At 63.7% G+C, this 91,648-nt stretch carries 58 protein-coding genes, 1 tRNA gene and 21 pseudogenes; 23 read left to right on the forward strand and 57 right to left on the reverse strand.

The window, feature by feature from the left end:
• The 9 genes and pseudogenes from OWR21_RS01825 to OWR21_RS01865 form a co-directional block, all read right to left on the reverse strand.
• Positions 1 to 373, reverse strand: a pseudogene (locus tag OWR21_RS01825) (sensor histidine kinase); the annotation flags it as partial.
• A 206-nt stretch (positions 374 to 579) separates the two neighbouring features.
• The gene (locus OWR21_RS01830) at positions 580 to 783 is read right to left on the reverse strand and encodes a hypothetical protein (RefSeq protein WP_147214046.1); all 204 of its coding nucleotides are present in this window, start codon (positions 781 to 783) and stop codon (positions 580 to 582) included.
• Positions 784 to 1,453: 670 nt separating this feature from the next.
• Positions 1,454 to 2,824: an exopolysaccharide Pel transporter PelG gene (pelG, locus tag OWR21_RS01835; protein WP_147214047.1), complete on the reverse strand. Its 1,371-nt coding sequence runs from the start codon at positions 2,822 to 2,824 to the stop codon at positions 1,454 to 1,456.
• Positions 2,824 to 4,458 (reverse strand): GT4 family glycosyltransferase PelF, encoded by a 1,635-nt coding sequence (pelF, locus tag OWR21_RS01840; RefSeq protein WP_332394464.1) that lies wholly within the window; start codon positions 4,456 to 4,458, stop codon positions 2,824 to 2,826. The genes pelG and pelF overlap by 1 nt, the downstream gene beginning before the upstream one ends.
• A pseudogene (locus OWR21_RS01845) lies at positions 4,455 to 5,439 on the reverse strand (tetratricopeptide repeat protein). The gene pelF and the pseudogene OWR21_RS01845 overlap by 4 nt, the downstream one beginning before the upstream one ends.
• Before the next feature lie 25 nt (positions 5,440 to 5,464).
• Positions 5,465 to 6,940: a PelD GGDEF domain-containing protein gene (locus OWR21_RS01850; RefSeq protein ID WP_147214050.1), complete on the reverse strand. Its 1,476-nt coding sequence runs from the start codon at positions 6,938 to 6,940 to the stop codon at positions 5,465 to 5,467.
• Positions 6,940 to 7,500: a penicillin-binding protein activator LpoB gene (locus OWR21_RS01855; protein ID WP_316873089.1), complete on the reverse strand. Its 561-nt coding sequence runs from the start codon at positions 7,498 to 7,500 to the stop codon at positions 6,940 to 6,942. Before OWR21_RS01855 ends, OWR21_RS01850 begins: the two co-directional genes overlap by 1 nt.
• 72 nt (positions 7,501 to 7,572) lie before the next feature.
• The gene (locus tag OWR21_RS01860) at positions 7,573 to 11,649 is read right to left on the reverse strand and encodes a tetratricopeptide repeat protein (RefSeq protein WP_332394465.1); all 4,077 of its coding nucleotides are present in this window, start codon (positions 11,647 to 11,649) and stop codon (positions 7,573 to 7,575) included.
• Positions 11,636 to 14,570 (reverse strand): annotated as a pseudogene (locus OWR21_RS01865) (bifunctional glycoside hydrolase 114/ polysaccharide deacetylase family protein). The gene OWR21_RS01860 and the pseudogene OWR21_RS01865 overlap by 14 nt, the downstream one beginning before the upstream one ends.
• Before the next feature lie 376 nt (positions 14,571 to 14,946).
• Here OWR21_RS01865 and OWR21_RS01870 point away from each other — a divergent pair.
• A pseudogene (locus OWR21_RS01870) lies at positions 14,947 to 16,261 on the forward strand (hemolysin family protein).
• Here the strand turns inward: OWR21_RS01870 and OWR21_RS01875 are convergent.
• From OWR21_RS01875 to OWR21_RS01885, 3 genes are all read right to left on the reverse strand, one after another.
• Complete coding sequence (locus OWR21_RS01875) at positions 16,201 to 16,671, reverse strand: carboxymuconolactone decarboxylase family protein (protein WP_316873084.1); 471 nt, start codon at positions 16,669 to 16,671, stop codon at positions 16,201 to 16,203. The pseudogene OWR21_RS01870 and the gene OWR21_RS01875 sit on opposite strands and share 61 nt — an antisense overlap.
• Positions 16,574 to 17,149 carry a MerR family transcriptional regulator gene (locus tag OWR21_RS01880; protein ID WP_332394466.1) on the reverse strand — a complete coding sequence of 192 codons (576 nt, stop codon included), beginning with the start codon at positions 17,147 to 17,149 and terminating at the stop codon, positions 16,574 to 16,576. The genes OWR21_RS01875 and OWR21_RS01880 overlap by 98 nt, the downstream gene beginning before the upstream one ends.
• A 139-nt stretch (positions 17,150 to 17,288) precedes the next feature.
• Positions 17,289 to 17,513 carry a signal peptidase gene (locus OWR21_RS01885; protein WP_316873081.1) on the reverse strand — a complete coding sequence of 75 codons (225 nt, stop codon included), beginning with the start codon at positions 17,511 to 17,513 and terminating at the stop codon, positions 17,289 to 17,291.
• A 407-nt stretch (positions 17,514 to 17,920) separates the two neighbouring features.
• On the opposite strand from OWR21_RS01885, the gene OWR21_RS01890 reads away from it, so the two are divergent.
• The 3 genes from OWR21_RS01890 to OWR21_RS01900 all read left to right on the forward strand — a co-directional run bounded on the left by OWR21_RS01890 (position 17,921) and on the right by OWR21_RS01900 (position 19,937).
• Positions 17,921 to 18,193: a hypothetical protein gene (locus OWR21_RS01890; protein WP_147214058.1), complete on the forward strand. Its 273-nt coding sequence runs from the start codon at positions 17,921 to 17,923 to the stop codon at positions 18,191 to 18,193.
• A 233-nt stretch (positions 18,194 to 18,426) separates the two neighbouring features.
• Positions 18,427 to 19,170 (forward strand): MipA/OmpV family protein, encoded by a 744-nt coding sequence (locus OWR21_RS01895; RefSeq protein WP_332394505.1) that lies wholly within the window; start codon positions 18,427 to 18,429, stop codon positions 19,168 to 19,170.
• A 299-nt stretch (positions 19,171 to 19,469) separates the two neighbouring features.
• Positions 19,470 to 19,937, forward strand: coding sequence for a hypothetical protein (locus tag OWR21_RS01900; protein ID WP_147214059.1), 468 nt, complete (start codon positions 19,470 to 19,472; stop codon positions 19,935 to 19,937).
• Positions 19,938 to 20,024: 87 nt separating this feature from the next.
• Here OWR21_RS01900 and OWR21_RS01905 read toward each other — a convergent pair whose 3' ends face one another.
• Together OWR21_RS01905 and pedF are read right to left on the reverse strand one after the other, a co-directional pair.
• A complete protein-coding gene (locus OWR21_RS01905; protein WP_332394467.1) occupies positions 20,025 to 20,906 on the reverse strand; it encodes a substrate-binding periplasmic protein in 882 nt (293 codons plus the stop codon).
• Between the two features lie 96 nt (positions 20,907 to 21,002).
• Positions 21,003 to 21,488 (reverse strand): cytochrome c-550 PedF, encoded by a 486-nt coding sequence (pedF, locus tag OWR21_RS01910; protein WP_147214061.1) that lies wholly within the window; start codon positions 21,486 to 21,488, stop codon positions 21,003 to 21,005.
• 267 nt (positions 21,489 to 21,755) lie between these two features.
• Here pedF and OWR21_RS01915 point away from each other — a divergent pair, with 267 nt between their 5' ends.
• On the forward strand, positions 21,756 to 23,780 hold the full coding sequence (locus OWR21_RS01915) for a sigma-54-dependent Fis family transcriptional regulator (protein ID WP_316889700.1): 2,025 nt from the start codon (positions 21,756 to 21,758) through the stop codon (positions 23,778 to 23,780).
• On the opposite strand, the gene OWR21_RS01920 is transcribed toward OWR21_RS01915, so the two are convergent.
• Positions 23,766 to 24,710 (reverse strand): alpha/beta fold hydrolase, encoded by a 945-nt coding sequence (locus OWR21_RS01920; protein ID WP_332394469.1) that lies wholly within the window; start codon positions 24,708 to 24,710, stop codon positions 23,766 to 23,768. The genes OWR21_RS01915 and OWR21_RS01920 overlap by 15 nt on opposite strands.
• Before the next feature lie 103 nt (positions 24,711 to 24,813).
• Here OWR21_RS01920 and pqqA point away from each other — a divergent pair, with 103 nt between their 5' ends.
• From pqqA to pqqE, 4 genes are all read left to right on the forward strand, one after another.
• Positions 24,814 to 24,888 (forward strand): pyrroloquinoline quinone precursor peptide PqqA, encoded by a 75-nt coding sequence (gene pqqA, locus OWR21_RS01925; protein ID WP_009277446.1) that lies wholly within the window; start codon positions 24,814 to 24,816, stop codon positions 24,886 to 24,888.
• A 142-nt stretch (positions 24,889 to 25,030) separates the two neighbouring features.
• Positions 25,031 to 25,948: a pyrroloquinoline quinone biosynthesis protein PqqB gene (pqqB, locus tag OWR21_RS01930; RefSeq protein WP_147214064.1), complete on the forward strand. Its 918-nt coding sequence runs from the start codon at positions 25,031 to 25,033 to the stop codon at positions 25,946 to 25,948.
• Positions 25,945 to 26,655 (forward strand): pyrroloquinoline-quinone synthase PqqC, encoded by a 711-nt coding sequence (gene pqqC, locus OWR21_RS01935; RefSeq protein WP_147214065.1) that lies wholly within the window; start codon positions 25,945 to 25,947, stop codon positions 26,653 to 26,655. The genes pqqB and pqqC overlap by 4 nt, the downstream gene beginning before the upstream one ends.
• Before the next feature lie 13 nt (positions 26,656 to 26,668).
• Entirely contained in the window at positions 26,669 to 28,081 is a 1,413-nt protein-coding gene (gene pqqE, locus OWR21_RS01940) for a pyrroloquinoline quinone biosynthesis protein PqqE (protein ID WP_332394470.1), read from the forward strand.
• 70 nt (positions 28,082 to 28,151) lie between these two features.
• Here pqqE and OWR21_RS01945 read toward each other — a convergent pair whose 3' ends face one another.
• The 6 genes and pseudogenes from OWR21_RS01945 to exaC form a co-directional block, all read right to left on the reverse strand.
• The gene (locus OWR21_RS01945) at positions 28,152 to 28,463 is read right to left on the reverse strand and encodes a c-type cytochrome (RefSeq protein ID WP_147214096.1); all 312 of its coding nucleotides are present in this window, start codon (positions 28,461 to 28,463) and stop codon (positions 28,152 to 28,154) included.
• Positions 28,464 to 28,558: 95 nt separating this feature from the next.
• Positions 28,559 to 30,312 (reverse strand): annotated as a pseudogene (locus OWR21_RS01950) (PQQ-dependent methanol/ethanol family dehydrogenase).
• 214 nt (positions 30,313 to 30,526) lie between these two features.
• On the reverse strand, positions 30,527 to 31,027 hold the full coding sequence (locus OWR21_RS01955; RefSeq protein ID WP_332394506.1) for a cytochrome b: 501 nt from the start codon (positions 31,025 to 31,027) through the stop codon (positions 30,527 to 30,529).
• A gap of 57 nt (positions 31,028 to 31,084) precedes the next feature.
• The gene (locus OWR21_RS01960; RefSeq protein ID WP_332394471.1) at positions 31,085 to 32,158 is read right to left on the reverse strand and encodes a beta-propeller fold lactonase family protein; all 1,074 of its coding nucleotides are present in this window, start codon (positions 32,156 to 32,158) and stop codon (positions 31,085 to 31,087) included.
• 20 nt (positions 32,159 to 32,178) lie between these two features.
• Positions 32,179 to 34,800 carry a TonB-dependent receptor domain-containing protein gene (locus tag OWR21_RS01965; protein WP_332394472.1) on the reverse strand — a complete coding sequence of 874 codons (2,622 nt, stop codon included), beginning with the start codon at positions 34,798 to 34,800 and terminating at the stop codon, positions 32,179 to 32,181.
• Between the two features lie 255 nt (positions 34,801 to 35,055).
• Positions 35,056 to 36,575 (reverse strand): annotated as a pseudogene (gene exaC / locus OWR21_RS01970) (acetaldehyde dehydrogenase ExaC).
• A 286-nt stretch (positions 36,576 to 36,861) separates the two neighbouring features.
• On the opposite strand from exaC, the gene OWR21_RS01975 reads away from it, so the two are divergent.
• The 5 genes and pseudogenes from OWR21_RS01975 to OWR21_RS01995 all read left to right on the forward strand — a co-directional run bounded on the left by OWR21_RS01975 (position 36,862) and on the right by OWR21_RS01995 (position 42,086).
• Complete coding sequence (locus tag OWR21_RS01975) at positions 36,862 to 37,635, forward strand: quinoprotein dehydrogenase-associated SoxYZ-like carrier (protein ID WP_332394473.1); 774 nt, start codon at positions 36,862 to 36,864, stop codon at positions 37,633 to 37,635.
• Positions 37,632 to 38,579 carry a quinoprotein relay system zinc metallohydrolase 1 gene (locus tag OWR21_RS01980; RefSeq protein WP_332394474.1) on the forward strand — a complete coding sequence of 316 codons (948 nt, stop codon included), beginning with the start codon at positions 37,632 to 37,634 and terminating at the stop codon, positions 38,577 to 38,579. The genes OWR21_RS01975 and OWR21_RS01980 overlap by 4 nt, the downstream gene beginning before the upstream one ends.
• A gap of 40 nt (positions 38,580 to 38,619) precedes the next feature.
• Positions 38,620 to 39,549, forward strand: a complete 930-nt coding sequence (locus OWR21_RS01985; RefSeq protein WP_332394475.1) for an MBL fold metallo-hydrolase — start codon at positions 38,620 to 38,622, stop codon at positions 39,547 to 39,549.
• A 261-nt stretch (positions 39,550 to 39,810) separates the two neighbouring features.
• Positions 39,811 to 40,941 (forward strand): porin, encoded by a 1,131-nt coding sequence (locus tag OWR21_RS01990; RefSeq protein WP_316873059.1) that lies wholly within the window; start codon positions 39,811 to 39,813, stop codon positions 40,939 to 40,941.
• A gap of 195 nt (positions 40,942 to 41,136) precedes the next feature.
• Positions 41,137 to 42,086: pseudogene (locus tag OWR21_RS01995) on the forward strand (acyltransferase).
• 287 nt (positions 42,087 to 42,373) lie between these two features.
• Here OWR21_RS01995 and OWR21_RS02000 read toward each other — a convergent pair.
• The 17 genes and pseudogenes from OWR21_RS02000 to OWR21_RS02095 form a co-directional block, all read right to left on the reverse strand.
• Positions 42,374 to 42,711: pseudogene (locus OWR21_RS02000) on the reverse strand (alkene reductase); the annotation flags it as partial.
• 59 nt (positions 42,712 to 42,770) lie between these two features.
• Positions 42,771 to 42,977 carry a hypothetical protein gene (locus OWR21_RS02005; protein ID WP_332394476.1) on the reverse strand — a complete coding sequence of 69 codons (207 nt, stop codon included), beginning with the start codon at positions 42,975 to 42,977 and terminating at the stop codon, positions 42,771 to 42,773.
• Positions 42,978 to 42,979: 2 nt separating this feature from the next.
• The gene (locus OWR21_RS02010) at positions 42,980 to 43,300 is read right to left on the reverse strand and encodes a TIR domain-containing protein (protein WP_332394477.1); all 321 of its coding nucleotides are present in this window, start codon (positions 43,298 to 43,300) and stop codon (positions 42,980 to 42,982) included.
• Positions 43,301 to 43,381: 81 nt separating this feature from the next.
• Positions 43,382 to 44,836, reverse strand: coding sequence for an SIR2 family protein (locus OWR21_RS02015; RefSeq protein ID WP_332394478.1), 1,455 nt, complete (start codon positions 44,834 to 44,836; stop codon positions 43,382 to 43,384).
• A gap of 23 nt (positions 44,837 to 44,859) precedes the next feature.
• On the reverse strand, positions 44,860 to 45,327 hold the full coding sequence (locus tag OWR21_RS02020) for a TIR domain-containing protein (RefSeq protein WP_332394479.1): 468 nt from the start codon (positions 45,325 to 45,327) through the stop codon (positions 44,860 to 44,862).
• 458 nt (positions 45,328 to 45,785) lie between these two features.
• Positions 45,786 to 46,709 carry a hypothetical protein gene (locus tag OWR21_RS02025; RefSeq protein WP_332394480.1) on the reverse strand — a complete coding sequence of 308 codons (924 nt, stop codon included), beginning with the start codon at positions 46,707 to 46,709 and terminating at the stop codon, positions 45,786 to 45,788.
• A 183-nt stretch (positions 46,710 to 46,892) separates the two neighbouring features.
• Positions 46,893 to 48,653, reverse strand: coding sequence for a ShlB/FhaC/HecB family hemolysin secretion/activation protein (locus OWR21_RS02030; RefSeq protein WP_332394481.1), 1,761 nt, complete (start codon positions 48,651 to 48,653; stop codon positions 46,893 to 46,895).
• 73 nt (positions 48,654 to 48,726) lie between these two features.
• On the reverse strand, positions 48,727 to 49,110 hold the full coding sequence (locus OWR21_RS02035; RefSeq protein ID WP_332394482.1) for a hypothetical protein: 384 nt from the start codon (positions 49,108 to 49,110) through the stop codon (positions 48,727 to 48,729).
• A gap of 904 nt (positions 49,111 to 50,014) precedes the next feature.
• Positions 50,015 to 58,259 (reverse strand): annotated as a pseudogene (locus OWR21_RS12540) (hemagglutinin repeat-containing protein); the annotation flags it as partial.
• Positions 58,260 to 58,767: 508 nt separating this feature from the next.
• Positions 58,768 to 59,361, reverse strand: a complete 594-nt coding sequence (locus OWR21_RS02060; RefSeq protein ID WP_332394486.1) for a recombinase family protein — start codon at positions 59,359 to 59,361, stop codon at positions 58,768 to 58,770.
• A gap of 235 nt (positions 59,362 to 59,596) precedes the next feature.
• The gene (locus OWR21_RS02065) at positions 59,597 to 60,001 is read right to left on the reverse strand and encodes a hypothetical protein (protein WP_332394487.1); all 405 of its coding nucleotides are present in this window, start codon (positions 59,999 to 60,001) and stop codon (positions 59,597 to 59,599) included.
• The gene (locus OWR21_RS02070) at positions 60,002 to 60,448 is read right to left on the reverse strand and encodes a hypothetical protein (RefSeq protein ID WP_332394488.1); all 447 of its coding nucleotides are present in this window, start codon (positions 60,446 to 60,448) and stop codon (positions 60,002 to 60,004) included.
• 398 nt (positions 60,449 to 60,846) lie between these two features.
• Entirely contained in the window at positions 60,847 to 61,170 is a 324-nt protein-coding gene (locus OWR21_RS02075) for a hypothetical protein (protein WP_332394489.1), read from the reverse strand.
• A 68-nt stretch (positions 61,171 to 61,238) separates the two neighbouring features.
• Positions 61,239 to 61,748 (reverse strand): hypothetical protein, encoded by a 510-nt coding sequence (locus OWR21_RS02080; RefSeq protein WP_332394490.1) that lies wholly within the window; start codon positions 61,746 to 61,748, stop codon positions 61,239 to 61,241.
• Positions 61,749 to 62,085: 337 nt separating this feature from the next.
• Positions 62,086 to 62,415 (reverse strand): hypothetical protein, encoded by a 330-nt coding sequence (locus tag OWR21_RS02085; protein WP_332394491.1) that lies wholly within the window; start codon positions 62,413 to 62,415, stop codon positions 62,086 to 62,088.
• A gap of 86 nt (positions 62,416 to 62,501) precedes the next feature.
• Positions 62,502 to 63,182, reverse strand: a complete 681-nt coding sequence (locus OWR21_RS02090) for a hypothetical protein (RefSeq protein ID WP_332394492.1) — start codon at positions 63,180 to 63,182, stop codon at positions 62,502 to 62,504.
• The gene (locus OWR21_RS02095) at positions 63,179 to 63,607 is read right to left on the reverse strand and encodes a hypothetical protein (protein WP_332394493.1); all 429 of its coding nucleotides are present in this window, start codon (positions 63,605 to 63,607) and stop codon (positions 63,179 to 63,181) included. The genes OWR21_RS02090 and OWR21_RS02095 overlap by 4 nt, the downstream gene beginning before the upstream one ends.
• A 236-nt stretch (positions 63,608 to 63,843) precedes the next feature.
• On the opposite strand from OWR21_RS02095, the gene OWR21_RS02100 reads away from it, so the two are divergent.
• Positions 63,844 to 64,323: a transcriptional regulator gene (locus OWR21_RS02100; RefSeq protein WP_332394494.1), complete on the forward strand. Its 480-nt coding sequence runs from the start codon at positions 63,844 to 63,846 to the stop codon at positions 64,321 to 64,323.
• Here OWR21_RS02100 and OWR21_RS02105 read toward each other — a convergent pair.
• The 9 genes and pseudogenes from OWR21_RS02105 to speB all read right to left on the reverse strand — a co-directional run bounded on the left by OWR21_RS02105 (position 64,278) and on the right by speB (position 72,789).
• Complete coding sequence (locus OWR21_RS02105) at positions 64,278 to 65,690, reverse strand: hypothetical protein (RefSeq protein ID WP_332394495.1); 1,413 nt, start codon at positions 65,688 to 65,690, stop codon at positions 64,278 to 64,280. The two genes, OWR21_RS02100 and OWR21_RS02105, sit on opposite strands and share 46 nt — an antisense overlap.
• 21 nt (positions 65,691 to 65,711) lie before the next feature.
• Complete coding sequence (locus OWR21_RS02110) at positions 65,712 to 66,794, reverse strand: site-specific integrase (RefSeq protein ID WP_332394496.1); 1,083 nt, start codon at positions 66,792 to 66,794, stop codon at positions 65,712 to 65,714.
• The gene (locus OWR21_RS02115) at positions 66,791 to 67,276 is read right to left on the reverse strand and encodes a hypothetical protein (RefSeq protein WP_332394497.1); all 486 of its coding nucleotides are present in this window, start codon (positions 67,274 to 67,276) and stop codon (positions 66,791 to 66,793) included. Before OWR21_RS02115 ends, OWR21_RS02110 begins: the two co-directional genes overlap by 4 nt.
• Before the next feature lie 27 nt (positions 67,277 to 67,303).
• Positions 67,304 to 67,354 (reverse strand): annotated as a pseudogene (locus OWR21_RS12545) (hypothetical protein); the annotation flags it as partial.
• Positions 67,355 to 67,533: 179 nt separating this feature from the next.
• Positions 67,534 to 67,623 (reverse strand) — tRNA-Ser (locus tag OWR21_RS02120).
• Between the two features lie 79 nt (positions 67,624 to 67,702).
• Positions 67,703 to 69,018: pseudogene (serS, locus tag OWR21_RS02125) on the reverse strand (serine--tRNA ligase).
• Between the two features lie 78 nt (positions 69,019 to 69,096).
• A pseudogene (locus OWR21_RS02130) lies at positions 69,097 to 70,403 on the reverse strand (replication-associated recombination protein A).
• Positions 70,404 to 70,492: 89 nt separating this feature from the next.
• Positions 70,493 to 71,797, reverse strand: coding sequence for an MFS transporter (locus OWR21_RS02135; RefSeq protein ID WP_147214075.1), 1,305 nt, complete (start codon positions 71,795 to 71,797; stop codon positions 70,493 to 70,495).
• Between the two features lie 32 nt (positions 71,798 to 71,829).
• Positions 71,830 to 72,789: an agmatinase gene (gene speB, locus OWR21_RS02140; protein WP_332394498.1), complete on the reverse strand. Its 960-nt coding sequence runs from the start codon at positions 72,787 to 72,789 to the stop codon at positions 71,830 to 71,832.
• 133 nt (positions 72,790 to 72,922) lie between these two features.
• Between speB and OWR21_RS02145 the strand changes: the two are divergent.
• A pseudogene (locus OWR21_RS02145) lies at positions 72,923 to 73,818 on the forward strand (LysR family transcriptional regulator).
• A gap of 15 nt (positions 73,819 to 73,833) precedes the next feature.
• Here the strand turns inward: OWR21_RS02145 and OWR21_RS02150 are convergent.
• The 3 genes and pseudogenes from OWR21_RS02150 to OWR21_RS02160 form a co-directional block, all read right to left on the reverse strand.
• Complete coding sequence (locus OWR21_RS02150; RefSeq protein ID WP_147214077.1) at positions 73,834 to 74,259, reverse strand: hypothetical protein; 426 nt, start codon at positions 74,257 to 74,259, stop codon at positions 73,834 to 73,836.
• A 35-nt stretch (positions 74,260 to 74,294) separates the two neighbouring features.
• Positions 74,295 to 74,942: an outer membrane lipoprotein chaperone LolA gene (gene lolA, locus OWR21_RS02155; RefSeq protein ID WP_147214078.1), complete on the reverse strand. Its 648-nt coding sequence runs from the start codon at positions 74,940 to 74,942 to the stop codon at positions 74,295 to 74,297.
• 109 nt (positions 74,943 to 75,051) lie between these two features.
• Positions 75,052 to 77,396, reverse strand: a pseudogene (locus OWR21_RS02160) (DNA translocase FtsK).
• Positions 77,397 to 77,615: 219 nt separating this feature from the next.
• On the opposite strand from OWR21_RS02160, the gene trxB reads away from it, so the two are divergent.
• From trxB to OWR21_RS02175, 3 genes and pseudogenes are all read left to right on the forward strand, one after another.
• Complete coding sequence (gene trxB, locus OWR21_RS02165) at positions 77,616 to 78,572, forward strand: thioredoxin-disulfide reductase (RefSeq protein ID WP_332394499.1); 957 nt, start codon at positions 77,616 to 77,618, stop codon at positions 78,570 to 78,572.
• A gap of 165 nt (positions 78,573 to 78,737) precedes the next feature.
• Positions 78,738 to 79,363: pseudogene (locus tag OWR21_RS02170) on the forward strand (Smr/MutS family protein).
• A 22-nt stretch (positions 79,364 to 79,385) separates the two neighbouring features.
• A pseudogene (locus OWR21_RS02175) lies at positions 79,386 to 80,007 on the forward strand (trimeric intracellular cation channel family protein).
• Here OWR21_RS02175 and OWR21_RS02180 read toward each other — a convergent pair.
• The 3 pseudogenes from OWR21_RS02180 to OWR21_RS02190 all read right to left on the reverse strand — a co-directional run bounded on the left by OWR21_RS02180 (position 80,008) and on the right by OWR21_RS02190 (position 82,669).
• A pseudogene (locus tag OWR21_RS02180) lies at positions 80,008 to 80,384 on the reverse strand (P-II family nitrogen regulator).
• 14 nt (positions 80,385 to 80,398) lie between these two features.
• Positions 80,399 to 81,024: pseudogene (locus OWR21_RS02185) on the reverse strand (class I SAM-dependent methyltransferase).
• Between the two features lie 9 nt (positions 81,025 to 81,033).
• A pseudogene (locus OWR21_RS02190) lies at positions 81,034 to 82,669 on the reverse strand (NAD+ synthase).
• A 55-nt stretch (positions 82,670 to 82,724) separates the two neighbouring features.
• Here OWR21_RS02190 and OWR21_RS02195 point away from each other — a divergent pair.
• Positions 82,725 to 83,957 (forward strand): GNAT family N-acetyltransferase, encoded by a 1,233-nt coding sequence (locus tag OWR21_RS02195; protein WP_332394500.1) that lies wholly within the window; start codon positions 82,725 to 82,727, stop codon positions 83,955 to 83,957.
• Positions 83,958 to 84,021: 64 nt separating this feature from the next.
• Here the strand turns inward: OWR21_RS02195 and OWR21_RS02200 are convergent, their stop codons facing one another.
• Positions 84,022 to 84,213, reverse strand: a complete 192-nt coding sequence (locus tag OWR21_RS02200; RefSeq protein WP_332394501.1) for a hypothetical protein — start codon at positions 84,211 to 84,213, stop codon at positions 84,022 to 84,024.
• Positions 84,214 to 84,513: 300 nt separating this feature from the next.
• Positions 84,514 to 85,041 carry an inorganic diphosphatase gene (gene ppa, locus OWR21_RS02205; protein WP_316889728.1) on the reverse strand — a complete coding sequence of 176 codons (528 nt, stop codon included), beginning with the start codon at positions 85,039 to 85,041 and terminating at the stop codon, positions 84,514 to 84,516.
• 168 nt (positions 85,042 to 85,209) lie between these two features.
• On the opposite strand from ppa, the gene OWR21_RS02210 reads away from it, so the two are divergent.
• The 3 genes and pseudogenes from OWR21_RS02210 (at position 85,210) to OWR21_RS02220 (ending at position 88,895) form a co-directional block, all read left to right on the forward strand.
• Positions 85,210 to 86,646, forward strand: a complete 1,437-nt coding sequence (locus tag OWR21_RS02210; RefSeq protein WP_332394502.1) for an aldehyde dehydrogenase family protein — start codon at positions 85,210 to 85,212, stop codon at positions 86,644 to 86,646.
• A 40-nt stretch (positions 86,647 to 86,686) separates the two neighbouring features.
• Positions 86,687 to 87,439 (forward strand): annotated as a pseudogene (locus tag OWR21_RS02215) (SDR family oxidoreductase).
• A gap of 220 nt (positions 87,440 to 87,659) precedes the next feature.
• Positions 87,660 to 88,895: an MFS transporter gene (locus tag OWR21_RS02220; protein ID WP_332394503.1), complete on the forward strand. Its 1,236-nt coding sequence runs from the start codon at positions 87,660 to 87,662 to the stop codon at positions 88,893 to 88,895.
• A 45-nt stretch (positions 88,896 to 88,940) separates the two neighbouring features.
• Here the strand turns inward: OWR21_RS02220 and OWR21_RS02225 are convergent.
• A pseudogene (locus tag OWR21_RS02225) lies at positions 88,941 to 90,133 on the reverse strand (heme biosynthesis protein HemY).
• A 2-nt stretch (positions 90,134 to 90,135) separates the two neighbouring features.
• Positions 90,136 to 91,648: fused uroporphyrinogen-III synthase HemD/membrane protein HemX (gene hemDX / locus OWR21_RS02230; protein ID WP_332394504.1), on the reverse strand; the 1,513-nt coding region annotated here is incomplete at its 5' end.

Raw genomic sequence — 91,648 nt, forward strand, 5'->3', positions numbered from 1 at the left:
CAGCCTCCGGGATGTCCCGCTTGATGCCGCTGCCCTGATAGGTCGGGAATGAATAAGCGAGAAAGCCGTTCTGGCTGTGCGCCGCGCGCGGTGACCAGAACCCGCCCTCCACGTCCGGCACCGAGGCAAGAACAACGTCGAGGATGCCGCGCATCAGGTCGGCACTGGCAACCGCATCCGACGGCAGTATCGATTGACGATAACGCGACGCAACGGCTTCACAGGTTGCCGTGGCCTGCAGCTTTGCATTGGCCACGTGCTGGTCTGCCGCAGAGCGAACCATCACCCAGACGACCACAAGAAGCGTGGCACAGATAGTCGCAACGAGCCCCCACAGAATGGCAAGCTGGGCGGAGAACGACGGACGCTTCATCAGAATGGTGACGACGGCACAACAGAATCAACGGAACTATCCAACCAATTCTCGGCCGTGAACAAGCGGGAAGCAATATGAGCGAAGCTGAGCATGGATGCCTTGAGAGATGTGGACCGTAAGGCCAAGCCGCATACGATTTGAACGCCTGCGTGTCTTGGCATTCATTGAAGCCTGCTCAAAGGAAGTGTCTCTCGGGACGCCTTTCATCCGCCTTGCAGCACGCCGGCATCTCGGCCCGGGACATCGCCTCGGTTCCCATCCCATTGCCACGGCAGATAGAGAACTGGTGCGGAATTATCGACGATTGATGCCGCCAATTTAAAACCGACCGCATCGCGCGAGGTTGCGCAAATGCACAGCGCCCGCCGATAAATCGATTCAATAGAATCCGCCGATTCGGTTTTCATATCAGGGTTCTGTAGCAAAGGAACTGCTTTAAACGCGCCATCGTTTCAAGTAGCCCGGCCCATCCGGCGTGCACGTCTTGATTTGGAGACAGGCACGGCCAAGCACCGCGCCATCAGCTGGTACCCTCCCCGCCCGTCTCGGGGTAGCAACCCATCCTTCTTAGTTGTCCTCAACGGCTGAGGAAAAAAGGGGCGTGTGCCGGGCTCAGAGCTCCATCCGCCGAGCAAAAAGCTCCAACCGTCGAGCTCAGAGCCCCATCCGCCGAGCAAAAGCTCCGACCGTCGAGCTCAGAGCTCCATCCGCCGAGCAAAAGCTCCGACTGCCGAGCTCAGAGCTCCATTCGCAGAGCAAAAAGCTCGGAACGCCGAGCTCGGAGCTCCATCCGCCGAGCAAAAAGCTCCGACTGCCGAGCTCAGAGCTCCATTCGCAGAGCAAAAGCTCGGAACGCCGAGCTCGGAGCTCCATCCGCCGAGTAAAAGCTCCGACCGTCGAGCTCAGAGCTCCATTCGCCAAGCAAAAGCTTGGGGCGTCGAGCTCGGAGCCCGATGACGGAGCAAAAGCCTCGCGGGTGGCGCTTGGAGCGCGGTGCGCGAGGCTTGAAGGGTCGTGAACGGGGGTTGAAGTGCTGCGGGAGGGGTTCCGGCCGGCAGCGGAGGCTGTCGGCCAGCCTTACTGCAACATGAATGTCTCGTACTCGAGCCGATCCAGCTTCCGGTCGAGGATCACCAGGCTGGCCATCACCACCAGCAGCAGCGATACGGCAAATCCGTATCCGTACCAGGCCGGACCGAGCTGCAACGTGATCCACGTCAGCAGGCCGTTGAGCGCCACGAACGCTGCCGTCAGTGCCAGCACCACGCGGCGGCGGTCGAGGTAGAAGAAGATGTTCACCACGCCCAGGAACACCACCTGCAAGCTCGCGGCAATCGTGTCGACATACAGCAGCGGCAGGTACAGCTCGGAAATCTGCAGCACGCGCAGCACCGCCGCGCCCACGGCAAACAGCACCAGGGCGGCCATCGCCTGAATCTTCACGATCTCGTACAGGCCCGCGCGGATGGTCTGGACCATCGTGTTGCGCATGTCCTCGATGTGCTCGAGCGATGCGCCGCCCCGCACGGCGTTGTAGAAGGCGTCGTAGTACTCGACAAAATCCGTCTCGATGCGCACGAGGAACACGGCCATGCCGGGGATGATGCCGAGGTAGGCCAGGAACACCGGAATGTCATAGATGACCGATGCATTCAGCGGGCCGATCACCTGCTGCCCCGTGCCTGGTGCGTACCAGAACATGAACTTGTCGAGCCAGATGCCGAGGTTGTACAGCAGCCCGATCAGCATGAGCGACGGATACGCGAACCGCCGGTCGAACACCTCGAACGACAGGAAGCGCCGCCCGCTGAAGTTGCGGTAGATGAGCGCCGCCATGCCGATCAGCAGGCACAGCTGCCCCGTGACAAAGCCGAGCAGCAGCCCTTCCAGCCCGAGCCGGTTGAACAGCAGCGCCAGCAGCACGGTCAGCGTGTAGCCGATCAGGAAGATCCACACGATCGACTTGTACTGCTTCATGCCCGACAGGAAGATCACCGCGATCCAGATGTTGGCCATGACCACGAAGCCGGCCAGCATCAGCAGCCGGTAGATGGCGGACTGCTGCGGAAACGCAAACAGGATGACGAGCAGCCCCAGCCCGCCCGCGACCAGCGTCATCACGAGCGAGACGGCATGGTAGTTGGGCAGGATCAGGTCGTCGCGCTTCTCGAACAGGCGGTCGGAGGTAAAGCGCGTGAAGGCAAGCTGCAGCGGCCCGGTCAGGATCAGGCTCACCGCGATCAGGTAGGTGACCGACACCTGGAACTGCGTGATGAGCGAGCCGGGAACCACGAACGGCAGGCTGAGGATACCGATCAGCAGAATCCCGACGATGGAAAGAATCCACGGCCCGGAGCTGATGATGCCGGCGTAGGTGTAGGCACGCAGCAGCCCGACCAGGCTGTCGCGCTTGAGCATCTTGCGCAGCTCAAAACCAATGCCGGCCATCAGCGGGCTCCCTCATGTGGCTTGCTCTGTGGCTTGCTCTGCTGGGCGTGGTGCGGGCAGGCCGCCGCAGCGGCGGAGGCAGCCTTGGCGCCGTGCTCGGTAGTCAGGTCGGGCAAGGTCTGCAGGCGCGTGTACAGCTCGCGGTAACTGCCCACCATCATCTCTTGCGTGTAGTAGCGCTCGACGCGGGCGATGCCGGCGGCCTGCGCCGCATACCAGCGCGTTTCATCGCGCAGCAGCGTCAACACTTCCGCCGCCAGGGCGGCCGGGTCGGCAATGCGCACCACGGCGCCGGCCGCGCCCAGTGCCGCGTCTTCGCCCTCCAGGCCGAACAGCAGTTGCCGGCACGAACCCACATCCGTGGTGACGGACGGCACGCCTGCGGCAAACCCTTCCAGCACCACCAGCGGCAGCGCCTCGCTGATGGAACTCAGCACCAGCACGCCCACCTTCGGCAGGATGTCGTCGATCTTCTGGAAGCCCAGGAACTTGATGCGCTCGCCCAGGCCGAGGCTTTCGGCCAGGCTGTGGCATTCCTGGGCGTATTCCGGGTCTTCGTCTTCCGGGCCGGCAATCCAGCCTTCCGCGTCGGGCATCTCGCGCGTGACGGTCAGCATGGCGCGGATGAACGTCTTCACGTCCTTGATGGGCACCACCCGGCCGATCAGGCACATCACGTGCGGCACGCTGGCCTGCCGCTTCTCGCGCAGCGCGGCTAGGCGCGGCAGGTTGATGCCGTTCGGGATGCTGCGCGTCTTCTCGGCCGGCGCGCCGTCAATGACCTGCCGCTGCCGGTTGCCTTCGTACAGCGCAACGATGTCTTCGGCCGCGTCATAGCAGACCCGGCCCATGGTCTCGAAAAAGCGCACCCACAGGTCGCGGAAGTAGCTGATCTGCGCGATGTCCTTTTCGAAGATGCTGCGGTTGTCCCGAATCCACTGGCTCTGGAACAGGTCGATCTTGCGTTCCTTGGTGTAGATGCCGTGCTCCGACACCAGCAGCGGCCGCCCGCGCTTGTAGCGCAGCAGCGCACCCAGGAACCCCGCATAGCCGGTCGAGATGGTGTGGAACACCTTCACCGGGATGAGGTTTTCGGCAATGCGCACGAGCTGCCACAGCGGCTTGTGCATGATGCGCACGGTCCAGAAGTAGTCGGTGAACGACGGGTCGGTGCAATAGCGCCGGTAGTAGTCCGTCATCATGTCCCACGCGCGGTGGCTGTGGAGGAACTGCTCTTCGGCCAGCGGGCCGTCGTCGCGCAGGTCGGCAATCGAGGCGCGGATCAGTTCGGCGGTCTCTTCCTTGTTGGCCGGATTGCGCAGCGCGTCGTGCAGCTTGCGCGAGCGCTCGAACGCGGCGGCATCGCCACCACTGGCCTGCACCAGCGGCGGCGGCGGAAAGTCGTACAGGTAGTGGCACTCCAGGTGCACCACGTTGTCGGGAATGGCGTAGACCGGCTTGCCGTAATCCTCGCGGCGGCTGCCGATGAAGACGACGGCAAAGCGGATATCCGGAAACGCCCGGATCATCTGGTTGACCCAGCTCGACACCCCGCCGCTCACGTAGGGAAACGTCCCTTCAAGCAGCAGCGCAATGTCGGCGGACTCGGCGCGAGGAAAGTGGTCGTTGCTCATGATGTCCAGTAGCGCAGCAGCGGGCGCAGCAACGGCAGCGGCGAGCGGCTGGAGAACTGCGCCAGCGCCGCGCGTGCACCGGCATAGTCGCGGCGCAGGTAGCAGGCTTCAGCCAGCGGAGGCAGCAGGCGGTCGCGCGGGAAGCCCAGGGATTCGGCGCGGCGCAGGTGCGACTCGGCCACATCGGGCTCGCGGCGCGACAAGGCAAGCCGGCCGCGCATGTACCACAGGGCAGCGTTGTCGGGCTGGATATCGAGCGCGGCGCTGGCATAGCGCTCGACCTGCTCGGCGGTGTAGCGATACACGTCGCCCTGCACGAGGTTCTGGTAGATCAGCTCCCAGTACAGATCGGCCAGGCGCTTGTTGATGTCGTAGCGTGCTTCGGGCGTGGTGGCTTCCTGCAGGCGCGGCAGCTCGGCGAGGATCTTCTGCGTGAGGACCTTTTCGGCGTTGTCGAGCATGCCGTAGGCCAGCAGGCGGATATCGTCCACCGGGTCGGCCAGCAGGTCGCGCAGCACGGGGCTGGCGGTGCGCGTCGGCATCGACTGCATGGCCACCAGCGCGGTCATGCGGCTTTGCACCGGCGCGCGCTCGTTGTTGAGCTGCGCACGCAGCCGCGCCCCGCCCCCGTGCGTCACGCGCGAAATCAAATGCGCCACGAACACCGGCAGGCCGACATCGGCGATGTCCTTGTCGTCTTCGGGCTTGGGAACAGCTTGGCAAGCAGCAGGCTGCCGAGCACCAGCAGCCCGCCCGCCACCGGCACGAAAAGCACAGCGCCGTCAGGTAGCCATACGTCCACACGAACGGCACGCGATAACGGCGCGGCAGCAGGCGCCATGCAGCCAGGCCGATCAGCGCCGCGGCGGTGCCCTGCAGCATCAGGCACGACAGCAGCAGCCCGAGGCTGTTGCCGGCATGCAGTGCCATCGCCACTGCCGCGATCTGGGCTGCGATGCCGCCGAGCGTGAGCTTAAACATGGTCACCCCGCATGCCTATGCGCCCCTATGCATCGAGATGGCAGCGCGAGAGGAAGCGCTGCAGCGCTTCGCCCGGATGCTCGCCGGTCACATGCAACGTCTGCACGCTGATGTGCCCGCCCTCGAAATCGACACCGAACTGCGCGCGCAGGCTGTCTTCGATGCGCACCAGATAGGCCGACACGGCGCCCGCGCCCGACAGCGGCATCAGCGTGATGAGCGCGCGGCGGCCCTTGCCGCTCGCCTGCCAGACAACGTCCAGCGCACGGCGGCTGCGCACCACGCTCTCGAACAGCGCATCGCTGGCCTCGTCCTGGTCGAAGATGAGCGCCACCACCGACGAATCGATGCCGGTGTCGCGATGCAGGCGCGCCAGCCGCCCAAGGTCGAGCGCGAACTCGTACGGCGCGTCGGGCACGAGATCCAGGATCTCGGAGCTGACGGTGAGGTGCCGCACGCCGTCGGCGTAGTAGCCAAGCAGCACGAGCAGGAACTGCAGGTTCTCGTACGACAGCGAGAGGAACGGCATCTGGTGCACGACCACCAGGCCGATCAGCTCATCCGCGCCCGAGAGCACCGGCGCGCATGCCACGTAGCGCGAGCTGTCTTCCGGGTTGTTCACGTTCCGCAGCTCAGGGGCCTGCGGGTGGCCCAGCGTGTGGGTGTCGATGCAATGGCGGATCAGCGGGTCATCGGCAACGATGTCGAAGGGCGCCCCCACGCGGGCCACCGGTTCGGTATCGATGCGGTTGCCCGTCACGCGCACCATGGCCGCCACTTCCAGCTGGCAGGCCTGTGCCGTCCATTGCAGGAAGGGCTCGGCGCCGGGCAGTTGCGCTACGTCGGGGGCGTTGTCAGCCGAGCCGTGCTCGCGCGCGGCCAGCGCGATATTGCGCAACTGCGTGAGCGTGTCGCGCAGCGTGGTCGGCTTGGCCAGCAGGTCGTTTTCCAGGCGCTCGTGCGAGAGGCGCAGCAGGAAGTGGTTCTTGGTGAGCGCCGCCAGCCGGTCGTTCAGGTAGCCGTTGACGGTGCGCGCGCGTGACAGCCGCGCACCCCAGATGTCGCCGTACTGCCCGCCAACCAGCACCAGCATCAGGCCGCCGAGGAAGTACATGCGCGGGAAACTGCCGGCGGCAGCCGTCTGCCCGTAGAACACGGCCCAGGCACCCAGCACCACCAGCGCGGCCAGCGCGCCGAGCAGCGTGCCGTAGCGCAGCGCCAGGATGAGCGGCACCAGCCAGATCCACGGAAAGCCGTAGCCCAGCAGCAGCGGGTTGTCCGGCGAGAACACCCAGACGATGCCGATGGCCACCACCACCGCACCCAGCGTTTCGAGCACAGCGCTCGGGCTGGACACGGCAGGCGCAATCAGTCGCCCATACCAGGTCGACGCGCCAATGCCTTGCGCGTTGCGCCGGCGGTCAGTTCGCCCGGTCTGGCCCCGTGCATCGGCGGTGGCGCGGCCGGCCGACTGGGCGGAACCTGCGGACTCGGTCTTCATCAGCCCCGGCCCAGCGGCGAAAGCAGTTCGCGCAGCAGCTTCTGCGCCACTGCCGACACGGCATCGCGGCTCCAGCCGGTGCGGCTGCCGGCTGCGCTCCAGATCACGTTGCCGGTCTGCACATCAATCACCTGCAGCGTGATGCCCACGGCGGGTTCGCCATCCACGCCGACCTTGTAGCGCCACTCGTCCACGGCGCCGGTCAGCGCGTAGCGGGCTTTCTCGCCGCGCGCCCAATCCAGCGCACGCGATACGGCCTCGCGCTCGGCAGGCTCGAACAGCGATTCGCTGTTCAGGTTGGCCGGATATTGCTTCAGGTTGGAGAAACCACGCGCCTTCAGGATGCTGGCCGCGATCGTCTCGGCACGCAGGCCGGCCTGCGGCGTTTCGGTGTAGTTGACGATGGGCAGCACGACCCATGCATCCGACGCGCTGGTTGCCGGCGCACGCGCGCTGTCGACCACCGCACAGGCCGACAACGCCAGCGCCGCCCCAACGCCCGCGGCCATCGCGAGCCAGCGCCGGCGGCCGGCCTTCATCGTGTTGATCGAGGGTGTCATTGCGTTCTCCCTGGAGTCTTCCGTTGTGTGCTTCATGTCGTTGCTTCCCCGTTGTCTTGTTCTTGCTTGTCGTCAGTAGAGCCAGCGGTAGCGCAGGCCGATCTCCGTCATCGGCGAGGTACCGGCGCGCGTGATGGAGGCATGGCTGAACACCAGCGCCAGATGGTCGTTGCCGAACACGCTGCCCGCCACCCCGAGCTGGAGTTGCGTGCCCCACCCTTCGCGGTTGTCGTGCAGCAGCCCGACATCCATGAACGGCCGCCACGCACGCGTATAGCGATCAAGATAGTCCGTGCCAAAGCCGAACAGCAGGCCGAACTGCGTGAACGACTGCGGCATGAAGGCGGTGGCATCGGGCGGCGTATCCCCGGTGGCGGCCGCAGGCAGGAGCCGCCCGAGCAACGCGCTCGGCGCGCCCGAGGCGCTGTAGTTCGCACGCGTGCCGACCACGCGGATCGTGTAATCGGGGTATTCCACGCGGAAGCGGTAACCGGCTTCGGCGTCGAACACCATGCCGCTGCCCAGGAACGAGCGGTCCTGTCCGTAGAAGCGGTTGCCCTCGATGCGCGCGCGGATGTATTCGCGCTGCGTCAGGCGCCAGTTGCCCCCGATCGACACCAGATCCTTCATGCCGCCCACGCGCAGCTGCGTGGTTTCGTCGGCGGGCTGGTTGCGGCCGACCGACAGCTCGGTGCCGAACGGACCGGTCTGCCCCAGCAGGCCATCCAGCCGGAACGCGTAGAACGACGCCAGCCCCTGGCGCCAGCCCACCGTGCCCTTCCACTGGCTGTCTTGCGTCTGGTACTGCGAGATCCAATCGACGCGGCGGTCCTGCGCGGGCACGCCGGTCAGTTGCGTTTCGTCGGTCGAGCGCTGGTTCCGCTGCGTGGCGCGCACCAGCATGCTGTAGTGATCGGTCAGGCGGATGCCGGCAGCCGCGCTGCTTTCAAAGTACGTGAGCGGCGCCTGCTTGAACCACGTTTCGCGCGGCTCCAGCGCCTGCGCGTTCGTCAGCAGGGTTTCCTGCAGGCGCTGGTGGATCTGCTCGTCGTCGGGTGCGGTCGTGAGACCTTCGAACGACAGGCGCTGCGCCTCGCCCAGGCGGTCCGTAAGCGTGTTCGCATCGATGCGGTTGTAGAGCGGGATGCGGTCGGGCGTGTCGTCCAGCAGGCGGTTGAGCGTTTGCAGATCGCGCTCGGCCAGGGCGATGGAGATCTCGGCATAGGCCGGGCGCGTCATGCGGCGCGTGTATTGCTGCAGCAGCCACGCACGCGCCAGATCGTTCGCCTCCTGCGACAGCGCCCAGCCCAGTGCGGCTTCCTTGGCGACGGCAGAAACGAGCTGGTCGCTCACGCGGGCGTTCTTGCGCTTGTCTGCCGAATCTTCGGGCGGCTCCGGCGGCAGCGCATCGATGTCGCCAAGCTCGGATTTCTGCACGGTGGCACTGCCGCCTTCGCGGGCCTGCCGCGTGGCGCGGCGGTCATCGCGCAGCAGCTCGATCAGCAAGCGCTGTGCAAGATCGCCCGAACCGAACGTCTGCGCCAGCGAAACGCGCCGGGCACGCAGTTCGGTGCGGGCGCCGTCTTCAAGCGGTACGGCATCGTTGCCCGCCCCGTTGCTGCCTACGACGACACGCGTGCCGACGCGGCGGCTGGCGGGGGCCTTGTCCTTGGTGTTTGCAGCGTCCGCGCCGGCACCCTCACCACTCTCGGCACGCCACAGCAGCCACCACGCTTCGCGGCGCAGGCGCCAGGCGGCATCGGCTTGACCGGCCATTTCACGCGCATCGGCAAAGGCCAACAGCCAGAGCGGATCGTTGCGCATCGCGTTGCCCTGGCGGCCAAGGAAGCGCAGCGCGAGATTGGCGTCGAACAACTGCAGGCCGGCAGCGGCATACGCGCCCCAGTAGGCAGAATCGTTTTCGGCTTCGCTACGCCACAGGGTCAGCGCACGCTTGAGTTCAACGTTCTGGCCGGAATCGAGCAGGCCCCACAGGAAGGCGGCTTTCACGTCGCTGCCGGCATCGGGCAACGAGACGGCGCGGCGCAGATCGCGCATGGCGAGATCCCACTGGCCGTTCTGGCGGTAGTACTCGGCGCGGGCTCCCAGCACGCCGGGGGATTGCTCGGCGGCGCGGCGTTGTTCCGGCGTGAGCGAGGCCAGCAGCCCGTCGATGCGGCGGAAGGCGCGGGCGCGCGTGTAGTAATAGATGGCCTGCTGCAACGAGGCCATCGTGCCGCTCTTGTGGAAGGCCAGTTCAGCCAGGCGCCCGGCATCGATGGGGCTGGCGTCGTAGAAATCGATCATGGCCGACAGGTCGTCGGGCTGCGCATTGCCGCCGATCAGCAGCTGGCGATACGCCTCGCGCGACAGGTCGTCGCGCTGGTTCAGGCGTGCGAGCTGCGCGAACGTGCGCCAGTAGAGATCGTCCGTCGGCGAGGCCACCTTGCTGGCGGCTTCCATGGCGGACAGCGCCTGCTCGAACTGCGCGCGCACGTAGAGCATGTTGGCGAGCTTGAGCGCATAGCGCGCGTTCGGGCCGAACTCCTTCTGCAGGCGCACGTAGGTGTCGTAGGCCTGGTCGTCCTTGCCGGCGCGCTCGGCCAGCATGGCGTAGCGCTCCAGGATCGCCTGCCGATGGGGGCCGCGCGCAATGCCGTTCAGATAGGCCAGCCCTTCCAACGGCTCGCCCAGGCGCTCATATGCGGCAATGACCTGATCAAGGAGCTTCATGTCGCCGGGCTGGCGGCTGGCCTTGTAGCGCAAGCCGGCCAGATAGGCGTGGTCTTCGTTCAGGGCAGGCGCCAGGCGCAGCACGTTCTGCCAGGCCGCGTCGTCGCCCGTTGACTGCGCGTAGGCCAGCCAATATTTCAGCGCGGACATCGGCTGGCGGTTCCACTCCGATACCTGCGCGGCGCGCTCGGTCCAGATCTTCAGGTCCGGGCGCTGGCGCACGGCGGCTTCGGCCACGCGCATGGCGTCGTTCAGGTTGCCGCTGCTCATGAAGACGCGGTACGCGAGGTCGTAATCGTCGGCATTGAACGGCGCAATGCCGCGCGCGATGGCCTCGCCTCCAGTGGGCTGTGCGGTGGGAGCGGCAGGGGCAGTGCCATCGCTCACCTTGTCCGCCACGCGGCGGATGCGTGCAACGTGGCGCTGGCGGCGGGCCAGCCCTTCCGGCCCGTCCATGAACACTGCATCCGTGGGGGATGGCAACGGCTCCGGCCGGCCCGCGAAGGTCCAGTCATGCCGCGCGGCACCCGCCGCCAGCGCAATGCCGGCCTCCGTCTGCCGCCACGACAGATGCAGCAGCCGGCGCGCGTACTGATCGGCCAGATCCGGCCGGTTGCACGCCAGGGCCAGTCGCGTGAGGAAGCGCAGCGTTTCGGTGTCGTCGAGAAGCGGCCCTGCGCGGCGCTGCGCTTCGGTCATGGCGTCGTCGAGCAGGTTGCCGCCCTGCAGCGCCTTGAGCCCGGCGATGAAGTAGTGGCGCTGCTCGTCGAGCGATTTGGCGCTGGCCTGTGCGGCAAAGTTGGCGGCGGCCGCGGCGCGGTATTCGCCCACGCCAAGGGCAATCTCGGCGGTGCGGGCCTGCCATTGCGCGGCGCGCGCCACGTCCTGCTTGGCCAGGCGCTGGTAGAACTGCACGGCAATCGCGCCCTGATCCAGCGCACGCGCCTTGCCGGCCAGGATTTCCAGTTCGGCGGCGGTCCAGCGGTAGTCCAGCGCCTGCTTGAGCAGGCCGCGCAACTCATTCAGGATCGACGCGCGCTGCGGGTCTTTTGGCTGCAGCGCATAGGCGCGCTGCTCGCGAATCGCAATCTCCAGCAGCAGCGCTTCACGCTCGAGCGTCTTGTCGTGCAGCGCGCGCATGCGGTTCAGCATGGCCTCGGCTTCGTTCAGACGCCCGGTGCGCAAGTACTGCGCGGCCAGGACGCTCAGGAATTCGCCGTCATTCGGGCGCACGCGCAGCCAGGCTTCGAGATACGCCACCGAGAGGGCATCGACCTTGCCGCCTTCCAGCAGGCGCGCTTCCAGCCGCTCACGCGGAAACATCAGGGCGAGCGCCAGCCCGATCAGCGCGCCAAGCGTGCCGATCAGCCAGGGCGGAAGCAGCCGTTCGCGCGGGGTCAGGTCAGCAGACCACATCGATGCGTTGGTAGGTCACGGATTGGGCGGCAGTGCCGTTCAAATCCACGCGCACCGTATCGCCTTGTGCACGGGTGGTGTGGGCCGGCGCGCCGTTGACCTTCACGCGGCACGCGCCAACGTTGGCCAGGCGGACAAACGGCTTGTAATAGCCGCCGGCCTCAAACGACAGGCCGTTGCCGCTGCGCGAAAATCACGCACAAAGGCTGCGGCTTCGGCAATGTACGCAGACTTGGCCGGCTCGCCGGCGGGCGCCATGGCAAAGCGTGCCGCGCCGTCGTCCAGGTGGATGTAGATACCGCCCGCTGCCTTGTCGTAGCCGACCACGCCCTGGGCATTGGCCAGGCGCGGCGTGCCGGGCGCCATCCACCGCAGTTCGCGCAAGTCGCCGTTGCCGCGCACGACCCAGTTGTCATCATCGCGGGCGATGGCCATGTCGCGGAAGTCCATGACCTTCGAGACGTATTCCGTGGTGTAGATGGGAAACACCGGTTGCGAGAGCGCGTAGTCGTAGTCCTTTTTCAGGGCCTTGAGCGACGCAAGCTTGGTGCCCGAATACATGTGGTAGTAGATGTTGATCGGCTTGAAGCGGTACGGCGCGTCGGTCATCTGCATCGTTTCAATCAGGCGTTCAAAGCCGTAGTAAGGCCCCGTCCAGTCATTGGTATAGACGTTTTCGTTCTGATTGGGCGCAAACACCTGGTAAGCACCGGGGCCCTTGTCGATGCCGATGGGGGCAATGTCCGTCCACGACGGCGAGCTGCGCGTGATGATGGTGTCGCCGCCGTTGATGTTGACCACACCGGCCTGCCACGCCATGCGCACGGCCACGTCGGGCGGCCGGCAGTCGCCCGACCACTGCAGGACCTTCACGCGCTTGCCCGGCGGCGCCAGGCGTTCGTCGATGTAGCGGATGGAGCCGGCGATTTCGCGGTCGAGGCTGAACTTGTAGCCGGGAATGGTCAGCGTGAAGGCGGTATCGCCGCCGCCCGCGTCCTTGCCGGGGCCCGCCGTCGGGCTTTGGACCGTGCGGCTCCAGTCGAATGGGTGCGAATACGTATGGGAGCCCAGCTCGACATACGGCAATGCGAACATCTTGCGGGCAACGCCTTCCAGCCGCGGGGAAATCTTCGGGTACAGGCCCGTCGGGCCCACCTCGCCTTCAATGACGGAAAGCGTGGTCGGAATGCGGTACTTGTCCCACACCTCCTGCAGCAACACCTCGCCCGAATATTCGGGGCCAGGGAATTCCGCACGCGAGGCAAAGCCGTCGCCGTCCACATGCACGAGCATCAGGCGGCGGCCGTTCTCGCTGGTCAGGTCGGGGATGGGCATGTCGGGCAGCGCCAGCGCGCGGCGCAGAAACTCGATGGGCTGCACCACCCAGCGCGCCTGGTCGATGGTCTCCATCGAGAACACCGCGAACGGATACATCACGTAGCCGCCCCAATCCGTGATGGCCGCGGCGTCAAACTCCTGATTGCCTGACTTCAAGCGCAACAGCGATTGCGCCGAGGCGCCGGCCCGGACGGGCACCGTCTCGTTCACCAGCGGCCGGGGCGGCATCTCGAAGCCCATGATCCTGTCTTGCGACACCACCGACACCGGCCCGCCATTGCGGGCACCGGCATTGGCCATGCCGCGCACGTATTGCAGGTGCAGCATGTCGGCCAGGCTGCCGTCCACCGGCAGGCCGAACCGGTTCATGAAGGCAATGCGCACGCCGTCGCGCATGCGGGCACGCACCCATGCATTGAGCGCCGCGACCTGCTTGACCGGACTCGTATTCACCCACACCACCACCCCGGCATAGCGGTCGGGCGGCACGTCGGCGGGCAGCGGTTGATTGATGTCGGCGTATTCGACGTCGTAGCCCAGAAAATTGAGCGGCATGGCGACAAAGCGCACGCCCTCGCTGGTCTCGACGGTGGTGCGCGGGGCGCGTTCCTGCAGGATCAACACCTTGCGCGGCAGCACCTCGATCCGCCCGACCCCGATGGTCTTCAACGCTGGATCGGTCACATACGGGATCAGCCCCTGCGCCTTGATGCGCTTGGCGGTGTCGCGTGCGCAGGCACGGTCAGCCGGCGGGCAGTAGTCGATCGAGATGACCGGAAGGTGGTATTCGTCGCGGATCTTGCGTGCCTGGTCCATCAGCCAGTCGCGGTCGGCGTCGTTCACCGTCTTGTATTGCTTGGCGCCCTGGTCCCAGCCGCGATACAGCGATTCAAACGCCACCGCATACGCCTGGTCGTGCACCTGCGGCAGGATCTCGAAGCCGCGGTTGAACATCAGCTTGGCATCCGGATAGCGCGCCTTGATCGCGCGGATCACGCGCACCATGCCGGCCTCCTGCGCCGCGCGCGAGGCGTCGTCCTTGGCGACGAGCTGGTACGAGTCGAGCGTATCCAGGAAAAACCCGCGGTAGCCCTTGTCCCACAGCGGCTTGATGACGTGCTCGACATAGAACGCCGGCCACTCCGGCTGGGCCTGGTCGACCACACGGGAGGCCCACGCGGCGTTGTCGCCGAGCAACCACGCCTTGGGCAAGGCCTTGAACCAGCTGCGGTCGGGCGTGACCTCGCCCAGGCTCACGTAGGCGAACCACTGCGTGCTGGGCGTCTTGAACTGCGATGGGTCGAAGCCGTGGCCGGGCTCGACGACGACGGCATCAAAGGCGCGCAACTGCGCCACGGGCGGTTTGTCGCCGTAGTACCACGCGATGTTCGGCGCGCTGGCCGAGACGGTAGATGCAACCCCAGACGCACCGGACCCGGTGGTGGCAGGCGTTTGCTGCGCAAACGTCGTACAAGGCATCGATACGGCAGCTGCGGCAAAAAGCCCAGCCAACCGTGCGATCGTCCCCGCCGTATTCCCCCGTTTCCCCCGGTGCGCCGCTGTAAACGGCTGAGAACCCACATGAACTGGCACTCCGCTATGCAACTATGTGCATCAATTAGGCCGATCTGCGCCGGCACTGAAGATCGGCGCCTCTCATCACGCCGTCCGGAACCGCTTTTTCTTCCCGGTCGCCGCCCGCAAACGCAGGCCCCGCAAGGCATCCCGAGACAATGTGTCCGAAGGTGAAGTATCGCCGATGCCATGGGTACACAGCAAACCACATTTTTGATGACCGCCCACCCCTCTCGGACATAAACAATTGTTTGAGATCAGCCGCGCACGCCGTGGTTTGACAAAGCGATCAGGGCTGCACCATGATCAGCCGAAGCCACATTCCACGCGACCGTGCAGTTGTCGCTGCGCAACGACGCGACTTGCCCGGACGGCCCCGCCACCATGTCCGCCCTCCTCCTTGCCTTGCTGATCCTGATCAGCGCCTTTTTCCGCTTCCGAAATCGCCCTCACGGCATCGCGGCGCACGCGCCTGCAAACCCTGGCCGACGACGGCGACACCCGCGCCCTGCGCGTGCTGCAGCTCAAGGACATGCCGGGCAACTTCTTCACGGTGGTGCAGATCGGGGTGAATGCGGTGGCCATCCTGGCCGGTGTCATCGGCGACAGCCAGATCTCGGGGCCACTGGCCGCGGCGCTGAGCGACTGGCTGCCCGCTGCACGCGCCGAACGGATCGCCAGCATCGCCGGCTTCATCATCGTGACGGGGCTGTTCATTCTCTTTGCCGACCTGCTGCCCAAGCGCCTGGCCGTGCTTTACCCCGAGCGCTGCGCGATGTCGATCATCGGCCCGATGCAGTCGTGCCTGCGCGTGCTGCGGCCCGTGGTGTGGCTGTTCAACGGCGCGGCCGACATGTTCCTCAAGCTGTTTGGCGTGCCGACGCACCGCGTCGACCAGATCACCACCGAAGACATCGCCGCCATGGTGGGCGCAGGGGCGGAGGCCGGCGTGCTGCGCAAGCACGAGCTGGCGGTGATCGAAAACGTCTTCGAACTGGAATCGCGCACCATCACCTCGGTCATGACCGTGCGCGACGAGGTGATCTACTTCACGGTGGACGAGCCGGTGGAGTCGATCAAGATGAAGATCATTGCGCAACCGCACGCCGAATACCTCGTCTGCCGCGAAGACATCGACTCGGTGCTCGGCTTCATCGCGTCCAAGGACATCCTGCAGCAGATCCTGTCGGAGGAATCCTCCGCCGTGATCCGCAACATCAGCAAGCACTACGACAAGAACCTGCTGGTACTGCCGGACACGCTGAACCTGTCACAGGCACTCACGCGCTTTCGCGAAATGCACGAGCGCTTTGGCGCGGTCGTCAACGAATATGGGCTGGTGGTGGGCGTGGTGACGCTCGACGACATTGTCGGCGCGGTGATGGGCGACATCCTGTACCTGGGCGAAGACGAGCAGATCGTGCGCCGCGATGACGGCTCGTGCCTGATCGACGGCGTCACGCCGCTGGGCGACGTCAAGCGCGCCTTCGACCTCGACGACCTGCCCGGCGAACACCACGTCGAAACGCTTGCCGGGCTGGTCATCTACGCGCTCAAGCGCATTCCCAAGAAGAGCGAAAGCGTCGACATCGGGCCGCTGCATATTGAAGTGCTCGACATCGACAACCACCGCATCGATCAGTTGCTGGTGTCGCGGCGCATCGACCCGCCGGCAGCGACCGTGCCTTCGGCGTCGTGAGCGGCAAACACTTCCTTGGCGGCAAACATGCCGTTGAGGGCCGCCGGAAAGCCCGCGTATAGCGCCATCTGCAAGATCGTCTCGGTGATCTCCTTGCGCGTGAGCCCCACGTTGAGCCCCGCCGCAATGTGCACCTTCAACTGCGGTGCCGCGTTGCCCAGGGCCGTGAGCGCGGCAATGGTGGCAATCTCGCGCTCGCGCAGGGTCAGGCCCGGGCGGCAGTAGACGTCCCCAAACCCGAATTCGACGATGTAGCGGCCGAGGTCCGGCGCGATGTCGGCCATGGCCTCGACCACGCGTTCGCCGGCCACATCATCGACTTCCTTCAGCTTTTGCCAGCCCCGTGCGTAGCGGTCGTCCTGCAGGTTGGCGTGGTTTGCGGCTTGTGCGGTGTGGGTGGTCGGGGTCATGTGCGTCCTCGTTCGGTTGGCGTTTCGGCTTGTGCTTCGATTTGAGAGATGAGGAAGCAGAGCCCTTCGCGCCTTCCGTGGCCTCCGTGCCTTCCGCGGCTTCAATCCGCGCCCGGATGCCGTCGTAGACGACGAGTTTGACGCGCAGCACGGCCAGCGTTTCGGCCCGCGCGCGCAGCTCCGCTTCCAGCGCCGCCGCATGCAACTCCAGCAGGCGTTGGCGCGCCGACACACTCTCCAGACTGTCGCCCTGGCGCCGCAGCGCGGCGTACGCCTGCATCTGCGCGATCGGCATGCCGGTATCGCGCAGGCGCAGCAGGAACTCGAGCCACGTCATGTCTTCGGCACGGAAGACGCGATGGCCGTTATCGCGCCGCTGCACGCTGTCGAGCAGGCCGATGCGCTCGTAATAGCGCAGCGTATGCGTCGACAGGCCGGTGGCTTCTGCAACTTGGGCGATGGTCAGGAATGTGGTCATGAACGGAGCTTAGAAGTTAGAGCGCACTCTAAGTCAAGCGACTTTACGCGAATTCTTCGGGGCCGCCCAAAACAAAGCGCCGGCCCCTTTTCGGAGGCCGGCGCCTGGGTGTGCAGAAAAATCCGCGGGCTACCGCAGATCAGCCGCCTACGCCGTACGCGCTCTTGTCCTGCTGCTTCGGACGGTGGTCGCGTTTCTTTTTCTTCTTGTGATGCTGTGCCTTCTTCTCGCCTGCGGCCGGAGCCGAGGCTTCAGGTGCCGGCGCAGCGGCGGCGGGCGCAGCGGGTGCCGCCGGGGCGGAAGCCTGCGCAAATGCGCCGGCGCTGAAGACTGTAGCCACGAGGGCAGCCAGGAGCTTGTTCATCGTGTTGTCCTTATAGAAGAGACTGGTTTGTGGCGCGTTCCGGTATCGGGTGGAGCGTGACCCAAAGCGCTCCCGCACCTGCTGTGCAATGCGCGGCCCGACATCGAAACGAGCCGCGCATCATCACGCAGTGTGGTGTAGGCCCTACCGGTTGTCCACCCGAAGCCTGACAGTACGCCCATGCGCACGGCACGGACTTGATGTGTCTCAACCCAATCGCAACAGACTTTTCAGTCGCCGAGAAACGTGCCTTGTTACGCGCGCTTACACCGTGGGCAGAACGCTTACAAACGGCAGTCATCGCGCCCGCAATGTCGGGCGTTTTTGGAGGCATGGATCGCAAATGGGACGAGATCCATGTATCTGGAGTCCCAATATCCCGCTTGAACCTGATTAAGGAGTCTCACATGAAAGTCGCTCAATCCCTGGCCGCTCTGATCGTTGCTGGTGCCTTCGCAGCCCCCGTGTTCGCAGCTGGCACCGCCTCCGCACCGGCCGCCGCACCTGCACCGGCAGCGACCGCTGCAGCGACGACCACCGATGCCGCTTCGGCACCGAAGGCTGAGGCCAAGCACGAGAAGAAGCACGCTCACAAGAAGGCCCACAAGGCTGCAGCCAAGTCGGAAGCCAAGACCGACGCCGCTTCGGCACCGAAGGCCGATGCGCCCGCCAAGCAATAAGGCTGTCGCACCATGAAAGACGCCGGGACCTTCCCGGCGTTTTTTTTGCCTGGTTCCCAGCGCATCCACGCAGATACCCCTGGAGCTTCCCTCCTCGATCGGGATCCCGCGCTCCGACGGTTCCCACTAGAATGGCGTGCCCGCCGTTTCCGTCGCACACATTCCTTTCGAGTTCCCGTCCTCTCATGCCGCTGTCTTCGCGCGCCCTGCCCCGCTTTGCGTTCTTCCTTCTGATGACCATCGGCGCATTGAGCAGCGCCGCCAACGCTGAAGGCCGCACTGAAGCCAGCGACTGGAGCATCGCTGCCGGCCCCGCGATCTACATGTCGCCCAAGTATCCGGGCGCGAAATCGAGTTTCGTGTTTCCGTGGATCGATCAGGAAATCGAATACAAGCACCGGTTCTTTTCGAAAGGGATGGACTTTGCCGGCGTGTACCTCGCGAACGACGACACGTGGCAGGTGGGCGGCAACTTCCAGTTCGATCCGACGTGGCGCCATGCGCATGACGACGCGCGCCTGAATGGCCTCGGCAACGTCAACGCCACGGTGCGGGCAAAGGCGTTTGCGCAGTACACGGTGTCGTTCCTCACGCTGTCCACCGATGCGGAGCAGGACATCCTCGGTAACCGCCAGGGGTTGATCGCCAATGCCGATGTCTACGCAAGCGCGCCGGTCGGCCGCTGGCTGTTCAGTCTCGGCACCGGCGTGTCATGGACGAACGGCCAGTACATGCGTACCTTCTTTGGCGTGGACGATGGGCAGAGCGCGCGCTCGGGCCTGCCGGTATTTGCCACGCATGCAGGGCTGCGCGACATCCACTTCAACGCCATCGTCACATGCAAGCTCGACGACCGGTGGAGGGCCAATGGTTCGCTTACCGTGGCGCGACTGCGTGGCGATGCGGCTGACAGCCCGATCACGCAGCGCCGCCAGCAGACCACGGCGATGGCCTCGCTCACGTACCGGTTCCGCTGATAGAGCGCCCGGGATGGGCGCAATGATGTGCGCAATCGCTTGCGCATGGAGGTGACGTTTGCCTCGCAAACCTGTGCACACGAGGCAATCCGCTTATGAGACCAGAAGTTGCCCGGCGCGCCTCTCACCCAAACGGACCATGCTTCCTTTTCACAACAGGCATGCGCGTGGACTAGCGCAATCGCCCTGCTTTTTTTGCTAGTCTGTTTCGCAAGCGGCGATCACTTCCGATCAATGCGCGGGCAGTGAACGGTGTCTTCCCACCGGCGGCGGACACCGCAAGACAGGAGGGCTTGACCATGTTGCGGTGGATTGCAAACTGGGCCTTGAGCCACGCACCCTCTCCCGAGAAGCAGGCCGAACGCGCGCTAAGCGAATTGCGCATGGAGCTGTACCAGGCAGAGCAGCGCGTGATGGATGCACAAATGCACGCGGACTATTACCGCGCCCGTATCACGTTCCTGGAAGACGTCGTCAAGAAAGGCATCGAGCGCGTCTCCGACCAGCGCAAGGGCAAGCAGGAAAGCGCCCACGCATTGCGCGCCGGTCTCAAGTTCACGGCCGAGCTGTGGCGCGAATCGCAATCGCGCGACTCGCACATGCTCAAGCGGCGCACGGCGATGTCGTTCATCGAACCGCACGACGCGCAGGCCGACGACTCGCACGCGCCGAAGATCCACCACTTCTCGAAGCTCCCCGTGGATTCGGCGTTCGACGACAACGTGAGTGCGCTGCCCTCCAAGCACGCCGCGGCGGAGAAGGCGTAACCCGTGAGCTGGCCGGCGCGGCCAGTCCGCAGTGCCAGTGCATCAAGTACGTTGACACGTCGGCTCGCCGTGTACAGGCGGTGGCGCCTACGGTGCCACCATCGACACGCCGTACTGCGCAAAGATGCGCTGCAGCTCGCCACTGGCGCGCAGTGCATTGAGCGCGCTCTCAAGCGCCTGCGCCAGTTCACGCTGATCTGCCTTGACAGCCATGCCGACCGCCCAGCCGCGGGCTGGCAGCAGCGGCGACTGCAGTTCGGTCGCGACAAAGCGGGTGGCCGATTGATTCTGCGTCTTCAATGCGCTTTCGTATTGCGCCCGCGTGACCATTGCCGCCGCAATCTGGCCGGAGAACAGCCCACGCAGCGCTTCGTTGGCTTCCGGATAGATCTTCACCTTGTCGCGCAGGGCGCCGCCGGCGCTGGAGAGCAGCGCGCTTGCGCCGCCTGATCCCTGCTCCGCGCCGGTCGCCTGGCCGGCGAGGTCTTCGAAACTGCTGACCTTGCCGACGCGCTCGCTGTCGTACACCAGCACGTAGCCTTCGCGGAGGTACGGCGCGAAGATCAGCACCTGGCCGTTCTGGCGAATGAAATTCGGGTCGACCGGCACATGCAGCATCACATCGGCCGGACCATACCCGAGGTAATGCCCTTTCCAGACCATGTTGCGAAGGTCACCCGACATGCCGTCGTCATCCGCATCGAATGGCAGCAATGAGGCGGACAACCCCATCTGCTTGCCGAGCGCATTGGCAAGCGCCACGTCGATGCCGCTGAATTGCCCCCCGACGTTGTCGGAGAACGGCGGCAGGCCTTTGTATAGCGCGACTTTCAGGGCACCGCTCTGGCGGATCTTCGCCATGTCGGCATGTGCCGGCACGGCGCTGACCACCATGGCTGCCGCGGCAAGCAGGAGGCCGGCAAGGCGGCGAAAAGCCCCGACCGCGGCCAACCGAAAACGGGCGTTCATGAGACGTCTCCTGGCGAAAAAAATGTGCGAGCCGATGCACACGAAGGCGGGGACAGCATCGGCTCGCCAAGCTGCCAACGGGGGCAGGCCGACCTACTACTCTTGGACGCGGCGCGATTCCAGATACGTCTTGATTGACCAGACCGCTTCCTGGCTCAGCACGCCTTCAAACGGCGGCATGTAGACGCGGCCGTCGCGGGTGCGGCCGTGGCGGACCGTGGCCGTGAAGTACTGCGACACCTCGCCGTAGCAGGCCTCCTTCTTCTTGGGATTGGCCAGCGACATGCAGTCGGTGTCGAGCTTGCGCAGGTCAGGGGCGATGCCTCCGGAGATGGCCTCCAGCCCATGGCAGCGCGCACAGTTCTGGTTGAACGCGGAGGAGCCGATCCGCAATGCTTCATCGTGTGCGGGGCCCGTCCGGTATGGATTGTCCTGACGCCAATCGGCGCCCAGTTGCGGTAAGGTGTGCGTGTCTACGGCTTGCGGTGTGACATCGCCGTGAGCGGATGCGGCTGCGGGCAATCCCCCGGCCAGAAGTGCGCAGGCAGACAGCAGCGCGAGCAAGTTGCGAGGCGTTTTCAAGAGTGTCTCCTAGTTGTCGTTGAAACGATTTTTGGAGGCATTTCTGCAAGAGCCATACCAAGGCGCGAACCTGCCGCCAATCCCGGTCTGCATCGGCCAGACGCTCTGGAGATCCGATGGGTGGGTTGGCACAGGTGCTCAGGAATGCAACACCCTGGCAAGGGTCTTGCTTCATGGCGCAACACTTCCGGTTCGTCCGCTGGTTAAATGAGGCGATCCGGGCGACCCGCACACAGATTGCGGGCGAGGTTTAAGGAGACATACACCATGACCCCTCACGCGGCAGCCGACCTGCGCGCTTCCGAGAACGCCCCGGCCACGCTCGGTGACACCCCGAACGATCAGCCCGAGCTGATCGCGCAGTCCCACGAGCGATCCAAGTCCTATGGCTTGCGGCCGTACGAGTCGCCCGACTTCTGCCCGGTGCTGCACAGCGAGCTGAAGACGGAGATCGAGCGCAGCCAGTCGCTGTTCACGCACGCGCTGCCGGTGATGGAGACGCTCTACAGCCAGATCGTCAACACGCAGAGCATGGTGATCCTGACCGACACGTCGGGCCTGATCCTGCATTCGATGGGGGACGACGATTTCCTCGCTCAGGCCAGCAAGGTGGCGCTGCAGCCCGGCGCGCTGTGGTCGGAAGCGAGCCGGGGCACCAACGCCATCGGCACGGCGCTGGCCGAGAGCAAACCCACGCTGGTCCACGGCTCGGAACATTACCTGCAAGCCAACCAGTTCCTCACCTGTTCGTGTGCGCCGATCTTCGATCCGTACGGCGCCACCGTGGGCGCGCTGGATGTGACGGGCGATCATCGCGGCTTCCACAAGCACACCATGGCGCTGGTGCGCATGTCGGCGCAGATGATCGAGAACCAGTTGTTTGCCAACACGTTCCAGGACGTGGTGTGCATCCACTTCCACTCGCGACCGGAATTCATCGGCACGCTGGTCGAGGGCATTGCGGCCTTCACGCCGGCGGGGCGCTTCCTGTCGGCCAACCGCAGCGGCGAATTCCAGCTTGGGCTGTCGATCCGCGCGCTGCATGCGCATACCTTTTCGTCGCTGTTCGGCCTGTCGATGTCGCAGTTGATCGACCGGGAACGCAGTGCGGCGGCAGGCATCGTGCAGTTGCAGCTGCCCAGCGGCGTCAAGGTGTTTGCGCGCGTGGAGTGGAAGCAACCGGCCAACCGCATGGTTGGCGGCGCGATCGGGGCCGATCTGTCGACCGAGCGGGACACGGCACCGCGCCGGGCCTACATCGAGCCGTCTCGGCAGCCGGCCAGCCTGGAGGCGCTGGACACCGGCGACGCACAGATCCAGACCGTGATCGGCAAGCTGCGCAAGGTCATCGGCAAGGACATTCCCGTCATGATTCTCGGCGAAACCGGCACCGGCAAGGAACTGCTCGCGCGCGCCATCCACGCCGACAGCCCGCGCCATGCCGGCCCCTTCATCGCCGTGAATTGCGCGTCGATTCCGGAAGCGCTGATTGAATCCGAACTGTTCGGCTACGAAGAAGGCGCCTTTACGGGCGCGCGCAAGAAAGGCGGCATCGGCAAGATGGTGCTGGCCAATGGCGGCACGCTGTTCCTCGACGAGATCGGCGACATGCCGCTGCACCTGCAAGCCCGCCTGCTGCGCGCGCTGCAAGAGCGTGCGGTCTCGCCGCTGGGCAGCAACAAGCTGATCCAGGTGGATGTGACCGTCGTGTGCGCGACCCACCGCAACATGCGCGAGATGGTGGCCAGCGGGCAGTTCCGCGAAGACCTGTATTACCGCCTGAACGGGCTGGTCGTGCGCCTGCCGGCATTGCGCGAGCGCACCGACCTCGACGTGGTGGCCAACAAGCTGCTGAAGCTCGAGCAGGCCGACGCGCCCCCTATCAGCGAGCCCGTCATGCAGATGTTCCGCAGCTACCACTGGCCGGGCAACATTCGCCAGCTCGGCAATCTGCTGCGCACGGCTCGGCTGATGGCCGAAGGCGCTCCGGAAATCACCGAAGATCATCTGCCCGACGATTTTCTTGAAGACTGGCAGGCGCGCCATGGCGACCAGCCGGCTACGGACACCGCGGCGGCCGGAGCATCGGCAGCGGCTGCAACGCCTGTCACTCAAAGCGCCGGCGGCACGCAGCCCAAGCGGCTTGCCGATGTGGAAAGCATGACGATCATGGCGGCCGTGAAGGCGCATAACGGCAACATCTCTGCCGCTGCGAAGGCGCTCGGCATTTCACGCAACACGATCTACCGCAGGATCGACGAAGCCGGCGGCTTGCCTTCAGATACCGACTGACCACGCCGACGCGCTGATGGCGACGCGCAGCGCCTGCGCCATCTCTCCCACCGCCAGGTGCCCGCCTGGCACCCACACCAACCGCGCATGCGGTATCGCTGCAGACAATCGCAGCGCATTCCCGGGCCGGCAAACGTTGTCTTCCTGCCCATGCAGCAGTGTCACGGGCAAACCTCTCGCGCCGATGCGCACAGCCGCTCTCAACAACGCGGATTTCCCGAGCCCCGCCCGCCGATACAGGTAGTGCGCCTGCAACTGGTACTTGCACGCCAGCGTCAGTTGTTCTGGCCAGGTTTGGCGGCGTGCCTGCGGCCGCAGCCCCAACAGCCGATGTTCCGCACGTTGCCACGCGCGGGCGATGTTCAATTTCTGAACAGCTGTACCAGCCTGCAACATGTCTGTTGCAACGAGAAGGCGACCACGGGCCGCGGGAAAACCCTCGCCCCGCGCGTGGATGCCTCGCAAGAGATCACGACCGGCACCGCGCGCGTTGAACAGCGTCTGCACATCGTCGAAACCGGTCAGGAAGGCGCCGCGCAGCACCAGCGCCGATACGGCATCGGGAAAACGATCGGCGTAGGCCAGCGCCAGCGCTGCGCCCCATGACCCGCCGACCACGCCCCAGCGCGCAATGCCGAGCGCCATGCGCAACTGCTCCAGATCGGCCAGCAGCGCGCTCACCGTATTGCGCCGTAGCGTGCCGGCCGGTCGCGAACGCCCCGCGCCGCGCTGGTCCGGCAGCACAGCGCGATGCCGCAGCGGATCGAACCACGCGGCCATGGACGGCGCGCAGCCGCTGCCCGGCCCGCCATGCAACACCAGCCACGGTTCGCCGCTGTCGGGCCCGCATTGGCGCACATGCAGACAGTGGCCATCCGGCGTGCGCAGGTTGAAGCAGGCGGAGGTGGTCGGCCAGTCGGAAGTGGGCATGGATGTTGCCTTGATGACGATGCGGTTGCGCCCGGCAAACGCCTGCACAACCGCTGAACAACGCAGTGCACTCACTAACTATGCCAACCCTCAAGGAGGAGACATGAACTGGACGACGCCCGCCTATACCGAACTGCGACTCGGGTTCGAAATCACCATGTACATCGCCAACCGCTGATGCTGCGCGGCTGAGCACGCAAGGCTCCACGAGCCCGCCGGTTCTTCACGGCGGGCTTCTTTTTCGGCGCGCACGCGCATGCCTTAGCGCCATGCCCTGGCCGACTTCTTGCTCAATCCGCCCGACACGTTGGATTTGCATCATGACCATACTCAGGGTTCTCGGCTCGGCCGCCGGCGGCGGCTTCCCGCAGTGGAACTGCAACTGCCGCAACTGCGACGGTGTGCGGCGCGGCACCGTGCGCGCCACCCCGCGCACGCAGTCTTCCATCGCACTCGGCGACGGCCAGCACAACTGGATCGTGGTGAACGCCTCGCCGGACATCCTCGCGCAACTGCGCAGTTCACCGGCGCTGCAACCGGCGCGCGCGCCGCGTGATACGGGCATCGTCGGCGTCGTACTGATGGATGCGCAGATCGACCACGTGACCGGCCTCCTGATGCTGCGCGAGCATCGGCAAGCGCTGCCGGTCTATGCCAGCGCAGCGGTCATCAGCGATCTGTCGACCGCCTTCCCGCTCACGCGCATGCTGTCGCACTACTGCGGGCTCGACACGCGCGCGCTGGCCCTGGACGGCACGGCGTTCTCGGTGCCGCCACTCGACGACGTGGCGTTGACGGCAATCCCGCTGGAGAGCAAGGCGCCGCCCTACTCGCCCAGCCGCAACGCGCGCCGCCTGGGCGACAACATCGGCTTGCGCATCGTCGACCGCAAGAGCGGCCGGCGTGCGTTCTACGCACCGGGTCTGGCGCGCGTCGAGCCGCATGTGTTCGACGAACTTGGCGCGGCCGACGTGGTGCTGGTGGACGGCACGTGCTGGCAAGACGACGAGATGCTCGCCCTGGGTTTTTCCACCAAGACGGCCGCCGACATGGGCCACCTCGCGCAATCCGGCCCCGGCGGCATGATCGAAGTGCTCGACCAGCTGCCGGCAACGCGCAAGGTGCTCATCCACATCAACAACACCAACCCGATCCTCGATGAAGATTCGCCGCAGCGCCGGGAGCTGGAGGCGCACGGCATCGAGGTGGCTTACGACGGCATGGAAATCTCGCTATGACACATCCTGTTGCCTGGACCGCCGAAGACTTCGAAGCGCGGCTGCGCGCGAAGCAGGCGGGCTATCACATCCATCATCCGTTCAACCTGCGCATGCGCGCCGGTGAATGCACGCCAGAGGAAATCCGCACCTGGGTGGCCAACCGTTTCTACTACCAGGTCAACATCCCGCTCAAGGATGCAGCCATCCTGTCCAACTGCCCTGACCGCGCAACACGCCGCGAGTGGATCGTCCGGATCCATGACCACGACGGCGACGACGTGCAGCCGGGCGGCATCGAGAGCTGGGTGCGGCTGGGCGAAGCCGTTGGCCTCACGCGCGACGCACTGTGGTCGCACCGGCATCTGCTGCCGGGCGTGCGCTTTGCGGTGGATGCCTACGTGAACTTCGCGCGCCGTGCGCCGTGGCAGGAAGCGGTGTGCTCCTCCCTCACGGAGATGTTCGCGCCGGACATCCACAAGGAACGGCTCGCGGGCTGGCCCGAGCACTATCCATGGGTGCAGCCGGAAGGGCTGGCGTACTTCCGCTCGCGCATTCCGCTGGCCTCGCGCGACGTGGAACACGGCCTGCGCGTGACACTCGACTACTTCCGCACGCCCGAGCAGCAACAGCGTGCACTGGACATCCTGCAGTTCAAGCTCGACATCCTCTGGTCGATGCTCGATGCCATTCAACAGGCCCACGCATATGAGCCCTCCCTTGCCTGATCCGGCCCACCCCATGCTGCACCGGACCTTCCGGCTGCAGTGGGAAGACATGCAGCAGAGCTGGGTGCTGCTGTACCCCGAAGGCATGGTCACCCTCAACGACAGCGCCGCCGCGATCCTGCAGCGCTGCGACGGCGCCCATACCCTCGACATGCTGATCGACGACCTGCAATCCGCCTTTGGCGTGCAGGGCATCGCTCCGAGGTCCACGCCTTTGTCAAACATGCATTCGAACGCGGCTGGCTCGTTTGAAGCCGAATCGCTGCTGGCGCCCGCAGCGACGCCGGTGCCCGGTCCGCCGCTCTGGCTGCTGGCCGAGCTGACCTATCGCTGCCCGCTGCATTGCGCCTTCTGCTCCAACCCCGTCGACTACACGCTGCACGATCAGGAGCTCACCACCGAGCAGTGGTGCGATGTGTTCACCCAGGCCCGGGCGCTGGGCGCCGTGCAGCTCGGGCTGTCGGGCGGCGAACCGCTGTTGCGCAAGGATCTCGAAACGCTGGTCGCGCATGCGCACGGGCTGGGGTTCTACGTGAACCTCGTGACGTCAGGGGTTGGCTTGACCGATGCGCGGCTCGGGGCGTTGCGGGCCGCGGGGCTCGACCATATCCAGCTGTCGTTCCAGGACTCCACGCGCGAGCTGAACGACTTTCTCTCCAGCACGCGCACCTTTGACCTGAAGCGCCGCGTGGCCGATCTGATCAAGGCCCATGGATATCCGATGGTGATGAACTGCGTGATGCACCGGCACAACCTGCCGCACGTGGGGGCCATCATCGACATGGCACTGGAGATCGGCGCCGAGTACCTCGAACTTGCGAACACGCAGTACTACGGCTGGGCATGGGAGAACCGCCTGGCGCTGATGCCCACCCTGGAGCAGCTGCGCGAGGCCGAGGCTGTGGTGAACGACTACCGGACACGCATCGGCAGCCGATGCCAGTTGCTCTACGTCGTGCCCGACTACTTTGAGCAGCGCCCGAAGAAGTGCATGAACGGCTGGGGTACGACGTTTCTCGGCATTGCGCCGGATGGCGTTGCGCTGCCCTGCCACTCCGCGCGCATGCTGCCCGGGCTGGAGCTGCCCAACGTGCTCAGCCAGCCGCTGCGCGACATCTGGCGAAGCAGCGACGCCTTCCAGCGCTTTCGCGGCACGCACTGGATGCCCGAGCCGTGCCAGTCATGCGAGTCGCGCGAGGAAGACGCGGGCGGCTGCCGCTGTCAGGCTTATCTGCTGACCGGCGACGCGGCGCGCACGGATCCGGTGTGTGGAAAATCGGCAGATCACGGCGCGCTGCAGAAGGTGGTCCTGCAAGGCCGGATGGCTGCGATGAACGGGTTCGGGCAGATGCGCGACACGCGCACCGGAGAGGTTCCCATCGTCTTCCGGACCGATGCCAATTCGCGCCAGCTCACGCAGCCATAGCGCGCAATCCTGCAAATGAGAGAGGGCCGGTCATTGCCGGCCCTTTCTCATTTGCGAACACCGTAGAAACTCACGAGCCTGAACTCAGTACCCAGGCCACCAGTTGCTTCGCCTCATCTTCCTTGAGGTTCGGATGCGCGGGCATGGGGATGCGGCCCCACACGCCCTTGCCGCCGTCGCGCACTTTCTGGGCAAGCCGCGCGGGCGCTTCTGCGTCTCCCTTGTACTTTGCGGCTACATCAATAAAGGCCGGCCCAACGATCTTGGTCTGCATGCTGTGGCACGAGAAGCATCCGTTCTTCTCGGCGATGGATTGCATATCGGGGGCGGCATAGACGGCCGTCGACGCAAGCGCCAACAGCGAAAACATTCCCTTGTACATCATGACTTTCTGGACTCCATAACGCTGTGGGCCGGCGCAGAACCGGCCATGCGGGCTGTGCGCGGTTGGGAGCGCACAGCCCGGCACAGACAGACTTAGTTTTTATGCAGCTTGAACACCCAAACCGAACCGCCCTGCTCCAGGAAGTTCACGCGTTTGGCCACTTCACCGCCCCACAGAGGCACTGCACCGCCCCAGCCGGACACCACGGCGACGAACTGCTCGCCGTTGTCTTCCCACGTGACGGGCGGCGCGACGATGCCGCTGCCGGTCTGGAATTGCCACAGTTCCTTGCCGGTCTTGGCATCGGCCGCCTTCAGATAGCCTTCGGGCGTGCCCCAGAACACCAGGCCGCCGGCAGTCGTCATCACACCGCCCCACAGCGGCGCGTTGTTCTTGATCTGCCATTCGATCTTGCCGGTCTTCGGGTTGATGGCGCGCAGCGCGCCGATGTAGTCCTCATTGAGCGGCTTGATGGTGAAGCCGGCACCCAGGTAAGCGGCGCCCTTCTTGTAGCTGACGGGTTCGTTCCAGATGTCCATGCCCCACTCGTTGGCGGGCACGTAGAACAGGCCGGTTTGCGGGCTGTATGCCATCGGCATCTGGTTCTTGCCGCCCAGGAAGCCCGGCTCGGCAAATACCGCCTTGCCCTTCTTCTCTTCACCCGTTGCTTCGGCCGGATCCCCCGGACGGTGGTCAGGTGTGTAGTTCGGACGGCCGGTCTTGAGGTCGATGCTGGTGGCCCAGTTGACCTTCACGAACGGGAACGCGTTGAGCAGCTTGCCGGTCTTGGCGTCGTTCACGTAGAAGAAGCCATTGCGGTCAGCCTTGCCGCCGACGCGCTTGCCGTCCATGTCGAACGTCACGAACTCGTTCACGCCGTCGAAATCCCAGCCGTCGTTTGGCGTGTTCTGGTAGTGCCAGACGATCTTGCCGGTGTCCGGGTTGATGGCCAGCGTGGAAGACGAATACAGGTTGTCGCCCTTGCGCAGATGGCTGTTCCACGGGCCCGGGTTGCCGGTACCGAAGTACACCAGGTTGGTCTGCGGGTCATAGGTCCCGCCCAGCCACGTCGATGCGCCACCGGTCTTCCACGTCTCGCCGGGCCAGCTGGCGTTGAGCGTGCCCGTCATGCCGTTCTCGGTCTTGTTGCCGTCCTTGTCGTACTTGTAGCCCATGTGGCCTTCGACGGTCGGGCGCGACCAGATCAACTGGCCGGTCTTGGCATCGCGCGCTTCCACGCGGCCCACCACGCCAAACTCGCCACCCGACACGCCCGTCAGCACCATGCCTTTCGCGATCAGCGGTGCAGCGGTCGTGGAGTAGCCCGCGGCGTAGTCCTCGATCTTGTCTTTCCAGACGATCTTGCCGGTGTCCTGGTTGAGCGCGATCAGCTGCGCATCCAGCGTGGAGAAGATGACCAGGTTGTCGTACAGCGCGGCGCCGCGGTTGACGACGTCGCAGCAGGGCATGATGCCTTCCGGCAGACGCTGCTCGTACTTCCACAGCTTCTTGCCGGTCTTCAGGTCGATTGCGTAGATGCGCGAATACGACGCCGTGACGAACATCTTGCCGTTGTAGATCAGCGGCTGGGCCTCCTGCCCGCGCTGCTTCTCACCGCCAAACGAAAACGACCATGCCGGTACCAGCTGGCTGACATTCTTCGTGTTGATTTTGGTGAGCGACGAGAAGCGCTGCCCTTGCGTACCCATGCCCCAGGTCAGCACGTCGTTCGACGATTTCGCGTCGTTCTCGATCATGGCATCGGTAACGGGGGCGTTGCCGCGTGCACGGCAACACTTGCTGCCGCCATGGCAGCCGCAAGTGCAATCACTCGTAGTGTCCTCATTCTTGTCTCCTCTACCTCTCTTTATGGTCCAGGTCCGGCAGTGTGATGTCACACCGGTCGGACTCAGGGCAAATCCCGTGCCATCGAAAAACGCCGTAAAACCGGGGTTTCAGGCGACTTGCAGTGCGGTGTTGCGTGCCATACCGCAACACATCGTTTGTTCTGTTGCGAAATGGAGCAACGCCATGAACGCGGCCCGCGCAAAGTCCACGGCTTACAGCGCGCGTGCGCCGGCCGGCAACATGCGCTGCACACACCGCTGCGCATCGAACCACTGGTGCTTGATCACCCCGGCAACGTGCAGCACCACCAGGCAGAGCAGCAGGTCCGCCGTCGTGCTGTGCACCGTGTAGAACATGTGTTGCAGCGCGCTGTCGACCCAGCCCCAACGCGGTAGCGGCACGCCCCAGAAGCGCGTTCCGTATTGATTGAACGAAGACCCGAGATAGCCCGACACCGGCATGACGACCATGCACATGTAGAGCAAACGGTGCGTGATGCGCGCAAGCTCCGTCTCCCAGCAGTGCAGCCCCGGAATGGACGGTGGCGCAGCACGGCGGACGCGCACAACCACGCGCCACGCGATCACCAGCGCCGCCGTCAGGCCGAGCGATTTGTGCAGATTCACCAAGGCGGACTTCCCGGGCGCGCCCTTGGCCAGACCTGTCATGTAGAAGCCCAGCGCGAACAGGCTGCAAAGCAGCAGCGCACTCACCCAATGCAAGGCGATCGGCAGGCCCGCGTAGGCGGGGCGAGCGCATGGGCGGCTCGATCAGCGCGGCGCATCGAGGCTGCCCACCGATGTCGGATACGTCACCACGCCCCACGGCAGCTTGTAGCCCGGCAGCGCATCGACAACCTCGCGCTTCTGCGGGTCGATCACCTGCACACTGTTCGAGCGGCCGCACGCGAGTAGCAGCTTCTGATCCCCCGGAGTGAAGCTGAAATGCCAGCAGCGCTTGCCGACCGGAATGGCAGCCACCGGCGCAAAGGTGCGGGCATCGAACACCTGCAGCTGATCTGCGCGGCTGGCGGCCACCCAGAGATATCGACCCTCCCGGTCGAACGCGACACCGTATGGCCCCTGGCCCGTCGGCACGCTCTTGATCGGGTTGAAACCGGCATCCAGCAATAACAGGTTGTTCGAGTTTTCCAACGTCACCACATAGGTCTTTCCGTCCGGCGCGATCTTGATGCCGCGCGGCCGATTGCCGAACGGTGCGACATCCACGCGACGGATCTGCTTGAGCGTCGACAGCTCATAAACGCCGACCGTGTTGTCTCCCTCGTTGGCCACCAGCAGCAACGTGCCGGCCGGGGAAAACTCGATGGCTTCGGTCTCGCGTGCAGCCTTGATGCGACCGACGACCACCCACTGGCTGAGATCGATGATCGCGACTTCAGCGGGGGCTTCGTCCTTCTCATCGTCCCCTTCTTTCTTGCCTGGATTGTTCTTGCCTGGCGGCCCGCCTTCCGAGGATGGCTCGTACGTGACGAACGCCCGGCGGCCATCGGGCGAGATGCGCATGAACTCGACATTCCTGCCGACCGCGATGCGCTTGACCTCCTTGCGCGTGGCCGTGTCGACCACCGACACATCGGCGCTGCCCTGGTTGGCCGTCAGCAGCCAGCGGCCGTCGGGCGTGACAGCGAGGCCGCGCGGGTCCTTGCCCACGGCAATCTCGTCGAGCCGTTTAAGCGTGTGTGCGTTCAGCACCGTGACGCCACCGCCCTGATTGGTGACATAGGCGACGGGGTCCGGCACCACGGCAACCGCCTGGAGCGTCGATACCCAGCCCACGCAGAGCAGCGTGGCGATCCGGAGGTAAAAGGTCAGTGCGTTCATGATGGTCTCTTCTGAGGGGCTCAATCCGCGTCGGCACCCGCGGTTTTGCCTCCAAACGAATACGTCAGGCCAATCCAGATCGCACGCGGCGGCGCGGGCGTCATGAATTGCTGCGTCTCGAGCGTGTAGATGCTCCGCATGCCCGACAGGCCGTACGTGGAATAGCGCTTGTTGAACAGGTTGCTGATGTAGGCCGAAATCTCGAGGTGTTTCGTCGGCTTGTAATGCAGGTTCAGATTGACGAGGCCATAGCCAGGCACCTCGCCGTTCGGGTCGGCATTGCTTTCGTTGCCGTGCGCGATCTGCTTGCTGACCAGGATCACGTTCCCGCCCATCGACAGGTTCGGGCTGAAGGCGTACGACGCGCCGAGCTTGAGCGTCTTCGCGGGGATGCCCGGGATCTTGTTGCCGCTGACGACGTTCTGACCGCTGGCCGTGGTGAATGCCGACTTGTAGATCGCGTCGACGTAGCCGAAGTTGGCCGACAGCGACCACCTCTCGATCTTCGTGCTTGCGCCCAGCTCAAAGCCGCGCCGCTCCGTCTTGCCGACGTTGGCGAAGTAGCCGTACGTGTTTGACGTGGCGATGAACTGGATGTCATTGCTGAGCCGCGAGTCGTAGACAGACGCGCTCCAGTAGGTGGATTTGCCCAGCTTTCCGCGGCCGCCGAACTCGATGGTTTTGGCCACCACGGCCTTCAGGTCCGGATCGCCGTTGAACCCGGTTGGCAGCGAGCATGGGCTGTTCGGATCGGCGCAAGACAATTCGATCGATGTCGGTGCTCGCATCGATTCGCTGTAACTGCCGAAGATGCCCTGCCCCGCGCCCAGGTCGTAGTTGAAGCCCAATGCCGGATTGAACCGGTGGTAGCGGTGCGAGCCGGCCAGGCTGTTGGTTTCCGGCCCGGCCACCGCTCCTGCCGGGATACCGTTCGGAGCCGACGCTGCGCCCGCACCCGAATTCGAGTACCGATAGGCGTTGACGTAGCCGGGGTTGTAGTACGACACGCCCGAGACCTCGTCCGTCCAGGAATAACCGCCGTCTTCGTTCAGGTACCGGTTGTTGGCGCCGCCCTGGTTGAGCGTGGTGTAGTTGAAGCTGCCCGATGCGGTCACGCTCAGCTTTTCCGTCACGCTCAACGTATCGGTGAAGTACAGGCTGAAGTTGTTGACGTTCGACGACAGGTTGACCGCACCGATGACGTTGCTGCCAGTGAACAATGCCGGGTTCGATGCCGACGGCGCCAATCCATTGGCGGTGAATCCGTACGCCTGATTGGGCGTCACCACGGCCTGGTAGTTGATCAACCGTGCGAGGTAGGTGGTCTGGTCGTACGTGATGCGTGAATGGTCGAACGCACCACCGAAGGTGAACGTATTGTTGCGTCCCGCCAGTTGGCTGAAATTCGACCACTGCAGGGACGTACCCACCGTGTCCTCATGCGTGGCGGAATCAACGACGCTCGTGTTGATGGCGTTGCTCCAGCGGCCGTAGCCGAGCGCCAGCGCATTCGCGCCGGTCACGGCATTCACCGCTGTGCCGTTGGGCGCCTTGTTCGCGCATTTGTACGTGGTGATGCCGCCAGCGGTGGTCGTTGCCAGCGAGCCGTCGTCGTTAAAGCAGCCGTCGTCGAGCTGCGCATTGCTGTTGACGTTGTGAAGGCTGGCCTTGCGGTAGTAGACGCTGCCAGCCAGCTGGTTGGTGTCGTTCAACCAATGGCTGCCCTTCAGGTTCAGCAGCGCCATCCGGTTTGAGATGGTGTCGGGCCACGTATAGGCGGCACTGCGGTTGGCCATCATGTCCATCGGCAACGACTGCGTGCCGCTCAGCGACGTGTCTGCAAGTGCGGCCGACAGCTCGAGCTGGGTAGCGCCGTCGTTGCCGTGCCACCGCGCTTTTCCATACAGTTGCTTGACGTTCGAACCCGAGTGATCGCGAAAGCCGTCTTGCCGGTCGACGTTACCGGCGACGAAGTAATCGGTGCCGTGTGCCTTGTCGACGATGCCCGTCTCGAAGCTCAGCGCACGGCGGCCAAACGACCCGCCCAGCGCCTCGATCGACGTGCCGGCGTTGTCCTTGCCGTTCTTCGTGTTGACGACCAGCGCGCCGCCCAGGGTGTTGAGGCCGAACATCGGATTGGAGCCCGGCAGGATGTTGACGCTGGACATCGCGTTCATGGGAATCAGATCCCAGTTCACGATGGAGCCGAAGGGCTCGTTCATCCGCACGCCGTCAAAGTAGACCGACACGCCAATGGGCACGCCCAGCAGCGAAGACACCTGAAACCCACGGTAGTTGATGTCGTTCTGGTACGGGTTGCCCGCTCCGTTGCTGATGCTGACCTGGCCGAGGTTGTCGTTGAGCAAGTCAGCCAGGTTCGAGCTGCGCTGCTCGCGGGCATCCGTCGCGCTCACGCGCTGGGCATTGGCAGGAAATTGCGACAGCGGCACGCCAATGCTGTCGATCGGGGTCGAGCCGACGACCTGGGCGGTGGGCAACGCCACCGCGACGATCTGGTCTTCCGCAAACGCCGGCGCGCAAAGCCCCACGGCAGCAAGCGCAGCCACCCCGCCAGCAAGGCGCGGCGCGACATTGCGCGCACGGCACGCGCGCTTCCCCGAACGGCTGGTATTCGAATGCACGAAGTGCCTCCTGGTGTTTCACGCTCGCCGTGCCCGGGTGCGTCAATGGCGCGTCTCCAGGAACAGGCGTGGCGATGGCGATTCCCGGCAGGGAATCAGCGGCAATGGGGTAGACACCTGCGCGCGTCGCGGCAGTGCATGTGTGGGCGCATGGCCATGTCTCCTCTTCTTTTTCGCCTGCGGGGTCTTTGCCTCGCAGGTCAGCGGCTGGCGCACGGGTGTCGATGACCGTGCGCCAGCCGTCCTGCTACACCATCAGAAGAAGCCCAGCGGCTTGGTGTCGTAGCTCACCAGCAGGTTCTTGGTCTGCTGGTAGTGGTCGAGCATCATCTTGTGGGTCTCGCGGCCCACGCCCGACTTCTTGTAGCCACCGAACGCTGCATGCGCCGGATACAGGTGGTAGCAGTTCGTCCACACGCGCCCTGCCTTGATGGCACGGCCCACGCGATAGGCGCGGTTGATGTCGCGCGTCCAGAGACCGGCGCCCAGGCCGAAATCGGTGTCGTTGGCGATCTGCAGAGCCTGCGCTTCGTCCTTGAAGGTCGTCACGGCAATCACCGGGCCGAAGATTTCTTCCTGGAACACGCGCATGCTGTTGTCGCCCTTGAGCAGCGTCGGCTTGATGTAGTAGCCCTTCGACAGATTGCCGGGCAGCACTTCCACATCGCCGCCGACCAGGCATTCGGCGCTTCTTCCTGCGCGATCTCCAAGTAGCTGCGGATCTTGTAGAACTGCTGCTCCGAAGCCTGCGCGCCGACCATGGTTTCGGTGTCGAGCGGGTCACCGCGCTTGATGGCGGCCACCTTGGTCATCACCGCATCCATGAAGCGGCTGTAGATGGATTCCTGCACCAGCGCGCGCGACGGGCATGTGCACACCTCGCCCTGGTTGAAGAAGCCCAGCACCAAGCCTTCGGCGGCCTTTTCGATGAAGCTCGGCTCGGCCTGCATGATGTCTTCGAAGTAGATGTTGGGCGACTTGCCGCCCAGCTCCACCGTCGACGGAATGATGTTCTCAGCCGCGCACTTCATGATGTGCGAGCCGACCGGCGTCGAGCCCGTAAAGGCGATCTTGGCGATGCGCTTGCTGGTGGCGAGTGCCTCGCCGGCTTCCTTGCCGTAGCCGTGCACGACGTTGAGCACGCCCGCCGGCAGCAGGTCGCCAATCAGCTCCATCAGCACGCAGATACCCAGCGGTGTCTGCTCGGCCGGCTTGAGCACCACGCAGTTGCCCGCAGCCAGTGCCGGCGCCAGCTTCCAGGCGGCCATCAGCAGCGGGAAGTTCCACGGAATGATCTGGCCGACCACGCCCAGCGGTTCGTGGATGTGATACGCCACGGTGTGCTCGTTGATCTCGGCAGCGGAGCCTTCCTGCGCGCGGATGCAGCCCGCGAAGTAGCGGAAGTGGTCCACGGCCAGCGGGATGTCGGCGTTCAGCGTTTCACGCACGGGCTTGCCGTTGTCCCACGTTTCAGTCACGGCCAGCAGTTCGAGGTTCTGCTCGATGCGGTCGGCGATCTTCAGCAGGATCAGCGAGCGGTCCTGCACCGAGGTGCGGCCCCAGGCGTCAGCGGCAGCATGCGCGGCGTCGAGCGCGCGGTCGATGTCTTCAGCAGTCGAGCGCGGGAATTCGCCGATCACCTCGCCCGTCACCGGGGTCGTGTTGGTGAAGTACTGGCCCTTGACCGGCGACACGAACTCGCCACCGATGAAATTGCCATAGCGCGGCTTGAACGAAACGATGGCGCCGGGAGTGCCGGGATGAGCGTAACGCATGGGTTGTCTCCTGATGTTTGAGTGATGACCGCAGCGTCGTTGTCTGCGCTGTGTCCGGTCGTCATCTGCAAAACCCGGGCCATCCCCTGCGGCGGATGCTGCATGCCCTTCGAATCAACTGTTCATGCCATTCCGCTTGTGAGACTGCTCCAGAATGGAACACTGGGTGTTGCAAAGCTCAACGCCCCATCGCCTGAACAGCCGATGGAGGCGCATGTGCGCACAGGACGCGCATGGCACGACTTTCGCAACGCGGCGCTCTCATCCAAACCTTGCTAGACACACGATGAGAACGGCTCCCCTCCATGCCGCTGCCGCGCTGGCCGTTGCGTGCCTGTCCTGGCAGGCCTGCGCCGATACGGACATCGACCCCGCCGGCTCGCCGCTGTGGCCGACGATTCGTCAGGAGATGTTTGGCACGGCGCGGACGACGTTCGACAGCCGCATCAGGATCACCGGGCCGGCATTTGCGGAAGACGCGATGCAGGTGCCGATTGCGTTCGACGCGTCGGCGCTGGGCAAGGTGGAGCGCATTGTCGTCGCGGTCGACCGCAACCCGATCCGCAAGGTGCTGGAATTCGCGCCGACGCACGTACGCCCGGCGCTGTCGTTCCGGTTCAAGCTGCAGGAGGCTTCTCCGGTGCGCGTGGCCGCACGCACGCCGGACGGTGTCTGGCATGTCGGCACCTTCCAGGTGGACGCCACCGGCGGTGGCTGCACGCTGCCCGGCGCCACCCGCCAGAACGCCACGTGGAGCACCACGCTGAACCAGGTCGAGTCGCGTGTGTTTCCTGGCTTCAACGGCGCCGGCAGCCGCATCCGCGTGCGCGTGATGCACCCAATGGACACCGGCCTCGTGGCGGGCATTCCGTCCTTCCATATCGAGCAGCTCAGCCTGCTCGATGCCAGGCGTCAGCCCATGCTTGAAATGGCGCTGTACGAGCCGGTGGCCGAGAACCCGATCTTCTCGTTCGATCTGGACGGTCCTGTTGAGCGCGGCATCAGCGTGGCTGGCGTCGACAACAACGGCAACCGCATCCGCGCGCAGGTGACACGATGAGCCGACGCCACCAACGGTTTGGCCTCCTCCTGTGTCTTGCGATGCTGGCTGCCATCGCACGGGCTGAGGGCCTCGATTACCACCTCGTGCCGCACGCGGTTGCGCCCGACGTCTGGGTGCTCGAAGGCGCCAACGCGGATTTCTCTGCGCGCAACGGCTGCAACATCATCAACACCGGCTTCATTGATACCGGCGAGGGCGTGCTCGTCATCAACACAGGGCCTTCGATGCTGTACGGCGAGCAGCAGCGCCAGGCCATCCGCACGGTCACATCGGCGCCGGTGCGCTGGGTGTTCAACCTGAACCTGCACCCCGACTATTTCTTCGGCAACCAGGCCTATGCGGATGTCGGTACGCAAGCGCTGCCCGGCACCATCGCCGGTGCGCAACGCGAAGGCGCGGCCTATGCCGACAATCTCTACCGCATCTGCGGCGCCTGGATGCAGAACACGGTATCGACACCGCCCGGCACGCCATTGACGCCCGGCACACGCACCATGGGGCGCCATCACATCGACCTCATCCGTCTCGACGGACATACCGATGACGACCTCGTGGTGGTGGACCGGACCAGCGGTGTGGTCTTTGCCGGCGGCATTGCCTTTCGAGACCGGATTCCCACCACGCCGCACGCCAACATTGCGCATTGGCTGGCGAGTCTCGATCGGCTGCAGAAGATCGTTGCCGACAGCGGGGCGCGCGTGTTGATTCCCAGCCACGGGCCGGCGCTGGGCAAGGCAGATGCCATCGCGCAGACACGTCAGTACCTGCAGTGGCTCGATGCCCGCATGCGCCGCGCGGCAACCGAAGGACGCGACCTGGCCGAGGTGATTGCGATGCCGGTAGACGCGCCCTACGCGCAGTGGGGTGGCATGCCAGCGGAGTACGTGCGCAACGTGACCCGCTTCTACCCACGTTACGAGAACGCCGCGCTGGCGCCCTGACATGGCGCCAGACCCCGCGCGGCGACGCTGGATGCGCATCATGCTTGCGACCCTGATCAATCCGGCCCAGACGGTGTCGGCGTCTCCCGCGCGCGTCACGCTGTTGCGGCTGCAGGACGGCCTCTGCGCTGCGCGCGCCGCCAACGCAGAAGCCGCGCGCGCGAATGCGGGAGAAGTCGTGCCCACGCTGGTGCACACGACAGGCAATGGTGTACTCGTGGTCGACCCTGGCCCGCATGCGCGATGGGGACACCATCTGATCGCGGCCATCCGGCACATCACGGCGGAGCCCATTCGCTGGGTCATCAACACGCACGCGCACCCCGAGCACGTGCTGGCCAACGCCGCCTTCGCACAACTGCAGCCGCGCCCGGCCTTCCTGGCGTCCGCCGCCACTGCCGACCTGATGCGCCAGCGTTGCGAAACGTGTCTGGCACGCCTGACCGCCCTGCTCGGTGCGCGCGTCATGCATGAAACGCAGATCGTCTATCCCGAGCCGGCACTGCGCGATGGCGATTGGCTGCACACCGGCAAGACAGCGTGGCAAGTCCGCATCTGCACGGCTGCGCACAGTGCCTCCGATACGGTGCTGTACGCGCCGCAGCGCGGCGTGCTGTGCACGGGCGGTCTGGCATATCGGCAGCGCATTCCGGACCTGCAGGAGGGTTCGCTGGTCGGGTGGCGGCATGCGCTGCATGCGCTTGTGCAACTGCCCGCCCACATCGTCGTCGGCACTGCCATCGGCACGCCTGCGCAGATGTTGCGGCCGACGCTGGCCTATCTCGACATGCTCGACAGCACGATCACGCGCGCCATTGAAGACGGCGGCGACGCAGCCCGCGCGCTCGACTATGTCCCGGGCGACGCTTATCGCGACTGGCGCCACTTCCGCCCGCGCCATGCTCTGAACGTCGGACGCGCATGGCGCGAGCTTGAAGATCGCTGGATGCAGAGCGCCCCAAACGCCTGATCGCGGATGCTCCATTGCTGAACAGACGGCGGACATGTGTTGCACCGACTGTCCCGCCACGCTACATCCCACGCACGGCCCCGGGCATCCGCAAACGTTAATCAACGGGCTGCAACTCCGTGCAATGCGCTGCAAACGTCGTGGTATGCATATTGCAAAGTCCCGCCGGCGTTGAGCGCGCCCCCGCGTGTTTGGCGCCAACACCGCATGCGTCCGAGCCAATTCAATGGACGCATCAGACAACGACAATACGGAGACAACATGCAGAACTCACGCCTTCGACCCTGCGTCCTGACCGCCATTGCAGCCGCCCTCGGCTGTGCAGCGAGTGGCGCCATCGCACAATCGTCGGTCACGATTTACGGCACCGTCGATGCCGGACTCCAGTATCAAAACCGCAGTGCAGCCGGCGGCAGCATCACGGAAATGCATTCCGGCGGCATCAGCCCAAGCATCTGGGGCCTCAAGGGGTCTGAAGACCTGGGCAGCGGCATGAAGGCCAACTTCAACCTTGAAGGCCATTTCAGCAGCGACACCGGCACGCTGACCACGGGCCCGGGATTCAGCTCGGAACTGTTCCGCCGGCAAGCGAACGTCGGCCTGAGCGGCAACTGGGGCGCCATCACGCTGGGGCGTCAGTACAGCCCGGCCCTCATCGGCACGATCGGCACGGAAGCGCGCGGCTTCAAGGAGCAGTTCTCGAACCTGTACGGCTGGGCCTACAACCAGCTCCCAGCCCCGGGCAACGCGATGGGCGCCGGTACCAACCCCGGCAACGACGTGGGCGTGTTCATCGGCAATGCGCTGCAGTACTCCAACAACTTCGGTCCGGTGTGGCTGGGCGTTGCCTATTCATTTGGCGAGACCGCCGGCAGCTTCAAGCGCGGCAATGAGCTGTCGCTGGGTGCCACGTACACGGGCCCGCTCACAGTCGGTCTCGGCTATCAATCGACCGCAGACAGCGGCACGGGCGAGACCCTCAGCCGCCTGTGGAGCGCAGGCGTGGCCGTGCCGTTCAATGCCTTCACGGGCCGGGTGAACTACATCGGCGTCACCAACAACGCGCCGACCGGACAGCGTGTGTCGGACGTCAAATCGATCGGCGTCGGGCTCGACTACAAGTGGAGCCCCGCCAATACCGCCACGCTGGCCGGCTACTACAGCAAGTACGAAAGCAGCGCCCACGACAGCTCGACCAAGTCGGTCGTGCTGAGCAATGACTACGCGTTCTCGAAGCGCACCACGCTGTATGCGCAGCTGGTGTACGTCAGTGCAGGCGCGGTAGGCACGGCCGATCCGCTGGAAGGTCTCAAGACCTCCATCGTTGCGGGCGGCACGGCGTCAGGCGCGAAGACCGTGTTGGCGGGTGTGGGGCTGAAGCATTCGTTCTGAGATTCGTTCTGAGCCGCACCACAGCAGGAAGAAAAACCCTTGGCCAACACCAAGGGTTTTTTGGGCCTGGCGATACGAAGCATGAATCCTGACGCAGCGCATGGTCTGGACAGACGATCCGCGCTACGCTGAAATATTCGCAACGTCACGATTCCTGCCTGCCGAACCCACGCGGCGGCGCTCATTGGAGGTGCCTTGATTCGCGTCCTGCCTGCCTTTGTCCTGGGCACGCTCAGCTCAATCCTGCTGGCCCTGAACACCCTGTTCTGGAGCGTGCCATTGTTCGCGCTGTCGGCGTTCAAGCTACTGGTGCCGGCAACCGCGGTGCGCCGCCGGATCGATCCCATGCTCAACTGGGTCGCCACGTGCTGGATCGGCTGTAACAACGCCTGGATCGGCGTGCTGCAGCGCGAGCCCTGGAGCGTGGAAGGCGCCGACAACCTGCGCTACGCGGGCTGGTACCTGGTCAATTGCAACCATCGATCTTGGGTGGACATTTTCGTGCTGCAGCGTGTGTTGAACCGGCGTATCCCGCTGCTGAAGTTTTTCTCAAGCAACAGCTGATCTACGTGCCGGTCATCGGCTTGGCTTGGTGGGCGCTGGATTTTCCGTTCATGCGGCGGCACTCCAAGGCGGCGCTGCGCAAGCACCCCGAACTGCGCAATCAAGACCGCGAAACCACGCGTCGCGCCTGCGCCAAGTTCGCCCACGTGCCGACCAGCGTCATGAACTTTGCCGAAGGCACGCGGTACACGCCGGCAAAGCACCGGACGCAGTCGTCCCCCTATCGCCATCTGCTCAAGCCGAAGGCCGGCGCGCTGGCCCTGACGCTCAACGCCATGGGAGAGCGGTTCCAGTCGCTGCTCGATATCAGCATCGCCTACCCGGACGGCACGCCGAGCTTCTGGCAACTGGCCTGCGGCCAAGCCGGCCGCGTGATGGTGCATATTCGCGAACTGCCGATCCCGTCGGATTTCTGCACGCACGACTACAGCACCGATGCCGCCTTCCGCAGCGATTTCCACCGCTGGCTTGCCCAGCTCTGGGAGGAGAAAGATCAGCAGATTGAGAACATGCTGGCGCGGGCCGGCCAGCGGCGCAGCGTGACCACCGGTGCCGACGTTTTTTCGCCAGACCAAATCTAGACGCCAAACAAAAAGCCCCTTGGTCGTAAAACCAAGGGGCTTTTGCTACTGCTGGCGGAGAGGGTGGGACTGTATCGTGCACCCCACCCTTTTTCATATAGATCAATGACTTGCAGCCCTCACTGGAGGTCAAACGTACCACGTTGCGTGTACCAGCTCAAGATTGCAACCAGTTGCAAAAAGAGAGAGCCCGCACTTCGCAAGAGGTGTGGGTTTGCATGTTGAATCGGCTTGCAGGACCAGCCGGACATCGGCAGACAAATACGCCCTTGTCCGTCTTCACGCCAATCCCACGTTGGATAGTCGGTGTAGCCGTGCTCGCCGCCGCTATAGAGCGTGGCCGCATCGACCATGGCCAGCGGCGCGCTCTGGCGCAGGCGCTCGACGAGGTCCGTTCGGCCAGTGCCCGGTCGTAGCTGTTGTTGACCATCCAGGCGACCGGTCCACTGGCAGCGCGATAGGCCTGCTTGAGGGCAGCATAGTCGAATGGCTGGCCGCCCTGCTGGTGATCGCGCGGCCCGCCCGTGGCACCTTCGATGTGGACATAGGACAAGCGATACGCTGCCAGCCCCATCACAACCGGCTGCGGCGCAGAGTCGAAAGCGTCGTTGGCCGGTGTGACCGGAACCGCACCGTGAACCCTGGCCGCTAAGGCCAAGGAACGGGCGGCATCGCCTCACAAGACTAGGCGACCCATCGAGCGAAGTTATTGAAGCCATCGTCAGCCACCCAATCGTAGGTGCGCAACCAATTCTTCAGTTGCAGATTCTGCGCGCGCATATGGGTGGGCTGCTCATTGATAGAGAACGCTTGTAAATCACTGTAGTACACCCACTTCTGACCATCCCACACTGTCGGCGTACCCGTGCGTCCATCGGCACTGACTTCCAAGCCTAGATAATCAAAAGGGTTGGGCCCCTGGGGTGGCTTTTCCCGTACTTATCTCGAATGCCGTTGATATGGATACCTAACACGACATTTCCTCGTTCGATGCTTCTCATGACCTCGTATCTAACCCAGCGGCGCGCATAGGTTTGTGAACCAATGAGCACGACTGTCGCTGATGTGTTCTCTAGACCGCCGTTAATCAAACGTTTCAACGCAACATCACCTTGTTTCCTTGCGCTCTCCCAAATAGACGCATCAAAGAACCCACCATTGTCGTCCTTGGTAATGTTGTGATTTCGGACAACATTTGCCCGGAAGTCGATCACGTCCTGGTAATGAAAGCTGAAAAAGCAACGCCTGGCCATTCTTCCCTCACTGCTATTTTTTTAATTTTCCCCTGAATTTCTTCAGAGGTTCGCATATTCATGAACCATCGTCAGCACCGCGCGGACTGTAGAGGGAATATCAACGCCTGGGTCGTTGGCGACGGCAAATGCCTTCTTGAACGCCTTGCTTCGTTCCACAATAGCTCCCGCCAAGCTAGTCGCGATCTCTTGTGCCATCCATCCCGTCGAGCCGACGGCGACAACCTGCAGTCCTTTGGACCGTGCAATAGCAAGTTCCTCACGCATCCCATCTGCGAGAACGATGTTCCCTCGAGAATCGCGCTTATTCCCGAACAGAAAGATGGCTATGCCGGCCTTCCCAATCATGTGCTCGCGATGCTGGGTATATAGCTGCCGAAGGGCTGAAGCGGAGCCATCAGCCACCGGGAACGGAAAGGCCTGTAGTTGATTGTGTGAATGCCGCTTCGGATGAGACAGGATCTCGTGAAGAGCACCGGCGATAATTGACGGGCCGACACCGAGACCAAAGCCAGTGACTACATTGAATCCTTTGCTAACAAGACCCGCACTCAGCAACTCCATGAAGCGTCCCGCGTCATCAGGCAACCATGGATCGAACTCGTGAGCGCTGCCGGAAATGAAAACCGTGCGAGTACGATATCGAACTTCGACACCGCGCAAGATGCGAGTCACGTCGCTATAGTCATCAACCATCAACGCGTGGATGCCAATTCGCGCGAGGTCCTTTACGAAATAGTCTTGTTGGCGGCGTCTGTATTCGAAGCTCGCCAGCTTTTCTCGCGGTCTTCGAGATTCTCGCCGCAAGATGCAATAGTGCTGCTTGGGCTGGCTTCGTAGCACCACCCGAATACGGCTCATCACATAGTCGATGTTGGGGTCAGTGAAGCTGAACCCGACAAAGAGCATCGTCTTCGATACGAGATCACCGGTAAGCGCCGTTACGAATGGCTCGCGCTCACGGAAGTATCCTTCGTAGTCATCCTTAGTCAGCACGGCGTGCTCGGGATCGCTAACATCACCGTGCATTTTGTAGACAACAGCTTGGCGTCCACGTTGCGTCTTCTTCAAGTGCTCCACGGAGTACTTAACGTCGACCACTTTTCCAGCGTTTTCAAGCGCCATCTCGATCATTCGGTCGTAGTTGGTTGTCCAGAATGTCGCAATCGGCAGACGTGCAAGGACCTCATGGTTCTCGTTTACGGCATGCCCGGCGCTAAATTCATCAATGATCTTCTGATTGATTCGCGTCCGATTACGCCGTTCGTTCAAGTGATATTGAGCAACGGCGACAAGATTGCTTTCGCGATCAACGTCAAGCCCCAACTCATCCGCGATGTCTCGTAGCAGTTCTGCCCAATTCACATACCCGCTGCCTACGGACAAACCAGCGCCGGCAAAGATCGCTGCCGCACCATCCGCGATGTCACTAGCAAAAGCGTTGATGAATGCCCGGACATCAGGCCCGAACGGGGCCGGTGATTTGGTCTTGCGCATGAGGAATGTCCCCAACTGCAGAGTCAGCTCAACAGTTTCTTGAGGTTGTCCCAGTTCCAGGCATACAGGCGGCCAGCATCCGGTACCGGCGTGTAATTTCCATCCTTGTAGCCGATAATCTGCACGATCTTTACGCCAGCTTTGCGCGCCATGGCTACCTCTTTCAATACACCCTGGGCCTTATAGGTCTGCCGCCCAACCATCACGAGTACGATATCGCATCGGCTGATCGCTGCGCGCGCTTTGCTTTCCCAGTCTCGCTCGGGTGCAGCTTCCTTCAAGGAGTGGTCGATCACCTCAAACGGAGAGTCTGCCAATCTTGCCTGCCCGAGAATAAAATCCTTGAGCGCGCGATCATTGTCAAAATCGAAGCTTACGAATACCCGTGGCTTTGCCATTTTCCCCTCCAAATATTGAGCGCGCACTAACGTGCCAGCGAGTCCTCCCAAAACCACGCCGCCCAAACCTGGGAGAAGCGCATTGCCGATCAACGCACCTAGACCAGCCGCCACAGCGGCGCTATCTGAAACCTCGGTACGATGAACGGCGCAGAAGTCAGTGCCGGGGCGTGGGTGATTTAAGCAACGACGTCCAAACCTCGTAAGAGCGGCACATCGTCTCATTTTGTTTCCCCACGCTAGGGTCGCCCCAAATTGGGTTTAGATACTATACAGCGATCAACACCCTTGTTCGACAGAGTATGTACCATGACTCGCAAAGACTAGCGCGCACCATCTCGAGCGTACGAAGTGCGTCATCTCACCACGCCACTGCCGTCTATTCATCTACGCACGTGCACCGCAAATGGCCCCCAATGATCAATTCCGGTCGTCCCTCGGAATTTGCAACCGGTTGCAAATTTCCCATCTAATCAATCGGCAGACCACATACACTCCACTCACACATGCAGATTCACGCAAGGGAGTGTGCTGCAGCCCCAGGGCCACGGTCATTTCTTCGAAGGCCAGATCATCTTCGCGGCCAGGCAGCAAATGAGCCTATAGTCATCCACTAGGAAGATTTCCGGATCAACGGAGTCCTGGACGCCGACGAAGAAAATCCACCCTTTGGTCTGACTATCCGACCTAAACTCTTCTGCTGCCTCCTCACGGGTTGCCTCGAACTCCCTAATGAGGGAATCGCGACGCGCTTGGCTCCAATGGGACCAATTAATGCGGACGCGCGAGAGGCTCTTGTAGCCGTTGGCTTCCTTATCCCACTCACCTGCGTTGAGCGTCAGCTCACAGTGAGTTTCTGTGATGACCGGGTCCACCGTCCAGCGAATCGCCGCGTAGTACAGATGCTTGGGTGCTTTGAGAAACTCTGGCTTCTTGCTACCTAAGTACCAGAACACGTTGGCGTAAGTGTTTCCAGGAACGTCCGGAATCGCGAGTGGAAGATATCCACGGTCAAAGGGAAAGTTCATGAAAGCGCGACAGGCGGGCCGGACAGTCTTTACAGTGTGGCCGTGATGCTTGCCCGAAACGGCCCTCGTACCCGCTTGCGCCTCCTTCTTGTATCTCACCTGCCCTTCCGACTCGCCGGCACCTCCAGGCACTACCGGTCGGTCATCGGAGAACGTCAGCTTGCTCGGAAACGGTAAAGGAAATCCTTCCGGCGTGCCTACGCGTTCTTTCTTGGCACGCTTGACGATTTTTTCCTCGCCGTCCACGTCGCAGCCGGACTCGTGCTTGTTCACGGGCCCCAGAGAAAAATACGGGCGCTTCTTGTTCCGTGACTTGTCGTACGACGCTGGGAACACCTGAGTCTCGCATCCCCGGCAGATGAATCCATCGGTCGCAACCGTGGCCATACTCCAAAGCTCCTCGGCCTCGACGAGGGCGAGTGTACGTTTGTCACGAGCTGTGTCCATCGTGATGGGTTCCTTACAATGGTTACTTTTGCGCAGCCACCGCTACGCAGTCAATTTTCCAAACCAACGACCCTACAGATCAAAGGAATTCCACAGTGGAATCCTGTGCCGAGAGTGCTTCATCAACGGACCATGTAAATGCGTGACCGCCTGCGTACGATTGCGCCGAGGCGCGGTGACATATCAGTACTGATATGTCACCTGGAAACCCGTGGTGATGCGCGCGGTGGTGAAGCCCGCCGGCTTGTAGATCGGCGTGCCGGCAAACAGGTCGTAGGAGAGCGAGCCGAAGCGCGTCGCCCAGCCGCCACGCAACCCAATCACCGCACCAGCGAGTTGCCGACCAATGATGTTGGCGGTCGATGGACCATAGACGTGGCCGTAGTCCACGCCGCCGTACAGCGACAGGCCCGTGTTCCCGATGGGCGCTTGCAGCTCGTTGCGCCAGTAAAAGCCGTAGTCCCCTGCAAGCAGGTTCTCACCATCAAAGCCGCGCACCGTGTAGCGGCTGCCAATCGTCAGCGCGTCGAGCGAATAGAGGTGGTCCCGGGTGTATTGCCCACGGAACGTGGTGACATATCGCAGGTTCTGCGATGCGATCTTGAACGGTATGGACAGGTTCGCATCGGCCACCACCATGTGGTAGCGCCAGGTCGGGCCGCTGCCATCCGCAAGCGTGTCGTCCTGGGCACCCAGCACGCCGATGCCTTGACGATATGCCAGGTTGGCATCGAGCTGCGCGGCGCCGAAGTAATGGCGGTCTGTTAGCCCCACCTCGGCGATCGTGTTGTTGCGCCGCTGCTGGGGAATCTCCGTGTCCTCGATGAAGCTCTTACCGAAGCGCCTGGAGAGCCGGAACTGCACGCCAAGCACATCGTTCTGGCTGCGCTCGATTACGCGTTGTAGTTTGAGGTCGATGGTTTGCGACTTGCCGGCGGACACGAAGGTTTGGTTCACGCCCGCGATCTGCTGGAAGTAGTCGCTGGCGTAGGCGGATAGCGTGCCGGTCCAATAACCCCACGGCACCGAATAGAACGCATTCCAGCCCCGCGTGCCGTGTCCATCGTTGCTGTAGTCAAGGTCCTTGGTGTACCCCACGTTGAAGAGGTCGTTCAGGCCCGTGGGGTTGTCGATCGACAGGCTCACGTTGCCCTGCACCTTGCCGGTGGCGCGCGTGCCGGAATTGTCGACGGAGGCGACCACGCTCCACGGCTTGGTGCGCTTGATCGATATCACCACATCGCTCACGCCAGGCGCCTGCGTCGGTTCGATCTGCATGTCGACGTCCTGGCTGGCGACGCGCTTCATCTGTTCCAGGCCCTGCTCCAGGTCACGCAGGTTCAGCAGGTCACCAGAGCGCACCGGAAATGCCGACTTCCAGGTGCCGCGCACACTCGGATCGGCAAAGCGTAGTTGACCGATGGTGCCGGGGATGAGCGCGAACCGCAGGGCGCCACCCGACAGGTCTTGCTGCGGCACCAGCACGCGCGTGGTGACGTAACCGCGTGCGAGGATGGCTTGCGAGACGCCCTTGGAAAGTATCTGCACGCCTTGCTTGCCGACGCACTGGCCACGGTAGTGGTCGAGCCAGGCGCGAGCGAAAGCAAACGGGTCTTGCGGGAGTGCAGATGCGCCGTGTGTGCGTACCGCTTCAGGCAGGTCTGACGACGCCTCCAGTTCAAAACGCTCGATGCGAAAGCATGGCGTCTCGGTCGGCAGTTCAGGGAACTCGACCGGCTCGGCTTGCTGCGCGCGGACAGTCGGCGCCTGCAGGGCCTGCTCGCGTTCGCGGGCTTCCTGCTGTTGGCGCAGGCGCTGCTCTTGTTCGGCGTTGGCAGTTGCGGCCGACTGGTTGGGCGACGCCTGCGCAAATACGGAACAGGGAGACAGCAGCAGAAGGCCGATGGCACCGAGGGCCATCGGCAGAGATTTGTTGTATTTCATTCTCTCTAACACTCACGCGGAGGCGTACGCCAGTTTAGGTTGGGGGACAGGGTTCATCCCTCGACCGTAGTTCCTATGGCCTGTTTCCGTATGCGTGCTTGAGGGCGTCCGAGTAACCCCAGAACTCGTCAAGCAAGGCTAAATTGTGGACCACTGCGTCTGTGCTGGCGTCCAGCTTGAAGCGCCGACTAGCTTCGTAGGACCAAAAATCCGCTGCCCCGAAATAATGAGGTCCAATCGCAAGAGAAACGCCGCTGAGGCAAACTCCTCGATCTTGAACAATCGCATACTCGACGACATGTCGACGGTCCACCAAAAAGCGTACGAAGTACTTTCCCTCGTTTCCTGGTCGTTGGTCATCGAAAATACTCACGTGCCTGTCGCCATGCTCCTTGTAATAGGCATAGACGACCTCGTAGAGCTTTTGGAAACTTGGGAAATCATTTTCTAATTGCACGATAGTATCCCGATGGTTCTGGAACGATTTGATAGCCACTTCCAATCAGGTGGCTGTACTCTTGATATGTATAGCTGCCCACATCCACCTTCGCCGGATTGGATGTAAAGAGGAAAGTTTTCCCTTGCGCAATCTGCTGATCTAGAAACGCTTGGTTGATGTTCCACATCTGGTCCTTTCCCAACTGCCCTTGCACGGTGGACCAATCGGACATCGAGAAATACGTCGAGCCACGAGCTTGTGCGACCGCCTCATAAGAATCGGCACTACCCGAGATGTATTTCCCAAGCACGACCTCAGATGCATTGGCATTATGCGTTGAACTTACAGCCGCTTGATTGAATGTCTGCTGAATGAGTTCCGGAGGCGCGCCGTCCCGATAGAAGTTATTCAGCTTTGCTGCCGCTGCTTCAGCCGCTGCCTTGCCAGCGATAGCTGTTACAGCGGCGCCCGTCCCTGCCGGCATCGCCCCACCTGCGGTGATTTCGCCAGCCGCGATACCGAGTTGATTTACGCACAGCACCGGGTTGGCCAAGCAGGCCTTAGCCGCAGCAGCACCCGCTGCAATGAGTTCTGGCGCGAGGCCAGCAGTCACGATGCCGGCAGCAACCGTCAAGCCGGCTGCTGGATTGGCCGTCGACCCCGGGAGAGCCTTTTGTTCCGGCGTCCCAAGCGGTCCGGGAGTAGCCCGCTCCGCAGGTGTGGCGGAGAACAGACTGCCTGCATACTGGCCAATGAAGGCGACAGCAACTGCATCCCCTCCTGGGCCTTTGCTCGCCTTGTCGTCGACGAGGCGATACCCGTTGGCCAGCAGCATGTTCTCGGCCTGATCTGGGCTGATCGCCTTGCCGGTCTTGTCCTGGTAAAAGGCTGCAAAGTCTTTTGCCTTGTCCTTGGCCCACTGGCGCTCGTCAGGGTGCAACTGCCGATTGAAGCGGTCAACGTTCGCTGCCGTTGCCGCGCCTGAACCACCACCCACCGCGAAACCGATGCCACCTGCCGCGATGTTTGCAGCCAGGTTCCCGATCGTCTCATTCAGATCAGCGTTGCCCGTGTTCACACCTCCGGCCACCGTCTTGCCAAGCTCCTGCAACTGCGGGGCCAGTTTGGACGACACACCCGCGCCAACGGCGCCAGCCAAGGCGTTACCTCCGCCCAGTCCCGCGATCAGTGCACCGCCTGCCATATGCAGAGCAGCACGGTAGTCACCGCCCTCGGCCCAGCCCTTTGCATCCGCCTGAGCGGCATCGAGTGCCGCCTTGTTGGCATCTGACGGATCTTGCTTGTAGGCGGTATCCGCTGCAGCGAGCCGCTGGTTAGCTTCCGTGAGCTTTGCTCCAGCAATATCACCCACCGTCTTCGCCACGGCCTCGCCGGCAGCTTGTGCGGCCGCCATCATGTCCGTCTGCTTCGATAGGATGTTGTTCAGGTCCGGGTTCTTGCCAACGGTGGTGTTGGTGTTCGACGTGTCGCGAGTCAGGGTCGCTACGTCCTGCCTCTGCGCATCCTTGTTCGTGATGGTGATGGAGCCCTGCGAGATGGCGGCCTGTGCCACACCGCTTTGGCTGCCGCTCTCGCTCTGCGGAATCATCGGACTGATACCGCCTGGGTTCTTACCCGACGTATTGCCGGTGATGGGCTGGCCCACCGGGTTGCCGCTGGCCATCCCACCCGAGATGCCGAACGAGTCCGCACTGTAGTCGGAGTGGTTCTGCACATCGCTCCAGGTGAGCGTCCCGGTGGTGAGCTTGTTCTTGTCCGGGGTGGCGGTGCTCGCAATCACTGCGCCCTTGAGGTCCGTGTTGCCCTTGACGTTGATGTCGAAACCGCCATCGCCTGCCTTGATACCGGACTGCTCCGTCACGTTGGCATACGTGCCGTTGGCGCTGCCGTGGCTTGCCGAGAAACTGGCCGATCCGCCGCCGGTGCCGATCGTGAGACCGCCACCCATGCTGTCCTGCTTGGCGTTCGATTGCGCGGTGTCCTGACGGCTGGCCAGGTTCAGGTTGCCGCCCACGTCGGCCGACACCTTGCCGCCGCTGACAACGCCGCCCAGCACGTTGGTGTCGTTACCGGACACGATCCGCACGGAATCGCTGCCGTTGACGTGGCTGTTCAGTTGCGTAACGCTCGTGCTGTCGGCGTTGCCCTTAGCCTTGAGGCCGAGGCAGAGACCGCAAAACCAGAACTGCCCACCTGCACCCCAATGCTCGCGCTGCTCGATTCGTTGCGGCTGTGGCTCTCGTCCGTATCGGTGGCCGATACGATGTTCACGTCACGCTTGGCAGAGAGCGCCACCTGCTTGGCGTTCACATCCGAGCCGACGATGTTCAGGTCGCCGGCGGTCTTGTTGCCGTTCGCATCCACCCCGGTCGCGTTGAAGCTCGCCTTGCCGCCGGCCGTGACGGAGGACCCGGTGTGCTGGGTCCCATCGTCCGTCATGGTCTGCTTGCTCTGGCTGGTGCCGAACGACACGCTCACGGCCGCGCCGGAGGTCAGATCGCCGCCGGACGACGCAAGTGCTTTGCCCGCGTCGTAGGCGTCGCGTGCCCCAGCAATGCCCCACAGCGCCGACGCGCGGCCACTCTGGCTGGCCGCAGCGTTCTGGCCCATCTGCACGGCGCCCACGGCCGCACCGATCGCACCACCGACCACGCCGACCGACACGCCGCTCTGTTTGACCTCGTGCGTTTCGTCATGGTGCGTGCTACCTTGCGCGGCCTGGATCGTCACATCGGCACCGGTGCCGGTGATGTCCTTGGCCGCAATGACCTGGCTGCCCGTCACCGTCAGTGCATTGCCGGCCGTCATGTTCACGTTGCCGCCCGTGCTACCGACCATGCTGGCGGTCTGCGACTCGGCGCTGTCGTTCATCGTGTCCTTCTGGTCGCGCTTGCCGTATGACAGACCGCCCATCGCCCCGAAGCCCGACTTGGTGGTCTGCTCAAAGTTGTAGCTGGAGCTGGTGTTCTGCGCCGTCGTCACCGTCAGGTTGTTGCCGGCCTGCAGGTTCACGTCATTGGTGGCCGCCACGGTCGAGCCCTGCACCGTGAGGTCGTGGCCGGCCGCTGCCGTCACCGAGTCGCCGGAGATGGAAGAGCCCACCGCGTTGGTGCTGCTGGTGTTCTGCACCTTGGTGGTCTGCTCGGACGACAGGAAGCCGGAGTGCTTGTTTTCCGACCAGGAGTTGGACGTGTGCTTCTCCGTCACCGCGCCAATGGTCACGTCGCCCGTACCCACCAGCTTGGCCTGGCCGTTGCCCGTGGTGACGGACGAACCGAGCACCGCCACATTGCCAGGCCCCTGATTGGCCACCGCTGCCACGCCGTTAGCTTGCAGGACCTGATTGACGGCCTGCGTCTGCCCTGCGCCGAGCGTCGCGTTGTTACCCGCCTGGATGGCGCTGCTGCTGGCCATCTCGTCGGAGGACGATTTGGTGTACTGGGCGGTGCCGCCAAGCGAGCCTTCGCTGTGCGTGTGTATCGAGCGCCGCCGTCTCCGTCACATTACGCGCAGCAACAACGCTGGCATTGTTGCCAGCCTGTACCGTGGAAGAGGTGAGCGTCGCATCGCGCCCGGCCACCGCCACCACGTTCTGCCCAGCCGCAACGGTGCTGCCCACGTTCGTCGTGGTCTGGTCGTGCGAGTAGCTCTGCCCGCCGCGCGAGACGGCATCCTGCGTGGTGCCGGTCTGTACGGTGCCCAGGTTCAGGTCACGGCCGGCGGCAAGCGTCGCCGTATTGCCCGCCGCGACTGCGCCCGCTTGCATGTTGATGTCGCGCCCTGCGGCCACCGTGGCATTGTTGGTGGCGGAGATCGTGCCCACCGCGCCAATGCCTGTCGCGCCCGCCATGTAATTGTTCGGCCCGACCGTGTTGAGGTTCGAGATGAGCTGCGCCGAGTTGATGACATCGCGCCCGGCCACCACGCCCACATTCTGGCCAGTGATGGTGCCGCCCAGGTTGCGCACGTCCTGCAGTGCCTGCACGCTAGTCGCGCTGCCAGCCCCGCCGATCGTGCCCTGGTTGACGATGTTGTTGCCCAGCACCTGGGTCGCCACATCGCCAACGATACGGCCGCTGTTTTTCACATCCCCTGTGGCCACCAATCCAACCGCCTTACCCGTCACCAGCGCGCCGGTGGAATTCAGATCCACCGCGTTGGCCTGGGCCAGGTAGAGCTTCGGCACGAGCACCGTCTGACGCGAGCCATCCGGAAGCGTCACATCCTGCGACACCAACCACACCATGTCGGTGGTGAGCTGCGCCATCTGCGTGTCGGTCAGGCCAATGCCCGGGGCGAGGTTAAAGCTCTTGGCGTACTTCACGCCCGAATCCATCAGCGCTTGGTACTCCGTGAGCTGGTCGCTGTAGCCGGCGAGGAACGTGCGCCCTGTGAGCTGCGTGATCTGGTCGCGCACGAGCTTCTCTTCATAGAAGCCGTCGCCCAGGCGCTTCTCGGTGGTCTGCGGATTGAGGCCGAGCTGGCCCAGCATGTAGTCGCTGGAGATGAACTTGGTGTATTGCGTGAAACGTGGGTCGGTCGCCACCAGGTACGTGGCCCCAGGCGCGGTCTGGAAGTGGAACAGGCCATTGATGGGCAGCGTCAGGTTCGGAATGCCGCCGGACGCGGTGCCCAGCGTCTGGTGTTGCGTCGTCTGCCCGGAAGCGCCAGCGACCGAAGTACCTGTTGCACCACCACCCCGCAACGCCGCTGCCCGTCACCGTCTCGCCCACGCGGTTCACAGTCGTGACGTTGATGGTCTGCGCGTTGGTCTGCACCGCCTGGTTGGACGATGCGATGGCAGGCAAGGCGTCCACGGTGGTGGAGGCCACCGGCGAGGTCGGATACGCACAACCTGCGTGTCCTGGTCGCCGCCCGTCTTCTGGTGCCAGTAGAAGGTCGACGTCTCCGTGGTTTGCGTGCTCTGCTGCAGGACGGTGCCCTTGTCATCAACCGAGCCACCAACCGCCGAGCGCACCAGGTTGCCGCCGGCCGCCATGGTCGACGACTCATTGAGAATCGAGCCGCCGTCGCTATTGATGCGGATGTTGCCTGACGCCCGAATCCGCGCTGCGGCACTGGCCGACACGAGCTGGTCCGTGGTGGTCGTCGTGGCGGACGTGCGTTGCGTCTCGTTGTAATCGCGCTGATCGATCCCGAGGTCGTAACGCACGCGTACCTGATCCGGGCGCAGGTTCTTGCTCGGGTCCCAGTCCGGCCAGAAGGTGATGGAGTAGGTGCTGCCGTTGTCCGTGATGGACTGGTAGTACTGCGTCGGGTTGCTGGTGATCGAGCGCGTGAGGATCGGCTGATAGTTACAGGCCGGGTCGCTGGTGTCGCAGCTTGGCCCGTACGGGTTCTGGTACTGCTCGATGGGCGAGGTCGTGAAGGACAGCGTCTTGCCGGTCGTGTTGAGCGACGTGACCGTGGATTTGTCGACGGTGACCGTGATGGGCTGCATCAGCGCATAGGTGAGGCTCGCGCTGATCGGTGCGTTTTGTCCGCTCCAGCGCCAGCTCGGGAAGGTGATGCTCTGGTGGTAATTCATGTCCAGGCCGGTAAAGCCTGCATACCACGTGGTGAGCGTCTGGCTGGCCGTCGTCGGCGTGCCTGGCGCCGTCACGATGCTGGTGCGCGTGTTCTTGACCACCTTGGCGGCGATGTCGATGTCCCCATCCGCCTCGATGTCCGCCGAGCGGTTGGTGAGCGTGCCGACCTGGTGGATCAACATGCCCGTGTTCGGGTCGCGCACGCCGTCCTTGGCAATCTGCAGATTGCCGGCGCTGTACATCGTGGCGCCGTCCAGGTTCGACACCGAGTTGTTGGCGTACACCTTGAGGTCCTGCGCGGCTGCGATCAACGCAGCGGGACCGGAGTTCGTCACGTCATCGGCCTGCACCTTGACCTGGTTCCCGATGAGGGTGCCCGTGTTTGTCAGCGTCGGGCTGTTCGTCTGGACGGAATCGCCCTCGATGCGGCCGGCGTTGTTGATCGTGTTGGTGGCCGTGACCGTGGTGTTGGTGCCGGTGATGTCACCCGTCGCCGTGTCGATGATGTTGGCGCCCGACACGGACGTGTTGCCGGCGGCACCCAACGTCGCGCTGTTGGTCAGCGTCCCCGTGGCCGACAGCGACATGTTGCCGTCCGCGCGCAGGTGGTTGTTCGCGCCGTTCGTGTAGTCACCCGTGACCTGCAGGGTGAGGTTGCGGCCGGCCGTCATTTCGCCGTCACCGGAGACGCCGCCTTGCACCGACACGTCGCGATTGGCTCGCACGTTACCGCCGCCGTTCGTCATCGTTGCGACGTTGACCTTGGCATCCTGGCCACCTTGTAGCGAGCCGCCGTCGTTGGCCAGCGTGGCACCGGTCTGGTTCAGCACCAGGTCTTGGGCGCCATAGATCAGGCCGCCGCGGTTGTCGATCTGGCTCGATGTATTGAGCGCCAGAGCAGCGCCGGCGGCCACCGTACCCTTGTTCGTGTTCGACAGGGTCTGGCTGTTCAGCGTGACGTTCCCATTTCCACCCAGCGCACCGCCATCGTTCTTGAGGCTGGTGGCGGCCGTGACGGTGGTGGCACCGTCGCCCGCGTTGACCAGGCGGCCGGACGTGTTGTCGATGCTCGCACCCGACACGGATGCGGTGCCGTGCGCGCCGTTGGCTGCAATGACGCCCTGGCCGTTCTGCAGGGCGCCGGCGGCCGTGGCCGACAGGTTCCCGGAAGTCTGGGCCGATCCCTTGGTGTTGTCGAGCTGGCCACCGCTGGCCAGCGTCAGGCCGGTCTGGCCGTAGAGCGAACCCTGCGTGTTGGCCAGGTCTCCCGTGGTGGTGACCGAAGTGGCGCCCTGCGCCGAGGCGCTGCCCTGCGTGTTGTCGAGCGACGCCGATCGCGTCGTCAGGTCGCCGTTGGTCTGAATCTGACCGCCCACATTCGACAACGCGCCGGAGCTGGTGAGTGAAAGCGCACCCGTTCCCGAGTGCAGCAGCTTGCCGCCGTCACTGGTCACCGTCTGCGCATTGACCGTGAGGTTCTGGGCGTTCGCTGCAATCGTGCCGCCTGTGTTGTCCAACGCGGCACCGACCTGCAGCATGGTGTCCGCCTGGCTGTACTGTTTGATCGCGCCACCTTGGTTACTGAGATTGCCGGTGGTCGTGAGCGCGAGCTGGTTGCCTTCAATCGTGCCGCCGGTGTTGTCGATCGAGCCTGCGGAGACGTTCGTCGTGTCGGCGGACAGCGTGCCGTGCTGGTTGGTCACGGCACCGCCGCTGATATTCGCGGCAAGTGCGCGACCCGCCGTGACGCTGCCGTTGCTGTTGTCCAGCGTTGATGCGTTCAGCGTGGCATCGGTCGCCGCGCTGATCTGACCGTGGTTCGTGAGTGTTTGCGTGGTCAGGTTCGCGGCGCCGTTGCCGCCAATGACGCCACCCTGCGCGCCATCGGCTGTCGTGCCAGCCGCATTGGTAATCGACGTGGCGGCGTTGACCGTGAGGCCATCGGCATTGAGCGAGACCAGACGACCGGCCGTGTTGTCGATCGTGGCCCCCGAGACTGCGAGCGCCCCTCCGGCTTGGACCGTACCCTGCGTGTTGTTCACCGCGCCGGTGGACTGCACGCCCACGGCGGCCTGGCTCACGATCTGGCCGCCAGCATTGGATACGCTACCGGCTGTGACCTGCACCGGGCCGTTGCCGCTCAGGTGGCCGGCATCGTTGACCAACGCGCCTGCGGCGTTGGCATTGAGCGCGCCACCAGCATGCGTGGACGAGCCAGTCAGGTCGACATTGCCCGAAGAATTGAGCGCGAGATTCCCGTTCACCGAGGTGTTGCTGTGCGCCAGGCTCACACCTGCACCCTGGAAGGTCGCGTTGCCGCCGGCGGCATTGGTGCCCGAGGCAGACAGTGCACCGCTGGCCGTCACGTTCAGGTCAGCCGCCTGCGTGACCGTGCCGTTCTGCGCGACGCCGGCACCCATGCTACCGGTGGAGTTCACCGCGCCCGCATTGACGGACAGGCCTTGCTGCGCGGCGAGCGCCCCCGAATTGGTCAGCGTGCCGTCGCTGGCCAGCGACACGGCACCACCCCCATACGTCGCGCCCGAGTTCGTTACGTCACCGTGCGCGCTGGCATTGACGTTTCCGCTAGCGCTGGTGGTGCCGGCCAGGATCAGTTGGCCCGCAGACGTGAGGGTCAGGTCGCCGGCCTGCGCGGCCGTCACGCCCTTGAGCGACACGCCGACCCCGTTTTCCGTTGAGGCGAGCAGAATCTTGTTGGCGTACATACCCCCAGCGCGCTCACATCAATGCCAAGCGCAGGGCGGCGCCGGTGCCCGCGATCGGCGTGGCGGCCAAGGTGTTGCGGTCGACCTGGTTGGCCCCGGCGACCACGTTCAAGGTGTTGGCATAGACCGCTGCATTGGCCTGCACGGCTCGGGCAATCAGGTCCACCTGGTCCACATTGGCCGCGTTCAGGCCCGCGCCCTGAATGGAAATCTGGCCACCGGTGACGCGGTACGCATCCAGGCTGCCGGTTCCTCCGAAGACAGGGACGCCTGTCGTCAGCGTCGCTCGACTTGTGTTGATAAAGCCGCCCCCGCTGACCGTGATGCCATTCGGATTGGCTATCACCACCTCTGCCCGTTGCCCAGCCACCTCGGAGTAGCCCTGGATGGTGGTCGGCGACGTGCTGGTGATCTGGTTGACGATGATGCGTGCGCTGCCGCCGGGCAACAGGTTCGGGTTGCCGTTGATGTAACCCGCCTGCTGCGTCTGTGTCAGGCTCGGACTGTTGTTGAGTATGTTCCCTTGGCTTGGAACATTGAACTGCGAGTAGGTATTGAGTGAAACGCCGCTGCCGTTCGGCCGTGCGATGTTCACTTGCTGCAAGCCGTTGGCCGTCTGCACGACTTGCGCGCCGGAGCCTGGAGCCGCGACCACCTGCGCGTACACAGCCGCCGGCACGCCCACCGCCAACCACGTGCCAAAGACCAATGGCAACACGGTAAAGCGTGCCACCGTCGCAGCCACTCCGACTGCTCCCTGAGCCCGCGAGCCCGCGTGGCGTCCCTTGCCTGCTGACGTTGCCGTTTCCTCGACGGCCACAAGCATGCCGCGCACGGCATTAAAGACGGTCCGGTAACACTTGGTGTTCATGATGGTTCTCTACTGACACGGCAGACGACAACAGCCTGCTGGCGAGCGCATGAACGTTCGCAAAGCAGGCGACACATGGGGCGACGACAGACAGCAGACGTGCGCCGGTTACAGCGCAAGCCGTTCCGAGTCAGGTGATGGGGCAGAGGAGAGCTGGGTCGAATGCCCAACAAGGCGGAGACGCACAAAGACGCGCCCGAGATGTCGTCTCATGCAAAAGCACTCCCTGCCCCGTCTGAAATGGAACGAACCCCTGGCGGCCTCGCTCTGTCTGGCGCAGAGCGATTGCCTTTTTGCTGTTTGCGCGGATGATAATCGAAACGGCCTAACGGATAATCAACAACTGCAAAGACAACAAAAATTCGATGCAAATGCGCGACGTCGAGTGATATTTAAATCTGAATTCAATGAATTTGAATTCAGGCTAACCGACGTGCCGCAACACCATTTCGGTAATAACTTCGACATCGAAAGGAATTTGCAACCGGTTGCAAACCGCCGAGACAGCTCAAGTCGGCCCGTCAGCCGCTATGCGCCCGCGCACTCGCATCACGGTCTGGCGACTAGTGTTGAGGTCCCGCGCAATAGCGGCGATGGCATCCCCTTGAGCCAGGCGTTGCTGAACTAGGTGTTCCTGCTTAGCAGTCAGCGCGCGCGGGCGACCTAGTATCTTGCCGGCGTCCTTGGCCCGAGCGAGCCCCGAGGCGGTACGCTCTAGCAACAAGTCGCGCTCAAACTCCGCGACCGCCGACAACACCGACATCGTCATCTTGCCCGCAGCACTGGTTAGGTCTGCTCCACCCAGCGCCAGACAGTGCACGCGCACGCCGGCCTGCTGTAGGTCCTCGACCGTCATGCGCACGTCCATCGCGTTGCGCCCGAGTCGATCCAGTTTCGTCACCACCAACACATCCCCAGCTTCCAGGCGATCACGCAGCTTGGCGAAACCTTGCCGCTGACTCGCCGCCACCGAGCCGGATACGACTTCCGCGACCACGCGCCGCGACTCGACATTGAAGCCGGCCGCACGAATCTCCCGCACTTGGTTCTCGGTGCTCTGCTCTGCGGTCGATACCCGACAGTACGAAAAAACCCTCGTCATTCCTAGTTTCCCTGTACCAAAACGATGTACGGAACATTAACAGCGTACGGAATGAGGTCAAGCAGGTTTTCGGACAGCGGTGATGGGGATGTTCAAAAACGAACGATATCGTACAGGGATGGTGTGAGCGCCAGCTAATCATCTGGCAAACAAGGTGCAGCGCGTAACAATGTTGCTGCCCCTTTGCTCAACAGCAGAGCCAAATTGCACGGACATCGGGCAGCCCCTCTGCTAGCTAAGCTCGAATAGCAAGGTCGCCAACCTGCGCGCCTGCCAACACCTTCAGTGTTTCCTTTCCAGGTGTAATAGATTCTGTTACCGAATCTTGCGGCCCCAAGAAAGTAACTAGACCTGTGGCACGTGAAGTAACCTTCTTGATTTGCTTTACATCATCCGCCTTCACGTATTCACATGATTGTACTGTGGAAATTTTTGACTGAACGTGAACTACTTTGACCTTTCCTCTAACAATCTCCAGCCGGTCAAGCTCCTCGTTGGTATCTGGGTCAACGACAATATCACCCAGTCCAACTAGCAAAAACTTGTCGCCGAGGCCAATGCCCTTCAACTCACCAGCGTTGATAACGACAGTGGTGGAATCAATCAGCCCTACCACCTTGGCGAAGTATCGATCGTTCATTTAAATCTCCTGCGCACCAAATAACTCGAAAGCCGTCACCGGGACTACTGGCCTAATCTCTATTGTTTTCAGATCATCTGCTGACAGATCGGCCCCATTGAAAACCCCAAGGTCGGTTCGGATTTTTATTTGAATCATCTTCTCTTGAACCAGATGCACGACGGCTAGATAGGCTAACTTATCCACGCCGTCGCGCTGCGAGTAGCAGCCAACTATTATGCTATTGAGAAAATTCTCGTTGCGACGAATAACGAAGATCCCGTCCGCTCCCCCGATGAATTTGATCGGAATCTCAAATGGGGGAGGGGGTTTTTTCTCTAAAGAAAGATCAGATATTATTTTTAATAAAATCAGGGTGATCGTTGACCCAAGGAGAGTTGCAAATATCAGCCACTTAACTGAAACCGTCGCATTCACATCAACAAACATCGTGACCAGCGCAGACAAGAAGCCGGCCGCGCCAACAAGAAGTGATGCCCCACTAATGCTAAATATTCCGCTAACAATTCGATCTTTCATTTTTTATGTTAATTTAGCGGGGATATGTTTTTCACGTCATCAGAGCAACGTACTCATCAGTTCACGCAATCGCGTAACTTCGGCTACACCAGTCGCGCTCCATTGCCGAGGTATATGCGTCGCCTCGGAGTGTACGTCAGATTTTGACGATGATCCCCCGGGCGGAAAATAACTCTTATGGTGGGGGCCGACTCATGCGCGGCACCGTAAGCGGCAAAATCTCCGCTGGCACACGAGAAACGTAGACATGCCGGATACAACCTTCGGGATTTTGCCAGCTACTAGGCTTGAACCGGCTCTAACGCCGACCCACAGTTGCTTGCATTTCACAGCTTCGAGCCGGACCGACTCCGCACAGAACGGGCACTTGCGATACGCACCGTACTGCCCAGACCGGCGGCAAGCTGCTGCTCGTTCTTGCCCGTCAGCACGACGATCAGCGCTACCATTGGGACAAGGAACGCCAGCAGTGCCGCTACCATGCCGTTGACGTGACCTTCGGTGGCAATAGAAGCGCCCGTCACCATCAGCGGGCCGAGGATCAAAATGCCGGCGAAGGACCAGCCCCATCGGAGGCCCTTCTTCCAGGCGATGCCGGCAACGATGGCGGCACAGGCGATGTACAGGAAAAAGCCGGTGATTGGCTCCACGGAAAGGTCCCCTCGCAGTTGATGAAATCAGCGTGTGAAGGTGCGGCCGGCGCGTCCGCTGGCCACGATCAGGGCGACGACGGCGCCCGCCTCGGCGCACCGCGAAACTGCGCCGCCGGCACGACCACGTATGACGGGTGCGGCGCGGCGGTAAGCAGATCGGCAGCGGTGCAACGCTTCGCCGTCTTGCAGCCGTCCAGCGCTAGTCCCTTGGCCCAGGTGCCAGGCAACGCCTCGTTGGCCAGGAACGCCACCCAGTTGTCCGGGTAGCGCTCCCGCGTGTGGATCAGCAGATGCGCTCGACGGGAAACTGGGTAGGCGTCCCAAGGGCGCGCGTAATCTTCCTGATGAAGTCCAACCTCTCCCTCTCTTCCGGTGACAGAGCACACTTGGGGATACCGCAGCCAGCCGTTTAGTTCGTAGAACCGCACAAGCTGCCATGCCCGGATGCGTGCCGCCCCATCGAAGCCGTTGTAGGGACCGATGGTCGGCCACTTCCACCGTGGCAGGTCAAACACCGTCTGCGGTCGGTCGAACGCCAGTGTCGTGAATTCGAAGCGGTGGGTGGCGGGCTCCATGTCAGACGGCAGGTCACGGCGACAAGGGCTGTCATGCGCTGCCAATGCTATGCCTAGACCTGCCACGTCTTCCATGGCGGCGCGGGTAAACGATCCGTGGTTTCCATCCACAAATAGTTAGCGTTGCAACCGGTTTCAAAATCGATAGCAGAAACGTGTCACTGCTACCGAGGTTGTGACATGTGTCGCCTATCGTAGGATCGCCCGTATTGCATCGCGGACCAGCGTCCATACCGTGGTACGTACGGCGGTGCGCGCGGCTAATTCACCCATGGACATGCGCTGCCTATCTTGTCGAGCCGGCGCAGTCTCCGGGACCAGCTGGGGCGCTCCGAGGCTACGTCTCAAGGCCGCCGGATCGCGCTGATACTCTTGCAGCAACCTCTCGCTCTTCTTCGATGTATGCGAGGTACCGCTCGCCGAGCCCAGGAATCCCAGCCTCGGCTTCATATTCCGCAGCCTTACGCGCGATCACCCCTTCAAACTTGGCCGCGTATACGGGCGCTAGGGCCATGGCTGAGGCTGGATCATTCGTTGCAGAGATTTCCAGAAAACCCTTCCAGTAGTCCCTCGCCAGCCCGTGGCACATGTCACGGTAGGTTTCCAGCACTCGTTGAAGCACCGGGTCAGTTTCCGCACGTTCTTTCAGCGTCAAGCTGTCGCTCATGTCTGTCCTGCTCGTCATTGATTCCGCACGAAGAGTCGTGTGTTTGCCGCCGGCCGCCATCACGACAGCCCCGGCGACGAGCACGGCTAGTCGAGATAGCGAGTGGTGAAGGTTTTGTCGAGGCCTGCGAAGAACTGCTCCCGGTACTGAGCAATCAGGCGCCGGGTAGATTCCTCGATATCGTCTTGGCCGTTGGCCTTTCCGTCGGGCAACACGAACCGCTCATTGGCGGTGTACGTCCGAACCACCTTGCCGTCCTGCTCCACCTCGAAGCTGACCCGTACGTTCATGAAGTAGTTGCGCCGGCCGGGCATCGTGAACAGCGATACGATTGGCGCCTTATCGACGGCGTGGAATTCCCAATAGGCGTCCGCGCGCTCGATGCGGACAACGATGCGCTGCTTGCTGCCATCCGCGTGCACTGTTGCCTGATCGAAGTACCTCTTAAGGTCCGCCGCGACGATGGCCGCCGTTTCGGCAGGGACAGGCACGAACGTGGTGTCGAACACCTTGTGCTCGTGCGGTGTTGGCGGTGGCGCTTCGTTTTTCATCTCCACCGAGGCGACCATAGGCTTGACGCTAACCGATGTCCGCACGAGATGCGCTGACTGCGACACGTCCAGGGGCACTGGCGTCGCGCAGGCACCTAACAGCAGAGACAGCGCGACGACGCAGAAGAAACGGCCTGGCAAGGCGATGCGCGTGCCGGAAGCGGGGGCGGAGGCACCGCACATGGCGCCCGCCGACAGAATCAAGCGGAGGCTCATGGATTCTCGACCTCCAGCTTCAGGTCGTTCACGGCATCATTGAATCCGCGTTCCGCCCCAACATCCGCCGGCCCGCTCCCCACGCTCTCCACATAGGTTCGCCATCGCGCGTAGACCTTCTTGATGCCTTCACGTACGGCCGGGCGGTGAGGCTTGGCAATCTCGGCCTTAAAGGCGGCCTCCCCCTTATCGAGCGCCGCCACGCAGGACTGCGTCGCCTTCTGGGCTTGCTCCTGGCTAAAGTCGCGCGATATGTCGAGCCTCGTGGCGCTGTTCGCCAATCCTTGCGAGAACGCACATCGGTGCGCCGCATCACGAAGCGTCTGGATGTACTGAAGTTCGGTCCTTTCTTGAACTTGGGCGGCGGCGCACAGCGCCCATGCAAAGGTGATGGCGCCGATTGTGGCGCTCAGTGTCTTGTTCATGCAGCTGCTCCATTGGACTTATTGGGTCCCGCAATCTTGGGTCCCGCAATCGAGTGGGCAATGAAACCGGTTGCAAAATCAGCGGTTCCCAGTGTCCGCATGCGGGCAACATGCCGCCTGCCCGGAGCATCAAAACTCCCCGCCCCACGCCAGCAGCGCACCGACTTTAAAGCCGTTAGTTGTTTCTGACAACCGTTAGTTATCGTGGCGAGCGCCCTTTGTCCTACGCTCGGCGCATGCAACGAGCCGACGACAAGCAAGCATTCTCGGAGCGCCTCACGCAGGCCCTACGTCGGAGCCCCAAGCCAGTTGGGACTCCGTCCGAGCTTGCCATTCAGTTCAACCTGCGGCATCCGCACGAGCCCATCACGCCACAGGCTGCGCAGAAATGGTTGACGGGCAAGGCTCGGCCAACCGACGACAAGATCAGGACCCTGGCCGAATGGCTTGGCGTGTCCGAGTCGTGGTTGAGGTTCGGGATCAAGCCGTCGGACAGTGGCCCTACAAAGAAGCGGCGAAAAGAGGTTGGTGACTCGACATTCACCGAGCAGGAAGTCGCGCTGATCCGCAGCTTTCGGCAACTACCGGCACATCGCCAGACACTGATACGCGATCTGATTACTGACCTCGCCTTGACGCGTGAACGACGGGGTTCTGGAACCCCTACGCTCTACTCTTGGCAGACGGGCGAGAACACCTCGAACAGCGGCCGATAACGCGCCGCGAGCGGAAAATACGGGTCACGGCTGGACTGACGCCCTACACCCGTCGACTCCACAACCCCCAACTGTTCAAGACCGCGCGCAACAGAATCTGTCACCAAGGCGTCCTCTCCCTGGCACCACACACCGCCACGCGTCAATAATTGCGCCAAAACGTCGGCGGCGACATCAGGTTGTCCGCGTAACTGGTCCATCAACAGCATCGCCAGTTCGCTCAGTCGGCCGATCAGTGCGTCAGGTGCCAACTCTTCGCCGCCGCGCTCGTTGTACGCACGAAGCACAGCTTGTCGCGCTTGGTTCGCACGGCGCGCCGCATTGACGGCAACGAATCGAAGCCGTTCCGCAATAGGCATCCCAGCGTTACCGGGGATGTCCTTGCGATGACGTATCTCTAGCCGAATTCTGTCCACCGTCTTCGGATAGATTGCGATGCCGACAGCATCGGTGAGCCGCCCTGTAAACGCGAGTAGCTCCGTTCCGTCTTCCAGCGACCATATCCGCTCCCCGCTGTCCTTGCACAGGGTCCAGAGGGTCGACCGCAGCCCGCGCACCGTCTCAATCGCACTGATGTGACCGAACTCCCAATAGGTCTCGGCCTGGGTGAGAACCCACGGCCGTTGCGGCGCAAGCCATCGCCTATCGGCGACGCGGCAGCCAACCAAGTGCTCGATTAATGCCTCCACAGCCCGCAGACTATTGACCGCATCGGTCGCCGAATCGGGCAAAGATTCGCCCGTGGACGTGTCCAGCTGTGCAACCGGATTCAAAAGATGCCCTGGTATCAAATTGTCGTGCCGCAGGCTGGCCGACTCATCGGCGATTGCTTGGAAAGTTGTCTCGTCGGAGGTCAGGATATGCTGCCAGCTTGCCGTCGCGATATCGATGCCACGCGTGCTGGCATGTGCTGCCAGCCGTGTCGGTCTGAAGACAACTGTGACCTGCAATTGCGTTCGCGGTCGCGCGGCCTCTTCGCCTATCTGGGCCGGCCTGCCGCCTGCAAAACGGAACCGCAGTGTGATATCGACGAGCCAGCGCGCGCCTTCGTCCGTCGTCCTGTGCAACCCGACTTTCATGAACGCATCGCTGCCGTTCAGCGTGCGGATGAACGCGTGGCATCGCGGGTCTAAGTCCCCACCCACCACCGCGTGGCCCGCTGCAATATGGTTCGCAAGTTCGACGGGGCTGTCGTAGTCGAAGGGTACGTTGCTGATCAGGTAGTCACGCTTGACCTCCATGCGATCAAAGCGTGCATACTCGGCGGCTACCTGCTGATCCCCATTAAGAAAATTCTGTAGGCGGAAATGGGCGCGCGTGCGGATGCGAACACGGTGCCCTTCTTCACTACGGCGATGTGTTGCCATGTGGTGATTGTCGTCCTTGCTCTAATCTTCGTTGTGCCTCTTCTTGACCACCTGTAGAGGCAGCAGTCGTTCGACAGCAGGGAACCGGACCTTGGACAGCTCTTCGAGCTTTCGTTGTAGAGTATGTCCGCTGCCGTAATGCTCACGCATCGAATCACCTGCTGACCATCCGCACAACTCACTGACAATGTCCGGTGGTATGTTCGCGGCACGCGTCGCGTCCCGGAACCCGTGGCGAAACGAGTGGAAGTTCACTCGCCGGTCTGTCACACCTTGCTGCTTGCGGAAGCGGCTGAACCACTTCGAGAAGTTGTCGGAGTAGTACCCAGTTGCAGCTTTGGTCAGATCAGGGAACAGGCGCGACGTACCACTCTTTTTGACGCTCGCAGCGTAGTCCATGAATCCGAGCTGACATAGGACCGGATGGATAGGTACGTCACGCTGCGCATTGCGCGTCTTCACGTGCTTCTCTTCACCAGTCTCGCTTTCTTCCGTGATGCGCAGGAATGCAACACCATCTGCCTCGCCGATGTCCGCGACTTCGAGCTGGCACAGCTCATTCAGGCGAGCGCCATGGTAAAGAGCCAAGAGCGGCACCCAGTATCGCCCTAACTGGCTTCCCGCCACCTCGCGATATGGTCGACTGTACAGTTCGGCCGAGAAAAGCTTCACAAGATCAGACTCGCAAAACGGCTGACGTCCCTCAGCCTTGGAGCGTTTTTTCTGCGTGGGCTGGAGACCATCGGCCGGTGTCCGGTCGATGATGTGCTCTCGTACCGCCCAACGGAAGAAGCTGGCAAAGTTGAAGAGGATGTTCTCAGCGGTCTTCGCGGAGATCGGAGGTAAGCCATTCGTCTTGGCATACTCAGCGGCTTGGACCAGGGTCAGCTTCGGGAAACTCTTGGAAGCGTGTGGCGGCAGATGCGCCAGAGCTTCTTGAACCTTACGGGCGTGATCTCGCTGAACATCAACGAGAGGGAAATTGCCTCCGACAATCTCCCGCAGCAGTTTGAAGCCCATCTTATAGCCCTGGCTGTTCTTCGCGCTCAGTCCAGCACGCTGCGGGTCGCCGAGGAATCGCTCGATGGCTTGCGCGACCGTCACGGCGTTTTTTCGCTCCAGGGGACAAGAGCACTACCGACCTCCGCCAGAGCGCCTGCGGGCCGGAAAATCGGGTCTCGGATGGTATGGTGCAAATCGCGTTCAACGTGATGGCGCCGAGCCATGTTGAGGCACTCGACTTCTCCGCGAATCATGTAACGCGCCAGAGTCTCCGTGCTGGTACCGGATGCGTTCGGATAGCCGAGCTGGTCCAACAGTTTCCGTGCCTGATACAGGTACTGGCCATAGGTGATGTCGTCCGGCGGCGAAACCTGCGCTAGGTCTTGATCGATTATGTCGATCGCGTCTTGCACTGACTTGTCGGGAGGGATGGGCTGCCAGACGGCATGTTCGCGCGCTTGCCAACGCGGACGGAACCAGTCGCGCGCGATCTGCTCCAGCACACCTCGCCCGACCTCAACTGCTTCAGGCGTGACGGCTTCGTCCGCATTCAGCGCAGCGGCAAATATGCGATGGATGGACACGAGAGCGTCAGAAAGCTTCCCGTTGGCCTCGGCACGATCTTTAGTCTTGAGACTGAGCTTAATTTCAGCCTTGCCGATCTGCTCGCGAAGGTTTTTAGAACACGCAGGCGCGCGTAGTAGGTGCCGTTACGGCGAACAAGTCCCGGCTTGTTTTGCATGGTCTCCATGACCCCTTGTGTACCACATCATGAGGAACAAGGGCAGCTAGACCATTGATGCAAAGAAAACCCCAGTTGCTACAAGCAACTGGGGCTGTCTGGCGGAGAGGGTGGGATTCGAACCCACGGTACCGTCGCCGGTACGCCTGATTTCGAGTCAGGTACATTCGACCACTCTGCCACCTCTCCGGTAACTGGGTCGCTGAATCGCGAAACCGCGAGTATAACAAAAATTTTCCGACCTGATCAAGAGGGTCGGCACAACTGATCAAACTGCCGGTTTCAGCACTTCCTGGCCGCCCAGATACGGACGCAGCACCGTCGGCACCGTGACCGAGCCATCCGCGTTCTGGTAGTTCTCCAGCACGGCCACCAGGGTACGGCCCACGGCGAGGCCCGAGCCGTTGAGCGTGTGGACCAGTTCCGGCTTGCCCTGCGCGTTGCGGAAACGCGCTTGCATGCGGCGCGCCTGGAAATCGCCCATGTTCGAGCACGAGCTGATTTCGCGGTACGTGTTCTGCGCCGGGATCCACACCTCGATGTCGTACGTCTTGGTGCTGCCGAAACCCATGTCGCCGGTGCACAGCACGACGGTGCGGAACGGCAGTTCCAGCTTGCGCAGGATGTTCTCCGCGGCGTTCGTCATGGCTTCCAGCGCATCGAACGACGTGTCGGGCTGCACGATCTGCACCATCTCAACCTTGTCGAACTGGTGCTGGCGGATCATGCCGCGCGTGTCCTTGCCGTACGAGCCGGCTTCGGGCGGAAGCACGGCGAATGCGCCGCAAACATCATCGGCAGCGCATCGGCGGCCACGATCTCATCGCGCACGAGGTTCGTGAGCGGCACTTCGGCAGTCGGGATCAGGTAGAAGTTCTCGACGCGCTCGCCGTCTTCGCCTTCGGCGCTGTGCCCCATCTTGCGCGGCACGCGGAACAGGTCTTCCTCGAACTTCGGCAACTGGCCCGTGCCACGCATCGACGCAGCGTTGACGATGTACGGCACGTACGCTTCGGTGTAGCCGTGCTCAAGCGTGTGCGTATCGAGCATGAACTGCGCGAGTGCGCGATGCAGACGCGCCACCTGCCCTTTCAGGACGGTGAATCGCGCGCCCGACAGCTTGGCGCCCGCATCGAAATCCAGCCCCAGCGCGGCGCCCAGGTCCACGTGATCCTTGACGGGGAAGTCGAACGTACGCGGCGTGCCTTCGCGGCGCACTTCCACGTTCTGCGTCTCGTCGCGGCCGGCCGGCACGCTTTCGTGCGGCAGGTTCGGGATCGACAGCATCAGATCCTGCAACTTCGCCTGCACCACGTCGAGTTGCGCGGCAGACGCCTTCAGCTCGTCGCCGATGCCCGACACCTCGGCCATCACGCCTGATGCGTCCTCGCCCTTGCCCTTGAGCATGCCGATCTGCTTGGACAGGCTGTTGCGGCGGGCCTGCAGCTCTTCGGTGCGGGTCTGGATGGCCTTGCGTTCCGCTTCGAGCGCGGCAAAGCCGGCCACGTCGAGCACGTAGCCGCGATCTTTGAGGCGCGCGGCGACGGCGTCGATGTCTTTGCGCAGCAGTTGGATATCAAGCATGTTGGGAAAAGGAAACCGAAGATTGCGAGCGGTCTGAACGACCGAAAAGGCCGATTTTATCGTACCGGCCCGTGGGGCTTATTTGTTGCGGGAGGATTTGTCGTGCTGGGCGTGCCACTGCGCATCCAGCTCGCGCAGGTGCCGCAGCTTCTCGCCAATCTTGCCTTCCAGGCCGCGCGGCGTCGGCACGTACCAGTTCTGCGGGGCAGATCGTCGGGGAAGTAGGTTTCGCCGGCGGCGTAGGCCTCCGGCTCGTCATGCGCATAGCGGTAGGCATGGCCGTAGCCGAGTTCCTTCATCAGCTTGGTGGGCGCATTGCGCAGATGCACGGGCACGTTGCGCGACTTGTCCTGGCTGACGAAGGCGCGCGCCGCGTTGTAGGCGTTATAGCCGGCGTTCGACTTGGGCGCGATGGCCAGGTAGATCACCGCCTGAGCCAGCGCCAGCTCCCCTTCCGGCGAGCCCAGGCGTTCGTACGTCTCGGCGGCGTCGAGCGTGATGCGGCCGGCGCGCGGGTCGGCCAGGCCGATGTCTTCCCACGCCATCCGCACGATGCGGCGCGCGAGATAGCGCGGGTCTGCGCCGCCATCGAGCATGCGGCAGAACCAGTACAGCGCGCCGTCCGGATCGGAGCCGCGCACGGACTTGTGCAGCGCGCTGATCTGGTCGTAGAAGGCGTCGCCGCCCTTGTCGAAGCGGCGCAGGTTTTCCGACAGCGCGGAGGCCAGCAGCGCCTCGTCGATCACCGGAACGGTATCGCCCTCGGCCTGCGAACGCGCCGCGCGGGTGACGATTTCCACGTTGTTGAGAAGCTTGCGGCCATCGCCGTCGGCCGACGCGACGATGGCGTCGAGTGCGGCGGGTGTCCACTCCAGCCCGCCCAGCTCCTGGCGTGCGCGTTCGGCAAGCTGCTTCAGCTCGTCGTCCGACAGGCTCTTGAGCACGTACACCGCGGCACGCGACAGCAATGCGCCGTTCACTTCGAACGAGGGGTTCTCCGTCGTCGCACCGATAAAGGTGAACAGCCCGCTTTCCACGTGCGGCAGGAAGGCGTCCTGCTGGCTTTTATTGAAGCGATGGACTTCGTCGACGAAGACAAGCGTACGGCGGCCATTGGCGCGAAACTGCTCCGCACGCTCCACGGCCTCGCGGATGTCCTTGACGCCGGAGAGGACCGCGGACAGCGCGATGAATTCTGCGTCGAACGCATTGGCCATCAGCCGCGCCAGCGTGGTCTTCCCGACGCCGGGCGGCCCCCAGAGGATCATCGAATGCGGCTCGCCCGACGCGAAGGCGACGCGCAGCGGCTTGCCCGGGCCCAGCAGATGCTGCTGACCGATCACTTCATCGGCGGAATGGGGGCGGAGGCGCTCGGCCAGCGGCATGTGGGCGGGCGCGTCCGGGAAAGAGAGGCGGAAGCGTTCATGCGGGGATTGTCGCAGAATCCGCTCGCCGACCGCTTCCCACGGCAGCGTCAGGCGGCGCGTGCGTCCAACGCCGGCTCGTCTGCGACCGGCCTGCTCCGGCCGATCAAAAGCACGCAGATCAGCGACAGCGCCGCAAAACCGGCATAGAAGATCGCCATCGGCCACCACAGCGGGAAGAAGCGATCTGCCAGCACCGTGGCAAGCAGCGGTGTCAGGCCACCCGCAAATGCGCCGCACACCTGATACGACAACGAGATCGCCGTGTAGCGGATGCGCGCCGCGAACATGCCGCTGACAAAGCCCGCGATGATCGCGTAATAGCCGGACTCGGCCAGCGTTGCGATGGCCACCCCTGCAAACACGGTGTGCGACTCGCCCATGCGGACCAGCGGGAGCATGACGAACGGCACGACCACCGCGAAAGCCGCGAGGATGACCAGCATGCGGCGTGTTCCGAAACGGTCGGCCAGCGTGGCCGCACCGAGCTGCACGAAGAACTGCAGCACGGCCACCCAGAACATGCAGTCGAGAATCATTGCGCGATCGAGCTGCAGGTACTGCGTGGCGTACGAAATCATGAAGATGTTGCTGAAGTACACGCCCGCGATGCCGTACACGTTGGCGCCAATGGCCAGAGCAATGAGCGGCCATGCCTTGAGCGCCTCCGCCAGCGGCTGCTTCGCCACGTCGCCGGAGGCCTGCATCGCCTCGAATTCCGGCGATTCGTTGACCGACATGCGGATCACAAAACCCACGGCCAGCAGCACCGCACTCGCCAGGAAGGGCAGGCGCCAGCCCCACGCCATGAAGGCCTCCGGCTCGAGCCGGCTGACGGCGGAAAAGGCCAGCATCGACAGGATCAGACCACCGGCGCTGCCAAGCTGCGCGAACGAAGCAAAGAACGTGCGCCGGCCTTTCGGCGCATGCTCGCCGGCCAACAGCACCGCGCCGCCCCACTCGCCACCCACGGCAATGCCTTGCAGCACACGCAACGCCACCAGCGCGACCGGCGCAATCCATCCGGCCTGCGCATAGGTAGGCAGACAACCGATCAGCACGGTGGCAACGGCCATGAGGGTGAGCGTGCCCATGAGCGCGCGTTTGCGGCCGAGCTTGTCGCCGATGCGGCCGAACAGCACGCCGCCGATGGGCCGCGCGAGAAATCCGATGGCGAACGACCCGAACGAAGCCAGCAGCCCCAGCAAGCGGTTCTCTCCCGGAAAGAACAGCGGCCCGAAGACAAGCGCCGCCGCCGTGGCGTAGCTGTAGAAGTCGTACCACTCGATCGTGGTGCCAATGAACGATGCCATCGCCGCACGGCGCGGCTGGGCAGTCGATTGCGTTGCTTGCATGGAGTCTCCTCTCCGTTCTTATGGGTGTCGCGTCAGGCCCGGTATTCGACGCCGGGCAGCACGCACAGCATCTCGAACGCGAGGCTGGCGCCGAGCAACGCCGTCGTCCCGAACGGGTCGTATGGCGGGGACACCTCGACCAGATCCGCACCGACGATGTCGAGACCGCGTGCACCGCGCACGATCTCCAGCGCCTGCGGCACGGTCAGGCCGCCAATCTCCGGCGTGCCGGTGCCGGGCGCATAGGCGGGGTCGATGCCGTCGATGTCGAAGCTGATGTAGACCGGGCCGCCCTGCACGCGAGCGCGCACCTCTTCCATGAGCGGCGCGAGCGATCGGTGCCAGCATTCCTCGGCGGTCACCACGCGAAAGCCCTGGTCACGGCACCAGTCGAAATCCTCGGCCGCGTAGCCGGTGCCGCGCAGGCCGATCTGCACGACGCGGTTGCAATCGAGCAAGCCCTCTTCCACCGCGCGGCGAAATGGCGTGCCGTGCGCGATCTTCTCGCCGAACATCGTGTCGTTGACGTCGGCATGCGCGTCCACGTGGATCAGGCCGATGCGGCCGTACTTGGCATGCATCGCGCGCAGGATGGGCAGCGTGACGGTGTGGTCGCCGCCCAGGCCGATCGGTCGGCAGCCGCCGGCGATGACCTCCCGGTATGCGGCCTCAATGCGCGCGATCGAGTCATGCAGGTTGTACGGATTGGTCGGCACGTCGCCGATATCGGCCACGCGCAGCGAGTCGAACGGCGCGGCGCGCGTGGCCATGTTGTACGGCCGCAGGAGGACGGATTCTGCGCGGATCTGCCGAGGCCCCAGCCGCGCGCCGTTGCGGTTGGACGTGCCAAGGTCGAACGGCACACCGACAAAACAGGCGTCCAGCCCGGCGGCTGACCTGGCGGCAGGCAGCCGCATCATGGTGGCAATGCCGCCAAAACGCGGCATGGCGTTGCCCGAGGCGGGCTGGAAGAGGTCGGCGCGGTCGTTCATGGCAGTCGCATGGTCACATCGGCCCGAGCCGATGTAAGGAGTGTCGATACACTGCATTCTTGCCGATGAATTTCGCACGTAGAATGCGAAATCTCCGAATCAAACATCGATATAGAGCGATGTATCGACCACCGTGCTGGGACAAGCTTCCGATCTTGATCTGCGACTGATCCGCGTATTTCTCGCCGTGGTCGACGCGGGCGGCATCACCCCTGCCCAGGCAACGCTGAACGTGGGGCAATCCACCATCAGCACGCAGCTGTCCACGCTGGAGACCCGACTGGGCTACCGGCTATGCGAGCGCGGCCGCAGCGGCTTCCGGCTCACCGCGCGCGGCGAACGCTTCGTCGATTCCGCACGCAAGCTGCTGGGCGCACTCGACGTCTTCAGCGCGGAGGCGCGCAAGGTGGGCCGCACGCTGGTCGGCACGTTGAATCTCGGATTGATCGGCCATGCGCCCGTCAATGCGAATGCACGCATCAGCCAGGCCATCGAGCGCTTTCGGCAACGCGATGAATCCGTGCATTTCACGGTGTCGGTCCGCCCGCCCGGGGAGCTGGAAGGACTGCTGCTCGACAACAAGATCCACATGGCGATCGGCTATTTCTGGCACCGCGTGCCGGCGCTGGACTACACGACGATCTTCCACGAGACGCAGCTTGCGTATGCGGGGCGCGGCCATCCGTTGTTCAGCAAGGCTGGGGACGTGACGCCCGCGCAGGCGCTGGCGCACGCGTGGGCGTGGCGCAGCTATCCGCTGCCGGAAGCGGCGGGGTCGCCGGCCGAGCGGCCGGTGACTGCGGTGGCGACAACATGGAAGCGGTGGCAATGCTGGTGCTCTCCGGGCGACACCTGGGTTACCTGCCGGAGCACTTTGCGGCGCCCTACGTAGCCCAGGGCCTGCTGACGCCGCTGGCACCCGCAGCCATGCGCTACGAGGTGCCGTTCGACATGGTGGTGCGCCGCGATGCCCGGCGCAACGATCTGCTGGCCGCCTTCATTGCCGACATGAAAGCGGCCCACGCTTAGACGACGGTCATGCCGTCAGTTCGACGCGCGCTGCACCAACCCCATAAACGCCTTGGCCTGCAACGGCCCATGGCACGACTGCGTCCCGTTGGACGCGCGCAGCAGCAGCCAGACGTTCTCGCTGGCTGGCGGCTGAATCACGAACGGCTGACGCGCCGAAGCCTCGGGCAGACGCGGATCAACCGGCGCCTGGATCGGCACGACCTGCCCCGCGTGACCCTTCACCAATGCGCCGCACTCGGCGCTGGGCAGCTCGGTCGCATGCAGGAAATCCTTGTTGACCAAGGCCTCGGCCAGCACCGTGTCTGGCGCGGTGAGGAACGAATCGACGTCAAAACGGGACGCTCCGGTGGAGGCGCATCCCGCAAAGACGGCCGCCGCTGACGCCGCAACGGCAACAGCGGCGGCTCGGTGCAGCGACGTAGTGAACGGCAAAGGCATGGTCGGTCTCCTGATCGAAAACCGGCCTCTACGCGTCATTGCTTGATGACGTCGGCCCCTTTGGGCGGCGTAAAGCGGAACACGTTGGCCGGCAGTTGCGGATTCTTCTGGATGTTCGAGAACGTCAGCAGGGTGGTGTTCCCGAAGGCGTCACGCAGCTCCATCCCCTGCAGCTCGCCGCTGCGAAAGCCGATGGCGATGCGCTCGAACTGGGTGTCCTTCGCTTTGGGCGTGAGTTCGGCCCAGTCGATGCCGTCCTTGGTACCACCTTCCTTGAGCGTGAAATTCTTCGCCAGATCGTTGCTGCCGAACAGGATGGCGGCCGGGCTGGAACCCAGGGACGCATCGAGCTTGCGCTCCGTGATCTGGTTCAAGTCCTTGTCGAAGATGTAGAGCGTCTGGCCGTCGGCCGAGAGCTGCTGTTCGTAGGGCTTCACATAGCGCCAGACGAAGCGGCCCGGGCGCGAGAAGACGAAATCACCGTTGGACGTGCCGGCCACGCGCAGCGGGCTGCCGTTGGTGCCGCCCTTCACTTGCCGCTGCACGAACTCGCCGCGCGCAGTGCTGACATTGCTCACGAAGGCGTTGAGCTGTTCGACCGCCCCTGCGTAGGCGCCGGCAGACCATGTCGCCAGCGAGACCAGCGCGGCGGCCATCAGGTGACGTGCTTTCAACACAAACATAGGAATCCCGGTTTCAGTTGATCTTGTTGTTAGTGGCCGGCCGCGCCGGAACATTCCGCCCGCGCGGTAACGCGATGTAACTGCAAATGCGCGCGCCATGCGGGCAGCGTCATTCCTCTTCGACGACGTTGCCGTTGCGATTGGGCGCCAGGATTTCGCGGTTGCCGTTGCCCGACATGGCTGACACGAGCCCCGCCTTTTCCATGTCTTCGAGCAGGCGTGCGGCGCGGTTGTAGCCGATGCGCAGATGACGCTGCACCAGCGAGATCGACGCGCGGCGATTCTTGAGCACCACGTCGACCGCCTGGTCATACAGCGGATCGGCCTCGCCGCCGCCCGCACCGACAAGGCCAGCGCCGCCACCAAAGCCATCGCCGCCGCCCTCGCCGTCGGCCACGCCGCCTTCGAGAATGCCTTCGATGTAATTCGGCTCGCCCTGCGCCTTGAGGTTGTCGACGATGCGGTGAACTTCCTCGTCCGACACGAACGCACCGTGCACGCGCACCGGCAAGCCGGTGCCGGGCGCCAGGTACAGCATGTCGCCCATGCCGAGCAGCGCTTCGGCGCCCTGCTGGTCTAGGATGGTGCGCGAGTCGATCTTGCTGCTGACCTGGAACGCGATCCGCGTCGGCACGTTGGCCTTGATCAGGCCCGTGATCACGTCCACCGACGGACGCTGCGTCGCCAGCACCAGGTGGATGCCGGCCGCACGCGCCTTCTGCGCAATCCGCGCGATCAGCTCTTCGACCTTCTTGCCGACCACCATCATCAGGTCGGCCAGTTCGTCGATCACGATGACGATCATCGGCAGCTTGTCGAGCGGCTCCGGCGCGTCGGGCGTGAGGCTGAACGGGTTGGGAATCTTCTCTTCGCGCGCGGCGGCTTCTTCGATCTTCTTGTTGAAGCCGGCCAGGTTGCGCACGCCCATCTTGCTCATGAGCTTGTAGCGGCGCTCCATCTCGCCCACGGCCCAGTTCAGCGCGTGGCCCGCCTGCCGCATGTCGGTCACGACCGGGCACAGCAAGTGCGGAATGCCTTCGTAGATGCTCAGCTCCAGCATCTTCGGGTCGATCAGGATCAGGCGCACCGCGTCGGCCTTCGCCTTGTACAGCAGCGACAGAATCATCGCGTTGATCCCGACCGACTTACCGGAACCCGTGGTACCGGCCACCATGCAGTGCGGCATCTTGGCGAGGTCTGCCACCACCGGCTTGCCGGCGATGTCCTTGCCCAGCGCCAGCGTGAGCTGCGAAGCGCTCTCGTTGTAGACCTGCGAGCCGAGAATCTCCGACAGGCGCACGGCCTGGCGCTTCGGGTTCGGCAGTTCCAGACCCATGTAGTTCTTGCCCGGAATCGTCTCCACCACGCGGATCGACACCAACGATAACGAACGCGCCAGGTCCTTGGCCAGGTTGACGATCTGGCTGCCCTTCACGCCCGTGGCGGGCTCGATCTCGTAGCGCGTGATGACCGGGCCCGGATAGGCCGCCACCACCTGCACTTCCACGCCGAAATCCTTGAGCTTCTTCTCGATCAGGCGCGAGGTGAATTCCAGCGTCTCGGCGCTCACGGTTTCGACGACCGGCGGGATCGGATCGAGCAGCGCCAGCGGCGGCAGGTCGGAATCGTGAATGTCGACAAACAGCGGCTGCTGCTTCTCGCGCTCCACGCGCTCGCTCTTGACCACGGCGGTCGGGCGCACGATCTGCACCGGCGGCGATTCTTCAATGCGCACGCGGCGGGTTTCGACCACCTCTTCGCGCTCGACCTTGGCGGCCTCGCCAATTGCGCGGTCCTGCTTGCTCTCGCGGCGTGTCTTGAAGCCAACGAACAGCATCTCGACGCCGGCGCCGATCTGCTCAGCCAGGTTCAGCCACGAAAAATGGAAGAAGAGCGACAGCCCGACCAGAAACGTGAACAGCAGCGCCAGCGTGCCGCCAGTAAAGCCCAGCGAATGCTGCATCGCCCCGCCGATCACGTCGCCCAGCACGCCGCCAGGCGCACGGGGCAGCTTCATGTGCAGCGAATACATGCGAATGGCTTCCAGACCCATGCTGGAGGCCAGGATCAGCGCAAAGCCGATCCACGTGACACTGGCGTCAACGCGCGGCATGGCCGTACGCGGCAGACGTTCGTCCGACATCAGCTCGCGCCAGCCGCGCCAGACCTTGCGCACCAGCAGCACCGCCCACCAGTAGGCGGACGCGCCAAAGACAAACAGCAGCAGATCGGCCAACCACGCGCCCACGCGGCCGCCGAGGTTGCGAATTTCGTCGACCTGGCTGGCGTGGGTGAAACCGGGGTCGGCCCGGTTGTATGACAGGAGAATGATCAGGAAGGCGATGGTCACCGCCAGCAACAGGAACCAGCGGACCTCCCCAGCAGCCGCCCAATGCGGGACGGCAGTGCGGATGGGTCAGTGCGGGTTGTCGGAGTGGTGGAAGCTCGAGCCATGCGGGAGACGCGGAGAGACGGATGTGCCGCTTGGGCAAGGCCACGCGGCTTGGGACAGCACAAATACGATGCCGAGGATTGTAACGCGGCCCTATCACTGCCATTGGAATTTACAACCGGGCGGACGAGGGGGTGCCACTTTATAATGGCGCCCATCACCCTCACCTAGCCTGCACGGCGGCGCTCCACCCCTCGTGCCGCGCACACACAGAACGCATCATGGCAAAACACGCAAAAGTGCTGATCCTTGGCTCCGGCCCCGCCGGCTACACGGCCGCGATTTACGCTGCCCGGGCCAACCTGAACCCCGTGCTGGTCACCGGCCTAGCGCAGGGCGGCCAGCTCATGACCACCACCGACGTGGAGAACTGGCCCGCTGACAAGGAGCACTTGCAAGGCCCCGAATTGATGCAGCGCTTCCTGGAGCACGCCGAGCGCTTCAAGACCGAAGTGCTGTTCGACCACATTCACACCGCGCATCTGAAGGAAAAGCCGATCCGCCTGGTGGGCGATTCGGGCGAATACACCTGCGACGCGCTGATCGTCTCCACCGGCGCTTCGGCCCAATATCTGGGGCTGCCGTCGGAAGAAGCCTTCGCGGGCCGCGGCGTGTCTGCCTGCGCAACGTGCGACGGCTTCTTCTACAAGGGCCAGGAAGTGGCCGTGGTGGGTGGCGGCAACACCGCCGTGGAAGAAGCGCTGTACCTGGCCAACATCGCCAGCAAGGTCACGCTCATCCACCGCCGCGACAAGTTCCGCGCCGAGCCGATCCTGATCGACCGCCTGCATGAGCAGGAGAAGAAAGGCAAGATCGAGATCAAGACCAACATGGTCCTCGACGAGATCCTGGGCGACGACTCCGGCGTGACGGGCGCCCGCCTGAAGGGCACGAACGAGAACGAAGGCAAGGTCGAAGAGGTCAAGGTGGCTGGCGTATTCATCGCCATCGGCCACAAGCCGAACACCGACATCTTCCGCGGCCAGCTCGACATGAACGACACGGGCTATATCCGCACGAAGAGCGGCCTGGACGGCATGGCGACAGCCACGAACATCCCGGGCGTGTTTGCCGCCGGCGACGTGCAGGACCACATCTACCGCCAAGCCATCACCAGCGCCGGCACGGGCTGCATGGCGGCGCTCGACGCCCAGCGCTACCTGGAAAGCCTGGAATAAGCTTCACCGCCCCGGGGTCTGCCGGGCGCAAACAACGCGGCCGATGGGTAACCATCGGCCGTTTTGCCATGTGCGGCGCCTTCGTATAATCGACAGAGGCTCCACCCGACGTGCTCGCCCGCCCTTCACCATGAAACGCGCTTCCTCCCCGCCAACAAGCTCAGCCTGACCGACCTGGCCGGCCTGCGTGACCAGCTCAAGCACGAAACGGAGGCACGCGAAGCCGAACGCCAGCGCGCCGAAGCCGCCGCACGCAAGGCCGCAGAAGCCAACGTGTTCCGCGCCAGCATCGGCGAGGTAAGCGCCCTGCGCCAGAACAAGCGTGTGGAACATCCGCGCAATCCGCCCGCGCCGGACCCTGTGCATTCGCGCGCCGAAGAGCAGACCGTCCTGCGCGATTCCCTGTCGGATGAATTCGACGTGGACAACTTGCTCGAAACCGACGACACGCTGTCCTACCGTCGCCCGGGCATCGGCGACGACGTGCTCAAGAAGCTGCGCCGCGGCGGTGGGCCATGCAAGATCAGATCGACCTGCACGGCATGCGCCGCGAAGAAGCCCGCGAGGCGTTGGCCGCCTTCCTGCGCCGTGCCGTGCAGCGCGGCATCCGCTGCGTGCGCGTGATCCACGGCAAGGGCCTCGGCTCGCCCGACAAAACGCCCGTGCTCAAGGGCAAGGTGCGTTCGTGGCTGGTACAGAAAGAAGAGGTGATCGCCTTCGTCGAGCCGCGCAACACGGCGGGCGGCGCGGGCGCGGTGCTCGTGCTGCTGCGCCAGCCGTACGGCTCCTGACGCGCAGGCGGACAGCGCACACATGCACGTAACACGCCTGCAATTGGTGATGCACTGGGTGGAGATCCTCGCGGTCTTCTCGTTTGCCATCTCGGGGCTGGCCGAGGCCAAACGGCGTCGCCTCGATGCCGTGGGCGCGTTCATCGTCGCGTTCCTGACCGCGTTTGGCGGCGGCGCTGCGCGATCTATTGCTGGATCGGCGGCCCTTCTACTGGATCGAGCACGAGCAATACCTGCTCGCACTCTTCGTGATGAGCCTGTTTGCCAATTGGGTCATCCGGCTGGTGAGCCAGCTGGTGTCCGACCGGGTGCTGATCGTGGCCGACGCCATCGGCATGGGGCTCTTTGGCGTGCTGGGCACGCAGCTGGCGCTCGATGCAGGTGTGCCGGTCTTCGTGTCGGTGATGATGGGCGTGATTACGGCGGCCTTTGGCGGCCTGCTGCGCGATGTGGTTTGCAATGAAGTGCCGATGCTGCTGCGGGACAATCACCCGTACGCAACGTGCGCGTTTCTCGGGTGCTTCCTCTACGTCGGGCTGACACACACGGACTTGCTGCCGAGCGTGTCTGTGGTGATCGCCACGCTGGCGATCGTGATCGGGCGGCTGGTGACGCTGCGCTGGAACATCACCCTGCCGCGTTGATCAACCCTGACCGGCGCGAGCGCGCCGGCCACAGGCGGCGGCTTCAGACCCTGCTTCGTCCTTCTCGCCGGTGCGGATGCGGATCACCTGCTCCACCGGCATCACGAAGATCTTGCCGTCGCCGATCTTGCCGGTCTTGGCAGCTTTGACGATCGTGTCGATCACGTTTTCGACCTGGCTTTCGGCCACCACCACCTCGATCTTGATCTTCGGCAGGAAGTCGACCACGTATTCCGCACCGCGATACAGCTCGGTGTGACCCTTCTGGCGAAACCCTTGACCTCAGTGACGGTCAGGCCGGTCACCCCCACGTCGGCGAGCGACTCGCGCACTTCGTCCAGTTTGAAGGGCTTGATGATGGCGGTGATTTGTTTCATGGGTGTCTCGCTCACTAGTTGGTGAAGTATTCAAGCGTCCAATAATACTGGAGCCGGTTAATGCGCACATCCCGGGCGATGCCGGACACCGTCTGCAGCAGCGTCGGATCGTCGGGAAAATTCTTCAGCACGTCGTGCTCGCTGCCGTCACGCAGGGGGCGACGCTGCCACGTATTGCCATGTTCGTCGTTGTAGGCAATGGGCGTGCTCGAGCCAAACACATACTGGTTATCGAACCACAGCACGCGCACGCCGGGCCACAAGGCGCGGTGCAGCCCTTCGACATGCCGGCGCAAATGCTGCAGCGGCAGTACGACCACCAGCAGCCCGCCGTCATCACGTCGAAGGTGCCGGGCGCGAACGGCAGCGCATCGTTGTCTGCGCGCACGAACGACGCCCCGGCGATGCCCTTGCCGCGTGCAATGCGCAGGACGGTGTCGTTGTAATCCGCGCCGACGATGCTGCGCGCGTCGGTCATCGCCTCGGTCCAAAAACCGGTACCGCACGCGAGATCCAGCACCCGCGCGCCGCGCGTCACGTCGCGCACGCGCGCCTTCAACCACGCCAAATCGCCCTGCCGCTCGGGCTTCGTGTAAATGCGCTCGTATTCGGGGGCACGTTTGGCGTAGTAGTCGAGCATGGCGGCGACCTATTCCTTGAAGCGCGACGTGATCGGATACCGCCAGTCGCGCCCGAACGCCCGCTGCGTCACGCGAATGCCCACTGGTGCCTGACGCCGCTTGTATTCGTTGATCTTGATGAGACGCACGATCTTCTGCACGTCGGCCTCGGCAAAGCCGGCCGCGATGATGTCCGCCACCGGCTGGTTCTGCTCCATGTAGCGCTGCACGATGGCGTCGAGCGCATCGTATTGGGGCAGGCTGTCCTGGTCGGTCTGGTTTTCACGCAGCTCGGCCGACGGTGCGCGCGTCAGGATGCGCCCGGAATCACTTCCGACAACGCATTGCGGTAGCGGCACAGGCGATAGACCAGCGTCTTGAAGATGTCCTTGATGACGGCAAAGCCGCCGGCCATGTCGCCGTACAGCGTGCAGTAGCCGACGGCCATTTCGCTCTTGTTGCCGGTGGTCAGCACGATCCGGCCGCTCTTGTTGGACAGCGCCATCAGCAGCGTGCCGCGAATGCGCTACGCCTGGATGTTCTCTTCCGTCGCATCTTCCGGCAGCCCGCGGAACTCCTCCGCCAATGCGCCCTTGAACGCGTCGAACATCGGGCTGATGGCGATTTCGTCGTACTGCACGCCCAGGCGGGCGGCCATGTCACGCGCATCGACCCACGAGATATCGGCCGTGTAACGCGAGGGCATCATCACCGCGCGCACACGATCGGCGCCGAGCGCATCGACGGCAATCGCCAGCACCAACGCTGAGTCGACACCGCCTGACAAGCCGATGATCGCACCCGGAAAGCCATTCTTGCCGAGGTAATCGCGCACGCCCAGCTTGAGTGCCTCATACACCTGGGCTTCCAGCGGCGCTCCGGCACGACCGTGCCCGGCAACGCGCGTCCACCGTCGAACTGCACGTAGCCGACGCCTTCAACGAACTGCCCCATCCGAACGACGACGTTGCCTTCGGCATCAAGCACGAACGAGCCCCCGTCGAACACCAACTCATCCTGTCCGCCGACGAGGTTCGCATACACATGCGGCAAGCCCGATTCCTTCACGCGCGCACCGATGATCCGCTCGCGCAGGTCTTCCTTGTCCAGGTGATACGGCGACGCGTTGGGGATCAGCACCACCTGCGCGCCGGCCGCCTTGGCGTAGGCCGTGGCCGTGGCATACCAGGCGTCTTCGCAGATGACGACGCCGAAGCGCGTGCCGTCCACTTCGAACACAAACGGCTCGGTGCCGGGCTGGAAGTAGCGCTTCTCGTCGAAGACTTCGTTGTTGGGCAGTTCGAGCTTGTTGTACCGGCCGATCACGCGGCCATCCACGGCAACGGTGGCGCTGTTGGTGGGCTTGGGCAGCACCCAGGCGCCGGCGCTTCCAGCGAGTTGCGGGTGCCCGATCAGCACGTGCAAACCCGGGAAGGCCGCCAGTTCGGCGATCAGCGCATCGAGCGCGCGCGCACTGGCATCGATAAACGCCGGGCGCAGCAGCAGGTCTTCGGGCGGATAGCCCGTGAGCGACAGTTCCGGCGTGAGGAGAATGCGCGCACCAGCCTGGTGCGCTTCGCGCGCAGCGGCGACGATGCGGGCAGCATTGCCGGCGAAATCGCCGACGGTGCAGTTGATCTGGGCGAGAGCGACAGAGACGGTCATGGGGGCAATATGGATTGCAAGCGCGCCAGTCAAAGCTGGAATTAGAATCGGCGGCATGACCTCTCGCCCCCTTGTTCCCGAGCCTCAAGCGCGCGCTGGTTCGCGACACGAATTGGCCAATTATCGCACGCGACTTGTGACCGATCTGCGCGACATCGGCCGCGACGCGTGGGATGCCCTGCTCGCCCTGCAGCCCGAAGCGACGCCTTTTCTGCGCTTCGATTTCCTGCACGCCCTGCATGAGAGCGGCAGCGCATCGCCCGACACCGGCTGGTCGCCGCAATACCTGACGCTGTGGCAAGACGGCCCCGACGGCGAAGTGCTCGCCGCGGCCGTGCCGCTGTACGTGAAGGGCCACTCCTACGGCGAGTACGTCTTCGACTGGGCGTGGGCCAATGCGTATGCGCAGCACGGGCTGGAGTACTACCCGAAATGGCTGTCCGCTGTGCCGTTTACGCCGGTGCAGGGCGCGCGCTTGCTGGCGCGGGATGCGACGGCACGCGCGGCGCTGGTCGACACAATGCTGGCGGTGGCGCGGCAGAGCGAGCTGTCATCGCTGCATGTGCTGTTTCCCACCGCCGATGAAGCCGAGCAATTGCGCGCCGCCGGCATGCTGCTGCGACAGGGCGTGCAGTTCCACTGGTGCAATCCCGGCTTTGCCAGCTTCGACGACTTTCTGGCCGCGCTGGAACAGAAGAAGCGCAAGAACATCCGCGCCGAGCGCCGCCGCGTGCACGACGCAGGCATCACCTTTCGCCACGTGTCCGGCGCAGCTGCGACGGATGCGGACTGGCGCTTCTTCCACCGCTGCTATCGCACCACCTACCGCGAGCATCACTCGTCGCCGTATCTGAACCTGGAGTTCTTCCGCCAGATCGGCCGGACGATGCCGGAAAACCTCCTGCTCGTGATCGCCTCGCGCGACGGCAACGACATTGCGAGTGCGCTGCTGGTGATCGACACGCGGCCCGAGGCGTCCGTCATGTACGGCCGCTACTGGGGCGCGATCGAGCCTCACCCCTGCCTGCACTTCGAGACGGCGTATTACCAGCCGCTGACGTACTGCATCGCGCACGGCATCCGCACGTTTGAAGGTGGCGCGCAAGGCGAACACAAGATGGCACGCGGCTTCGAGCCCGTGGCGACGCTGTCGGCACACTGGCTGGCGCATCCGGCATTTGCCGATGCAGTGGGCAGGTTCCTCGACCGCGAAACCGCCGGCATGAAAGCGTATCTGGACGAGCTGACGGACCGCTCGCCTTTCAGGCAACGGTCAGGATCGGACTAGCAGGGGAAAACGGCGGGACCAAGAAAGACGGCGTCCGCACGAACGGCGGACGCGGGGGTGAAGCTCAGTGCGCGGCAGGTTTCTGCTGGGCAATCATGCAGTGGGCAGCGTTCGAATCAACAGCCATGGAGGCCGATGCGACGGCACGCTCGCCGGCGTGGGCTGCGTCCGGCGGGCCCACCAGCAGCGCCCACACGGTGAATGCGGCCATGGCCACGGCGGAAAGCACGGGAACGACAACGGTCTTGTTCAACATCGCAGTACCAAGGGTTGGAGTCAAACTTGACGGGGAGTCTAGAGCGGTCGTTTCCGGTGGGCAAATGAGCGTTTCTTAAATCTCTGTGTAGCAGAACTACCGGGCGGTAAGTATGCAAATTCCGTGATGGATATCAAAAAACGCATACAAGACCCCATCCGGGCGCAGATGGCGAGCTGACGCGAGTCGACGCATTTCCGAGCATCACGCCGATGACCAATTCGCAAAGAAAAAATCCCGGCGCTCCATCCGGAGGCCGGGATTTGTCAGACATGCCGTACGGCGAAATCCTGAAATCGCTTACTTCTTATAGTTGGCAACGCCGTCGACGATTTCCTTGTGGGCTTCCTCAATGCCGCCCCAGCCTTCGACCTTGACCCACTTGCCGGCTTCCAGCGCCTTGTAGTGCTCGAAGAAGTGCTTGATCTGGTCCAGCAGGTTCTGGCCGACGTCCGACAGGTCGGTCATGTGGGCCGTGGCAGGGCTCAGCTTGTTGACAGGCACGGCAACCAGCTTGGCGTCCACGCCGGATTCGTCCGTCATCTTCAGCATGCCCAGGGCACGGCAGCGCACCACGCAACCATGGATAAGCGGGAACGGCGTGACGACGAGCACGTCGACCGGGTCGCCATCGCCCGACAGCGTCTGCGGGATGAAGCCGTAGTTGGCCGGATAGCGCATGCCGGTACCAACGAAGCGGTCCACGAACAGCAGGCCGGTTTCCTTGTCGGCTTCGTACTTGACCGGGTCGCTTTGCGCCGGGATCTCGATGATGACGTTGAAGTCGTTGGGGATGTCCTTGCCCGGCGAGACGTTGTTGAAGCTCATGGAAATGCTCCGGAATGCGCGAACTGCGTAAAAACGCGACGCAAATGGTTGGAAAGAAGCGTAAAAAACTGTCGGCGGGCATTATAGCCCCTCACACCCGGCCGCTTGCCCTACCCGGCGCGCGCCCGTGCGAAAATCGCGCGTTGCCGATCTTTTGCAGGAACCCCCATGCATGCCCAGCACTTCATCGCCAACCGTCTGATGTCGCCCGATTCGGGAATGCGCATCAAGGTGTTCGATCCGTCCGACGGCCAGTCCTTTGCCGAGATTGCGCGCGGCAACGCCACCGACATCAACGTGGCAGTGCATGCCGCGCGGCGCGCGTTCGAAAGCGTGTGGGGCCAGTTGGCGCCGGCCGAGCGTGGCCGTGTGCTGATGCGCGTGGCCCTGCGCCTGGCCGATCACGAAGAAGAACTGGCCCGTCTGGAAGCCCGCGACACCGGCAAGCCCATGCGCCAGGCGCGCGCCGATGCCCGCGCCGTCGCCCGCTACTTCGAGTTCTACGCCGGCGCGGCCGACAAGCTGCACGGGCAGACCATCCCCTACCCGGCCGATACCACCGTGCTGACCGTGCGCGAGCCGCATGGCGTGACCGCGCACATCATCCCGTGGAACTACCCGATGCAGATCTTCGGGCGCAGCGTGGGCGCTGCGTTGGCGGCGGGCAACGCCTGCGTGGTCAAGCCCGCGGAAGATGCGTGCCTGTCGGTCCTGCGCGTGGCCGAGCTGGCCGCCGAAGCCGGCCTGCCCGATGGCGCACTCAACATCGTCACCGGCTATGGCCACGAAGCCGGTGCGGCTCTAGCGGCGCATCCCGGGGTCAACCATGTGTCGTTCACGGGCTCCCCGGAAACAGGCAAGGCGATTGTCCGCGCGGCGGCGGAAAACCACGTGCCCGTCACGCTGGAGCTGGGCGGCAAATCCCCTCAGATCGTGTTTGCAGACGCCGATCTGGAAGCGGCCATCCCCGCCGTGGTGAACGGCATCATCCAGAACGCCGGACAGACGTGCTCCGCCGGCAGCCGCGTGCTGATCGAGCGCAGCGTGTATGAGGCGATGCTGGATCGGCTGGCAACGGTGTTCGAATCCATCAGGGTCGGCCCGTCGTCGCTGGACCTGGATTGCGGCCCGCTCATCAACCCCAAGCAGCAGCAGCGCGTGTGGGATTTCGTCTCGGATGCGCAGCACGCCAACATCCCGGTGATGGCGCAGGGCCAGGTGGTGCCCGAGGCGCCGGAAACCGGCTACTACCAGGCGCCGATGCTGCTGCGCGATGTGCCGCACACGCACCGCCTCGCGCAGCAGGAAGTGTTCGGCCCGCTGCTGGCCGCCATGCCGTTCGACACCGAAGCCGAAGCGCTGGCCCTGGCCAACGGCACCCCTTACGGCCTGGTAGCCGGCGTGTGGACGAACGACGGCGGCCGCCAGATGCGCCTTGCGCGCAAGCTCAGGGCAGGCCAGGTCTTCATCAACAACTACGGCGCAGGCGGCGGCGTTGAACTGCCCTTCGGCGGAACGGGCCAATCGGGGCACGGGCGCGAAAAGGGCTTCGAAGCGCTCTACGGCTTCACCACGCTCAAGACCATCGCCATCCGTCACGGCTAAGGCACAACGCAGCATTCCACCCACAACACGAGGAGACACCATGCGGCTTGCCGGCAAGATTGCCATCGTCACGGGCGCGGGTTCAGGCTTTGGCGAGGGCATCGCCAACACCTTTGCCCGCGAAGGCGCGCGCGTCGTCGTCAACGACTTGAATGCGGAGGCCGGTGAACGCGTGGCCAGCGCCATTCGCGTGGCCGGCGGCGATGCGCATTTCGTGCAGGCCGACGTCTCGAATGGCGATTCCGTTGCCAAGCTGCTGGGCGCCACGCTGGCGCGCTATGGCGATCTGCACATCGTCGTGAACAACGCCGGCACCACGCACAAGAACAAGCCGCTGCTGCAGATCACCGAAGACGAGTTCGACCGCGTGATGGCCGTCAACGTGAAGAGCATTTACTGGACGGCGCATCATCGTCCACTTCCGGGAGCGCGGCGGCGGCGTGTTCGTCAATGTGGCTTCTACTGCCGGCATCCGGCCGCGGCCGGGCCTGGTCTGGTACAACGCCAGCAAGGGCGCCGTCATCACAGCCAGCAAGGCGATGGCGGCCGAGCTGGGCCCGGACAACATCCGCGTGAACTGCGTGAACCCCGTGATGGGCGCCACGGGCCTCATCGAGCAGTTCATGGGCGTACCCGACACTCCGGAGAACCGTGCACGCTTCCTGGCGACGATCCCGATGGGGCGGCTGTCCACGCCGCAGGATGTGGCCAACGCATGCCTGTATCTGGCGTCGGACGAGGCCGAGTTCATTACCGGCACGTGTCTGAAGTGGACGGCGGGCGCTGCGTATAAACCCTGCCGGCGGGCGTCTTGGCGCGCCCGCCCGAGAAGCGCAGAATGCTGTGGCGGTTTTCCAGGCCGAGGTAGGTAGGTAACGAGGAGCACTCGGCCTGAACTCACAATAACGCTGGAGACCCGATGGCCATCACCACCCCACCCACCTCACCGGTCGGCGGCGCAGGCGCTGACGAGCCAATCCACAAGTGCATTTGAAGAAGCCACCTACCGCAAGGTGACGTGGCGACTGGTTCCGTTCCTGCTGCTGTGCTACGTGGTCGCGTATCTCGATCGCGTCAACGTGGGCTTTGCCAAGCTGCAGATGCTCAACGACCTCAAGTTCAGCGAGACCATCTACGGCCTCGGCGCCGGCATTTTCTTCATCGGCTACTTCCTCTTTGAGGTGCCGAGCAACGTGATCCTGCACCGCGTGGGCGCGCGCATCTGGATCGCGCGGATCATGATCTCGTGGGGCATCATCTCGGCGGCCATGATGTTCGTCACCACGCCGGCCATGTTTTACGTCATGCGCTTCCTGCTGGGCCTGGCAGAAGCCGGCTTCTTCCCGGGCATCATCCTGTACCTCACGTACTGGTATCCGGCGCAGCGGCGCGGGCGCACCACCACCTTCTTCATGACGGCGATTGCGCTGTCGGGCGTGATCGGCGGCCCCATCTCGGGCTGGGCGATGAAGGCGTTTGCAGGCGTCTACGGCCTGGCCGGCTGGCAGTGGATGTTCCTGATCGAAGGCATTCCTTCGATCATCGTGGGCATCTTCGTGCTGGCGTATCTGGACGACCGCATCAGCCACGCGAAATGGCTGACCGACGAAGAGAAGCGCTGCTCGCCCGCAACATCGCCGCGGAAGACGCCGAGAAAGAAGACCCGCCCATCCGTACTGTCATGGCCAGCCCGCGTGTGGCTGATGAGCCTGATTTACTTCAGCTTCGTGATGGGCCTGTATGGCGTGAGCTTCTGGCTGCCGACGCTGATCAAGCAGACCGGCGTGGCAGATCCGCTCTCGGTGGGCTTGCTGACAGCAATCCCGTACGGCGCGGCAGTCGTCGCGATGGTGTTGGTGGCCCGCAGCGCCGACCGTCTGCGTGAGCGCCGCTGGCACATCGCGATTCCAGCAGTGGTGGGGGCGGTCGGACTCGTACTGTCGGCCGTCTGGCACACCGATACCACGCTGGCCATGGCCGCGCTCACGCTCGGCACCATGGGCATCCTGACCACGTTGCCACTGTTCTGGAGCCTGCCGACCGCGTTCCTGGCCGGCACGGGTGCCGCCGCCGGCATCGCGCTGATCAACTCGCTGGGCAATCTCGCGGGCTTCCTGAGCCCCTACGCCGTCGGCTGGCTGAAAGACGCCACGCAGAGTACCGATTCGGGCATGTACATGCTGGCCGCATCGATGGTGCTGGGCGCGATCCTGACGCTTTCCGTGCCGGCACGGATGGTGAACAAATAGGCTTGGTCAGCAGCAACAAAAAGGCCGGGATGATCCCGGCCTTTTTCATTTCACGGCAAGCAACGCGCTTTGCCGATAGTGTCGCTGGGCGTCTTCCACCCGCTCCGTCTGCTCGAACATCTGGGCAAGCGCCAAGTGCGCATGGGCGCGCAGGTTGCCGGAGTGATCGGCGTCGGCGTACTTGAGCGCAGACTCCAGGTTCGACTGCGCCTTGCCCCAAAGCTGCTCCTTGAAGCAGAGCATGCCGAGCGTGTAGAACAGGTCGGCATCCACCGGATGCTGGCCAAGCCATTTCTCGGCTTGCTGGATCAGCGGCAGCGCCTTGCCCGGCACTGCGCAATCGGCGTAGCGGCGAATCAGGCGGCTATCCCAATGCGTCTTCAGACCGTCTTCGACGATGCGCTTGGCATCATCGGTACGGCCAAGCTGCGCGAAATACAGCGCCGCCTGCGAAGCGATGCGCGACGAGCGGCGCTCCTCGGTCGTCAGCTCGCGCCAGAAGCTATTCAGCGCATCGGCATCGTGGCGGCGCTCGGCCAGCAGCGTTTCGCACGCCATCTGCTTGAGGCGTGCAGCCAACACCGAATGGATGGCGTTGCGCTTTTCCAGGGCGCGCGTGAGGCGCAGCACCTCGCTCAATTCTTCAGGTGCTGATGCGCGCGCAAGGCAATGCGCTGCGCCTGAATCTGCCGCGAACCCTGCGATTGCAATTGCGCGATCTTCTCCAGCGCGCCTTCGGCATCGCGCGCATCGACCAGCAATTCCGCCATCGACACGAGCTTCGCCTGCTCGCGATCGGGCGAGGTGACTTCTGCCATCCACGCATCACGGCGCTCGGTTTCCTGCATGCGGTGCGCTGCGCGGGCGCCGATCAGCGCGGCCGTCTCGCGCTGAGGCTCCCAGGCCTGGGCCTCTCGCGCCTGGCGCTCCGCATGGCCGAAGCGCCCGGCAAACAGGCTTTCCATCGCTTCACGCAGCGCAGCCGATGCCTTCAGGATGCGGTTGCGCTCGCGATACGCCGCAGCACGCGCCGGCATACCGGCCACATGGTGGAAGAGCCGCATCACAAGATGCAGCACCACGAAGGTCGCCAGCAGCGCAGCCAGCACGAAGTTGAGCGACATCTCCACCCGGTACGGCGGGTAGAACAGCACGACGTTGCTCAGGTTCAGTTCCGTAAACAGCGCCAGCCCGACGGCGGCGGCAAACAGGAGCGCGACCCAGAATACCCAGCGCATGCTCACTCCTTGCCCGAACCGCGCACCGCGGCAAGGCTGTCAGCCAGCGTCGGCACCTGCAGCGTGCCAACCGTCGCGCGCACTTGCGACAGTTGATTCTGCACCGTGGTCACGCGCGGAGACTGCGTATCGAAGTAGCGCGCGAGCAGCGTATCGGCACGACCGAGATCGGCGCGGAACACGGCGTCATTGCGCGAGAGCAACGCCAGGCGCGCGTTCATCAAGCGCAGCTTGAGGTTTTCGCGCAGGAACCACGCCTGGTCGGAAGACAGCAGCAGCGCCTCCGTCTGATCGACGCGGCGGACCTGCACGATCTGGCCGAGTTCGCCGCGCACGTCGTTCCACAAACGCCCCCACCAGGCACGCACGCCAGCCGACCATCCGGCGTTTGGTTGCGTCGATGCAGCCGGCGCAGAGGCAGCCGCAGCCTGCGCCTTGGCATTCTTCGTGGGCTTCACGGCAGCATGCGGCGCCTGCGCAACCTGTTCCGCCTCCAACGGCTGAGCCGACGAGATGAGCGGCAGCGTATCGACCGCATTGATGGCGTCGTCCAGCCGCAGCGCGGCACCGGCCAGATCCAACGACGGCATCGCCTTGAGCTTGGCCATGTCACGCGATACCGCGCGGCGCACAGCGTTGAACTGCGGCTTGTCAAGCGTAGCCAGGCGCGCATCGACCGTTTGCAGCGCCGCCAGAGCACCGGCGACATTGCCCGTCAGCTGCAGTTGCTCGGCGGTGACTTCCAGCGAACGCTGGATCTCGGCGCGCTGCCAGTCGTCGCGGTTCCGCAGCAGGTCTTGATTGGCCTGTTCCAGGGCGGCCTGGCGGTCGCGCGTTTCTGCGGTGCGGGCATCCAGCGCACCGAATTTCTGCTGCAACTGGGAAACCGAATCCTGATCCGCACGCGACAGCACGCGCATCTCCTGCGCCAGGGCTTCGTTCGTCTGGGCGTGCTGGCGGATCTCGCGTGCAAGGCGCTCGTTGCGCACCTGCAGCGCGGCCACCGCCGCCACGACGGCCACCAGGACTACCCAAATCAACCAACCGCCGCGAGCGGGCGCATGGTTGACCGTCATGGTGGGGGCAAACGCGGCCGGCGGGGCAGCAGGCGCAGGGACAGGACTCGGCTTGGCCGCTGCGGGGGCTGGTGTCGGAGCAGGAGCGGACGAGGGAACGGGAGTCTGCGTCACAGTGGAAGAAGAAGTAGACGGATTGGGTTCAGCCGGCACCGTTGGCGAGCCATGCTCGGGAGCCGATATCGGCCCGGCCCAGGCGAGCACGCTGGCGAGGAGCCGGTCATCGCCTGCGCCGGTCAGCGTCACGTCGCGAAAACCCAGCGATTCGGCCTGCTCGACGATGCGTGCGTGCGAAGCAAAGCACGGCGCACCGTGCAGCGTATCGAGATCAGCAGGCGACAGATTGGCACGGGCCAGCTCATCGAGATTGCGGACAGCCTCGGAGCTGGTGAGCGTCCAGGCGTGGCGGGCCGAAAGCACGGCACGCAACGCGAGCCAG

It is taken from the genome of Ralstonia sp. 1B3 (assembly GCF_036631435.1).

Bases quoted from the DNA above. Each gene is read 5' to 3' on its own strand.
- OWR21_RS01830 (WP_147214046.1), bottom strand. From the start codon at position 783: ATGAAAACCGAATCGGCGGATTCTATTGAATCGATTTATCGGCGGGCG.
- pelG (WP_147214047.1), bottom strand. From the start codon at position 2,824: ATGGCCGGCATTGGTTTTGAGCTGCGCAAGATGCTCAAGCGCGACAGC.
- pelF (WP_332394464.1), bottom strand. From the start codon at position 4,458: ATGAGCAACGACCACTTTCCTCGCGCCGAGTCCGCCGACATTGCGCTG.
- OWR21_RS01850 (WP_147214050.1), bottom strand. From the start codon at position 6,940: ATGAAGACCGAGTCCGCAGGTTCCGCCCAGTCGGCCGGCCGCGCCACC.
- OWR21_RS01855 (WP_316873089.1), bottom strand. From the start codon at position 7,500: ATGACACCCTCGATCAACACGATGAAGGCCGGCCGCCGGCGCTGGCTC.
- OWR21_RS01860 (WP_332394465.1), bottom strand. From the start codon at position 11,649: ATGTGGTCTGCTGACCTGACCCCGCGCGAACGGCTGCTTCCGCCCTGG.
- OWR21_RS01875 (WP_316873084.1), bottom strand. From the start codon at position 16,671: ATGACCCCGACCACCCACACCGCACAAGCCGCAAACCACGCCAACCTG.
- OWR21_RS01880 (WP_332394466.1), bottom strand. From the start codon at position 17,149: ATGACCACATTCCTGACCATCGCCCAAGTTGCAGAAGCCACCGGCCTG.
- OWR21_RS01885 (WP_316873081.1), bottom strand. From the start codon at position 17,513: ATGAACAAGCTCCTGGCTGCCCTCGTGGCTACAGTCTTCAGCGCCGGC.
- OWR21_RS01890 (WP_147214058.1), top strand. From the start codon at position 17,921: ATGAAAGTCGCTCAATCCCTGGCCGCTCTGATCGTTGCTGGTGCCTTC.
- OWR21_RS01895 (WP_332394505.1), top strand. From the start codon at position 18,427: ATGACCATCGGCGCATTGAGCAGCGCCGCCAACGCTGAAGGCCGCACT.
- OWR21_RS01900 (WP_147214059.1), top strand. From the start codon at position 19,470: ATGTTGCGGTGGATTGCAAACTGGGCCTTGAGCCACGCACCCTCTCCC.
- OWR21_RS01905 (WP_332394467.1), bottom strand. From the start codon at position 20,906: ATGAACGCCCGTTTTCGGTTGGCCGCGGTCGGGGCTTTTCGCCGCCTT.
- OWR21_RS01915 (WP_316889700.1), top strand. From the start codon at position 21,756: ATGACCCCTCACGCGGCAGCCGACCTGCGCGCTTCCGAGAACGCCCCG.
- OWR21_RS01920 (WP_332394469.1), bottom strand. From the start codon at position 24,710: ATGCCCACTTCCGACTGGCCGACCACCTCCGCCTGCTTCAACCTGCGC.
- pqqB (WP_147214064.1), top strand. From the start codon at position 25,031: ATGACCATACTCAGGGTTCTCGGCTCGGCCGCCGGCGGCGGCTTCCCG.
- pqqC (WP_147214065.1), top strand. From the start codon at position 25,945: ATGACACATCCTGTTGCCTGGACCGCCGAAGACTTCGAAGCGCGGCTG.
- pqqE (WP_332394470.1), top strand. From the start codon at position 26,669: ATGCTGCACCGGACCTTCCGGCTGCAGTGGGAAGACATGCAGCAGAGC.
- OWR21_RS01945 (WP_147214096.1), bottom strand. From the start codon at position 28,463: ATGTACAAGGGAATGTTTTCGCTGTTGGCGCTTGCGTCGACGGCCGTC.
- OWR21_RS01960 (WP_332394471.1), bottom strand. From the start codon at position 32,158: ATGAACGCACTGACCTTTTACCTCCGGATCGCCACGCTGCTCTGCGTG.
- OWR21_RS01975 (WP_332394473.1), top strand. From the start codon at position 36,862: ATGAGAACGGCTCCCCTCCATGCCGCTGCCGCGCTGGCCGTTGCGTGC.
- OWR21_RS01980 (WP_332394474.1), top strand. From the start codon at position 37,632: ATGAGCCGACGCCACCAACGGTTTGGCCTCCTCCTGTGTCTTGCGATG.
- OWR21_RS01985 (WP_332394475.1), top strand. From the start codon at position 38,620: ATGCTTGCGACCCTGATCAATCCGGCCCAGACGGTGTCGGCGTCTCCC.
- OWR21_RS01990 (WP_316873059.1), top strand. From the start codon at position 39,811: ATGCAGAACTCACGCCTTCGACCCTGCGTCCTGACCGCCATTGCAGCC.
- OWR21_RS02015 (WP_332394478.1), bottom strand. From the start codon at position 44,836: ATGCGCAAGACCAAATCACCGGCCCCGTTCGGGCCTGATGTCCGGGCA.
- OWR21_RS02025 (WP_332394480.1), bottom strand. From the start codon at position 46,709: ATGGACACAGCTCGTGACAAACGTACACTCGCCCTCGTCGAGGCCGAG.
- OWR21_RS02030 (WP_332394481.1), bottom strand. From the start codon at position 48,653: ATGAAATACAACAAATCTCTGCCGATGGCCCTCGGTGCCATCGGCCTT.
- OWR21_RS02060 (WP_332394486.1), bottom strand. From the start codon at position 59,361: ATGACGAGGGTTTTTTCGTACTGTCGGGTATCGACCGCAGAGCAGAGC.
- OWR21_RS02065 (WP_332394487.1), bottom strand. From the start codon at position 60,001: ATGAACGATCGATACTTCGCCAAGGTGGTAGGGCTGATTGATTCCACC.
- OWR21_RS02080 (WP_332394490.1), bottom strand. From the start codon at position 61,748: ATGGAGCCCGCCACCCACCGCTTCGAATTCACGACACTGGCGTTCGAC.
- OWR21_RS02085 (WP_332394491.1), bottom strand. From the start codon at position 62,415: ATGAGCGACAGCTTGACGCTGAAAGAACGTGCGGAAACTGACCCGGTG.
- OWR21_RS02090 (WP_332394492.1), bottom strand. From the start codon at position 63,182: ATGAGCCTCCGCTTGATTCTGTCGGCGGGCGCCATGTGCGGTGCCTCC.
- OWR21_RS02095 (WP_332394493.1), bottom strand. From the start codon at position 63,607: ATGAACAAGACACTGAGCGCCACAATCGGCGCCATCACCTTTGCATGG.
- OWR21_RS02100 (WP_332394494.1), top strand. From the start codon at position 63,844: ATGCAACGAGCCGACGACAAGCAAGCATTCTCGGAGCGCCTCACGCAG.
- OWR21_RS02105 (WP_332394495.1), bottom strand. From the start codon at position 65,690: ATGGCAACACATCGCCGTAGTGAAGAAGGGCACCGTGTTCGCATCCGC.
- OWR21_RS02135 (WP_147214075.1), bottom strand. From the start codon at position 71,797: ATGCAAGCAACGCAATCGACTGCCCAGCCGCGCCGTGCGGCGATGGCA.
- speB (WP_332394498.1), bottom strand. From the start codon at position 72,789: ATGAACGACCGCGCCGACCTCTTCCAGCCCGCCTCGGGCAACGCCATG.
- OWR21_RS02150 (WP_147214077.1), bottom strand. From the start codon at position 74,259: ATGCCTTTGCCGTTCACTACGTCGCTGCACCGAGCCGCCGCTGTTGCC.
- lolA (WP_147214078.1), bottom strand. From the start codon at position 74,942: ATGTTTGTGTTGAAAGCACGTCACCTGATGGCCGCCGCGCTGGTCTCG.
- trxB (WP_332394499.1), top strand. From the start codon at position 77,616: ATGGCAAAACACGCAAAAGTGCTGATCCTTGGCTCCGGCCCCGCCGGC.
- OWR21_RS02195 (WP_332394500.1), top strand. From the start codon at position 82,725: ATGACCTCTCGCCCCCTTGTTCCCGAGCCTCAAGCGCGCGCTGGTTCG.
- OWR21_RS02200 (WP_332394501.1), bottom strand. From the start codon at position 84,213: ATGTTGAACAAGACCGTTGTCGTTCCCGTGCTTTCCGCCGTGGCCATG.
- ppa (WP_316889728.1), bottom strand. From the start codon at position 85,041: ATGAGCTTCAACAACGTCTCGCCGGGCAAGGACATCCCCAACGACTTC.
- OWR21_RS02210 (WP_332394502.1), top strand. From the start codon at position 85,210: ATGCATGCCCAGCACTTCATCGCCAACCGTCTGATGTCGCCCGATTCG.